This window comes from Hungatella hominis, from assembly GCF_014288005.1.
Lineage (GTDB): Bacteria > Bacillota > Clostridia > Lachnospirales > Lachnospiraceae > Hungatella > Hungatella effluvii.
Genome location: NZ_JACOPB010000006.1, coordinates 288,358 through 390,347, shown reverse-complemented (window position 1 = coordinate 390,347; position 101,990 = coordinate 288,358). Strand labels below are relative to the sequence as shown.

The window sequence follows — 101,990 nt, the reverse complement described above, 5'->3', positions numbered from 1 at the left end:
TTCCTTCTATTCTCTGCATGTCCCGCATAGGAAACTGTTTATACCCTCTCTTAAGCCTGTTACGCAACTATCTGACAATGAATAGTCTCTGTTGACCCTCATAAACTAAATGACATTGGGAGTGAACTGTAACTTTAATACGGAAAATACGTAATTCGCATTCCGGAATAAATTGACTTCTGCCATGGAACAATGATATAATTTTTATTTAATGAGCAAAAGGAGATAGGACATGGGAGATGACGGAATCCGCCTGAATAAATTCTTAAGCGGTGCTGGAATCTGCTCCAGAAGGGAAGCAGACCGGCTGATAGAAGAAGGTAAGGTAACGGTCGGCGGAAGAACCGCCGTTCCGGGACAGAAGATAAAAAATGGAGAAACAGTTGTCTGTAATGGACGGACAATTGCGGCAGGAACAAAGGGCGCCGAGGAGAAACCGGACCGGGTGCTCTTAGCGGTGCATAAGCCGTGCGGAATTGTCTGCACCACCTCGGACAAGGACCGTGCCCCCAATATTGTGGACATGGTGGACAGCCCTGTGCGGATTTATCCGGTGGGCCGTCTCGATAAGGATTCTGAAGGCTTGATTCTGCTGACCAATCAGGGCGATTTAGTGAACCGTCTGATGCGCGGCAGCAACGGCCATGAGAAAGAGTATCTCGTGTTTATTGACCGGCCGGTGAAACCGGAATTTATTCAGAAGATGAAAAAGGGAGTCTTTCTTCCGGAGCTGGATGTGACGACAAAGCCGTGTTTCGCAGAGATGACGGGAGAAAAATCGTTCCGCATTGTACTGACCCAGGGACTGAATCGCCAGATCCGCAGGATGTGCGAGCAGCTGGGCTGCAAGGTGCGAAAACTGAAGCGTGTCAGAATCATGAATATAGAGCTGGGCGATCTAAAAGCCGGTGAATCACGGCCTGTATCGAAGAAGGAATACGCGGAGCTGATGCGCCGGCTGGAAGATACATCCGGCCTCTCCTTAAAAGACCGGATGGTGAATGAAAAAGATCGGGGAAAAAATGAAAAGGGCCGGAATGAAGATAGAAAAGACCGCGTCAAAAATGAATATGGCCGGAATGAAGATTTAAGAGGTCGGACGAAAAATGAATATGGCCGGAATGAAGATTTAAAAGGTCGGACGAAAAATGAAAAAGGCCGGAATGAAGATCTAAAAGGTCGGACGAAAAATGAATATGGTCGGAATGAAGATCTAAAAGGTCGGACGAAAAATGTAAAAGGCCGGTATGAAGATACAAAAGGCCGGACAAGAAATGAAAGAGGCCGAAATGAAAATCTGGAAATTCGGACAGATAAACGAAAAAAAGCCCCTGGAAAGCGGAAGTGATGCATGGAGAGGCACTTTTTCCGGTATGATAAGGAAGAGTGGTTGGTATAAGTGATCAAATAAAAAATCGCAATAGTGGTCGGATCCAGAACCCAGAAATATCGATCAGGATCATCTGTCGGAACCAGGTCCCCCAACTATTGATCAAAACTATCGATCATAAACAGCAATACAACAATCATGCATTAATAAGGAAAGAACGCAGTGAAAAGGAGATTGTAAGTGGACGAGAAAATCAGCAGAATGAAAGAACTGGCTGCCACTCTTACGGCCGCGGCGAAGACGTATTATCAGGAAAGCCGTGAGATCATGAGCAACTACGAATACGATAAATTGTACGACGAGCTGGTGGAACTGGAGAAGGAGACAGGAGTTGTGCTGTCCAAGAGCCCGACACAGAACGTAGGATATGAGGTGCTCTCCGAACTTCCGAAGGAGCGCCACGAGAGTCCCATGCTGTCGCTGGACAAGACGAAGAGCACGGCCGATTTACAGGAATGGCTGGGCGATCAGACGGGAATTCTCTCATGGAAGCTGGACGGACTGACCGTTGTCCTCACTTACAGCGGCGGAACGCTGAAGAAGGCCGTTACCCGCGGCAACGGTGAGATTGGCGAGGTCATTACCAGCAACGCCAGAGTGTTTGCGAATGTGCCGGTCACCATCTCCTTTCAGGGAGAACTGGTGCTGCGCGGCGAGGCCGTCATCCGTTATTCGGAATTCAACCGGATTAATGAGGCCATCGATGATGTGGATGCCAAATATAAGAATCCCAGAAACCTATGCAGCGGCTCGGTCCGTCAGCTGAACAGCCAGATCACGGCGGAGCGGAACGTGAATTTCGAGGCATTTGCCCTGGTTACGGCCGAGGGCGTGGATTTTAAGAACTCCCGGCAGGAACAGTTTGAGTGGCTGAAGAGACAGGGATTCGATGTGGTAGAGTACAAGACCGTTACGGCGGAGACGCTACCGGAGGCGGTGGAAGAGTTTGCCGAAGCCGTTTCCGGCTACGATATCCCTTCCGATGGCCTGGTGCTTCTTCTGGACGACATCGCTTACGGAGAATCTCTGGGACGGACTGCCAAATTCCCGAGAAATGCGATCGCATTCAAATGGGCGGACGAGATTAAGGAGACGAAGCTGGAATATATCGAGTGGAGCCCGTCACGGACCGGTTTAATCAATCCGGTCGCCGTGTTCGAACCGGTAGAGCTGGAGGGAACCACGGTGAGCCGCGCCAGCGTACACAATTTAAGCATTATGGACTCCCTGGCCCTGGGCGAGGGCGACACCATCACGGTATATAAGGCCAACATGATTATCCCGCAGATTGCCGATAACCTGACCAGAAGCGGGAAGATCCGGATTCCGGAGGAATGTCCGGTCTGCGGCGGTAAGACGGAGGTGCGACAGGTAGGCGATGTCCGCAGCCTTTACTGCACGAATCCAGACTGCCAGGCCAAGCGCATCAAGAGCTTCGCCCTCTTTGTCAGCCGTGACGCGCTAAACATCGACGGCCTTTCGGAGGCGACTCTGGAGAAATTTATCGGCGCCGGATTTATTAAGGAGTTTGCAGATATTTTCCATCTTGACCGGCATGAGGAGACGATTACCCAGATGGAAGGCTTCGGCCGGAAGTCCTATGATAATTTAATCCGGGCGACAGAGACCGCGTCCCACACGACTCTTGCACGGATGGTTTACGGCCTTGGAATCTCCGGGATCGGCCTGGCCAATGCGAAGATGCTGTGCCGGAAGTTTAAGTTCGATTTTGACCGCATGCGTCATGCCACGGCGGAGGAGCTGATCGAGGTCGATGGAATCGGCGGAGTCTTAGCCGATGCATGGATTCGCTACTTTGGCGATGAGAAGAATCAGGAGATTGTGGACCACCTGCTCTCAGAACTCACATTTGAGCAGGAGGAGGAATCCACGGAGGAGGCCATCTTTGAGGGCATGACCTTCGTGATCACCGGAAGCGTGGAACATTTTGCCAACCGAAAGGAACTGCAGGAGGCCATCGAAGTGCGGGGAGGTAAGGCCACAGGCTCTGTAACTTCGAAGACAACGTATCTGATCAACAATGACGTGGCGTCCAATTCTTCTAAGAATAAAAAGGCCAAGGATTTAGGCGTGCCGATCATATCCGAGGAAGAGTTTATCAAGATGCTGGGGGAGTAAAATATGCCGATTAAAGTACAAAAAGATCTGCCTGCGAAGGCGATACTGGAAAAAGAGAATATCTTCATCATGGCGGAGGATCGGGCGATGAGCCAGGACATCCGCCCTCTGGAGATTCTTATTCTAAATTTGATGCCGGTGAAGGAGGACACGGAGACGCAGCTTCTGCGGGCGCTCTCCAATACTCCTCTTCAGGTGGACTGCACGTTTCTGATGCTGGCCACCCATACGTCGAAGAATACGTCGGCCAGCCATTTGAACAAGTTTTATGTATACTTTGACGAGATTAAGAATAAGAAGTTCGATGGTATGATCATCACCGGCGCGCCTGTGGAGAACCTGGAGTATGAGGAGGTCAATTACTGGGAAGAACTTCAGACGATTATGGAATGGGGTAAGAGTCATGTGACAAGCACCTTACATATCTGCTGGGGAGCCCAGGCCGGACTCTACTACCATTACGGGATACCGAAATACAAACGGGAAAAGAAGCTTTCCGGCATTTACCGCCACAAGGTTCTGGACCGCAAGGTGCCGCTGGTACGCAGCATGGACGACTTTATCATGGCCCCGCATTCCCGCTATACAGAGGTGCGCAGAAAGGACATTGAGAAGGTGTCTGATCTGGTGATTCTTGCAGTGTCGGAGGAGGCGGGCGTCTATCTGGTGATGAAGCGCGACGGAAGCCAGGTGTTTGTCCAGGGCCATCCGGAGTACGACCGCATGACTTTGAACAATGAGTATCACAGGGATTTAACAAAGGGACTTAACCCGGAACTCCCATGCAATTACTATGAGGACAACGATCCCTTCGCAGTACCGGTGCTTTCCTGGAGGAACGCGGCGAACACGCTGTATGCCAACTGGCTGAATTTCTACGTATATCAGGAAACTCCGTATATTTTAGGCGAAGATGGATAAAATACAACCACATGAAAATGACCGCAACTCACGGGAGGGGCGGTTATTTTTGTACCTTTTCAGTACGCCCGGATACCGGATTTTCAGGTGAAAAAGGCTGCATCAATTTCGCTTGAGAGTTCCTGATTCTCATGCTATAATTTCTACATGTATTTGGAGTATGGTAAGGTGGACGGAACCTGCCTTACCGCATAAGAGCGCAATCCGAAACGAAAAATGGGGGAAAGAAACCATGAAATACGAAAATGCCGGCCAGATGAATTTTTTCTCGGAAATGGCGGAACATCAGATTTCGGCACGTGAATTTTTCAGCAACGTTCTTCTGGATTCTTTGGATAGAAATTTCGGCTTAAAGCATGTGCTGATATCCTATTTCGATACACATGGAACATTTCTTTCATGGATCAATCGGAACGGAATCCTGCTGGACTGTGAAGAGCATCCATACAGGAAATTTGTTGCAAATGATGTAATCAGGCATGTGGTTTATCAGGACGCGGTCCGTGACCACCTGACTTACTTTAATGTGATACCAAGGCTGTATAAATCCACGGATGTCATCAGCCCTGTCGATTACGCCCACTCCGCCTACGTCCGCTTTCTGGCGGAAAACTTCCATGCACATTACAGTGTGACGATGGCATTCGGCATCAACGCCTATATCCAGGTCGCCTTTTTTAAGAGTCTGGAGAACGGGGATTTTACAGACCAGGAAATTGAGGCGCTGAATGAAATCTACGTTTATGTGGCCAACTCCTATAAGAATTTCAAGAAATACGAGCAGGCCAAGATCGTGTCAAATATTCAGAGTGAGATTATTTCATCCGGTGAAAAGGCCTATTTTGTCACGGATGACTTTATGCATATCATGAGCTACAACAAGACGGCTCAGAGTTATTTAAAAGAGATTCTGGGCCCTTCCATCGCTGAGCAGATCAGCACGACCACACCGTGCAGCTGGCTGCCGTTCTTACTGGGCGGCGAGGAGAAGAATTTTACGGCGGACCGGGTCCAGACACGGGTAATTAAAAACTATATTTTTACAATCTATACGTACGATCAGAGCTATTCCAATGGAATCATCGACCGGTATCACTGGATTACCATCTCCAGGAAAGAGGAAGGAAAGCTGCTGGAAGGCTCCGGGACCATGCTGCCGCTGACACAGGCGGAGCAGCGGGTTGCAGAGCTCATGTACAATGGACTGACCTACAAGGCCATTGCTGATGAGCTTGTGATCAGCTATCATACAGTGAAGAAGCATGTACAGAATATCTATACCAAGTGTGGAGTAAAAAGCCGCTTTCAGTTATATAAGTGGCTGGAAAACAGAGAGCAGTAGGTTATCAGGATGCAAGCAGAGGGAAAGGTAATAAGGTCTGATGTATGGAGCGGAGGAAGGCTGGAGTAAAGAAGAACGGGTCATACCGGTGGATATTCGTAGTATTTATAGTGATCTGTATTTTAGCAAGTGCTTTTAGTTTTTTGTATTACAGGAACCTGCATAAGACCATAAGAGAAGAGAGCAAAGGATATCTTCAGGAGGTTTCCAGAAGGGTCGCCGCCAATCTTGACCGCATTACGAAAGATAATTTCGCCATGCTTAACATGATGGGAGCATCTCTGGAGACGACGGAGCCTGAGACGATGGAGGAAGTCAGGCAGCTTTTACAGAAGCAGCAGGGGTTTGGCGAGTTTGAAACAATCATGCTGGTGGAGGAATCCGGGAGAGCATACAATATTGCGGACAGCAAATCGGTATTTTTTTCCTTCGATGATGCCATGCTCGACAGCATGCTGGCCTATAAGTCCGCGATTGCAAAAGCCCAGATTATGGACAATAAAGAGTACTTTGTTTTTGCCGTTTCCCTGAATCATGTCGCGGTCGGTGGGGAAAAGATTATGGCGCTGGCCGCCTGTTATGACCCGGATACGCTGAATCAGGTGCTGTCGATGACCTCTTTTAACGGGCAGGCATATTCTCAGATTATCACGAAATCGGGGACGCTTGTGACAAAGGCCAGCTTCCCATTTGCCATAAAGAGCGGTTATAATATTTTTTCCACACTTCAGAATGCGCAGATGGATGAAAAAGAGAGTCTGGCGAAAGTAAACAGCGACATTGAAAATAATGTCGCGGACCAGATCAGTTTTTCTTTAGACGGTGTACATAGATACATGGTTTATACGCCCATTCAGCCGGACGATTGGTATCTTCTGACCTTTGTTCCGTTTCAGGCGGTGAACGAGAAGTCGGATATGCTGCTGGTTATGACTCTGCGTATCTGCGGGCTGCTTGTAATTCTGTTTTGCGGGCTTGTGGCCATTCTGTTCTGGATCTTCCGTGCGAATAAAAGAAAGCTGGAGAGACTCGCTTACGTGGATGGGATAACCGAGGGGAATACCATACAGAGGTTTTATGAGCTGGCAGCCGAAAGGATGGAGTCTGTCCCGGAACAGAAGTATGCACTGGTCTATACCAATATAGAAAATTTCAAAATTCTGAACGCACAGATCGGCCGGAAAAACTGCGATATGATCCTAAAGCAGTTTTACAAATATTTATCCTCTGTACTGAATAAAAACGAATGTATGGGCAGGCTGTTTGCCGATAATTTCTGTATCATGCTGATCTGCCGGAGTGAAGAGGAGATGATAGAGAGATTCGAAGACTGGTCGGCCGGAGCCGAGGCGAATATCGGCAGACTGAATCCCGCATGGGGGATGCCCCAGATCGAATTGGGCGTCTATGTGATCGAGAATAAGGATATGCCGTTTCCGGAGATGATCGACAGGGCGAAGCTTGCGCTGAAGGAGACGCTGCGGCAGGCCGGCAGCAAGATGCGGTATGCTTTTTACGATGACGCTGCCCGTTCCCGTATGTTCCGGGAGAAGCAGCTGTCGGATGTGATGGAGGATGCTCTGAAAAACAGGGAATTCCAGGTGTACTTACAGCCCAAATACCACCTTCCAGAGGAAAAGATCGACGGGGCGGAAGCGCTGGTGCGTTGGTGCAGCAGGGCGGAGGGAATGATCTATCCGGACGAATTTATCCCATTGTTTGAAAAAAACGGGTTTGTCGTTACGCTGGATCTGTGGGTGTTTGAGGAGGTCTGCCGCACCTTATGTTCCTGGACAGATCGCGGAGTGAAGCCGGTGAAGATCTCTGTCAACTGTTCCCGCGTTCACTTTAAAAATGAGAAGTTCTTACAGGCCTATCTGGCCATCGCAGAACAATATCAGATTGACAGGAGCCTGATTGAGATTGAGCTTACGGAGAGTGTGGTTTTTGAAGATACAGAGCGCCTGATTAAGATCATTGAACAAATCAGGGCAGCGGGATTCGGTTGTTCGATGGATGATTTCGGGAGCGGCTACTCTTCTTTGAATCTTATTCAGTCGATTCCGGTTGATACCTTAAAGATTGATAAGGTATTTTTCAAAGATAAGACAATGGAATTAGACCGTCTGAAGGCTGTGGTTGGCGGCATCATCCGCATGTCCCACTCCCTTTCGATGGTGACAGTCGCGGAAGGCGTGGAGTACAGGGAACAGGTGGAGATGCTGAAGCAGGAAGGCTGCGACTACATTCAGGGGTATATATTTGATAAACCCATGAACATTGCGTTGTTTGAACAGAAGGCTTTTGGTGAAAGTTTAGCGGAGGTGCGCAAAAGTGATCCGTTGGGAGAACCGGAGTAAAGTTAAGAAGGCGGGATTGATCGGCCTCGCGTGCGGCATGCTGTTTCTGACCGCATGCGGAGGAAAAAAGGATAGCGGCAGCTATGACATCATTTCTCAGAAAAAGGTGGAAGATGGCAGAACTGCTGTAACCGTTCTGGTAAAATATGCGTTTAGCATCAACAGCTTTGAAAAAGCAGTGGAAGAAAAATTCCCGGATATCGATATTGTCCAGATTGGTAATTATACTCCGGACATGGGGATTGAAGAATACAGCCGGAGGCTGGAGCACGACGATCTGACGGATATCGTGATGACGTGGCCGTTGGAGGTAGGGGAGGAATATTGGGCGGATAGACTTCTGGATTTGTCTGGTGAAGATTTTACGAGCCGATACAAGCTTTCGATATTAAACAGTATTTCCAGGGCTGGAACACTTTTTTATCTGCCGGGACCTTCTCAGGTGAGAGGGATTCTGTATAATAAGACTCTGTTTCAGGAAAACGGCTGGGAGGTTCCCTGTAATTACGAAGAGTTTGTGGAGCTCTGTAAAACCATAGAAGCCAGTGGAATCCGGTCGATTCAATTGGGATTTGAGAATTCAGAGGTCTTAAATACGGCATTTACCGGTTTTAATTTTGGCAGCTGCTTCAGCAGGCCGGAGGATCAGCAGTGGATAGCGAATTATAACAAGGGAACCGGCAGCTTCGGGGATCATTTCGGCCCGGCGTTAGACGTCTTTCAGCAGATGACAGAGGAAGGAATCTGGAAGGCCTCTGATTTGGAGGTGGAGTACTCCAAACGGGAGACCATGCTTTACGCCAGGGAGTGTGCCATGGTCGAGGACTCTGCGCTTCTGGCCAGAAGAGGGCATGAAATTTCCAAAATGGGTGATGAGTTTGCGCTTATGCCGTTTTTTAATCCAGGCAGCAGCAACGACTGGGCACGGCTTTATATGGTATGTTATGTGGGAGTGAACAAACATTTGGCGGAGCCTGAAAATCGCGATAAGTATAGTCAGGTGATGAAGATTATGGATTTCATTTCCACGCCGGAGGGACAGGAGGCCATGATGGCAGACACCGGAGCGATGTTTTCCAGTCTGAACAACACGGACCTGCCGGATGTCCCTGAAATAGAATCGTTAATTCCGGTCCTGCGCGCCGGCCGTTACGCGGTGTTCGGCCAGCTGGAATATGCGCAGGAAGCGCTGGAGGAAGGCCTGGCGGGTATGCTGAGGGAAGAGAAGACAAAAGAAGACGTGATTCAGATGGTGGATGAGCAAAATAAAAAGCCTGTTCATAAGGTTGATCCGGAGATATATGGAACAGCGGCTTCTGACTTCACTCTGATTCAGACGGGAAATTTTATTACGGACGCCATGCGCGGGCAGAGCGGTGCGGAGATCGCCCTGTTCATGGATAATGGGAAAGACGGCTTATATAACGGCAAGGGACTGAGCGGCAGACTCTACAAAGGTGATGTGACGAATGTGGATTTAAAATGCATTCTTCCGGACCTGAAGAGTCCCGATACCGGAGAGATGCGTGTAATAAAAATAACCGGAGAAAACCTGATCGAGACTCTGGAAAAATCAATTGTTGTGGAGAATCAGTCCGGCTGGTTCTACTATTTTTCAGGACTTTCCATGAGCTATGACCCCACCGCAGAACCGGGAAAGCGAATTGGGACAATACAGACAGCAGATGGAAATGCGATCGATAAGGAGAAGGTCTATACGGTTGCCATTATGGATACCATAGTTCCGGAAAGCTTTATCCTTGAGAGTGAGAGTACCGGCATGACGGTTTATGATGTGCTGGTGAAGACGCTGGAGGAGAAACAGACTATAGAACCGGTAGAGGATGGACGGTTTGCGGTCAGGTAGGGGCTGTATTGGAGAAAATTGTTTTTATATAAATGAGATAGATGTGTAAGAAGAGAATAGCTCAATCAGAGATGGTTTATTTCCTGATTGAGCTTTTTTTGTTTTGTATGAGCCGGAAAACCGCTTTAGCGATTCCGAAAGACTCCCATTTCCCTGTCGAAATAGGGAACATTCCCTATACGAAATACTACAGATGGCCACTTTTTTCAGTACGTCGGGTTTGATATAATTTTAACATACAAAACAACCCCGGGACAACGAAAGAGAGATACAATCAATCAGAAGTACCGGAGAGAACGACCATTGGGAGGAGGGGGCCGCTTGTCACAACAGGGAATTATTTTCAATATTCAGCGTTTCACAATCCATGACGGACCGGGGATGCGGACGGAATTGTTTCTAAAAGGCTGTCCGCTGCGATGCAGATGGTGCAGCAATCCCGAGAGCTGGACTGCGCATATCCAGCCGGGCATCTATAAAAGCAAATGCATTTCCCGCAAGAACTGCGGTTCGTGCGAGGAAGCCTGTCCGGCAGAAGGCACGCTTAAATTTACACGCGGGAAGCTGACTTTCATCGACAGAAGTACATGCACCAACTGTCTGGCCTGCTATCAGGCGTGTCCGTCGGACGCGATCAAGCAGTGGGGGCAGTCGATGTCCGTGGAAGACTGCATGAAGGAGATCCGAAAGGACCGGGGTTATTACGACCGTTCCGGCGGGGGCGTTACCGTATCCGGAGGGGAACCGCTGATTCAGAGCGATTTTGTGGCGGAGCTGTTTCAGGCGTGCAAGGAAGAGGGGATCCATACCTGCTGTGAATCCACATTCTGCGCTGACTGGAAGGAAGTCGAGAAGGTTCTGCCGTATACGGACCTCATTATCTCCGATATCAAGCACATGGACAGCAGGATTCATAAAGAATACACGGGAGCAGGCAACGAAAGAATCCTGGAAAATCTAAAGAGACTGGCCGGCGGGGACCGGGAACTGATCCTTCGGATTCCGGTGATCCCCAATGTCAACGATGATATGGCCAACATAGAAGCCACAGCCGATTTTATCATAAACGAGCTGGGCGGCCGCGTCAGAACGCTGCAGCTTTTAAGCTTCATGCGTCTTGGGGAAGAGAAATACGCCTCCCTGGGAATGCCCTATCAGATGGAGGACGTGAAGATCAACAGAAAGGTCTTTCAGAAGCATGTGGGCGAGCTTGCAGAGTATTTTAACAGCCGGGGAATTCACTGCCTGGTGGGAACAAAGGAAAAACAGTAAACCAATTTATATCATATTTTCAGGAGGAATTGCAATGAACGAGAATCACACAAACGCGTGTGGAACAGAACCTTTCGATCATGTCTACAGTCTGGGTTACCAGGTTCACCATGAAGACTGGTCCCCATTTCCAAGGGTAAACATGCTCAGACAGACGTTTTTAGACAGACCTTATGAGGTCGATGTGGAGCGGTTAAGGCTGGTGACGGAAAGCTATAAAGAGCATGAAGTCTGTCCCCGCAAGCTTCAGTGTGCCTACGCCTTTGAGAACATTTTACTCAATACGAAGCTGTATATTGATGACGGAGATCTGATTCTGGGTGAGATCGCCGCGCCGCCCAAGGCATCGCCGATCTATCCGGAGTTTTCCGTGAACTGGATCATCGAAGAGATCCTTCACTCCCCGTTTGAGGAGCGCGAACACGACCAGTTCTACATAAGAAATGACGAAGAGAGAAAAGAAATTATCGAACTGTGCAAATACTGGCAGGGCAGAACCGTGGATGATTTAATCAATGTGCGGCTGGAGGAAGAGCAGATTAAGGGTTCCGAAGCAGGAAAGAAGATCTTCCAGACGAACCTGTACCATTTCGCAGGCGCCGGACATCTGGCTATCGATTACGCGAAGCTCATGAAGGTCGGTTACAACGGCCTGATCGAAAATGCCAAAGCGGGTCTGGAGAAGCTGGATAAGAGAGATCCGGAATACGGCGACAAGCGGGATACCTACCAGGCTATGATTATCATGCATGAGGCTGCGAAAAAATACATTATGCGCTATGCGAAGCTGGCTGATGAGTATGCCGCAGGAGAGCAGGACCCGGTGAGAAAGAAAGAGCTGGAAGTCATGGCGGATAACTGCCGTCAGATCGCAGGCGGTATGCCGAAGACGTTCTGGCAGGCAATGCAGTTATTTAATATAGCCACAACACTCATTCAGGTTGAGAGCAACGGCCACTCCATTTCCTACGGCCGTATGGATCAGTGGCTGTATCCGTACTATGAGGCGGACATGAAAAACGGCACCATCACAAAGGAATTTGTCCTGGAACTGATTGAGGTCGAATACGTAAAGATGAACAACCCGACCAAGTTAAAGGATAAGGGAAGTATGGCTGTGCGCAACGGCCGCGGTTTCGGAGGCGAGAGCCTGACCATAGGCGGCGTGGACAGAGACGGCAATGACGCCACCAATGACTTGACGATGCTGATGCTGGAAGGCTCCGCCCATACCCGCATGATGAATCCGTGGGTCTGCGTGCGTATGCATGAAAATACCCCCTATGAGCTAAAGGTCAAGACCGTGGAATGTATCCGCGCAGGCTACGGCCATCCAAAGCTTTTCAACGATGCCCCGGCGATCAAGGGCATGATGAGAAAAGGCATGACCCTGGAAGAAGCGAGAGATTACTGTGTCGTAGGCTGTGTGGAGATTGATCTTCCCGGCAAGGAGTACGGCTGGCACGACGCCGCCTACGTCAACACGGCGAAGATGATGGAAATGGTATTAAACGGCGGACGCTGTCTGGACTGCGGACCTCACTGTGCAAGATGGGAGAAATGCGGCGCCCTCGGCGGCCATCTGGGACCGGATACCGGAAGCCTGGATACCTATCAGAGCTTCGACGAGGTTCTCGAAAGTGTAGATAAACAGTTTGCTTACTGGACCGATCAGATGTGCAGCAGCTTGAATATCATTGACAACGCCCACCGCGCTTTAAAGCCTGTACCTTATGTATCCGCATTTTATGAGGACTGCATGGAATCGGGCAGGGACTTGACGGAAGGCGGAGCCAAGTATAACGGCACCGGTCCGCAGGCCAGCGGCATGGCAACCTGCGCGGACAGCCTGGCTACGATCAAGCAGCTCGTGTTTGATGAGAAGCGCTGTACCGGTTCTGAACTGCTTGCAGCGGTGAAGGACAACTGGAAAGGCCATGATAAGCTTTACGCCCTTGTAAACAGCTCCAAGGTTCACCACTACGGCAACGACGACGACTATGCGGATGAATTGTTCCGCTACATGTTCGAATGCTACTGCAGACATATCAGAGGAAGAAAGAATCCGAGAGGCGGCGAGTTCAGCCCGGGAGTCTACTCGGTCAATGCCAACGTGGCCATGGGCTTGAATACCAACGCATCCGTGGATGGCCGTAAGGTGGGAGAGGCGATCTCCGACAACATGGGACCGGTTCATACCGACGGCGGCTCCCACGATATCTGCGGCCCCACAGCGCTTGTGAATTCCCTGACAAAGGTGGACCACTCCCTGGCGTCCAACGGCACGCTGATGAACTTAAGATTCCCGGAGGAATCTGTTGCCGGCGTCGAGGGAAGAGACACTCTGATCGGATTTATCGATGAGTATATGGCAAAGCAGGCGATGCATGTCCAGTTCAATATCATGAGCTCCGCGACAATGCGGGCGGCGCAGAAGAAGCCGGAGGACTACAAAGACATGCTTGTGCGAGTGGCCGGATACAGCGCGTACTTTGTCGAACTGGGCAAGCCGCTGCAGAAGGATTTGATTCAGCGTACAGAGCTTCATTTCTAAAATACACGGAATATATATAGGGGGATATTATGACTTTTGAGTTTGATTTTATACTGGTTGGCTTGATGCAGATTTTTGGATTCTTTGTACAGGGATGTACGGGATTTGGCTGTACCGTTATCGCCGCGGCGGTTACGAACGGACTTCTGGGAACCGCGGAGGGGGTACCATACGGAACTCTCCTCACGATTCCATTCTTATACTATCTGGGCGTGAAGGCGTGGCGTGAGGTTTCCTGGAAAGATTTGGTGAAAATCGTTGCACTGTGTGCGCCGGGAATCCTGATCGGCAATTATCTGTTTTACAAGATCAGCCCGACGACCGCGAAGATCTGTATCGGCGCCATGGTTACCATCATCGCATTGATGAACATTTATAAGCACATCATCAGGCCGCTGGTTCTGAAAAAAACAGATGAGGAAGACGCGCCCGACACAACCGGCAGGAAGATTTTCCGCTACGGCTGTCTCATATTAGGCGGTATTGTTCACGGCGCATTTACCATCGGCGGCCCGCTGATTACGGTTTACACCATCGAGGCGGTAAAGGATAAAGAAAAATTCCGCAACACGATGAACATGGTATGGGTGGTCTTAAATACCTGGAACATCTATACCCAGTTCCGCAACGGCGCATTTACCCCCCGCATGTGGAGCGCTCTGGGAATCGGCCTTCCCTGTGCCGCCATCGGATTCTTCCTCGGCATGGGCTTCTTAAAGAGAATTAACCGTGAGCAGTTCCTGCGTATCGTATACTTAGTACTTCTGTTTATCGGCGCAAACATGCTGATCACCAGCCTGATGGCAGTTTTGTAAAAAGGAGAAGAACAATGAAAGATTTTCGTTTTAAAATACCTCAAAATATTGAATTTGGATTGGGAAGCTTAAAAAAGCTTCCCGAGATCCTGAAAGAAAACGAGTCGGAGCACGTATTCTTAATCTCTGACCGCGGACTGGAGAAAATCGGCGTGGTAGGAAAGATTCAGGACATCATCGAAGAGGGAGGAATCCGGTATACATCCTATCTGGATGTCATTCCGAATCCAACCACCGATATCGTCAATGAAGCGGCTGCTCTCTATAAAGAATGCGGAGCGACCAGCATCGTCGCTCTTGGCGGCGGCAGCTCGATGGACGTGGCGAAGGCCGTGGGCGTGCTGGCGAACTACGGCGGCAGCATTACGGACTATGAGGGAAATCATAAGGTTCCCGGCCCGATTGTGCCGATGATTGCGATCCCCACAACAGCGGGAACCGGCAGTGAGGTAACCGCTTCCGCAGTTATCACGGACGAATCCAGAAATTACAAGCTGTCGGTGTTCAGCTATGAAATCCTGCCGAAATACGCGGTTCTGGATCCGGAACTGATTATGACGGCGCCTGCGTCCATCGCTGCGGCCTGCGGTGTCGACGCACTGATTCACGCCATTGAGGCGTATATTTCCGTCAATGCCTCCCCGTTCTCGGATGCAATGGCTGAAAAAGCAATGGAATTAATCGGCGGAAACCTCCGTCAGTTTGTCGCAAACAGAAAGAATGAGGAGGCGGCCAGCGCCATGATGGCAGGCAGCAATTTTGCAGGAATCTCATTTGCATGGGCCAGACTCGGCAATGTACACGCAATGAGCCACCCGGTAAGCGCCTACTTTCATGTCCCCCACGGCGTTGCAAATTCCATTCTGCTTCCAACAGTTCTGGAATACAACGCCCTTGCCGACAACGGCCGTTATGAAGTGATTTATAATTATATCCGCCAGGGCAATGAAGTATTAAATGGTTTCAAACCGGAGATGCTGGTGGAAGAGATTAAAATGCTGAACGCGGACTTAGGCATTCCGAAATCACTCTCCGAGGCAGGCGTTAAAGAGGAGCTGATTCCGGCTATGGCGGAGGATGCCATGAAGAGCGGCAACATTCCGGCCAACCCGAGACAGACAAATGTAAAAGATATTATGGAACTTTATAGGAAAGCATTATAAAATAGGATTGTTTTAAAGGGCATCCCAGATGTTCAGATGGTTATCCGGCATTTGGGATGTACTTTTTCAGCCTTGATTGACAAAAAAAAGACAATATCCGTGGGGATATTGAGAGAAACTATAAAACGGGGAGACACTAGAATGAGTACGAGTGCAGATAAGAAAAAACGGATCGGATGGGCAGTCAGCATACTGATTCCTGTCATCATTGCTTTTATTCCGGTTTCGGGGGATTTTACAGAAAGTCTGAAGCGGTTCTTTATGATTACGCTGTTTATGATTTTGATCATTGCCTTTGAGCTGTTTCCGCTGTTGGTGTCGGCGATTCTGCTTCCGTCACTGTATATTGTCAGCGGAATCGTTCCGGCCGCAACGGCTTTTGGTTCCTGGTCAAATACGACGGTTTGGATGGTCCTGGGGGGACTTATCTTCAGTACGGTACTGGATGAGTGCGGTCTTTTAAAACGGATCGCCTACTATGTTATAAGAAAATGCGGCGGAACCTACGGCGGTGTGGTTTACGGCTGCTTTGTCATTGGAATTCTTCTAAATCTGGTCACATTCTGCTATGGATGGGTGATTGCCGGCGCCCTGATCTTCGGTGTGTGCAAGGCCATGGATTTGAAGCCCTCCAGGGAATCATCGCTGGTGTGCTTCGCGGGTACCATCGGGTGTACAGGAAGCACGGTGTTTCTGTACTATCCAAGCTATTATTCCATGATTGAGACATCGCTGCAGGAGTTTGTGCCTGGATACAGCATGGGGATGTTCACCACATTCCTGTACAACGGCTGCTTCATTATCTGGTGCCTGCTGACGCTGTTTATCCTGATGAAGGTCTATAAGACGAAGAAAATGGATGGAAAGCTGAACCGTAGGATTTTTGATGAAAAATACGAGCAGCTGGGAAAGATGAGCAAAAAAGAGAAAAAGGCGGTCGCCATGATCGTGCTTCTGTTCACCTGGCTGTTTTCCTCAAACTTTACCGGCCTTCCGGCAGCCTATGGATTTATGACGATCCCGTATCTGATGTTCGTTCCGGGCATTGAAATCGGGGACAAGGAGATAATCGGAAGAATCAATTTCTCCATGATCTTCCTTGTAGCGGCCTGCCTCGGGATCGGCGTCGTGGGAGCTTCCGTTGGATTTGGGGATTTCCTGACGAATATCGCCGTGCCGTTTCTCTCCGGAAAGAGCGTGCTGGTCGTATGCATCTCCTTTATGCTGTTTGGAATGATTGCCAATTTCTTTATGACACCCCTTGCGATGCTGGGCGGACTGTCTATTCCATTTGCGCAGATCGCCGTGTCCCTGGGTATTAACCCGGTGGTGGCCTGCATGATCCTGGTGTACGCATGTGAAATGCTGTTTCTGCCGTATGAGTCCAACGGAAACCTGATTATGTACGAATACGGAATGATGCCGATGAAGGATTTTATCAAACAGGAAGGCTTAAAGACGTTAATCATGTTTGTGGGATTTATTGTTGTCATGTATCCATTATGGAATTTGTTTGGACTGATGTAGTGTATGCGGAAGCCCGGCATCGCCATATCACACAATGGTCCCATCCCGCACCGTAATAATCCTGCTGCTGCTTTTGGCAGCTTCCGGGGAGTGGGTCACCATAATGATGGTCTGCCCGGTGCTGCGGTTGATCTCCCGCAGCAGGCTCATGATATCGGCGCCGGATTTCGAGTCGAGATTGCCGGTGGGCTCGTCGGCGAAGAGAATTCCGGGATTGCCGATGAGCGCGCGGGCGATTGCCACGCGCTGCTGCTGGCCGCCGGATAACTCCCGGGGCGTGTGTCTGCGCCGGTCGGACAGGCCCACCATCTCCAGAATCTGGTCGAGACGGTCTGTGCAGCGCTCCATTTTCTGACCGTCCAAAAGAAGCGGGAGCATGATATTTTCTTCCACATTCAAGTTGGGAATCAGGTTGTAAAACTGAAAGACGAATCCGATGTTCCGGCGGCGGAGAACGCTCATTTTTTCATCTCCGAAGCTGGAGATATCGGTACCGTTCAGTAGCACGCGGCCGCCTGTCGGGGTGTCCAGACCTCCAAGAATATAGAGAAGCGTGCTTTTTCCGGAACCGGATGGTCCCATAATTGAGACGAATTCCCCCGGCATTACCCGCAGGGAGACATCCTTAAGCACCTCGGTTACGGTATCTCCAAGCCGGAAATTCTTAACGATATGCCGTCCTTCTACGGCGGCAGTTTCTATAACAGGTTTCATTTCTTATCCTCCAGTTCTGTAAGCTATTCAAATTTGATTTCTTCCACAAGTTTCATTTCCCGGCACTTGATGATGGGGACGACAGAGCCAAGCAGAGTGACCGCGATTCCCAGGATACCGGAAGTTAGAAACGTAAAAACATTCAGCTCCGGCACAATCTGTATTTTTGGACCAGCTACAAGGAAGATGGTCTGGATTTCCATATAAGAGATAAATACGGCAAGGACCGCGCTGATCAGGCCGGATGAAAAGCCTTCGATCACTGTGACCAACGCCATCTGGCGGTTGGAGAGCCCCACAGACTTATACATGGCGGTGCTGCGGCGATTTTGAATATGGCTGATCAAAAGGTTGTTGACGACGCCGACCGCGGCCAGCAGCAGGATAAACCAGGTCATTGTGCGCATGGGCTTCAAAAAGGTTCCGACCGTGGAAAGGGCGTCCGTGTTGAATTCTTCTACTGTCCGGCTCCAGTTGGAGGTTTCACCGAACAGGCTGCGAAGCTGTACCATGATGGCGTCCGGATCGGCTGCGGTATAAGCGAGAAAGCCGTAGGAGACGGCTCCGAAATCGGAAACCGCACATGCAGCTGGAATAACGGCCTCAACATCGGTGGCCCTTGATTTGAAGCTGCCGACGAGCAGATAGTCCTGCAGGACGGAGCCGTCGGAAAGGGACAGGATGTCCCCGGTGGAAGCGCCAATTCGTTTCATGCAGTCTGTGCTCAGGATGACGGCGCGCCCGGAGGCGAAGGCCGAAATGGCGGAAGCTTCCATGTCCTTTTCCGTATAATGGAGCGCCAGCATGGGGCCGTACCAGTCGAGGCGGTCGGTTGCCTCCAGCCGGCTGAGGGGAAGGCCGTCCGCTGTTATCTCATTCTTATAGACGTAAAGCGGCAGAACCTGCTCTATACCATCCATTTCCTTCACTCTATCGACAAATTCCGGTTCCATATGTCCATCCGCAAAGCCGTCAAGCTCCGCCCCATGAAAGACGTCACTGACATACGTTGTGACAAAATCACCGACAACCGTGATGGCGATCACGGCGGAGATACTGATGAAGAGCAGCGTGATATTCTGCGCTGTATTTTTATTGCCTTTCATGTTCCGGGCAGCCAGCCAGCCCTCATTTCCCAGGAGGGAGCGGTAAAGCGGTGTGAGTGCCTCAGAACAGATGGTGGTGAGCATGGGAACGAGAAGCACGGCCGATGCAGTCATTCCCAGCAGAGAGAGGCCGCCGGCCAGATACAGCATGGGCCCGGATACGAGGCGGGGCAGCAGCATGGATATCAGAAACACGATTACACAGACGCTCGTAAGGAATCTGACGGAAGTGTGCGGTTCTTCTGCGGTGCCAAGTACGATGTCCTTCACCGGAAGGCGTCCCGTACGGCGGATCGGAAGCCAGGCGGAGAGAAATGCCACGGTTACTGCCATGGTAAATGAGATCACCGCACTGAGCGGGGAGATCACTGCCGGGATTTCGATGCCCTGGGACAGAGACTGCCCCATGCCGTGAAGAATCAGCTTCAGGACCACAACGCCTGACGGGATTCCCAGAAGGCCGCCTGCGCTTCCGTACAGGAGGCTTTCCAGAATGAAGATGCGGGTCACGGTCTTTTTCTCTGCGCCGATGCTGCGAAAGGTTCCGATTACTGGCAGGCGGTCCAGGGTAATCACTTTGTAGCTGCTGTAAATAATGAACACGCTCATGGTCATGGAGAAAAAGCTGATGAGGAAAAACGGCATGGATTTCTGCCTTGCGTCGGCCTCGATCTGCGCCTTGTTGACCACCTCGGATACAATATAAGCGGGGGCGGGCAGAGCAGCGGCGATTTCGTTTTTCAAAACCGCGGTGTCAGCTCCCGCAGCGGGCTTTATCAGGATTTCGCTGTATCCGTCCGTCTGATCCAGGAGTCCGGCCAGGGTGGAAAGAGGCAGAAGGGCTGTCGCTCCCCTCGTATGGCGGAGGAAGACTGTGTCATAGTTTGCAATTTCTGCGGCCTGAAGAGGAACCGTGGCGCCATTGATCTGTAAATGAATGGTATCACCTTTATTTATTCCGTATTTTAAAGTAAAACGGTCCGGCAGGATCACCAGGCTGCCGGTGAAATCAGTGATTTTCTCACCATTGGCCAGATGGGGTGGATTGATTTTAGCCAGCTCCGTTAAATCGGCGGCAATTAAATCGATGGTCTCATAGTAGCCGTTCTCATGATAGAGGGCCGTTCCCTTCAGCACGCCCACGCCTGCCTCGATGGACGAAAGCGGGGGAAGTTCGTCCGTTTTAATGGCCCCACCGGCCGCTTTTACAGAGAGAACTGCGCTGCCCGCCATGCCCCTGGCCATTTTTTTCTGTGCACTTTCATAGGAAGCGCCGATGGAAAAGGATACGAACAGGAGCATGGAGGAGAGCAGAATGGACAGGAACATGACTGTGGTTCGCAGCTTTCGCTCTTTAATATTGGTGAGAATATATTTTAGTATGATCTTCATTGTGGCACCTGCTTTCCGTGGAATTGTCTGATTTTGCAATTATAATTGCCTGTTTACCATAATTAAAAAAGGCTGACAGCTATCATGAAAATTATGATAAACTGTCAGCCTTAATCTGACTTTCAGACAACCTTAATTAACCTTAAGAAACAGGAAATTCAATCGAAAACACGGTACCTGCGCCGGGAGTGCCATAAGCGGAAATGGTTCCGCCGTGCAGCTCGATGATGCTTTTCGCTATTGCCAGACCCAGGCCGGTCCCTTCCGGCTTCTCTCCGGTGCCGGTGCCGCGGTAGTAGCGGTCAAAGAGGTGTTCGGCCTCCTCCGAACCTATGCCCTTTCCATTGTCGGCCGCCTGGATCAGCAGCGTGCCGTCAATGCGGGATACCCGGAGCGTAACCTCCGCCGTTTCTCCTCCGTGTACAAAGGCATTGATAATCAGATTGCGAAAGGCCCTCGTCAGCAGCTTTGGATCAAAGGAATAGAAAATGGCGTCCTCCGTGCTGTCAAAACCAATGACGCGGTCTTCGTACTCGGGCGTATTTAAAATATCGATTGCCAGCTCTTTTAAGAAGCGGACCATATTTTGATGCTCCCGGTTGACGGGAAGCAGGCCGTTCTCCAATTGGTACGTCAGCTTCAGGTCGTCAATGAGCGCTTCCATGTAGGCGGCGTTTTTCAGTATGACCGCGGCGTACCGCCTGTAAGATTCCTCCTGCCCGTCGTCCCCGTCCTGTATGATCTCCGCATAGCCCTTAATCGGGGAGAGGGGCGTTTTCAGATCGTGAGTGATGTTGGAAATCCATTCCTCCCGCATCTTCTTCGTCTCTTCCCTCAGGCGGTCGCTGGCCCGGATCTCGGCATCTAATGCGTTCAGGCTGGCGTACAGATCCCCAAACGCGCCGCGGCTGTGATCGGAAAGGCAGCGGCGGAGGGAGATATCCCGGATGGAGGCAGTCAGCCGCTTTAACTGTCTGGAGGTCCAGAAGCCGTAGAGGGCGCCGGAGACGAGAACCACCAGGAACAGCACGCATAAAAGGGTCAGAAAGACCGGCCGGCCGCCAGAAAAACGATCCCCGTTGAGATACATGGTGATGGCGGAGATTTTCATGGGAAAATAGAGTATATAGACGCAGTCTTCCCCGGCGTCTTGAACGGTGCCGGTAAAGGCGGAATAAGAGCCGCTGACGGAATCCGGCTTTCCGTAGCTGTACGCCTCCCGGCCATCCGGAGCTAAGATCTGGAGACCCACGCCGTTGTCCTGCAGCAGTTCGATTCCGGCCTGTGTAACCCGGGGCGTACCGTCCATAAACTGGATCTGTCTGCCAAAACTCTCTGTAAAGGATTTTGGCCAGTCACTCCTGACGTAAGACCCATCCGGTTTTCGAACCGTTATCAGCAGAAAAAAGAGAAGAATTGCCGACAGGATCGTGCCAATCAGCGTCAGCAGGAAGATAAAATATATGTGGAATGTGGTTCGGTAACCGGATTTCTTCATTTATTTGATCCTTTTCCTGAGTTTATAGCCCAGGCCTTTTACGGTGATGAGCTGCTGCGGCCTCGACGGGTCCGTCTCTGTTTTTTCCCGAATATGGCGGATGTGCACCATGATCGTGTTGTCACAGATACTGCTGGCTTCCCCCCAGACCTGTTCATAGAGACGCTCTTTGCTGATGATTTTGTCCGTATTTTCCATGAGATAGGAGAGCAGAAGGAATTCGCGCCCAGTCAGGGCGATCTCGCGTCCATCCTTATAGACCCGCCCGCTCTCCTTATCCAGCGAGAGGGGACCTGCGGTTAAGACGGAGCCAGTGTCCCGGGATGGGGATGCCTGATAGCGCTGGCGGCGGAGCTGCGCCTTGACGCGGAACACAACCTCGCGTGGGCTGAAGGGCTTGGTGATATAGTCGTCTCCGCCTGAGGCGAGACCTAGAATTTTATCCACATCATCATTTTTGGAAGACAGGAACAGGATGGAACAATAGGAGAACTCCCGAATCTGCCTGCATACCTCCAGACCGTCTATATCCGGAAGCATGATATCGAGAATAACCGCGTCCGGCTGGAATTCGCGGCAGATGTTCACCGCGTCCGCGCCGTTATACGCCTTTCGGATATCCCGGAAACCGTCCTGGCGCAGGACTTCTTCCATAAGGTCTGCAATATCTTTTTCATCGTCTGCCAATAAAATCTTACCGTCTATGACTGCCACCTGCTTTCTGGTGAATGTTTCAATTTTGAGGTGAATGCTTCCATTGTTCCATGATAAATGATCTCGTCTCCTTCTCCTGCTGGCTTAAGAATTCACACCACTGATCAGTGAAGCCTTCCGTGTCACCGTCCTCTAGAAAAGTGACGGCCTGGAGGACGGCAGGATTGTATTCCTTGCCCAGACTATCCTTTTTCAGCCTCATCAGGGTGACCGGATAGCCGCAGGACAGAAGCTGTTTTAATTTGTCATAGCACTCGCAAACCGTAGCGGAGGAGCAGTGCTTAACGATAAAACCCAGATAGATTTCGAGATAGAGATCCGTTCGGCTTTCCTTCCTGATGCACCTGAATTGCTCGGTTAAAACCTCCAGAGCCGTCCTGGAGACGGACTGAAATGTAAACAGGGAGACTGACCGGGAGGTATATACCAGTATCTGGAGACTTTCCAGATAGAGATCCAGCATTTCATGCACATCGGGACTGGAAAAATCGATGGTTTGCGGTGTCATACAGACCAGGATGCCCTTACCGTGCTGGGACACTGCCACCCCCAGGTCATTGAGGAGCGAGACCGTACGGCGTATTGTCGACAACGCCGTTCCGTACTTTGCGGCCAGCTGCGGCAGAGAGGGGAGATAGCTTCCGATGGGGTAAACTCCGGAAACAATTCCACGGATGATGCTGGCGGCCAGGGAATAGCGTATCTGGGGACGCTGCCGGTAGAGGCTCCACCGGAAGGGGACCGGCTCAGGCAGCGTGGGTGCATATTGGGGACGTACTGTTTTCAGAAAAGAAAACAGGTCATCAGCTGTTTTATTATAAACTTTAAAATACTCTGCCTTCAGATCGTGGATGAGCTCTTCGTTTGTCTGGATTCCCAGATCTTCCAGAGAGCGCTTCCATGCCGCCTGGTCTTCGGACAGATAGGGGAAGCAGAGGTAACGGACCATCTCCCAGTAAAGATTTAGCAGGAGCTTATTATCCAGCGCAGAAAGTGCCAGAATATAGAGTTTAATCGGCATAAACAGCGTGTCCGGTGAGGGATTGGCAAGCCATTCACGCAGCTGATTCCATTGGTCCTCTTCCCAGCGCTGAAGTCCCAGTGCGAAAAGCGGTTCGATTAAAATCTGTCCGGCCACTCCGATGTCGTTTAATCCGTCCTCACGCGGCAGAAAGTAGTCGGCAATATTTTTCCGGATCCGGGAGGGAGCGGCCTTGTAAACCACGCGGGCTACTTTGGATGCTTCGACCTGTATATATCCGTCCCGTTCCAGATAAGTAAATGCTGTCCGTACCGTCGGAACCGCAAGGCTGAATTGAACACATATTTTGTGGATGGACGGCATCGCGTCCCCATAAGTATAAAAACCAAATAAGATTCTGGTTGCGTAATAGTCGTATACGAGTCTGTATAATTCATTGCTGCCTTTCATGTTTTCACCTCTTCCTTATTATACCATGAGCTCATGAAACGGTACAGTACCGTTTAAGAAGACAGAATCGATTGTATTCGAAGTCAGGTTGTGGTAGAATCCAATTAGTATGTGAACAGAGAGAAAATACCATGTATTACAAAAAGACTGGAGAGAACTGCGATGTCAAGAAAAATCCCCGCACTGCTCCTGTTTCTTACTCTTGCGATATCGGCCCTCACAGGCTGCGGCGGTAAGAACAGAGTGGTGAATGATGATACCCTGGATAGCCAGGAAATTGTGACAATCACCTTTTTTGGAAACAAATATGAGCCGGATAATGTAACCGTGATCGAACAGATTATGTCGGAATTTATGAAGGAAAATCCATATATCCGTGTATCCTATGAGAGCCTTAAGGGAACAGCGTACTTTGATGCCCTTGAGAAACGTATGGAGAGCGGAAAGGGAGACGACATATTTATGGTGAATCATGACATCCTGCTGAAGCTGGAAGAGAAGGGACAGCTGGCGGATTTGTCCGGCCTTTCCACGCTGCCTGATTTTACGGACGAGATGAGGAGCCAGATGGGGAACGGCAGGACTACCTGGGTCCCTACAACGGTGTCCGTTTTCGGCCTTTACTGCAATCTGGATTTATTGAAGGAACATAAACAGCAGGTTCCCGGTACACTGAAAGAGTGGGAAGCCGTCTGCGACTATTTCATCAGCAGAGGAATCACTCCGGTTATTGCCAACAATGACATTTCCCTGAAGACACTGGCGATCGGCCGGGGATTCTACCAGGTATACCAGGATAAACGCCAGACGGAGGTGTTGGAACGTCTTAACAGCAGTGATGAGAAACTGAGCGAATATCTGACAGAGGGATTTTCAACTGTAGAGTCGTTTATCAAAAGAGGGTATGTAGACGCGGATAAGGCACTGAAGACCCAAAAGACCTCCGACGATCTGAAGGAATTTATTCTGGGCGAGTCTCCATTTATGCTTACAGGAGCCTGGGCGGCAGGCCGTGTGGTCCGTATGAAGCCGGACTTTCAGTTTGAGGTGTCGCCGCTGCCGATTCTCGACGAGGGCAGTATGCTGGTGATCAATCCCGATACACGTCTGAGCGTAAATGCCGACAGCGAACATTTTGACGCTGCCATGAAATTTGTGGAGTATTTTACGAAAGCTGGGAATATACAGCGGTTTGCCGACCAGCAATCTTCCTTCAGCCCGTTAAAGGAAGGGAACCCCTCCAGTGTTTTAGAGATCCAGCCTCTGATCTCCTGTTATGAATCGGGGCGGACGGTGATCGGAACCGATGATTTGCTGAAGCTGCCCATATGGGAGCTGACGGCGGAAGCTTCCCAAAAGCTGCTGGCAGGGGAAAGTCTTAATTCTACCATGAGCTGGCTGGATCAGCAGGCTCAGGAAAGGATTGTACCATGATGAAGCAACAGGACGGAACGGCAAGGATTAAAATTGCGCTGGTGGCGTTACTCGTCAGCGTGGGGATTGCGTTGATCAGTGTGCTTTTTGTCAGCTCGGTGCGGGAGCAGCTCTGGCAGCAGTCCATAGGCACTATTCGGGAGAGTACCCAGCAGGGGCTGAATACGCTGCGGGTCCAGCTGCAGGAAGAATACAGGGTTATGGAGTCCCTCACGAATTATCTGAAAAAATATACCGCCGGCCAGACGGAAGAGCTGGACGGGCTGATCAGCAGTTACAGCCGTATGGACAATGGGATTGCGTTATATCTGGAAGACGGTACCAAATTTCCGTCCGGTGATCCCGGTGATACGGCGGCAGCGGATTTTCTGGCCTCAGCTTCTGAGGAAAAGGGGATCATCGATCCTCACATCTGCAGCGGCACGGGAGTCAATGAATTTAACCTGTACATAAAAGTGATCCTGCAGGATGGAACGGCGGGATACCTTCTGAAATCGTACGAAGTGGGGGAGATTGTGGACAGCTTCACCGTCTCGTTTTATCAGGACGCCGGTTTTTCCTATGTGGTGGACACCAGCGGAAATGTGCTGATCCGTCCGCCGCATCCGGGCAGCAACAAGACGGTGCAGAACCTGTTTGACATGCTTCCGGAATCTCAGAATGATTCTGCCAGGCTGGACCAGTTTGCACAGTCCCTGATCGATAAAAGGACGGGATGGGCTACCTTCACGTATCAGGACGAGGACACCGTATTCTGTTATATTCCATTGGGACTGAATTCTGACTGGTATCTGATCTCGATTATTCCGCAGAACGTTGTTGAGGCGCAGACGAATCAGATATTAATCCGCACCTTTCTTCTTATTGCGGTTATCCTGATCGGACTGGCCATACTGGTGATCGTCTACTTGCGTTACGTCAGACAGATAAACCGGAAGCTGAGGGGGCAGGCCAGCTACATCGAGCATCTTTATAATGCAATACCGGAAGGAATCGCTCTGATAACCCTGGAGGACCCATTCCAACTGCTTCAACTGAACCAGGAGGGGCTCAGGCTGCTTAATTTTCCGGAGGAGGCATCTAACGACTCGCTTAATGGAAAGAAACTCATGGAATTTATCCATCCGGAGGATTATCCGATGATTGTGGATATCTTCCGGGAGGCGGCCGAGGGCGATCAGAAGCGATCCTTTGAGAATCGTGTCATGAGGGAAGACGGAAGCTTCTTCTGGTCGGCCGGGCTGGTGGAAAAAATGCTGAATGAAGACGGAACTCCGGTCCTCATTGCCACTTTCCACGACATTACATTGGAAAAGCTGGCGGAGGAAGAGGCGGAGCGGGAGAAGCTGCAGGAGCGCCGGATGCTGATCAGCGCGGTCTCCAATGTGTTCCCGGTTATTATCAGTCTGAATTTAACCTGTGACACGCTTAAATTCATTTATATACAGCCGGGACTCCTGGCCGACCTGGGAGGGCAGGAATCCTTTAACAGATTGTACCAGGAATTTCTGGCTTCCGTGCATCCGGACTTTCAGGATGAATTCAGGAAACGTCTGGCGCCGGAGAGTCTTAAGAAGACCCTGGGAATCCGGAGGCAGGAGGTGTTCCTGGAGGCCAGGCTTATGCTGGCGGACGGTCAGTATCACTGGACCTCCACACAGATCATTTACGTGGAAAATCCGTATTCCAGCGATCAGCTTGCAATCCTGTTATCACGCCGGATTGACGAACAGAAGCACGAGGAGGAACAGCACCGGCAGGCGCTTCAGAGCGCTCTGGAGAGTGCAAAGGCGGCCAGTGTGGCTAAGAGTCAGTTTCTGTCTAATATGAGCCATGATATCAGGACGCCGATGAACGCCATTGTGGGCATGACGGCGATCGCCGCTTCCCACATGGAGGACCATGATCGGGTGCGGGAATGTTTAAGGAAGATTAATCTGTCAAGCCAGCATCTGCTGAGCCTGATCAATGATATCCTGGATATGTCGAAGATTGAGAGCGGAAAGATATCCCTGCGGGAGGAGCCGTTTAACTTTGCGGATCTGGTGGCGGAGGTTACGGAGCTGATACACCCGCAGGCCGATGCGGATCACCTTCGCATGGACATCAGTCTGCTGGAGTTAAAGGATGAGATGGTGATCGGTGATCCGCTCCGAATCCGCCAGATCTGTTTCAATATTTTGAGCAACGCAGTCAAGTATACGATGGAAGGCGGCCGCATCAGGGTTAATGTATACCAGAAAAACAGCGGCCGCGGGGAGTATCAGAATTACGTGTTCGAGTGCATGGATACCGGACTGGGCATGAGCCCGGAATTCCTGGATAAGCTCTTTCTGCCGTTTGAACGGGTACAGGATTCCACGCACAGCAAGGCCACCGGAACCGGTCTCGGCATGGCCATCACAAAGAATATCGTAGATATGATGAGCGGCGATATCCAGGTGAAGAGCGAGCTGGGGAAAGGCTCCACCTTTACCGTGACCCTGCCGCTGCGGCTGCAGAACGCTCCTCAGGAGGAGATTCCTGGAGAATGGCTCGGCATCCACTGCCTGATCACGGACGACGATATGCAGACCTGTAAAAATGTCACGGAGCTTCTCGAGGATATCGGACTGCGCGCGGAGTTTACGACGGAAGGCATGAGGGCGGTAAGCCTCGCGGCACAGGCCATGGACAGTATGGATCCGTTCGAGCTGATGATTATCGACTGGAGGATGCCGGATATCGACGGGGTGGAGATTACGAGGCGGATTCGGAAGATCGCTGGGAATGAGGTGCCGATCATTATTCTGACCGCCTACGACTGGTCCGATATCGAGGACGAGGCCCGGGAGGCGGGCGTGACGGCATTTCTGGCGAAGCCGTTCTACCGTTCCAAGATCTGCTACCTCTTAAGGGAGCTGGAGGAAGAGAAGAATCCTGTCGAATACAAAGAGGTGGGGGACAGCCGTGATTTTCAGGGCAAACGGGTTCTGCTGGCCGAGGACAATCTGCTGAACCGGGAGATTGCCCACACTCTGATTGCGGAGATGGGGGCTGAGGTGGAAGACGCCTGCGACGGGGGAGAAGCGGTCCAGAAGGTAATCGGTTCGGAAGAAGGATACTACAATCTGATTTTGATGGATGTTCAGATGCCGGTCATGAATGGCTACGAGGCGACGAAAGCCATACGGAATCTGGAGCGGCAGGACGCAAAACGGATTCCCATTGTGGCCATGACGGCTAATGCATTTGAGGACGACCGACAGGAAGCGCTTCGCGCAGGCATGAATGATCATTTTTCCAAACCGATCGATGTAAAGGCGCTGGAGAAGCTGCTGGGCCGGTATCTGTCGAGCGCGGGAGAGTGACAGGAATGATGATAAGGAGGAAGGGTGCATTGAAGGATTTAAAGGTATCAAAGAAGTTGACGATCTCATATGCGATCATACTTACCCTGCTTATTATGAGCTGTGTGGTGAGTATTGTCGATTTCGTCAGGCTAGGAGGGCAGATAGAGACCTTCTATGACGGGCCGTTTACTGTAAATGACAGTGCAAGTGTTATTAATTCAAACTTTGAACGGATGCAGAAGTCTGTTTACCGTTCTATATCGAATACGGATTCCGAAATTGTAAAAGAAGCGATCACTGATGCCAGGAATTGCGCTGCAATCATACAGGAAGAGGTTCCTGTTGTGAAAGCGCATTTCCTGGGCGATCAGCAGATTATCGACCGGCTGGAGGAAGCGCTGGCAAAGCTGGCGCCCATGAGAGAGCACGTTCTTACGCTTGCTTCGGAGAATCAGAAGGCCGAGGCGGCGGATTATATGGAGCATAATAATATTCTCGCGATTCAGGAGGCACAGGTGGTACTGAACAGCCTGATTGAGAGCGGGAATAAAAAGGGAGAGAATCTAGTATCTGGACTGAGGGAGAAGCAGGCGATGGCTGTATTTACCGTGATCATCCTGGGAGGCATCAGTGTGGCGGTAAGCATTGTATTCGGCGTTTACATAACACGCGGGATCACTCTGCCGGTCACAGAACTGGAGCAGGCGGCACGTGCCATGGCCAAAGGAGAGTTCTCGGCGGTCTGCGTTGCATATGATTCCAGGGATGAACTGGGAAGCCTCGCCGGAGATATCCGCAGCATGGTGAATACTCTGACAGATGTCATTCAGAATGAAACCTATATACTGAATGAGATGGCAGAGGGGAATTTCAGCGTTCAAAGCGAAAGAGATGAGTATTATATCGGAGAATTTGAGCAGCTGATGCGCTCCATGAAAAAGATCAGCCGCGGATTAAGTGAGCTCCTGCTTCAGATCAGCCGGTCGGCAGACAACGTGGCGGCCGGTTCAGAACAGGTATCCTCCAGTTCACAGAATCTGGCGCAGGGAACCACGGAGCAGGCCGCTTCCGTAGAGGAACTGACCGGCATGATGAGCGAGATATCGGATCAGGCATACCGGAATTCCAGGGACGCACAGGAGGCCAGTGAAAAAGCGCAGATGGTCAAAGAAAATGCAACCGAAAGCAGCCGTTCCATGCAGGAGATGGTAAAGGCCATGGCGGAGATCAGCGGCAAATCCGACGAAATCAGGAAAATCGTTAAGACGATTGAGGATTTTTCCTTCCAGACCAATATCCTGGCATTGAACGCGGCGGTGGAAGCCGCGCGTGCAGGAGACCGCGGCAAAGGCTTTTCCGTGGTGGCAAATGAGGTGCGGAGTCTGGCAAACCAGTCGTCTGCCGCTTCTAAGAGTACTGCGGCCCTGATTCAGAGTTCCCTTCAGGCTGTAGAAAACGGCCGGAGGATCGCAAATGAGACGGACAATGCGCTGGCGGAGGTGGTGAGCGGGATAGACAACGTGTCGGAGCTGCTCTTCCATATTACGGACGCGTCGTCAAAACAGTTTGACGCGAACCGGCAGGTCACGGAGAATATCAATCTGATCTCCGAAGTGGTTCAGACGAATTCCGCAACGGCGGAAGAGTGCGCCGCCGCAAGCGAAGAACTGGCTTCTCAGGCGCAGCTCTTAAAGGAACTGGTCAGTCATTTCAAGTTGGCGGATCTGGCGGAAGGCGAAGGCAGGTGAGGTCAAATATGGAGTACACAATACGGAAATTGAAACAATCGGAATATCCATTGCTGGAAGATTTTTTATACGAGGCGATATTTGTGCCGGAAGGCATGAAGCCGCCTGCAAGGTCGATCCTTCAGACACCGGAGCTGCAGGTCTACACTGCGGATTTTGGAAGTCAGACGGCGGATCAGGCGCTGGCGGCGGAGGCGGACGGAAAACTTGTGGGGGCCGTATGGGTGCGGATCATGAATGACTACGGTCATTTCGATGACAGCACGCCGTCACTCGCAATATCCCTCTACGGGCCGTACCGTGGGCTCGGTATAGGAACCGGGCTGATGAAGGCCATGCTTACCCATTTAAAAGAGATCGGGTTCAGCCGTGTGTCTCTCTCTGTACAGAAGGCCAATTATGCGGCGGGACTGTATCTCCGTCTTGGGTTTCAGATCGTCGCTGAACATGCGGAGGAGTATCTTATGGTATGTGAACTGTAGAAAATTTAGTAGGATACCACGGGGAATTTAACGGTAAGGATGTCTGAGCAGCATTGACTTTTTATTATCATAGTGATAATATTCTTGTAAGCAATGCGAGGAGGAGGCAGAATGGATCAGAAAATAATGGATTGCTTCGCCAATCCGATTAAATGTAAGCTGCTGCTGGAAATATACGCTTCCGGTCAGACGACCGCAAAGCGTTTGTCGGAGCTATACAGCGATATTCCGCAGGCAACGCTGTACCGCTATTTGAAGCGGATGACAGACGAAGGGATCTTAAAAATCGTGGGAGAGAATCCGATCAGGGGAACTGTGGAGAAGACCTATGCCCTGGCTATCCCCTTGGGCGAAGGGATAGAGGATATCGTAAGCTCCAATTCCGGGGAGGCGTTTATGCTGCTCTTTATGAACTATATGCTGGGACTCGTCAAGCAGTTTCAGGAGTACTGCAAACGTCCGGATATCGATATCATGGAGGACCATCCAGCCTTTACCATGGCCCCTGTCTATGCAACCAATGAAGAGTTGGAAGCTGCGGTTGGGGAGTTCGCGCGAATCATCGAGCCGCTGCATCATAACCCGCCGGCTCCGGGCAGAAGGCTGAGAACCATCGGCCTTATCGTGACACCACCCGAGACATATAATGAGTAAATCAGAGACGGCTCTTTCCGGAAACACCGCATCATGCTGACAGCAGAGGGGCGGAAATTTTTGGAAGAGCCGTTCTATTGACTTATTGTTATCAATATGATAATATTATAAAAATGATGATAGTATCATGGTGATATAAAACAATGGAGGATATTATATGGATGTACTCATGGCCAACTTACCGCTTTTTATCCCGCTTATCATTGCCGAAGTGATCCTGGCAGTCACGGCGCTCATTCATGTGTTACGCCATCCGCATTACCGGTTTGGAAATAAAATCATGTGGGCTTTGATCGTGCTTTTCATTCAAGTGATCGGACCGATCGCGTATTTCATTCTGGGACGAGGGGAGGAAAAATGAATATTCTTACGATAGAGGATTTGTCTAAAAGCTTCGGAGGACAGAAGGTGATCGATCGTCTGAAACTTTCCGTGCCGGAAGGGGCCGTATTTGGATTTATTGGCCAAAATGGGGCGGGAAAGACAACGACTATGAAAATGGTATTGGGTCTTTTGAAAGCCGACTGCGGGAGTATTACCGTCTGCGGGGAGCCGGTGGAGTATGGAGGGACAGCGGCCAACCGCCATATCGGCTATCTGCCGGATGTCCCGGAATTTTACACGTACATGAATGCCGTCGAATATCTTGCGCTCTGCGGCGAGATTTCGGGGCTTCCAAAGGAAGAGACGAAAAACAGGAGCCATGAACTCCTGAACCTTGTGGGACTGGAGGGCGTGAAGAAACGGATCAGCGGTTACTCCCGCGGCATGAAACAGCGTCTCGGCATCGCGCAGGCGCTGCTGTCACAGCCGCGCCTGCTGATCTGTGACGAGCCGACAAGCGCCCTCGATCCCGTAGGGCGGAAGGAGATACTGGATATTTTGATGAAGATAAAAGGCACCACGACGGTGATATTTTCGACGCATATCCTGTCGGATGTCGAGCGGATCTGTGACCGTGTCGCCGTATTGCACAGGGGCGGCATTGCAGTCAGCGGAACGCTTCCTGAGATCAGGGCGCTGCATGGGCGGGACAGCCTGCTGCTGGAGTTTTCCGGCAGTGATGATATCCATACATTTGCGGCCAATGAGCAGATCGTTCCCCTGCTGGAACACACGGAGATGAAAGAAAGGGAAATGATCCTGCATGGAACGGACATGGACCGGATTCAGCATCGCGTTATTGCGGCACTGGCAGAGACGGAGATTTGTCCGCTCAAAATGGAGCTTATGGAGCCGACACTTGAAAATTTATTCCTGGAGGTGGTGAAATGAGTGGGATGGCCGCGTTTACGAGAAAAGAACTGGTGGAGAATGTTCGCACCTACCGTATGTTTCTGATGCTTGCCCTGTTCTTTTTCTTTGGAGTATCGAGTCCGCTGCTGGCGAAATTCACTCCTCTTCTCATTGAAACATTTGCAGTGAATATGGAGATAACGGTGAAGGAACCAGGCGCGGCGGACGCATGGATGCAGTTCTATAAAAATGTGTCCTCTCTCGGCCTGAGCCTGATGATCATTCTGTTCAGCAGCAGCCTGTCCGGGGAATACGCAAAGGGCACGCTGACGATCATGTTCACGAAAGGCCTGTCCCGCAGGGCGGTAGTTCTCTCAAAATTTACTTCCTCCGCGGTGATTATGACGGTGAGCTACTGGCTCAGTTTTGCTGTCGCCTGGGCATATACCGCATATCTGTGGCCGGGAGAGGGCTTTAAACACCTTCTGCTGTCAGCCTTTGTGGTGTGGCTCACCGCGCTGCTGTACTTATGTATTCTTATGCTGGGCTGTGTGATGTTCCGTCAGGCCTTTACCGCCATACTGTTTCTGCTGGTGTTCACCGTCGTGATGGGACTTTTGAGCATGACGCCGCTGCTGGAAGGCGTCAGCCCATCTTTTCTTGTCATGAAAAATGTAGATCTGCTCACCGGAGAAGCGGCAGCTTCCCAGTTTATATTTCCTGGGATTCTTACCGTAATTCTGTCGGCGGTACTGCTGCTGCTGTCTGTTATGGTGTTTAACAGAAAGGCGTTATGAAAGTCAGGCGGCTTTGAAATATTCTTCAAGGCCGCCGGATTTTGTGCGTTGCTGTACAGTTTTTATTTCCTAAATTTATTCTATCTTTCCTAAATTCGCTCCACCACAATCCTTTCCCCAGAAGAAACCGGCACCACTCGTCCGCCGTACTCCAGTGTGGGGGAAATCCTTTCATCGCAGTGAATCACAAATTCAATCACTTTTTCGTGTTTTACGTAGCTCACTTCAATCACACCATAAATTGTGGTGATTTTCCCTTCCGCGTAATCCAGGCCATCGACGATGGCCGGACGGATTTGTATTTCATTTTTTCCGCAGTATTGAATCCCTAACAGATTCGAGAACAGATAACGGGTCACAGCTCCGAACATGGGGTGGTTTTTCGATTCTTTCATGTCCAGGAACGATTCCCACAGCGTCGTGCCGCCCGCTCTCCGAATCGCTTCAAAGGAGCAGGGGCCGTCTGCCGTTAAAAGATGATAGGCCGTCTGTGCATAACCGTGCTGAAACAGAACACGAATGAGGATATCTGTGCCGAAGATGCCAGTGTCGAATTCGTTCATAGCGGCATACTTCTCATTTAGAGCATCGAGCATCCCGGCGTTTGCCAGACCGAGATCCGCGGCGTAGGCGTCTGCGGCCTGAACACCGCCGCAGAAGGTATTTTCCTCCTCGCTGTAGTAATGGCGGACCAGGATCTCTTTCTTTTGTTCAGCCGTCTCTTCCAGATGTTTTTTCTCCTCAGGCAGACCCAGTATCTCTGCAATCTCTGCGGCAGTCCGCAGTGCCTTGATGTAAAAATACGTGTTGACAAAGGGGATCGGAAGAAGGATTTCCTGTGTGGTGTTCCAGTCGCCGAGGCACCAGCCGCCGGGCTCCCCATAGGAGACAAGGCCGTCTTCGCTTCGGCTTTCCAGGTACTCAAACCAGTGAAGCATGGGGCCAAAGCTATCCTTCAGGATGTCGATGTCCTGATAGTGGACGTAATACTGGTAGGGTACCTCGACAATTGCGGCGCCCCAGGCCGCCGGGCCGCCGCCGCCTCCCTGGAATGGGGCGGTGTGCTGTACCCGTCCGCTCGTCTGATCCTGGCAGTCCAGGACGTCACGAATCCATTTGCGGTACAGTCTCTTTCCATCCAGCGTAAGCATTACGGTGCGGCACCCCAGCTGGCCGTCGCCGGTGTAGCCTAAACGCTCCCGGTTAGGTGTGTCTAAGGGGACGCCGGAGTGCATGTTGGACAGCTGTGTTCTTATGTAGGCATCATACAGCCAGTTCAACGTCTCATTGCTGCATCGGAAACTGGATGTCTGCGCAACATCCGCATGGACTACGGCACATAGAAATGGTGAATCGCCGCTGACATTCCGATGACCGGTTACTTCAAAATAACGGAAAGCCTGCCAGCTGAATTTGGGATGTACGGTCTCCTGAAGACCATTGCCGGTATATTCCGCAGCCTGAATCTGGCTGTCGCCGCCGCTGGACAGAAAGTCCAATTCTCCGGTGGGAGAAAGTTCGTCGGAATGCAGAATTTTTATCGTCTGCCCGTCCTTTAGAACGCCGTTTACAACGACCCAGCCGCTTATATTTTCACCGGCATCATAGATGGCCCGGCTTTCATCTGAATACAGCAGTTTGGGAACCATAGTCCGGATCATTCTGTCGCCAGGACAGTCGGAAGGACATAACTGTGTTTCAAGCGGAGGGACGGCCGCTGCATTTTCCCAGTCGTTATCATCGAAGTCCGGGAGCTGCCAGCCGGGCTGTTTCAGGCGAAGATCGTGCTTCTCTCCAAAGAATAAGTTGTTGTATGTGACCTCGCTCCGGCTCCAGCACACGCTCTCGTCCGATACAATGATCCTGTCTTCCGCCCCTATAATCCGTATATGAAAGGTGAGCCGCGGTTCACCGAAGGACTGACGGCCCTCCACGATCCGGTCCTTCTGATTATACCAGCCGTTTCCCAGCGCGACCGCGATGGTATTGTATCCGTCCAGCAGATACTCCCCGATGGAATAGACGTCATAGTAGGTCCGGTGGGTGAACGTCCCTTTCATAGGGTATAAAAAGTTGGATATATCCCTGGGATGGTAGTCTGATGTCACCGGGATAAAGCATTCCTCATTTACTTTCCGGCCATTGATAAAAAGCTCGTAAAATCCGAGGCCGCAGATGGCGATCGACGCCTTATCCGGTTTTTTGACCTGAAAGGATTTTCGAAAGTACGGGGCGTCACAGGGGCCGGAGGCCTGTATCCAGTTTTCATTATCCAGATTTTCATATTCCAATGCCATATCGTTCAGTTTCATATTTTTTAGCTTTATATCCTCCAGTTCCATGCCTTTTGTTTCCATATCTTTCATTACCGTATCTCCTAATTCCATATCTTCCTCCAATCCATGAAATATTTTGTTAATCATAGTATAATGAGAGTAAAATTGTCCATGGAAAATCGGACACAACAGATGGAGAAATGAATGCAGGAGGCGGAACTCCCGTTCTTTAGTGTGAAATTTTCACCGTATCGCGGCAGCTTTTTCCATTCTAAAAACAGGGGCAGATATGATAGAATTTGGTCATAAAACACAAAAGGGAGGTTTACAAGATGAAACGCAGAACAATAGCACTCATGGTGGCGGCAGCGGTTGCCGCAGGCAGTATGACAGGATGCGGCAGCAGCAAGACAGAGCAGACGAATCCGGAGACAGAGCAGACGACTGCAAAGGCGGAGGGGAAGGACACAGAGGCAGAAACGTCCGGCGAGGGCGAGACAGAAGCGAAGGCAGAGGACGGCCAGTGGGAATATAAAGAAGCGACGCTGACGGCGTCCATCGGTACCGATCTGGCGCCGGCGGGATACCAGGCAGTATTCGATCTGGCGGAAGAGAAACTGGGAATTCACGTGGAAGTAGAAGTGCGGGGCGGCGGAGACAACGGTGACGCCATCATCAAGACGCGGCTGGCATCCGGCGATATGGCGGATCTCTGCGGAACCAACTCGGGAGCACTGCTTTCCGCACTCAACCCGGCAGAGTATTTCATCGATATCACCAATGAGGACTGGGCGGACAGGCTGGATGACACGTATAAGCAGGCGGTCACCATTGACGGCGTGGTATACGGAATCCCAACCTCATCGGCAAAGGGCGGCGTAATCTTATATAATAAGAACGTTTACGAAAAATACAACCTGGAAGTTCCCAAGACATGGGACGAGTTCTTACATAACTGTGACGTTTTAAAAGAAGCCGGGGAAGTGGCTTTGATTGGTTCCTATGCGGATCAGTGGACGACTCAGTTCCCATTCCTGGGGGATTACTACAACGTTATGGTGAAGGAACCGGACTTTGCGGAGAAATTCGAAAAGGGTGAAATCAAGTTTGCTACCAACGAAGCGGGACTGCGCAGCTGGGAGAAATTAGCGGATACCACTCCGTATTACAACGATGACTATATGGCTACGACTTATAACGATGCCTGTGACATGATCGTGACAGGCGAAGGTGCGCACTATTTCTCCAGTTCGCAGGCACTCTCCAATATCTACGAGCTGTACGGGGATGAAGTGAACAATGTCAGGGCATTTGCCATTCCGGGCGACGATCCGGAGGAACAGGGTCTGACGGTATGGGAGCCGTCTTCCTGGTACGGCAACAAGAATTCCGGCAAGGTAGACGATATCAAGCGGTTAATGGAATTCATGATTTCCGACGAGGCTCTCGATGTCTATACGGCGGCTCTGCTTCCGGAAGGACCGTACTGCGTCAAGGGATACAAGCTGCCGGATAACGCCTACGACGCTGTTAAATTCGATCTGCAGCAGTACTTTGATTCCGGAAAGACCGGACTTGCACTGGAGTTTATCACGCCGGTAAAGGGTGCCGATTGTCCTGCAATCTGCCAGGAGCTTGGTACGGGACAGACGACTCCGGAGGAAGCGGCCGCGGCATACGACGAAGACTGTAAGAAACAGGCGGCACAGCTGGGACTGGATTGGTAATCAAAGCCCGCTGCCTGCGGGAATAGAGAAGAGCGAAAGGCGAAGCGTTCACTACCGGTGATACGCTTCGTTCTTTCTTAGACAGGAGAATAGTATGGATAAGAAAAAAATATATTCCACGTGGTTTCTGGTGCCGGCCATGGCCGTTTTTACCGTATTCTTTCTGATACCCCTGCTTCTTTCCCTGTATTTCAGCCTGACGATCTGGAACTTCGACGAGGTGAAATTCTGCGGCCTGCAGAATTTTAAGATGTTCTTTTCCGAACGGTCCCTGAATACGGGCGTGAAAAATACGATGATCTACGCGGTACTGACGGGCGGGGCCAAGGTGGTGCTCGGTTTTTTGATCGGTGTGTTCTTAACCAGCAGTATCAAGACAAAGAATCTGCTGCGGTCGATCGTATTTTTCCCAAACCTGGTATCTACCATTGCGGTGGGAATTACGTTTACCGCTCTGATGCATCCGTCAAAGGGCCTGATCAACAAGTGTCTGGGGCTGATCGGAATCCAGAACATTGACTGGCTGGGCAATACGAAGCTGGCATTATTTTCCGTAATCGGAACGGATGTATGGAAGGGCCTCGGCGTGGCCTCGGTGATCTTTATCGCTGGTATCCAGGCGATCGACAAGACGTATTATGAGGCCGCAGTGATCGATGGGGCGGATAAATGGAAACAGCTGCTTTATATCACGCTTCCTCTGGCCCGTCCGGCTATGAACTCGGTCATCATGTTATCTTTTATCGGCGGAATGAGGAGCTTTGACCTGATCTGGGCGATGACCGGAGGCGGACCCGGATATGCGACGGAGGTGGTCGCATCCGCGGTATATAAGCAGTATGCGGCGGGGTATTACGGCCTTTCGACGGCAGGTAATGTGATTATGTTCCTGATGATCGCGGTTCTGGCCTATCCGCTTCAGAAATTCTTATTGAGCAGGGAGGTGGACTGATATGACACGTAAAAAAAGAGTGAGACTGCTTGGCGATGTGACAGGCCTTTTGGTTGCGGGAACCATCTTTGCAGTTCCGTTCATCTTCATGCTGGTCAGCTCCTTAAAGGAGCGGCGGGAGGCCAATCTGCTGCAGCTGTCCCTTCCTAAAGTGTTTCAGTGGGAAAATTATCTGGAAGTGATAAAGGCCAACAACTATCTGCTGATCCGGTCCTTTAAAAACAGCGCCGTGCTCACGGCAGGCTCGGTCGTTCTGCTGATTGTGGTCTGCTCCATGGCCGGATACGTTCTCCAGAGAAGAAGGGACCGACTGACAGGCATTGCAAACAGCATTATTTTATCGGGACTCATGGTACCGCCGGCCATTCTGCCAACGATCTGGGTCATGAAGGGACTGCACCTATATAAGACGCTTCCGGGTATGATGCTGATTGAATGCGCGCTGCAGATTCCGTTTACCATCATGCTTTACCGGGGCTTTGTGGGCTCCATTCCGCTGGAGCTGGAGGAGGCGGGATACATCGACGGATGTACCAGAACCCAGATGTTTACGAAGATTATTCTTCCCCTGTTAAAACCGGTAACCTCCACCGTCATCATCTTAAATGCGGTAGCCGTATTTAATGATTTCACCAATCCCCTCTATTTCCTGCCCGGAACGAAAAATGCCACGATCCAGCTGACGCTGTTTAATTTTATCGGACGGTATTCCAGTTCTTACAATCTGCTGTTTGCCAACGTGATCATGATTACGCTCCCCATGCTGGTGCTGTTTCTGTTCTTCAACAAAAGAATTGTGGATGGCATGGTGGCCGGTTCGGTCAAAGGATAATCTGGTACTTGATTAATTGCAGGAGGATAGGTAAACTTAAGTTACTTATTTTGGATAGAATTATAGGAAGAGGTTACTTTTATGAAATTTCGCACCCGTATGATTTTGGTTTATTCGGCGTTTGTCTTGTCGGCGGCTGTTTTGCTGGGCGGATTCTTTTACTACTCCAGCGTGAAGCGTTCCGTTAATCAGGAACTTCGGAATCTGGAAGATATGTCGAGGCAGCTGACGCAGCAGTACGAGGAGTCCATCAAGGCGATGAAAAATGTAAGCCATTACGTTTTAAGCGACGTGGATGCCCTGGAGGCCATACGGAAATTGTCGGTATTTCCAAAGGATGCCGACTACGTTTCCCTGTATTTTAACGAGGCGGCCCGAGTGGTGCGAAATATACTCAATACCGATTACTTCATCAGTAATTTTTACAGGATTCTTTTTTACAATAAAAATGGAGTGGTGATAGCGACAACCCACGAAGAACGGAAGATGAACGCGGGAATGAATCTGGACGCCCTGCCATGGAAGGACCAGCTGGATTCGGTCGGATACGGGCAGTTTGCAGTCATAGGCCCTCACGAGGACGACTGGGGGGAGAAGAAGCAGAATGTCTTTTCTGTAGTAAAGGAAATCCAGGGGAATAATCTGGGCTATATCGAGGTCCAGAGGACGGAAGACTCGCTGCGGACCCTGTTTGCTATCTCCAATCCGGAGATAAAGGTCCTCCTTTTCGATGAAAAGGGGAATCTGTTGTTCAGCAATGAACGGTACGAAGGGGACTTGGGCTATGGGGATTTTTTAGCACAGGGGGATACGACTGCCAGGAGATACCGCAATTCCGTTACGGGAAATGACGAGTTTCTGGCGGGAAATGTGTCCGCAGAGACCGGCGCTGCGATTCTGGTGGCGGAACGGTACGACACGGTGCAGAGTGACCTGCGGTACATTTTTATGAGCACACTGCTTCTGGCGGCAAGCTTTATCGGAGTGGCCGTTCTCTATATTGTGGCGGCCTCCAATCATCTGGCCAGGCCGGTACAGGAACTGGCCGACTTAATGGAACGCACAAAGCTTACCAATATCACGGAAAATGTGGAGCTGAAGACCTCCAGCAATGAGATCGAGCTGCTGCGGCAGTCCTATGAAAACATGCTGAAGCGTCTGGACAGCGCTATTTTAAAGGAAAAGCGAACTTCCATGATCCAGCTCCAGGCCCAGTTTGACGCGCTTCAGGCGCAGGTGAATCCGCATTTTATCTATAATATCTTAAACGTCATCTCCAGCAGAGGCGTCCTGAATGATGACGACGTCATCTGTGAGATCTGCGACGGTCTTGCGTCCATGCTCCGCTATTCCACCAATACGAAGGAGCGGTATGCCACGGTGGAGAAGGAGGCCGATTATCTGGAGGCGTATATCAGGCTCCTAAAGTGCCGTTATGAGCATAAACTGGAGTACCAGATTACCATTCAGCCCGAGATAAAGGACTGTATTCTGCCGAAGCTGGTGCTGCAGCAGCTGGTGGAGAACAGTATTTCCCATGGGTATGAAAATGGTTATGAGATCATGCGCCTGGAGATCACAGGATGGCAGGACGATGAGGGCTGGTATATCAGGATTCGGGACAACGGGGATGGTTTCTCGGAGGAGGCGCTTCAGTACGTCAGGGACGAGATCATGAAATTAAGGATGCAGATCAGCTCCATACAGAGAAATGTGGAGCTGGAAATCGGGGGTATGGGCAACGCCAACAGCTTTGCCCGCCTGTATCTGCTGTATTCGGAACAGCTGATCTATCGCGCAGGTAATTACGAACAGGGAGCGGAAGTATTTTTCGGAGTTCGCAAAAGCAGTACTTTGGAGGGGGAGTCGTAATATGTACCGTATTCTAGTAGTGGATGATGAACCGGCGGCCATCAAGCATATCTGTAATATTATCGCCATCAAATGCCCGCAGTTCGAGGTGACCGCCACGGCGGAGCACGGCCAGGAAGCGCTTAAGCGGATGGAGGAGGATACGCCGGATATCCTGATCACGGATGTAAAAATGCCGGTCATGGATGGAATCGCGCTGGCCGAGCGTGTGAAGGAGCGCTATCCCGAGGTGCTGTCGCTGGTGGTGAGCGGGTATCAGGAGTTTGAGTATGCGAAGGCGGCCATACGGTCGGGCGTCTATGATTATCTGTTAAAGCCGATTAAGCCGTCTGCCCTGCAGAATGCATTAAACAGCATGGAGGAGGTGCTGGCTGAGCGTTATGCCAGAAAGCGGAATCTCCTGATGAAGAGCCTGTGCGAGAAGAACAGTGTCGATAGGAAACTGCTGGAGCGCTGCTTCCCGGCGGGGAAATATTACGCGGCGCTTGTGAGGCGAAATGGACTGCCGCGGCGGTATTCCGGCAATTCCGGCTTTGAGATATTTTCCGGCAGGGATGAGAAAATCTACCTCTATGGAAGAGATGAGATGGAGGCGATGTATCTCTATCCGGAAGATATTCTGTTTTACAAGAGCTTCTATCAGATCATCTCCGAGACAATCCGGCGGGAGCACGGCAACTCCAACTATGTGACCGGTATTATCCGGGAAACGCCGTTTTCCATCGGAGGTGCGGATGACGTCTTTTTAGAGCTGTACCAGCTTCTCGACAGCAATATCGTGATCGGCGCAAGCCAGATCCTGATTGCAGAGGAACTGAAAGAGGAAAAACGGAAGGGACAGGACGGACAGGAAACGATAGGCGGAGAGTTTCAGGCCCTGGAAAACTATATTCAAAAAGGTCAAAGAGAGAAAATCATATCGGCGGTGGCGGAGCTATTTGACTGCTGGAAGCACACGAAGAGAACGCAGATGTATGTGGAAGCCCAGGTGAGATACCTTTTGATCCTGATGGATAAATCCGGCCTGCTCTCCGGAATGGAGCAGAGTACGGAGCGGATTCTGGATGATCTCTTTTTCTATGCGGAAGATTTGGATGAGGTTTCAGACTCGATACAAAACATGCTGATGCAGAAGATAAAGAAAGAACCGGCACAGCAGAAAATGGACACAGAGGAATTCTTTAAAAGGATCACCGGCTACATGGAGCGCCATCTGTCAGAGGAACTTTCCATGGGGAGACTGTGTAAAGAATTTGGCCTGTCGCCGACGTATTTAAATAAGCTGTTCCGCAAATACTCCGGCAGCTCCTTTAACAAGTGCCTGACTCTGGCCCGGATTCAGTGCGCCAGAGACTTAATGGATGAGGGAACCTCCGTCTATGTGAAGGATGTAGCCGCCAGAGCGGGCTATAACGACCAGTTCTATTTCAGCAGAATTTTCGCATCGGTGGTGGGTGTCAGCCCTTCCGATTATATGGAACGGGTTCAGAATCAGAAAAAGGAACAGGAGATACAAGGGAATGAACAGTGATTTGCAGCAGCGAATGGAAGCGGTTCTCGCAGACGCCCTGAATCAGCAGGAGATGAGCGGGGCCAGCGTCCTGGTAATGAAAGACGGAAAAACACTCTGCCGCCTGGAGGCAGGCTATGCGGACAGGAAGGCCGGCAGGAAGATAAAATGTGATACGATTTACCGCTTATATTCCATGACCAAGCCAATTACCGCCGTAGCCGCCATGATCCTGCTGGAGAGAGGAGAGCTGTGTCTGCAGACACCGGTTTACGAGTATATCCCCTCATTTTCCGGCGGAAAGGTGTGGCGTGACGGCCGTCTGGAAGAGGCCATCCGCCCGGTAACGATCCATGACCTGCTGAATATGACATCGGGGCTGTCCTACGGGGATTCGAATACGGAGACAGAGAGGCGGACCAGGGAGCTCTTCTGCGAGACGGAGCGCCGTCTGATCACGGAATCACCGATGACGACCCGGGAGTTTGCCGAAAAGGCGGGAGCGATCCCTCTTCTGTATCAGCCCGGCACCTCGTGGAAATACGGTATAGCCGCCGATATTATGGGGGCGGTCATCGAGACAGTTACGAATCAGACTCTGGGAGCGTTCATGAAGAGTGAGATTTTTGAACCGCTGGGTATGACGGATACCGGTTTTTATGTGCCGGAGGAAAAACAGCACCGCCTTGCAATGGCCTATGAGACGGGAACGGACGGGAAACTGAAGGAATACACCGGCAATTTCCTGGGAATCAACAACCGTATGAAGGGAAAAGCAGGATTCGAATCCGGAGGCGCAGGGCTGGCCTCCACCATCGATGATTATGAGCGGTTTGCCAGAATGCTTCTTCAAAAGGGGAGTTTTGAAGAGAGGCAGATTCTTCGGCCAGGGACGGTGGAATATCTGACCGGAGGCCGCCTTTTTGGAGATACGCTGTCAGAAAGCCCGCAGGGGAGCTTTGAACGCTGGTTCGGACAGCGCGGATTCAGCTACGGAAATTTTATGAGGGTATTGTGGAATCCGGGACAGGCCTCTGTTCTCGGCCGGCAGATGGAGTACTGCTGGGACGGATGGCTCGGCTGCAGCTTTGTGAACTGTCCCAGGGAACGGCTTACCTTTCTCGTGATGCAGCAGAAAAAGGATGCCGGAATGCTTGTTACGAGGCTGAAAAATGTATTATTTTCACACGATTTATCATGATGTGGAGAGGAATCCCATCACAGAAAGGAAAACAAGATGTTTTTAACTCATGAGAAATTAACCGTTTATACGGAGGAAATATGGAGCAGGAGATATGAGGAGACCGTGGAAGTATTCCCCTTTGTCTCCAAAGACGCCGGCTGTGAGACCGATGAGGTTCTGTCCCGGTATCCGGGGCGCCTGACCGGCGGGGAATTGGTCCGGAAGGGAGAATTCTTTATCGGGCGTGACCGCTATCTGTGGCTGCAGGCGGATGCTGCGGTTCCGGAGAAACGGGAGGGGAGCCAGATCATGGGAGTCTTCGACTTCGGCAAGACGGGGGAGGGGTTCAACAGTGGTTTCGAGTCCCTGCTGTTTATCGACGGGAAGCCGTACCAGGGAGTGGACACGTTCCACAATGAGGTGATTCTGGAACCGTTTGCCGGCAAGACTATAGAGCTGACGTTTCTGCTCTGGACCGGCTTGGAGGGAGGCGGTGTCCGCACCGGGCAGATCCACCGTTTTAAGAAGGCGGGAATCGGATATCTGAATCTGGCCGCGGACCGTTTCTTCTACCATTCCGATGCTGTTGTTAAGAGCGCTGCGCTGATGCCGGAGACTGGCACCGAGAAGGAGGCCATCCTGACTGCCTTAAACGATGCGTACACGCTCATTGACTGGGATCAGGACCGCTTTTATCCTACGGTGGAGGCGGCGCTGCGGCATCTGGAAGATGATTTCAAACAGATGGATAAGAGAAGTGACATCACGGTGCACTGCGTGGGCCATACCCATATCGATGTGGCATGGCTGTGGAGATTAAAGCATACTAGGGAAAAGGCAATGCGTTCCTTTTCCACCGCTCTCAGGCTCATGGAACAGAATGAGGACTTTCTGTTTTTGCAGAGCCAGCCTCAGCTTTACCAGTATATCAAACGGGATTGCCCCGAGATTTACGAACAGATTAAAAAACGGATTGCGGAAGGGAAATGGGAAGTGGACGGCGGCATGTGGCTGGAAGCCGACTGCAATATCACCTCCGGCGAGGCGCTGGTACGCCAGTTCCTGCATGGCTGCAATTTTATCAAAGAGGAATTCGGCCGCGAATGCACGCATCTGTGGCTTCCGGATGTGTTCGGATACAGTTGGGCGCTGCCTCAGATTCTGAAGCAGTGTGGGATTCAGACATTTGCAACCACGAAAATCAGCTGGAATGATGTGAACCGGATGCCGCATGACCTCTTCTGGTGGCGGGGAATCGACGGAAGCGAGATACTGACCTATTTCATTACAACGCCGTATGAAAGCTCAGAGCATAAGCACGGAGCGACGTATAACGGAAAGCTGACGCCGTTCGAGATATTCGGAAGCTGGGAGCGGTTCCGGGATAAGAACTTAACGAAGGATGTGCTGATCCCCTTTGGCCACGGGGACGGCGGCGGTGGAGTGACAACGGGAATGTTAAAGAGCAGGCGGTCCATGGATATGCTTCCCGGAGTGCCCCATGTGGTGAATGACACGGCAGGAGGCTATTTCCAGAAGCTTCACCGCGATATGGAGGAACGGAAGAGCCAGCAGCCGGTATGGGATGGCGAGCTGTATCTGGAATACCACCGCGGCACCTATACGTCTCAGGCGAAAAATAAGAGATGGAACAGGAAACTGGAGTGGAAGCTGGCGGAGACGGAATGGCTGGCCAGCCGCAGCCTTGCGGACGGGCAGGAATATCCGCAGGAGGCCCTCCATCACGCATGGGAGATCGTTCTGCGCAATCAGTTCCATGATATCATTCCGGGATCCTCCATCCATGAAGTCTATGAAGATTCTGAAAAGGAATACCGGGAGGCGGACCGGCTGCTTAACGAGACGAGAGCCGTTCTTCTCGCCGGTCTTACGGACAACAGCGACAACTACTGGACGCTCTGGAATTTCAGCAGCTATAGCAGAAACGATCTGGTCCGGATCGAAGAGCCGCGGGAGGGCCGGTTTACGGAACTCGACGGAACACTGATAAACGCATGCCGTGACAGCAGCGGTTACTGGCTGCAGGCCAGTATGCGGGGACTGGAGATGCGGAGTATTTGTTTCCTGCCGGGGGCGATCGGAGCCAGGCAGGAAGACGACGGATGGAGAGAAGACAGACAGAAAGAATCCGGGCAGAAAGCAGATGGACAGGAAACAGGCAGAAGGGAAGAAAACGTTCGGAAAGAGGCGGTTTGGAATCGTTCGGCTGTTGTCTCTGAGAACGCGGCCGAGACGCGGTATTACCGGATCCGCTGGAATGACAGGGGACAGCTGACCTCTGTCTATGATAAGGAAAACGAGCGTGAGGTGCTGAAGGGCGAAGGAAACCGCCTGGAGATCTTCGAGGATAAGCCCATGCGGTTTGACGCCTGGGATATAGACATCTTTTACATGGAAAAGGTTGAGAACGCGGAGCTCACAGATCCGCCGGTGCTTTTGGAAAATAACGAATTGAGGACGGTGATCCGGTTCTCTTACGTATACCGGAAATCAACCATCGTGCAGGACATGATCCTGTATGGCAACAGCCGCCGCATTGATTTTGAGACCACGGTAGACTGGCATGAGGACCACCGGCTCTTAAAAGCGGCTTTCGAGCTGGACATCAGGAGTACCAGGGCAGTATACGATATTCAGTTTGGCCATGTGGAGCGCCCGACTCACTATAATACCAGCTGGGATCAGGCAAAGTTCGAGGTGGCGGGCCACAAGTGGGCGGATATTTCCGACAGCGGCTATGGTGTCAGCCTGATGAATGACTGCAAATATGGCTATAGTGCCAAGGACAGTACGCTTAAACTCTCTCTTTTGAAGAGCGCGAAATTCCCGGATACGGAGGCAGACATGGGACTGCATACCTTCACCTATGCGCTTTATCCCCATGCGGGAACGGTGACGGAGGGAGGAACCATTCCGGAGAGTCTGAATTTAAACGTGCCGGTCGGCTCGTCAAGAGGCAGAGAGAAGGTGCAGACAGCAGGCAAAAGGATCGTATGGACGGATAATCCGTCGGTATTTGTGGATGCGGTAAAAAAGGCAGAAAGAGAAGAGTGCCTGATTGTACGTCTCCATGAAGTGTCAGGCAGCAGGCAGACGGTATCCGTCCGATCCAATTACCCCGTGAAGAAATGGGCCGTCTGCAACCTGCTGGAACAGGACTGCGGCGCCCAGGAAACCGATGAAATAACAGCGGTTTTACAGCCGTTTGAGATTCGGTCATTTAAAATCTGGCTCTGATAAATAACGGCGCCGCGCCCCGTGTTTAAAATTTCCCTCTTCTGCCAATACTTGTTAATAACAACTGGTGAAAGTGAGGAAAAGGTATGAGCAGGCGCTATCATGTGTATTACCTGTCAGACCCCTCGAAGGCACAGCGAATTGTCGGCGAGATCGGAAAAATGGACGGGGTAAAGAAGGTGGACATTTCTGAGGACTTGAGGGAGATGGACATCGACGCGGATTCCGCGGAGTTCAGCGCGGTCATGGATCGGGTGGTGAACATCTGCAATAAGGTCTCTTATGGATGCGAAGTGAAATATAAGTTTTCATGAGCAGACGGTAAGCGGCGGAGAGGAGAAGAAATCCTCTCCGCCGTTTCTGTGTGGAAAAGGAAATTACCAATACCTTATAAATCAAAGTTGGAAAGTATTACCTCCTCCAAACCTGTTCACTATGTATTAAACTGTAACAGTTCAGACGGCGGGTAAAGAGGGCACTTCAATTGCATAATTAAAATAATTAAACAAAAATTCAGTGCTTTTTATGAAGCAATTAAAATGTATCCGGCAGCCCGCAGGGTAAAAGGGAGAGTACAGCGAGAAAAACACCAGAAAGATTGTAAAATTTAGTAAAATCATATTGACAAAACTTAATTCTTAGTGTATATTTTAAATATAATTTAATTGTTAATTAAATAAAAATTCAATAGTGTTTAACAAGGAGGAGAATCGTGAAAAGGAAATTAACAGCAGTTCTTACAGTTGCCCTGGCAGCGGGGATCATGGTAACGGGGTGTGGCAGTTCAGGTACGACGACAAAGGAAAGCGCAGCAACTACGGCAGGAGATACCACTGCAGCAGGAGATACTAAAGAAGCAGGAGACACTGCCACAGAGGCGGCGAAGAGCGGAGAGGTAACGACCATTCGTTTCTACGGATCCGACTCCGAGTACAACCAGAATATCGTAGCGGGCTTCCAGACAGAGAACCCGGATATTAAGGTTGAGATCGTACCGGTAGACTTCGATAACGCAGAGCAGATCATCAAGACAGGCATCGCTTCCGGTGATCCGGTCGACGTAAGCTTCTTCTGGGGCAGCCAGATCAATGCATTTACAGATGACAACATGGCATACGACATAACTCCGTACTTAACAGAAAACAACAATGAGTGGAAAGATACATTTGTTCCGGCATACATAGACGCAGGCATGGTTGACGGTAAGTACTACGCCGTAAGCTATCAGCCGGTTATCGAGACCATTTTCTATAACAAGGATTTATTTACTCAGTATAATGTAGAGATTCCAAAGACATGGGACGAATTTGTAGAAGCATGTAAAGTATTCAAGGACAACGGCGTATACGGCGTAGGCAACTGGAACGGCCAGAACCACCAGCTGCTTCAGTTCGCATACCAGTATATGGCAAATGACGGAACACTGGAAGAATACGTGGCAGGCAAAGGCGACTTCACACAGTGTGAAGGCTTGAAGAAATGTCTTGAGAACTGGAAATCCGTTTATGATGCAGGCTACTGGTATCCGGGCGAGGGCGCTTTAACCTCCACCAAGGACCAGACACAGGCAGCCTGGTATCAGGGCAAGGTAGCCATGCTGTTTGACGCAGGCTCCAACGCAGGCGAATACACAAAGAACAGCGAATTTGAAGTTGGCATCCTTCCCTTCCCATACGTAGCAGAAGGCGGAAAGTACGCGCTTAACACGGTAACAAACGCACTGTTCATTCCGGCCAATGCAAAGCATCCGGAGGAAGCGGTACGTTTCATGAAGTACTATACCAGCGACGCAGGCATCGAAGAGATCATTAAGAGCGGAAGACTGCCAGCTACCATTTCCATGCAGGACAAGGTGGACAGCGAAATCTTAAAAGATCTTCTTGCTACCACGGTAGGCGACAATGTAGTCGGTTACAAGCAGATGCAGGGACTTTCTTCCGAGATCAATTCCTTCCTTCAGAATGATATGGTCGGCATGGTCTGCACAGGAACCAGTGTAGAAGACACACTGGAGCAGCTGGAAGATTTAAAGCAGGCAACCGTGAAAGGCGAATAAGGAAAGCAGTAAATACGCGCTGATAAGGGAGTGCTGACAGCGCTCCCTTTTTCCTTACATTGAGGTATAGAGTATGCAGAAATCAAAGAGAAAAATGAGCAATATCGAGAAAAAATATATGGTTGCAGGCTTTGCATTCCTGACGCCTGCTATTGTGATCTATCTTATATTTGCCGTCATCCCGTTTTTTGACAGTTTCATTCTGTCATTTCAGGAGTGGAGCGGTTTTGGACCGAGAACGTTTCTTGGTTTGAAGAATTATTTTTCCGCGTTCCGCGATAAAACGTTCCTCCTGGCCATCAGGAACAGCGTTTATCTCGGTGTGGCATCGGCGTTTTTCAGCGTGATCATAGGTGTTCTTATGGCATGGCTGCTTCTTTATGTAGGGAAAAAATGGGGCGGCTTCTTCCGGACCATCCTCTTTTCGCCAAGCATGATTCCGGCCGTCATCACGGCGCTTATCTTTGCGTTCGTCTATGAGCCGGAGATCGGTATTTTAAATAATATTCTGGGTACTCTCGGCTTGGAGAATTTACAGCATGCGTGGCTGACCAACAAGGGGACGGCGCTCAACTGTATTCTGTTCGTATCGGCATGGAAGCAGGTAGGACTTACCATGGTACTCTGTTTCGCAGGCATGCAGGGAATCGACAACTCCTTAATCGAGTCTGCAAGACTGGATGGGGCGACGGATTTCCAGATCTTTAAGAAGATTATTCTGCCGCTTATCATGGCGTTTGTCCAGCTTTCCACAATATTTGCAGTCATGAGCGGTCTTAAGATTTACGATACCGTAGTAGCACTCACCAATGGCGGACCGGCCAAGTCAACGACCGTTATGCCGTTATGGATTCTTCAAAACTCGTTCTCATTTAACAATTACGGTTATGGTTCCGCCATGAGTATGATTTTTGTTGTCATTGTTTTAATCGGCATGGTTGTGGTCAAGAAGCTGGTAAGAGGAGGTAACTATGAGCGATAGAATGTTCGGCATGAATAAATGGATGAAGGTGCTTGCCTATACTGTTCTGGGCATTTATACGGTTGTGGTTGCCTATCCGATTTTATTCATGTTTTTTACATCATTTAAATCAAATAAAGAGTTCTTCGTAAACCTGTTCGGCCTTCCGCAGAACGTGGAGATCATGAACTACGCCAAGGCGTGGAGTGTGGGAAAATTGGGTACCTATTTTGGAAACAGTGTAGTGGTCACCGGAGTTTCCGTAGCGGTTACCACGATTGTTTCACTGCTTGGCGGATATGCGCTGGCGAAGTTATACATACCGAAGGCAAACCTGATCATGGATGCATTTATGGTATTCAACTTTATCCCTGGCATTGCGATCTATATCTCCCTCTATTCCATGATGAGCAAGATGCATCTGACGGGCGGAAGAATCAGCCTGATTCTGCCTTATATTGCATGGCAGATTCCATTTTCCATGTATATCATCAAGCAGTACTTTGAGACCATACCCGAGGAACTGATCGAGAGCGGGCGAATCGACGGCTGTACGGAATTCGAGGCGTTTTTCCATATTATGCTTCCGCTGGTGAAGCCGGCGATTGCGACCATCATCGTATTCACCTTTATCGGAAACTGGGGCGAACTGATGTGGGCCAACATTACGACGGCCTCCAACGCGCTGATTAAGACACTTCCCGTCGGTCTTCTGAATTTCAAGACGGAGATGGGCGTTGAATGGGGACAGTACACCGCGGGAATCTGCATGGTCACCCTTCCCCTGATGCTGGTATTCGGGTATTTCCAGAAATACTTTGTGTCAGGACTTACGAATGGCGCGGTAAAGGGATAGTTTAACTATAAAAAATGATGAGAGGGAACGCGAATGAGATATACAGATTATAAGTTTCACGTACCGGAAGAAAAGATTGTAAGGCTGATCGTGAATACCGATGCTAAGAACGAGGCGGACGACCAGTTTGCGATCGTCCAGGCGCTGCTAAGCCCGAAATTTGAAAATGCAGGCATGATTGCGGCTCATTATGGAACGAGACATGAGGATTCCATGGAGCGGAGCTTTAAAGAGCTGGAGGTTATCTTCGACAAGATGCATTTCCCGAAGGAAAACATGATTTTCCACGGCGCGCCTCATGCAATTCCCGACAAGACGACTCCGGTTGTGAGTGAAGGGGCGGAGCTGATTGTCAGAGAAGCCATGAAGGACGACGACCGTCCGCTGTTCGCAATCTTCTTAGGCCCGCTTACGGACCTGGCGAGCGCTCTTCTCATGGAGCCGAAGATCGCATCCAGGATGACGGCTATCTGGATCGGAGGCGGAAGGTATCCGGCTGGCGGCCCGGAGTTTAACCTGGGTAATGATATCAATGCGGCCAATGTGGTGTTCCAGAGTAAAATGGAGATCTGGCAGGTTCCGAAGAACGTTTATGAGATGATGCCGCTGTCACTGGCAGAACTGGAATATAAGGTAGCTCCGTACGGGGAAATCGGAGAGTACCTTCTGCAGCAGCTGGACGAACACGCGCAGGAGGAGGGGCCGAGAAACAGCGCCTTCCGCACCGGGGAGACGTGGGTCGTCGGGGACAGCCCGGCCGTTGGCCTGCTCTTATATGAGCACAGATTTGAGTTTGACTGGGTCGAAGCGCCGCTGGTGACGGAAGACATGGCCTATGTTCATACGAAACTGAACAGACCGATCCGGATTTACCATTCCATTGACAGCAGGCTGATCCTGGATGACTTCTTTGCGAAGCTGGCGCTGTTTCATGCGAAGCATCCGGAAGGATATAGCGGTTAAATGGATGCTGCGGAAAGAAGAGAATCTGTCATAAAATAAGAAAGGAGCTTTCAAGTCTGCCATGGCAGCGGCTTGAAAGCTCCTTTTGTTATTTTGAAGATCCCAAATTACCCAAAGAGCAGAGTGAACCCTGAAAGAGAAATCAGAGGCGTGCCAGCAGTTCCATCAATTCTCCGGTAGGAAGCGTCTCCTGTTGCGTTCCAAGTGTAAGGATCTCAGAAAGCACCTCGTAAAAACGAGTGATATCTGCCCGATCCAGCTCTGCCGTCTGATATTTGAAATAAAAATCCAAACCGCGGTTCTGAGGCGCATGCATCACCGTTAAGTAAAGCTTCTGAATATCCGCCCTGCTTGAGAACCACTCGATGTTCAGCGGGATGTGTTTTAAAAATGGGTTGGGAGAGGAGAGAGGAAGGGGCTGACAGGTCAATGCGGCTCCTTCATAGGTGGTAAGCGGCGGCATCCCGAAGGTATCGGCAAACAGCGCATTTACCTGTTCCGGATCGAAGTCGGCGTGGCGGTATATGCCGTTTTGATAAGCCTTTATCTGCCGTATCCCATCCAGAAAAGTGGCTTCCGGCAAAACTACGGTCCTGCAGGGGTAGCAGTGAATCCGGCAGCCGCCGCAGGTACGGCTCTGCCTGGAAGAGCGGCGGGATACGTAATTGCGGAGGCTGATGTCCGGTTCTCCATCATTGGCAAAGGACAGCGCAGTGCGCATGGCCATGAGCAGCAGATTAGCCATGGACACGGAATGCTTCCGGCAGTATGCTTCCAGCCGGGCAGCCTCCTTTTTCGGCAGAGTGAACTTCTCCATATCGCCGTCCATGGGCTGTATGATCCGGTCGGCAGCGCGCAGGCCGGGAAGGCCGTGGCTGATCCGGCTTTGCATCAGTTTCCGGGAGCCGCCTATATCTGTGTAGATGGGCTCGCCTGCGGACAGCAGCTGCCTCCAGAAGGCGCTGTCCCTTTCCCTGCGCAGCGGATCCTGTTCCCACCGTAAATCTGACTGCAGAACCTCTTCATAACACGCCGGCATGTCTGGCGCCGGCGATCCGTAAAGGTAATGGCAGTACAGCTGGAACGTATCATTCATCATAAAAATCAGTCCGCAGGAATCCATGATGCGGTGATCGATACAGAGGTAAAGGCCGTTCCAGCCGCCTGGAAGGGATACCATGACAAAACGCAGGAGGGGGGAATCCGCTTCGTCAAAGCCAAGAGTGCTCCAGTGATTCATCAGAGCCTTGATCTCCGGGGCGCTTTTATCCTTTAAGTTTTCATATGTAATGTCAGGGGAACTCTCCGGGACAATATACTGCCGGATTCCACCGTCTCTGTTCGGCGGCGTGAACTGGACCCGCAGGCACTCAAGACGCCGGACTTCTTCTTTCAGGCATTTTTCTAACAGGGAAAAGTCTACGGGAGCATGTAAGGAAATGCACACTCCAATGGTTAAAATCTGGGCTGTGCCGAATTCTTCAAGGGCCTGCTGGAGCATGCGCTGGGAAGAGGTGAGGGGAAAAAGGGTATTAGTCATGTGGCCACGCTGCCTTTCCGGGATTGCATAAGTGTTACAATATATGAAATCCGGGGAAGGTCAATGACAACACATGCAAAGCACTCAAAAATCAGTGGAGTAAATCCACCATGAGTGTATGGAATTTTTCGTGTTCGCTCCACTGCGGAAAGTGGCATGAGTGCTCAAACCAGTGAAACTGCTTTTCCGTCTGTATGGTATCATAGTATTCTTTTGCAAGCGCGGATGAGACGTGGACGTCGTGACGCCCCTCCACGAATATGACAGGCGCCCCATATTCGGTCCGGCCTTCAAAATTAACCTCCATAAGCTCAGGCCACAGCCGTTTAATTGCCTGCAGGCTGCCCTTCTGGCGCCGTATTAAATCAGGAATCGAATAATACCTGGAAAATAGGAACGGTGTCACCAGGGGATTATAATTTGTCCTGCCATAGAGGGAGCCTCCGTGTTTTACAATCTGTTTTGTCACGAAAAGCAGATCGTCCAGCCAGTTTTCACCGGTGTAGGTGCAGTCCGCCTTTTTCAGCCGCGCAAGAGCTTTTTTACCGGCGTGTGCGGCGGCGAACTCGTAGCCCGTGCGGCTGGCTTTTTTCATGTTTACCACCTGGCCGCATCCGACATAGGCGCGTACCTTCTCCGGATGCTTCTCCGTATAGGTAAGCCCCAGGACGCTTCCCCAGGAATGTCCGACGAGATAAAGCTTTTCCTGACGGTAACGTTCGGTTAAGAGTGTCACCAGCGCATGGAGATCCTCGAGAAAGGTAGCGATGGTGACGGTGCTGTCTCCGAAATCGTAATAGGATTTACCTGCCCCGCGCTGCTCCCATACGACGACGGTAAAGTGCTTCTCCAGCTCGCTGTTGTATTTCAGAACTATCGGCAGCGCGGCGTCTCCGGGGCCGCCGTGAAGATAGAGAAGAAGGGGCAGATGATCTCTTTCAGCCCGGATTGATACGTACTGCGGTACTCCGTTAAGGGTGATGGTGGTCTGGTGGTTGATTGGCATAGGGGCCTCCTTCGACATTAAATTGCAGAATTTATGGCTGTGAACTGCAACGCTGTAACCGGTACTGCTTTCATTATAGTGAATTGGGATTGACATTATATGTTTAAAGATACTATTATAATAATATATAATATTAAAGAAGCGCTGCCGATTGTACGGTTGACCCCATGAAAACAGCTTAATCAAAAATGACCGCTTGTTTTCTCAGGACAGGGCGGTTATTTTGTGATTATGATTGCCTTCTGTGGCAGAGCCAAGTCCAAAAGCTGTCAGTAAGAGACTAAGAGCAGCGATCAGACCTTCAAGTGTCAGCAATGGCAATATTATTATAACAAACCATGGTACAGAAAACAACATAAAAAAGTAACAGGCAGCTGCTCCGGGAATCCTTCCTGAGAGCAGCTGCCTGTTTTAAAAACATGTATTCACTAAATAATTAAACGTTTATTTAACCCTTCACACTCTTCCTCTCATGCAGTTTCACCGAAACCTCCGTCTTAATCATCACCTTCGTCTCCCCCGCGATCTTCTGCAGGAGTCTTAGAACGGCCAGTTCACCGAGGCGTTTCTTTGGAACCTCCATGGTTGTGAGCGGCGGTTCGAGGAAATCACAGATCGGGGTATCGTCGAAGCCGACGATGGAGATGTCTTCCGGGATCTTGTAGCCGAATTCCTTAAAGGCCCGCATGGCACCGGCGGCGATTAGATCGTTGTCGGCAAAGTAGGCCGGGGCAACCGGTGGTTTTTCGCGGAGAATCTCCGACATATCCGTGTAAGCACCCTCCATGGAAGGCGTCAGCCTGTGGACGTAGGGGTGGCTGGTGGGGAGGTCGTGGTGGCGCAGCGCCTTGTAATAACCATCCGCCCGCTCCTCAAAGTTGCCGATGGGATAGGAGGAACGCAGGTAGCCGATTTCTCCCAGGCCCTTGTCGATTAAGTAGTTGGTGGCCAGGTATGCACCCTGCACATTGTTGATCAGGACGGAATCGCAGTCCAGCTCTTCAAAGTACGTATCCAGCACCACCATAGGCACCTTCAGCCTGGTAAATGGCTGGAAGTACTCCACATCCATCTCCGTGCCCAGCAGGAGGATTCCCTGGCAGTTCTTCTCCGAGAGCTCCTGAATCTGCGCGCCGATATCTTTATTTTCATAAAAATAAGTAATCTGAAGTTCGAATCCCTTTCCCTTGCAGGCCTGTTCGATTCCCTCCGTCAGCTGGGAGAAGAACGGCGTATCTGCGACGACGGTTCCGTGCTTTTTGTAAATGACATACAGGATACTGCCTTTTTCCTCGGCGGTATCCCATTTTTTTGAAAAATCGTAACCGTATTCCCTGGCGGCATCCAGGACCAGGTTTCTGGTCTTTTCGCTGATGCCCGGTTTGCGGTTTAATACCATGGAAACCGTAGCTGCCGATATATTTAACTTCTGAGCCAGCTCCTTCGCTGAAATTGACATACTTGGTCCTCCTCTGACACAAATATCAAACGCATAAAAACTGTTTAAAAATAAAAAAGTACTGTTTACTTAATCATACAGGAATTAGTTAAATTCGTCAATAGATAGTTCCTATATAATTTAAAGAAAATTAAGTTAAATTCAATTGACATTTCAAATAAGATTTAATATAATTAAGTTAATAATAAAGATAGAATTTAATATAATTCAATTGAGATTTAAAAGGAGGAAACGTATGTTATCACTGAAACTGGGGTTTGCGCCTACAAGAAGAAGCATATTCAGCGCTCCGGATGCGTTAAAGTTTGCCGGGTTAACAAAGAAACGTCTGGAAGAGCTGGGGGTAGAATTTGTCGGTCTCGACGGGATCAATGAAGAGGGGCTGCTATACGATGACGGCGATCTCGACGCCATTGTGAAACGTTTTGAGGAGGCAGGTGTTGACGGACTGTTTCTTCCTCACTGTAATTTTGGAACAGAATACGTCTGTGCAAGGCTCGCAAAGCGTTTGAATGTTCCGGTTCTCTTATGGGGACCAAGGGATGAGAGGCCGGATGAGAATGGAATCCGTTTAAGGGACAGCCAGTGCGGTTTATTTGCTACCGGAAAAGTCCTGCGCAGATTCGGGGTGCCGTTTACCTATTTAACAAACTGCCGCCTGGAGGATCAGGAATTCGAGGGCGGAATTCGTAACTTCCTGGCGGTCTGCAACGTGGTAAAGGTATTCCGCCATACGAGAATTCTTCAGATCGGGCCGAGACCCTTTGATTTCTGGTCCACCATGTGCAACGAAGGGGAACTGCTGGAGAAATTTCAGATTCAGTTATCCCCGATTCCGATTCCGGAGCTGACCGCCGAGATGAAGCGGGCGAAGGAGGAGGGCGTGGAGGTGCAGGCCGTGATGGACTACTGCAGAACCGGCATGTGCGTCAAGATAAAAGACGGGGAACTGGAAAATGTAGCCGCCCTCAAGGTAGCGATGAAACGCCTGACCGAAAAGTACGGCTGCAACGCGGTCGCAATTCAGTGCTGGAACGCGCTTCAGAGCGAGATCGGAATCATGCCCTGCGCGGCCAATTCCTTATTAAATGAAGAAGGAATTCCCGTTGTCTGTGAGACCGATATTCATGGAGCGATCACCGCGGTGATGGCGGAAGCGGCGGGGATGGACGAGGCGAGAACCTTCTTTGCGGACTGGACGGTGCGCCATCCGGACAACGAAAACGGGGAGCTGCTTCAGCACTGCGGCCCGTGGCCGATCTCCGTGGCGAAGGAAAAACCAACCATCGGCTACCCTCTGGCCTTCGACTATCCGGGGGCAGTGGAGGCCGAAGCGAAGCACGGTGAGATGACCCTGTGCCGCTTCGACGGCGACAACGGAGAGTATTCCCTGCTTCTCGGAAATGCCAGGGGCATCGAGGGACCATACACGAAAGGCACGTATGTGTGGGTGGAGGTAGAGGATTTAAAACGCCTCGAGAACAAGCTGGTCTGCGGCCCGTATATCCATCACTGTGTGGGAATCCACAAAGACGTAGTGCCTGTATTATATGAGGCATGCAAATACATAGGAGTCACCCCGGATTTATATGATCCCATCGAGGAAGAGGTAAAAGCGGCGATCTACAGTCCGTCCGGCAGGTGAATGGGGTAAGTAAATCAGAGCGAATTGCAGCATATCAGAACAAGGGGTAAATGGAATGAATGAAAATCTAAAGGCGCTGTCCTACGCGCTTCGTAAAAATGTACTGGACATGGTATACAGGGCAAAAACCGGCCATATCGGCGGAGATTTCAGCGTCATGGAAATCCTGGTAAGCCTGTACCTGAAGGAAATGAACATCAGCCCGGAAAACCAGCATGATCCTGACCGGGATTACTTCGTGATGAGCAAGGGCCATTCCGTGGAGGCCTACTATTCGGTTCTGGCAGTGAAGGGATTTCTGGATATCAATGATGTCATCCGGAATTTTTCCACATTCGGTTCAAAGTATATCGGCCATCCCAACAACAAGCTGCCGGGCATCGAGATGAATTCCGGTTCCCTGGGACACGGACTGCCTGTGTGCGTGGGCATCGCAAAAGCGTGCCAGATGGACGGCCGTCCGAGCCGCGTCTACACGGTTATGGGAGACGGAGAGCTGGCGGAAGGTTCCGTCTGGGAAGGCGTCATGGCAGCTTCCCAGTACCGTCTGGATAACTTGTGCGCCGTGGTCGACAGAAACCGGCTTCAGATATCCGGTTCCACGGAGGAGGTCATGCACCACTACGATCTTGCGGCCCGTTTCGCGGCATTTGGCTGGAACGTCTTAAGTGTGGCAGGCAATGAGATCGACGCCCTTCTGGACGCATTTGAAGCAGCGAGGGAGACAAAGGGATGCCCTACCGTAGTGATCGCCAATACCACGAAGGGATGCGGCGTCTCTTTCATGGAAAACAGTGCCGGGTGGCATCACAAGGTGCCGGATGCCAAACAGTATCAGGCGGCTGTAAAAGAGTTGAGTGAGCGGGAGTTACGGTCGCTCAGCGCGCATAACAAGGAGGCTTAGTGCTATGAATAAAATACCAAACCGACAGGTAATCTGTGACGTGCTGATGGAGCATGCGAAGACCGACCGGGACATCGTCGTGCTGTGCAGTGATTCCAGGGGAAGCGCCTCCATGACGCCATTTACGGAAGGCTATCCGGAACAGTTTGTGGAGACCGGAATTGCGGAACAGGATTTAGTCAGCATTTCCGCAGGCATGGCCAGGGCGGGGAAAAAAACGTATGCCGCATCTCCGGCCTGCTTCTTAAGCACCAGGAGCTATGAACAGGCTAAGGTGGATGTGGCATACTCCAACACCAATGTGAAGCTGATCGGAATCAGCGGAGGAATCAGCTACGGAGCATTGGGAATGAGCCACCATTCGGCCCAGGATTTTGCGGCCATGTGCGCGATTCCGAATATGAGAGTCTATGTGCCCAGCGACCGCCATCAGACGAGAAAACTGATGGAGTCTCTGGTATCGGATGAGAAGCCGGCCTATATCCGCGTGGGAAGAAATCCGGTGGAAGATATATACGAGGAAGACTGTGTTCCATTTGAGATGGACCGCGCAACTGTGATCAGCGAGGGAACCGATCTGGCAATCATTGCGTGCGGGGAGATGGTCCGGCCCGCCATACAGGCGGCGGAACTGTTAAAGGAAAGAGGAATATCCGCCGCGGTTCTCGACATGTACTGCTTAAAACCCCTTGATGAAAAAACGGTGATCGCCGCGGCAGAGGGCGTGAAGGCGGTAATCACAGTGGAGGAGCATGCACCGTTCGGCGGTCTGGGCGCCATGGTCAGCCAGGTGCTGGCCAAAAACTGTCCGAGAAAAATGGATATCCTCGCGCTGCCGGATGCCCCGGTGATTACGGGAACCTCGAAGGAAGTATTTGACTATTACGGCCTGAACGCAGAAGGTATTGCGAAAAAGGCGATGGAGCTGTTGGAATGAAACAAAAATTTATCATAGGAATAGACCAGAGCACCCAGGGAACGAAGGCGATACTGTTCGATGAAAATGGAAACCTGCTTCACCGGACGGACAGGAGCCACGCCCAGCTGATCGATGAACGCGGCTGGGTGGAACACGATCCGGAAGAAATCTACCGGAATACGCTTCTGGTGGTGGAAGAATTGCTGGGGAAGAGCGGCGTGGACCGCGAAGCCGTGGCCTGCGTGGGAGTCAGCAATCAGAGGGAAACCGCTATGGCGTGGAACCGGAATACCGGGAAACCCGTCTATAACGCCATCGTCTGGCAGTGCGCCAGGGGAGAGGAGATATGCAGGCGGATTGCGGTAGGAGCTGTGAGGCAAAAAGACAATCTTAGTGCAGCCGAAGACGTGAGACAGAGAACCGGCCTTAAGCTTTCCCCGTACTTCTCCGCGGCAAAACTGGCCTGGATTATGGAACACGTGGAAGGGGCTGCCGGTCTGGCCGCCCGCGGAGAGCTTTGCTGCGGCACCATGGACAGCTACCTGGTATACCGTCTGACAAAGGGGAAGGAATTCCGCACCGACTATTCCAATGCTTCCAGAACCCAGCTCTTTCATATACGAGATTTAAAATGGGATGAGACGCTGTGCGGAATATTTGGAATTCCTATCGCCTGCCTGCCGGAGGTGACTGATTCCGATGGATATTTCGGAATGACCGATTTTGAGGGAATCCTGCCTGCCGAGGTGCCGATCCACGGCGTGATGGGTGATTCCCACGGCGCGCTGTTCGGCCAGGGCTGTCTCACCCGCGGCATGATGAAAACCACGTACGGCACGGGTTCCTCCATTATGATGAACATCGGAGAGCAGCCGATCTTCTCAGATCTGGGAATTGTCACCTCCCTGGCCTGGAAGACAGGCGGCCGTGTCCAGTACGTGCTGGAAGGAAATATTAACTATACGGGCGCCGTCATCACCTGGATGAAAGATCAGGTGGGCCTTCTGAAGCATGCGGCGGAATCGGAGGAACTGGCCGAAATGGGCAATCCGGCAGACCGCACGTACCTCGTTCCAGCGTTCTCCGGTCTCGGGGCTCCGTACTGGCGCAGCGACGTGTCTGCGGCCTTTGTCGGTATGAGCAGGACCACCGGCCGCGCCGAAATGGTGAAGGCCGGTTTATGCAGCATTGCTTACCAGATCGCAGACATTGTGGCGCTGATGAAGGAAGCGGCCGGAATCGGTGAGGTGGAGCTTCGGGTCGATGGAGGTCCAACAAAAAACAGCTTCCTGATGCAGTTCCAGAGTGATATACTGGATAGCAGAATCAGGGTGCCCGGGGTGGAGGAGCTTTCCGGCCTTGGAGCAGCTTATGCGGCCGGCCTTGGAGCTGGGATTTACGATGAATCCCTGTTTGGAAGGCTTCCGAGCATCCAGTACGCGCCCGCGATGAATCCCGTGGAGCGGAACGAAAAGCTGAAGGGATGGAAGGCGGCCGTGGAAATGGTGCTGAAGCCTTAAGAAGACTATAGCGTGTCTGAAGGAGCAAAGGAGAAACATCATGTTAGAGATCGTAAGAATCTTAATGGATTACGAAAAAGACCCGGCCGGTGTCGAAGAGATGCCCCAGTTTAACTGGGAACTGAAGTCGGATAAACGCGGTGTCGTGCAGAAGGCGTACCAGCTGCAGATTGCAGAAAACCGTGACTTTGATACACCTGTCTACGACAGCGGAGTGACAGAGAGCTGTGAATCCGCCCACATCCGCCCGCTTCACGTGGAACTGAAATCCGCTGTGAATTACGGTGTCCGTGTCCGTGTATGGGCAGGAGCGGGAGATGTCCTCCACGCCGCTTTAGGGGAATGTGAGGAGAGCGCCTGGTGTGAGGGAAGCTTTGTGACAGCCCTGTTAAGCAGCGAGGAGTGGAAGGCGCCCTTCGTATCGGCCGAATCCGCGCCCGACTGCCGGGAAGAGTCGAAGGGAACTCTGGTGAGAGGAAGCTTTTCAGTCGGCAGTGGTTTAAAAGAGGCGTATGCGTTTACCACAGCGCTGGGTCTGTACCATTTCTATTTAAATGGAGAAAAGGTGGGAGAGGATGAGATGACGCCCGGATGGACATCCTACCGCCGTCACCTGCTGTACCAGACGTACGATGTCACCAGATGCTTAAGAGAAGGCGTCAACACCGCGGGCGCCATGGTGGGGGCGGGATGGTACAAAGGCGTCATGGGCCTCACGAGATCACGCAATAACTATGGAGACCAGACCGCGTTTGCCATGCAGCTGGTTTTGAGATATGAAGACGGACGGGAAGAGACCGTCTGCACCGGAGACAGTTGGGAGGGGACGGACGCCCCGGTGGTATTTTCTGAAATATACCACGGGGAAACGTATGACGCCTCTCTGGAGCTTCCGGGTTGGTGCGGGGCTGACAGGACTGCCGCAGATCATACGTCCGGCGACTGGCATGCCGTGGAAACAGTCCCGTATGACACCTCGGTCCTGCATGCACAGGGCGGCGCCAGAGTCCGGGTGATTGACCGGATTCCTGCGAAAGAAGTGTTCGTCACACCCAAAGGGGAGACCGTCATCGATTTTGGACAGAATATGGCAGGAAGAATCCGCGTGACGGCAAGCGGGAAGAAGGGCGATGTCATAGAGCTGCGCTGCTTCGAGATTCTGGACACGGAGGGCAACGTCTATCTGGATAACCTGCGGAAGGCCAGAACCACCATGAAGTATATCTTTGGGAGGGACGGCGAGATTTCGTACCACCCGCATTTTACCTATATGGGATTTCGGTATGCCCTGGTAGTTTCGTATCCGGGAACGCCGGAGGCGAAGGCATTTACGGCAGAGACGCTTCACTCCGGGATGGAGCCGGCCGGAGAGATCACCTGTTCCAATCCGCTGTTGAACCAGCTTCATCATAACTATCTCTGGGGGCTGAAGGGCAATTTCTTAGATGTGCCGACAGACTGCCCGCAGCGTGACGAGCGGCTGGGATGGACGGGAGACGCTCAGATTTTCTGCCGCACGGCGTGTTATCTGATGAATACCTATACCTTTTATAAGAAATGGCTTTGGGATTTAAAAGCGGATCAGACGCCGGAAGGCGGAGTTCCCCATGTGGTTCCCAACATCGAGGAGGAGCACGCGGAAGGCAACTGGCTTTTGAAGCAGGGACCTCATTCGGCCTCCGCATGGGCGGACGCAGCCGTCATTGTTCCATGGACCATGTATCTGATGTACGGAGATACGGCGATCCTGGAGCGGCAGTACGACAGCATGAGGAAATGGATCGAGTTCATGAGGGAGCACTCCGAGGATTATATCTGGAATTACAAGCTTCAGCTGGGCGACTGGGTGGCGCTGGACGCCGAGGAAGGAAGCTTCTTCGGGGCTACGCCGACCGACCTGACCTCCACGGCCTATTTTGCCTATTCCACAGGATTGTTTGCCAGAATCGCCGGAATTCTGAAGAAGGATGAAGCGGCGGAGTATGAGGACTTATACGGGCATATCGTGAAGAAGTTCCAGGACACCTTTTTTGACGGGAACGGCAGCTTAAAGGTCCAGACGCAGACCGCCCATATCGTGGCACTTTACTTCGGACTGGTACCGGAAGGCAGGACTGAACAGACCGTAAACGGGTTAAAACGTCTTTTGGATAAAGAAGACGGCCATCTCGTAACCGGTTTTATCGGAACGCCGTATTTCTGCCACGCCTTAAGCCGGAATGGATGCTTAAAGGAGGCTTACGACCTGCTCTTAAAGGAAGATTACCCTTCGTGGCTGTATCAGGTGAAGATGGGGGCGACCACCATCTGGGAGCACTGGGATGGGATCAAGCCGGACGGAACCATGTGGAGCCCGGGAATGAATTCCTTTAATCACTATGCTTACGGAGCCATCGGCGAGTGGATGTACCGCGTTATGGCTGGAATAGAGACAGATGAGGCCGCTTTCACAGGGGCGGGCTTTAAACATGCGGTGATCTGGCCGCGCATGGGCGGAGGCTTAAGCTATACCGATGCCAGGCATGAGACCATCTACGGCACGATCCGCGTGCGCTGGGAGATGGAGGGAAACCGGATCACCTTATTGGCAGATATCCCGGCCAACACCGGAGCGGCCATACGTCTTGACCGTGCGCAGCGCGTGGTGGAAGACGACGGATTGTGCTTTAGACCTGGGGATGGATATATGGAGGCGGAAGCCGGGTCCGGGACGTATCGGATTGTGTTTGAATTTGAAAATTTTGCCGGGGCATTTTCGTGATTTCAATCGTGAGTTAACCGGCAAGGTTTGTTCCGGATTCGCTTTTGCAGCATGTAAATATATGTGTCTGTCGACACGGTTCTTAAAAAATCCATTGTCAGTTTTCTGACTGTAACATAGTAAATCATCTTAAATAGCCAGACATATTTTTACACAAAAACAGAACACACATTCGAGAATCCTGTTGCATAATTCACATACATATGGTATAATTGATTTATGGAAAAAGTATATGAAATATCAGAGAAAACAAAATTAACATATGGTCGTGGATATGTATATTCTTTACAGTACCATCTTATCTGGTGTACCAAATATCGGAAGAAGGTATTAACAGATGGAATCGATATTCAATGTAAGGAGATGCTGACAGAACTGGCGGACCAGTATTCTTTTCAGATCCTGGCGATGGAGGTTATGCCGGATCACATTCATCTGCTCCTGGACTGCCGCCCGCAGTTCATGATATCAGACATGGTCAAAATCATGAAGGGAAATCTGGCCAGAAGGCTGTTTTTAGACCATCCGGAATTAAAGAAACAGCTGTGGGGAGGACATCTCTGGAATCCATCTTACTGCGCAGTGACTGTCAGTGACCGAAGCCATGAACAGGTAAAGTGCTATATTGATTCACAAAAAGAACGGTAACAGGAGAAACAGGATGAACAGGGCTTATAAGTATCGTGTCTATCCGACCGCAGAGCAGGAGCAGGAGCAGCCATGGCTTAAGCAGGTGGATAAATTTGCCCTGACCAATGCCATCTATGCGTTGGATGCTGCTTACCAGAGATTTTTCAGGAAACAGGGCGGCTATCCCAGATTCAAGAGCAGGCATCACAGCCGTATGTCCTACACTACGAACTATACGAATGGAAATATTGCCATACTGGATGGAGCAGTCAGGCTGCCAAAGCTCGGAAAGGTCAAAGCAATTGTCCACAGGGCAGCACAGGAAGACTGGCGTCTGAAACAGGCCACGGTATCAAGGGAAGGTGACGGCAGTTATTATGTGTCAGTCCTTTACGAGTATGAGGCCGTGATTATCCCGCAGGCAGTTAATCCGGAGCAGGTGATTGGTCTGGACTATAAATCGGACGGATTATATATGGATTCAGAAGGCAGGTGCTGCGGTATGCCTCATTATTATAGAAAGAACCAGAAGAAGCTGACAAAGGCGCAGAGGAAGCTGAAAGCGAAGCAGCTGCAGTCAGTTAATTACCGGAAACAGCAGAAAAAAATTGCCCGGGTTGCAAAAAAGGCAGCCAATCAGAGAAAGGATTATCTGCACAAAAAATCAACTGAGATAGCCAAACAGTACGATTTAGTGTGTGTGGAAGACTTAAATATGAGGGCGCTGGCAAATAGAAAGTTCGGAAACGGAAAAGCGACCATGGATAACGGGTATGGATCATTTCTTATCATGCTAAAGTACAAACTTGAGTCCAGAGGAAAGCGTCTGATCCGCATCGAAAAGTGGTATGCGTCCACGAAGACCTGTAGCCGTTGCGGTGCGGTCAAGATGATGCCGTTATCGGTCCGCCGTTATAAATGCAGCTGTGGAATGAGCATGAACAGAGATTTAAATGCAGCAATCAACATCAGAAACAGAGGGTATGAGATATATCGAAAAGCAGCATAGAAGTGATCATAAACTGTAGGGCCGGGACGGTCCGAACAGTATAATCAACGCCTGTGGAGCTGGCATAAGACCTGTTAATAGAAGGGCAATCGGCGCTGAAACAGGAAGCTCGTGTATTTATACATGAGTAAGTTCACATATAGCAGGAAAAACAGAGTGAACATACTGGGAGGGCAAGGCAGCCCTGGTATGTTCACTCTGTTTTATTTTGCGTTGAAATACAGGACCTTTCTGCTTGGTATGTAATAAATGAATAAAAAGGAAAAATGATATGAAGAATTATATACAAATTAACTAAAAGTGTATTGACTGTTGATAAGTTTTGTAGTATTATCAGTAATAGTAATAGAAATAATATTAAAAAGGGTATGGAGGTAAGCAATGACAAAGAGGGAGCGGGTAATCACTGCAATTCAGGGGGGTGAGGCCGATTATGTTTCGACTGGCTTTTCTCTGCATTTTCCTGCAGAACGCGCATTTGGAAAGGAGGCTGTAACGTCACATCTGGAGTTCTTTGAAAGGACTGATACGGATATTCTGAAGATTATGAACGAGAATCTCGTTCCGGATATCGGAGAGATACGGGTTCCGGAGGACTGGAATAAGATTCCGTCGTATTCCTTAAAAGACACCTTTATGCAGGATCAGATTCATCTGGTAGATGAGATTCTTCAAAAGTGTGATCCCAGTGCTTTCAAATTAGGCACCATTCACGGGATCTGCGCTTCGGCAATCCATCCAATTGAAGCGAGATACGGATACGAGGCTGTCAGAGAACTGTTCTGCACTCACATCAGGGAAAATAAGAAACCAGTAATCGAGGCATTTAAGCGAATAACCGATGGCATGTGCCAGTTGTCCCAGAAGTACATCGAGATGGGACTTGACGGTGTCTATTATGCGGCTTTAGGCGGAGAGAAGCATTACTTTACGGACGACGAGTTTGCAGAGTGTATAGAACCGTATGACAAGCAGATTTTATGTGCAGTGAAAGAAGCGGATGGGTACACATTTCTGCATATGTGTAAAAACAATCTGAATATGAACCGGTATGCGACGTATGGCGATTTAGCCGATGTCGTGAACTGGGGAGTTTATGAAACGGGATTTTCTCTTGAAGAGGGGAGACAGTTATTTCCGAACGCCGCTGTCATGGGGGGACTGGCGAATCGAAGTGGTGTCATGGTAGATGGTACCGGAGAGCAGCTCGCAGAGGCAGCAAAAAAAGTTGTTATGGATTTTGGAAAAAAGGGTTTCATCATGGGGGCTGACTGTACCCTTCCAACAGAGATTCCATATGAAAGGATTAAGATAATTGTAGACGCAGTAAGAAGCATTTAAAAGGAGAAGAATGTTATGAGAAGAAGAGGCGCAGCAACTTTATTAATGGTTTCCATGGCAGCATCATTACTGGCGGGATGCGGAGCAAAAGAAAGCAGTCAGCCGACTACGGCAGCGGTCCAGGATACGAAGGCAGCTGAGAGCAAAACGGCAGAGAAGGAGGAGACAGAGAAGGCAGCAGAAGCTACAGTATTTCCGAAAGGAACTGTAACCTTTTACATGAACGGCAATCCTCAGTACAGACAGCAGTATTTTGAGACGTGGCTCGATAATCACAGGGATATTGCACCGGAAGTTTCTGTAGAGTTCGTGCAGGTGGAGAGCAACGCGGATGCCAGAGAAAAAATTACGATGACTTCCCTGGCGGGGGCGGTGGAGGACCTGCCTGATGCGGTGTTCTTAGACAGGCTGAATCTGATGGATTTGGTGCAGGCAGGATTACTGGTTGATGAGACCGGCTTTTTGGAGCCGTTTGTAGAGAAAATGGTTGACGGCGCTGTTACAGACGGCATGGTAAGCGGCAGAATGTACGGACTCCCGGATTCCGTGAGGCCGCAGCTGCTGATGTATAACAAAGAGATTTTCGATAAGTACGGCGTAGATCCGGAACAGATGTCTACGATGGATGGCTATATTGAGGCGGGTAGACAGCTGAAAGAAAAAAGCAGCGGTGAGGTTTACTTATCCTGGATAGGCTCTAATAATATGACCTGGAAGTGCTGGGGAAGGCGCGGACTTATGCCGCAGGCGAATGCGAAGGTCTGGGACGATGACGGAAATGTCATTATAGGCAGCGATGAAGGGACAAAGACAGCCCTGGGTGCATTGGATACCATGTATTCGGAGGGCCTTCTGATGCGTGTGGAGATGTATGATCCCGCGTTGTACGATGCGGTCAACAGCCAGAAGATCGCTACCTTTGATATTGGCGCCTACTGGGACGAGTTTATGAGACAGAACTGCCAGGCCGTAGCGGGACAGTGGAGAATTATGTCGGCGCCGGTATTTGACAGTGTAGGCAGGGCGGGTGCCCCTGTATCCAGTTATTTATGCGTGCTTGAAAAGGGAAAAGACGGCGTTTATAAGGAACTGGTAGAACAGATGTGGAAAGATTTCACCTTTGATAAAGAATCAAAGGAAGCATGGGTTAAATCGATGGAAGAGCAGAATGCGCCGTATACGAACCCGATTTCCTTAGAGCTTTTAGAGGATGATTTCTGGAAGGAGCCTTCTGATTATTATGGAGGACAGTCTTTCCGTGAATGGGAGGCCCTGACTCTTAAAAATGGTGCAGATAATATGGTTGTAACGCCGCAGGATGCGGAGGGAGACGAGATCATTTCCGCCGAAATTGAAAAATATGTAGCTGGAGACCAGACGATGGAAGAAGCAATTGCCAATATGGATAAAAATCTGAAGGCTAAGATTGGAAAAGCTGAGATTGTAAAATAACTTCTATTGCAGCAGAGGGAGATATGACGGCAGACGGCTAATTCTGCTGTCATATCTTTATAGGTGAGAAGATGATTAAGACGATAAAAAAATATAAAGCCCCTTATTTGTTTATACTCCCATTTTTTATTCTGTTTTTAGTATTTCAGTTAATTCCCACGGTATGGACTTTTTACATAAGCCTTACGAAATGGAGAGGAATCGGAGCACCGGAATTTGTGGGGCTGGATAATTTCAGAAAGATGCTGATCGACGGCATGTTCTGGGAAGCTCTGTGGAATACGGTAGTGTATTGGCTCACCGGTCTTGTGCTTATCTTATTTCTTGCGATTCTGATAGCCTCCCTGCTGAACAGTCAGCTGCTAAAGGGAAAGGCGTTTTTTAAGACGGCCACTTTCCTGCCGAATATCTGCGCGGCTGTAGCGATGGGGTTGATCTTCAGAATGCTGTTCGATGAGAATGTCGGTTTAGTCAACGAGGTGTTGGGAAAGAAGATTCCCTGGCTGGCCAGTACAGCGTATTCGAAAATACCGGTAATCCTCCTGATCGTCTGGAGAAATACCCCATGGTATACCATGATTGTATTATCGGGGCTTCTGAATATATCGCCGGATTACTATGAAGCTGCCACTGTAGACGGGGCCAATACCTATCAGAAATTTGTTTATATTACGCTGCCTTCCATTAGCAATATTCTGTTGTTCTGTTCCATTACTCTGACCGTGGACATGTGGAAAATATTTAATGAACCTTATATTCTTCCAGGTCCGGGAACGTCCAATACATCGCTGTTCCAGTACATGTATGAATCGGGCTTTAATGTATTTAACATGGGCTATGCGTCGGCGATCGGTGTTATATTGATTGTATTGCTGACCATCATATCACTGGTGCAGTTCATCGTCAGAAAAGGAGGCAGAGAGACCGTATCATGAAAAATACAGGAAAGAAAAAATGGCAGTCCTTCATGGTTCACGCGATTTTGATCGTTATCACAGCTTTCTGCCTGTTTCCGATCTTATGGATGTGCCTGATCTCATTTAAGAGTACATCGGAAAGCATGACAGGATTTCATTCTCTGTGGATCGAGCATCCAACCTTGTCCAACTTTAAAAGGCTGTTCGAGCTGATCCCGATCGCCCAGAATACGTTTAACAGTGTGTTCACTACGGTGGCAGGAACCCTGACCTCACTGTTTTTCTGTGCCCTGGCCGGTTTTGCATTTTCGAAGTATCGTTTTCCAGGAAGAAAATTCTTATTCTATTTTATTATTGCGACAATGCTGGTTCCGGTGGAAGTCGGCGCGGTTCCCCTGTTTATTATAATGAGAAAATTAAATCTGGTAAACAGCTTATGGTCCCTGATTGTGCCAAGAATAGCCACCGCAATTGGAATCTTTTATATGAATCAGTATATCTCAGATGTGCCGGACGAACTGGTGGAGGCTGCCAAAATTGATGGCTGCAATGATTTTGGGATCTTTATGAAGGTGGTGGTACCTATTATTAAACCGGCCCTGGCTTCGTGGGGGGCGGTCACATTAATTTCCAGATGGAACGATTTCTTCTGGCCGCTGCTTTATCTGCGGAAACAGGCCAAATACACGTTGATTGTGACGATATCGCTGCTCCCGATCAGTGAAGGGCTTTCCACTCCGTGGCCGGTAATCCTGGCTGGAACGACGCTCATCATTATTCCTATCATAATTTTATACATTATTCTGGAACGATTCCAAAAGGGAGGCAGTTTTGCAGGAGCTGTAAAGGGTTAAAAAAGCCGGAGAACGGACTGTCAGATAAAAATGGAGAAAAAGCTATGGGAAAAATAAATCGAATTGAAGTGCTTCAGAAACAGATGAGAGAAAAAGGGATAGAGGCCGCTCTGATCGAGAACCGGAGAAACCGGGAGTATCTGGTTTATGCAGATATTTGGGAAGGCAGTATGCTGATCACTCAGGAGGAAGCAGTACTGTTAGTGGATTTCCGCTATTATGAGATGGCGTCATTATCAGTCCGGGACTGCGAGGTACGGCTGTGTAAGAATATCGAAGAAGCTATGAGACAGATCGTAAAAGACCGGAAGCTGTCCTCTGTCTGCTGCGAAAAGAATATATCTCATCAAAGGTATCTGTATTTAAAAGAAGTTCTGGAGGGGATTTGTCTCGACGATACGTACTGTATGGATTCCATCATTAAGGAAAATCGGAAACGAAAAGATGAATACGAATTATCCTGTCTGAGGACAGCTCAGGAAATCACGGACCGTGCATACGAGTATATTTTAACACGCGTAAAAAAGGGCATGAAAGAGTCTGAAATACGGATTGAACTGGGAAGCTTCATGATCCGGCAGGGATCGGAGAATTTCGATATCGGCTATATATCATCATCCGGAAGCAAAACCTCACTGCCGCATGGCGGGACCGGAGATAAGGTGGTGGAATCCGGTGATTTGATTATGATTGATTTTGGGGCGGTAATCGGAGGCTATCATTCTGATTGTACCAGAACATTTGCGGTAGGGAGCGCCACGGACCGTCAAAAAGAAATTTATGAAATTGTGCGAAGGGCCCAGGAAAAAGCGCTGATCAGTATCCATCCGGGAGTCAGAGGCTGTGATATTGACCACATAGCCAGAGATTATATTAACGAAAGCGGATATCAGGGCTGCTTTGAACACGGATTAGGTCACAGCATAGGTCTGGAGGGCCATGAAAACCCGAGATTTAATGAAAACTGTCAGGAAATAATCTGTCCGAATGTGGTGATGACCGTGGAACCGGGGATCTATCTGGAACATGATTTTGGAATTAGAATTGAAGATATGGGAGTTATAACAGAGACTGGTTTTGAAAATTTCACGAAGGCCTCAAAGGAATTTGCCATTATATAAACTTGTTATTATTCCTGCTATTGTGGTATATTTAGTACAGAAATTTCGAGAGGCAGGACTGCCAGCAGGAAAAGGATAACAGAGAGGAAACAAGGGTATGGATGGAGCAAAAAATCAGTCAATCAAAGAACTTGTTTATGAGGGAATCCTGAATGATATCATTCAGGGAGTGTACCCGGCTAATTCAATTTTGAATGAGAGGACGTTAGTAGAAAAGTATGGTGTCAGCAAGACACCGGTGAGAGAGGCTTTGGTTCAGTTATGCGGTGAGGGGATTTTAAAGAATATTCCAAGATACGGGTATCAGCTTCCTGTAATTACACCTTCTGAGATCAATGCGATAATCGAATACAGAATCGTCCTGGAGACAGGTGCGCTTAGAAAGACGATGAAGATCATTACAAGGGAACAGATTGATAAGTTAAATGCTCATGCAAAGCATGCGGGAGCTTTGGCGCAGAAGCGTGATATTACGACCCATTGGGCGACGAATATGGAGTTCCATCTGATGCTGTGTGAGTGTTGTTCCAACCAGTTTATGTATAAATCGTTAAACGATGCGTTAAAATTCTGTTCCAGAGGGGCAAGTCAGTACTTTAATAAGTCCTGGGAGACAGGTAATCCGACAGATGCCAATGGCCACGTACAAATTATGGAAGCAATCCGCCATCAGGATGGAAAACTGGCGGAAGAACTATTGGTAAAAGATATTGAATGCCTGTGGAATGAGATTCTTGGGCCGTAGAAATGAGCCTCTCCGGATAAAAAAGAGATGGAGAAGTATGAGGATAGACAAGAATATTTACAAACAGTATATTGCCGTGCTGGAGGAGGAACTGGTTCCGGCTCTTGGCTGTACGGAACCGACCTGCATCGCCTATGCGGCGGCTCTGACGGCTGGATGTCTTGGCGGTATGCCGGATCATTTGGTGGTGGAGAGCAGCGGAAATATTATTAAGAACGTGAAAGGCGCCGTAGTTCCTAATTCCGGCGGATTAAAAGGGATTGAGGCCGCGGCGGTGCTGGGGGCGGCTGGAGGTAATCCGGAATTAAAACTGGAAGTATTGACCGGAGTAACAGAAGCGGCGATTGAATTAACGAAAAAACTGCTTGAAGACCGCGATTTCTGTGAAGTCAGGGTTATGAAGTCCCCGGCGAACCTGCATGTGAGAATTACCGGGATGCGTGATGGCTATGAAGCAAAGGTGGAATTGATACATCAGCATACCAATCTGGTGAGAATCGAGAAAGACGGTCTTGCTTTGTACGAAAAACCGTATCAGCCCGGCAGCTTTGACGAATCCCTGACGGACAGAGGCTGCCTGAATGTCCTTGATATTCTGGCATTTGCAGATGAGGTTCAGATGGAGGATATTCAGGAGCTGATCGACCGCCAGATTGAATATAACGAAAGAATTGCGCAGGAGGGCATGCAAAAGGAGTACGGCGTATCCGTTGGCGCCAATCTTGTGAAATACTACGGTAATGACGTGCAGGTCAGAGCACGCGCCATGGCGGCGGCCGGAAGCGATGCGAGAATGAGTGGCTGCCTTTATCCGGTTGTGATCAATTCGGGAAGTGGAAATCAGGGCATTACCGTGTCGGTCCCGGTGATTGAATACGCAAAAGAGATGGGCGTCAGCCATGAAAAGCTTGTGCGTGCACTGGTCTTCAGCAATCTGATTGCGATTCACCAAAAGACCGGAATCGGAAGATTGTCGGCATACTGCGGAGCGGTCAGCGCGGCATGCGGCGCAGGCGCCGGAATTACATATCTTTCAGGGGGATCGTATGAGCAGATCTGTGCTACAATCACAAATACATTAGCCAACGTATCAGGAATGATCTGTGACGGTGCCAAGCCATCGTGCGCGGCCAAGATAGCAACCGCCGTGGATGCGGCGATTATGGCGCACTGCCTGTCGATGGAGGCGGAGGAATTCCAGCCGGGAGACGGGATCGTAAAGGACACCGTAGAAAATACGATTGAGAGCGTTTGTGAGATTGCATCACAGGGAATGAATGTGACCGATGCGAAGATATTGGAAATTATGGTAAGGTAAACAGTGAACAGTAAACAGAAGGGACAGTGAAATCATACGATTCATGATTTTACTGTCCCTTAAAATGCCAGCAGTTCTGTCCCCTTCAAACGCCTTCAGCGCCCCCTTCAGCGCCGGTTGCCATGCGAAGCCGGTCTGCCAGGCGGAGGACTGGCTCAATGGTGGGGAGAATTCATGAAGTAACCGTTCCCGCCCTTCCTCTTAACCTGATACAGCGCCTCGTCGGCCTTCTGATACAGCGTCTGGAAGTCCTTTCCTCCGTAGGGATAGAGCGAAATTCCGATACTGACTGTGACCTTTCCGGACAGGGGGCCGGACTCGAAGAGCTGTGCAGTCTTGTGCTTTAATTCCCCGGCCTTTCGAAGCATCGCGGAAGGGGAGGGAAGGTCGGTCAAAAAGACGGCAAATTCGTCCCCGCCCATGCGTCCGATGACATCCGTACTGCGGAAATGCTGGGAGAGCAGCGCGGAGATACTTTTTAACACGGTATCTCCCATGCTGTGCCCCCGGGTATCGTTAATCTCTTTAAAATGATCGATATCCAACAATAGAAATGCATTAAGCCGGTCAGGATACTTCTTAAGCCGGCGTTCCACCTGCCGCTGCAAAGCCATCCGGTTCAGCAGGCTGGTAAGGGAATCGCGCATGGCCTTTTCCTGCAGGAGTGCGGTCTCCTGTTTGTAGTCATCGATGTCACTGAGCAGGCCGATGGCATGAACGGGCCTCTTCTCACTGTCAAAGATGGTGGTCACCCGGTTCCGGCACCACAGGTAGGTGCCATCTGCACGTTTTGCCCTGTATTCTGCCTCGGCATAGGGCGCGCCGCCCAGTATGGCAGAGATCATATCTTCCACATTTTGCTTGTCAGCCTGATAGACAATGTCGTACTCCGTCAGGTTCTTAATAGAAATATCGGGAGGCGGAGGAAACCCGAACATTTTCTCATAGACAGGAGAGAACTGGATCCTGTCTTTAAGAATATCCCAGTCGAACACCGTGTCCCGGGTCTGTTCGGAGATAATCCGGTACCGCTCTTCGTTGAGTGCGGTTGCCTCCCGCTGAAGCTTCTCCTCGGTGATGTCAGAAATGATAAACTGAATGATCTGGCCGGCTTCCATGTCAGAACGGAAGCGAAATGCCCTGGCGTGCATCCATTTCACATTTCCCTGCCTGGTGCGGATTCTGTAATCCATGATACAGCTGTCCAAATCAGACTTCACATAGTCGAGAAACTGCGTTTTCACCATTTGACGGTCAGCCGGGTAAATGATCTGAAAAAATTTAGAAATTCGGCTTCCGAGAGGAAGGTCCTCTGGCTGATAACCGGTTTGACGGTAGAATTCTTTGTTTACATAACGTATCATACTCTTTTTTCCGGACAGCAGGCTGATCAGGCTGTCAGGAATGGTATTGATAAGGTTTTCCAGCTTATTTTCTGTCTGACGCTTATCTGTGATATCGATGAAAAAGACGTTTACCATGCGTTCTCCGCCGTTTTTCTCCACCCGCGCGCAGTAGGCAGTATTCCAGGCGATGGACCCATCTTTTTTTTGTATCCGGTAGGTGACAGTGGCAGGCTCATTCGTTACAAGAAGCTTCTGCAGCGCCTCTGTGACGATCGGGCGGTCCTGATGCACGACGAGATTCATTCCCTTGCCGCAGAAGGGGGGAGACTGGCTCTCCACCTCCGTATATCCAGTCATTCGGTAGTAACCGTCAGTGGCCGTAATGATGCGGAATTCGTCGTCCACAGACAGACGTGCGGTTCCGCCAAGCACGGTCTCAGACAGCATAGCCAGTTCCTTCTGGGCTTTTTTCAGTTCCATCATCAGATGATTAAAATGCTCTGGTGTAATAGGAACACCATTTTCAACCGGTGAATTACAGGTATTTTCCATATCTTGCATACAAAAACCGCAAATCGCGGAAATCGCATATCCTCCTTCCTGCCGATGACGGTATAATATCGGTATTATATCCGAATTATAGCGCGAAGGCGGGAAAAAATCTATGCGATTTCCGCTGGTCTACAAAATAAGTAAAAATTTTACTTAAATAGTCTGATACCAGGAATGTGCTAACATTTATCCAGACAGCACATGGACAGAGGGAGTGGAAACCAGTTGATCCGGCTGTTTCTGCACACCAGAGCACGGGTTTCCTGATAATCAGGAGAAAAGAGAAAACGTATGGCCTCTGTTTCGGACAGCGGCAGGGAGGATATTTCGCTGGTGCGGGAGACGAAGGGAACTCCATCGGTCACAGTCAGCAGGTAACTGCCGTTGTTTTCTATCGACAGGATGGTGCTTCCGTCCATGAGCGGTTCCGAGGCTGCTTTCAGAGAGAGAAAGAATGACAGCACTGCCTCAAAGTCGAGTATTTGGTAATTGTCATCCTGTCTCATCTGCCATCTCTCACAGCATGCGGACAACGTCTCCATGCGGCCAGTCTCGTGAGGATAAACCTCCAGCAAAAGTTCCGGATCGGAAATTTCCCGGAAATACGTCTCCAGGCAGGAGAAGACCATGGAATCATCTTTCAGGAGCAGCTCAGAGACCGTATTTTTTCCCGCAGTTAAGTAACCGGCGAAGGCGCCGCTGTGAAGAACCTTGTAAGTTTTTTCGTACCAGCTGCCTGAAATGTCTTTAAAGTCAGCGGCTGAACGGTCTGCGCGGTATGGCAGTGCTTTATGCAGGCGGGCGATCTCCACCCACGCAGGGTCCTGGATTCCGGTTACTTCACGCAGGCTTACATTGTAATGAGAAAAGGCATGTCTGCAGTGACGGAAATTATCACGGCTGAACCGATAAGTCGTGACGCTGCCGCATGGTTCATAACCGAAATAGCGGTAACGCTGTCTCAAGCCGGTGAGGCAGCTGAGCGCCATGTGGTTTTCCTTCATATCCCGGATGGCATCGTTCATCAGGCGCTTCATGTAGCCTTTCCCGCGGCTGTTCGGATGGACCGCCACGCTGCCTATGGCGGCGCATGTAAGAGAACGGCTGCCAAAACGGAGTGTTACGGGCAGAGAGCAGACGACCGCCTTGATTTTCCCTTCCTCAAGGGCCAGAAAATGGTATGGCTCGGTATTTTTTCCGTTTCCATATAATTTGGGGACCAGGGAGGCAAAATCATGGGTGGTGCCGGAAAGGCTGAAAACCATGTCGATAAATTCAATGATCTGCGGTAATTCTCCGCAGCGGGCTTTTCGGTATTCTGTCATAGGCGTTCCTTTCCTAACGGGAAGTGTCTCCCAGTGTCTGTAAGTGTCTCATATCGCCGTACAAATCAGTGAGATGGCGGAACTGGTCTTCACGGTAAAAGCTGCATTTGCCGCTGCCGTAATACTTGGCTGCCTCGATGACGAAGCGGGCCGTCTCCTCCAAATCGGTCGGATGGGTGGCGCCGGTGGCGCATCCTGCTACCATGGTCTCCGTCGTGATGGCGACTCCGACTACGGGCGCGTCCGTGGCCGTGGCCGGCTGAAGGATGCTGTTGATATGGTATAAATCATTGCCGTATGGCGTGATATCCTGAGTCGCCAGAGGAAATACGCGGGGAAGCTGTCCGGTGGTAGTCTGCATGATGTCCAGAAGATCGTCGGAGACACTTAAGATGTAGCCGGATTTTACGGTGTTGGAGATGGCGAATCCTCTGTGATTGATGATCCGGTTCCCTTTTGTCGTATCGACCGACAGGATGGCATCCATGGCGGACAACACTTCCGTCTCATTGTTCTGATGCATTTGCACGGGAGAACCCATAAATGGGACGGGATCATGCGGTTCCGTTGGGGCGTCAGGGCAGATATGGGTGGCGATGATGACGTCGCCTTCCAGGATATCCCCTTTTTTCTGCATATCCAGCAGCTTGGCGGCGACGGTAAGAACTGTGCATGCGCCATCCCCGTCAGAGACAAATCCAGTCATGACCGGCCGTGCTCCCAGGCCGCCGAGCCTGCCGATGACACCCAGTGTGGGCGCGGTTCTGCCGGATGATTTACCGTTCTTTCCCGGAATCAGAACACGGATTACATCCGTGCTGCCTTTCGGTCCGGTGAGAGGAAATACCTCGACATTTGCAGCCGGATTGACGGAGAGAAGATAATCTTTCATGCGCTCACCGCTTGCCGCGCTGTCATCAAGAATATCGAAAACTTCGAGAAGTTGTTTCATTACCATTAGGAAAGCCTCCTTTATTTCATGTTGAGTCATTATAGTATAGTGAAAATTGAAAATCAAGAAGGCTCTCCCAGGTTTTGACTGTTAATTAGAGAATATTTAAAATATAGAGCGTTAATTGTGCAAAACGCATTAAATATAAAAAAAACCATGTGCATGGTAACGAAGCCATAAAATAAAAAATCCGATATACTTGATCTCAGTGAAACGTCGGCAAAGAGGCGGACCGTTGGATTGGGGACGGTCCGCTATTTTTTAAAAACCAAGGAGGAATGATTATGAGAAGGAAGAAATGTTTGGCAACTCTTACAATGGCGGCCATGGTGGCTGCATCTCTCGCAGGCTGCGGTTCGTCGGGGGAAAAGACGGATAACAGCCAGGCGGCGGTCAGCGGCGAAAATACGGTTTCAGACAGCGGTGAGAAAAAGAAAGATTCCGGCTCTGCGACGGTGGTCAGTATGTGGCATATGTGGAGCGGCAGCGAGGCCGAGGCATTTCAGACGGTAATTGATGATTTCAACGCCAGCCAGGATGAGATCCAGGTTGAGGTGCTGGCGTCTCAGACCGAGGAGAAGATGCTGACTGCTATTCCCAGCGGCGACGGCCCGGATATTGTACATACTTCAGATACTACGTGCAGCAAGTGGGCGCAGGCCGGACTCTTAAGCACACTGGACAGCTATATTACCTCGGAAAATGTGAAGGTCGATGACATTTACCCTTCCGTGTACGCCCTCGGCACGTATGACGGAGAACAGTACGGGCTGCCTTATACCATGGATTCCTACATGCTTTTCTATAATAAAGGCGTTCTCGACGAACTGGGACTGGAGCCGCCGAAGACACTGGAAGAGATGGCGGAGATGTGTAAGCAGGTTACGGTAAAGGATGCAAACGGAGAGTACACACGGCTCGGATACGTTCCGGATTATCCGTGGATCGACAGAGTTGAGATTCCGTATCTGTTCGGAGCGGAATTCTATGATTTTGAAAATGACCAGGTGACGTGTACCAGTGACGAATTTAAGAACGCACTGAATTATAAGGCACAGTTCTATACTGAATATGGAATTCCGGAAGTGACCAAGTTTAAGAGCGGCTTCGGCGCTTACGCTTCTAATGATAACGCATTATTCCAGGGGAAAATCGTATTCTCCATCGAGGGTGAGTGGTTTGAGAATTTCATCAATTTATACGCACCGGATGATTTCGAATGGGGAGCGGTGCAGGTTCCTGTTACCGAGGCAAAGCCGGAGATCGCAGGCTGCGGAAGACTGCAGGGAAGTCTCCTTTCGATTCCGTCTACCAGCAAGAATTCTGATGCGGCCTTCCAGGTAATCCGTTATCTTACCTCCGGTGACGCTTACGTTAAATTCTGTTCCCTGATTGGAAACCTTCCGACTGCGTACTCTGCTTTGGAATCAGAAGACCTTGTAAAACAGGCGCCTCAGCTGGAACCGTTTATAGAGAGTGTGCTGGAAGGCAAAGCGAAGGCCTTCCCTGCGGTACCTTTCAGCGCGGAATACTCCGACATTCAGGGGCTTGAGGAGCAGGCTGTCTATTCCGGCGACAAGACTGTGGAAGAAGCGGTGGAAAGTATGTATGAACAGCTGCAGCCGCTTGCAGATGAATGGAAAAATGCCAGATAAATTTTAATAAGAAGTACAGGGCTGCTGTCCGTGGAAAAGCGGCCCTGTTTTCTATCAGAGGTGAAAAACAGATGAAGAAAAAGAAAAAATATAATTCGCAGGCACCTCAGATCCGTCTGGCCATGGTATTTTTGCTGCCATGGGTGATTGGGTTGATCCTGTTCCATATTTATCCGATCGTCTCAACGGTCTATTACAGTTTCACGGAATACAACCTGATGAAGGCTCCGAAGTTTGTCGGCCTGTTAAATTATAAGAAAATATTCCATGACGATTTATTTTACAAGGCGGTCTATAATTCCCTCTATTTTGTGGTGATTGGAGTGACCCTGCAGATCGCGCTGTCGGTATTTTCGGCGGTTTTACTTAATATGAACGTAAAAGGGCGAGGAATCTTCCGCACCCTTTTTTATCTTCCGACTCTCGTGCCGCCGGTGGCCAGCTCCCTTGTCTGGATGTGGATGCTCAACCCTCAGTACGGTCTGGTAAATGCGGTCCTGAAGTTCTTTCATCTGCCGCAGCCGTTGTGGCTGTCTTCGGCGGAGTGGTCTAAACCGGCCATTATCCTGATGACTCTGTGGGGAATTGGAAATACCATTATCGTGTACCTTGCAGGCATCGGTGATATTCCCAGAGATTATTACGAGGCCATCGACTTAGACGGCGGCGGCCCGATCTCGAAGTTCCGCTACATAACGTGGCCGATGCTCTCAAATGTGACCTTCTTCCAGGTCGTAAACGGCATTATCATGGGCTTTAACACCTTTACACAGTCCTATATCGTGGCAGCCTCGGCTCCCAAGGGAAACGGTACGCTGGGCGGTGTGAAAAATTCGCTTTTATTCTATGCGGTGGACATTTACAACGAAGGCTTTAAGTATTTGAAATTCGGATATTCCAGCGCGCTGGCGACCATTATGCTGGTGGTAATGATCATTATTACCTTTTTCCTGTTCAAGGGATCGAAAAAATGGGTCTATTACGGAGGTGAATGAGAATGAAAAGACGTATCAAATCGGCGCTGAAGTATATTCCTCTCTGTCTGGCGGGCTTATTTTTCCTGGTGCCATTTATCTGGCTGATCAGCACATCCTTAAAAAGTTCCGACCAGATATTCTCGTATCCGCCCAAATGGATTCCGAAGCCGGCAAAATTCAGCAATTACAGGGAGGCCTTCGAGGCGATTCCGTATCTGAAATATATCCTGAATACGATGAAAACCACTTCTCTGGCGGTTCTGGGAAATGTTCTGTCGGCCCCCATGATCGGCTATGCCTTTGGAAAGTTAAAATGGCCCGGACGGGATAAGGTGTTTATGCTCGTGGTTGCCACCATGATGCTTCCCTTCACCGTCACCATGATTCCTTTATACAGCCTGTTTTCGAAACTGGGCTGGATTAATACGTATATTCCGCTGGTTTTGCCGGATTTCCTGGGTACGGCCTACTTTATCTTCCTGATGCGCCAGTTTTACCGGAATCTGCCGGACGAGTTCATGGAGGCGGCCAGAATCGACGGCGCCAGTGAACTGTGGGTCTACGCAAGGATCGCGCTGCCGCTGGAGAAACCGGCCATCGTCACTGTCGCGCTCTTCTCGTTCGTCTGGTCCTGGACCGATTTCATGGGTCCGCTGATCTATTTGACGAAATCCACGAAATGGACGATCTCCCTGGGACTCAGCCAGTTTACCAATACATACGGAGTGGACTGGGCGCTCCTGATGGCGGCTTCCGCCATAGCGATCCTGCCTATGATAATCCTGTTCTTCTTTTTACAGAACTACTTCGTAGAAGGAAGCATGAGCTCCGGCGTGAAAGGCTAGAAGTCTACGAGGTAAAATCCTTATGATATCCAAGCTGATAGACACAGATGCATAAATACAGGGTGAAGAGCGCATCTGTGTTGTGTTCAAAATCAAAATCGAATTTCAGCAGCTCCTTGATATGCTGGAGCCGGTAGGTCAAGGTGTTCCGGTGAATATACAGGGCCCTGGCAGTCTTCTGGATGTTAAAGGAATTGTGAAAATACTGCTGAAGCGTCTCAAAAAAGTTAGTATCGTTGTTGGCGTCGTACTCGATGAGAGGCGAAATAATATCACGGCTCAGCTTCCGGAAGTCCTTTAGCTCCGGGATGTTGAGAATGTGGTAAATGCTCTGCTCAAAATAGGAGGAGGCACTGTTTGATAAGTTCAGCTGCTTCTGAACCTTGATGGATTTGAAGCTCTCTTCAAAAGAGAGGGCGATGGTCTCCACACCGAAGTGCGCGCTGCTGATCCCGATTCTCAGAGAAAAGCGGGATTCCAGCTCCTTGTACAGATTGTTGGCCAGCACATAGCTTTTTGTGATGATATCCAGATCCTGGTCCTTGTACGGATAGAGGAGAAAGACGCTGGCGAAATTGTGGTTATAGACCAGGAAATACTTGTCTGCAGTGAGGTAATTGCGGAGTCTGGAGATGAGCTCACGAAGCTCGTCCTCGTTATCTTCTGAGTCCTGAAGCTGCAGCGTCATGCAGACCCGTTTTAAGTCCGGATTGAAATTGTAAATATTACAGATGTTCCTGATCTCATCCGGAGTTTTGGAGCTGCTGCTGTGGAGAACCTGGAGAAACGGCGCATAAAAATTATTGGAAAAACCGGCGGCGGTAAATGCAGTTTCCTTGTCCAATGTCAGGGCAAGAAAAGGAAGCGCGTTCTCCACAATGGCCAGAAAGCGGCTGTCAGTCAGTTCGATCTTTTTATCGATGCAGAGGTAATAGCTGTAGTTGGGAAGCGGAAGCGCCTTACATACAACCGTTTCTCCGGAAATAGAAAATTCAGCCGTATCGGATTCCGGTTCGCAGGCAGGGGACAGCAGGGAAATCTGCGGGGGAGGAATCTCTCCGAACGCGTGATCAGACGCGGCGAAGGTGTTCCTGTGACTCGAAAAGGCCAGTCTGGCGGCTGCCGGATGAAAGCCGGCGTCGGTCAGAATGAACGTAAATCCCGAGACACCTGCGAGATAGTCCAGAAGGTCAGACAGGCTGCAGTTGGAATAATATAAGTTGGAAACCCGGATCAGTTCGTTATAGACAGGTTTGTTGTAAGCTTTATCGTTTCCCATGATTTCCCTCCCTGTAAAAGTATATTTAATTATAAACGAAATGAAACAAATTGCAAAGGAATAATAGTAAGATGAAAAAGAAAATATTCGTGGCAGGTATTTATCAGGAGAGCAACTCCTTTTCTCCGCTCATGTCAGAGCAAAAAGATTTTTTGACGTATTTGAAGGGGGAGGAACTGACGTCTCAGACGCCTGGCGTCAAAGAACTGGAGGACGCCGGTTATGAGGTGATTCCCGGGCTTTGCGCAAGTGCCTGGCCGGGGGGGATTTTAAAGCTGGAGGACTATCGCAGGATGGTGGGGGAGATCCTGGAGCGGCTTCCGCTGGATGGTTCGCTGAGCGGCATCCTTTTCCCGTCCCATGGGGCGCTGGAGGTGGAGTTTATCGGGAGCGGGGACGCATTTCTGATCAGCATGCTGCGGGAACGGGTGGGCCCCAGGGTTCCGATCGCCCTGGCGCTGGATCTTCATGCCAATAACACCTATACTCTCGCAAGGCTGTCGAATATCATCTACGGATACCGGACCGCGCCTCACATCGACATTGAAGAGACCAGCATACGGGCCGCAAAGCTTCTGATAAAGGCGATCGAGGAAGGAAAAGAGCCCTGGACGGAGTTAGTCCGTCTGCCCTTCATGATGCCGGGAGAAAACATGATGACGGAATCCGGATTCGGAAAAGAGGTGATCTCCATGGTGGCGGATTTAGAGCGCGTTCCGGGCGTCTGGTGCTCCTCGTATTTCGCCGGAATGCCATGGGTGGACTGCGCGCAGGGCGGCTCGTCCATTGTGATCTCGGGAGTGGGGGATAAGCGCCCGGGAGTGAAGGCCGCTGTGGAACTGGGCAGGAAAATCTGGGAGCGGAGGGCGGAATTCAAGTTCCAGGGTACGGCCATGGAGCCGCTTAAGGCGCTTCTCACGCTGGACCGGTGCGGCCATTATCCGGCCTTTCTCTCGGATTCGGCGGATAATGTGACGGCAGGCGCGGCGGGTGATAACGCATATATGCTGGATATGATCCTGAAACAGGGGATTAAAGGCGTTCTTGTCGCCCATTTTATTGACGGCCCCGCTGTGGCGTTCTGCGCCGCAAAGAAGAAGGGGGACCGGTTTGATATAAGCCTGGGCGGCACGATCGACCCAGTGGGAAGCGTGAGAACGGTGCTTACGGACGCCGAGCTGGTGGAGGTATTCCGGCAGGGAGGAAAAGCGACGGCTGCAGTCGTGAAAACAGATGCGGTGACTGTGCTGATACTGGCCGAACGCGGTCCGATCACCTCGGAGGCCGTGCTGAATTCGTACGGACTGAGCGCATATGATTACCGGATTACCGTGGTAAAACAGGGGTATTTGACGCCGGAATTCTACGAGGTGCTGAAAGCGTATATCATGGCTCTGACACCGGGAAACTGCGCGCAGGATCTTACTATGGCGGCGTATAGGAATGTGCGCAGGCCGATGGAGCCGCTTGATATCGTGGGGGATGAGAGGCGGATTGCGGAGACGTATGAAGCAGCAGACGATTGACCGGAGAAAATATAACAGGAACGGACAGGCGGTAAATATGATATGCCCCTTGTCCGTTCCTGTTTTGTGTTTTTCGGAATAAATATCCTATAGAATGTCCGATTCTACTCGCTTGATATAAGTCTCCAATGAATTTTTATCAATTAGTGAAGGGATGACTCCCTGTCTCAGTACACAGAATCCGGCGGCATAGGTCGCTATTTTTGCGGCCTTTTCTATGGAGTGGCCTGCAGAGAGATAGACAGCCAGAGCTGCGATAAAGGCATCTGCCGCACCGGTGGTATCCACAGGGGTAAAGGGAGCTGCAGGAATATAGCCGGTAAAATCGCGGCTTTTGACAAAGCACCCGGAATGTCCCAGTGTAATGATAACCGTTTTTGCTCCTCTCCGGATAAATTCCTCTGCTTTCTCCTCTATATCAGAAATTTCGGGACAAAGAAGCTCGGCTTCTTTTCGGTTGGGTACAAAGATATCGATCAACGCCATGAGTGAGGGACTGATCCGGTTCATTGCAGCCGGTTTCAGGATGTTGAGTACGCCGTATTTTTTTGATATCCTGGCAGCTGCCTCCACAGCCTCTTCCGGAACTTCTGTCTGAAGCAGACAATATCCGGCTGTCTCAAATACTTTCTCATATGGAGTGATATCATCGGGACACAGTTTTTTATTGGCGCCAGATAAAAGCGTAATCATACTTTCGCCGTCGTTTTGTACATGAATATAGGCTTTTCCTGTCTCCTCATTGGGAACCCGTTTTAAGCCCTGAATATCTACGTGGTTTTCTTCCATACAGGTGTAGACGAGGATCGAATCGTAGTCACTTCCCACCTTCCCGATCAGTACGGCTTCACTGCCAAGCCTTGCGACACCAACCGCCTGATTGGCACCCTTACCACCGGGGATGACCGAGTGTTTACTGGTACCTACGGTGCGCCCCGGCTGGGGCAGTTCATCCACATTCAGCGTAATGTCGATATTGATACTGCCAACCACGATAATCTTTCGGGCATGAGATGAGAAAGGAAGGTCCAGGCTTTTTGTATTCTCTAAAACATATTCGGCCTGGAAACTATCGGATCCCCCTTCTTTTTTTTCACATTTTTCAATCAGACGTTTACAGACAAATGCTCCAAATTCGTAGTATGGAATCTTGATACTGGAAATGCAGGGGAATGCTATATTTTCCCTTGCATCGTCACGCAGACTGACAAGTGATAGATCCTGTGGTACGTGAAATTGGCGCCTCGATAAATGATCCATCAGAATCAGGGAGGAGGCATAATGAGTACTGACAATTCCTGTGGGAGTGTGTGACAGAATACCGTCGCACCAGTCATCCGTTTCGACAGAAAGCCTCATTGAGTCACTATATGGAATACTATGGTCAAAAAGGCATTTTTTGAATCCCTCAAAAACCATAGAAGACCGCACACTGCTGTGTTTGGTCAGACAGGCTATTTTTGTATGCCCGTATTGCAGCAAAAATTCTGTAGCCGCATAGCCCATGGCAGAAAAATCAATAAAAAAAGAGGAAGGCTCGGCTGGAGCGCTGATGCGGCAGACCTCAATATTGTTCTCTGCAAAGTAACGTTCGTATTCCAGGCTTTTATTGCATACCGGTTCCCAGATTACGCCATCAACATTATTTTTGCAAAGTGAAGTTATATTTTTTAATTCACTTTCAGGACTGTCTTTGCTGTCGTAGAGCAGTACACTGTAACCATTATTCTGGGCGGTGGATACGGCCCCGTTTATAAAACGATTTGTTTTAACAGCGGATTTTAAAAGCACTCCCAAAATAAAAGTTCTGGCATCTGAAGTATTCTTTACAGTGCCATAGGGGGTGTAATTGTATTCCTTTACTATTTTAAGAACACGGTTTCTTGTTTCTGTATTAATATTGGCATCTTTGCCGTTAACAATTTTTGAGACGGTAGAAATGGAAACGCCTGCAAGTTGAGCGATCTCTTTAATGGTCATATGGATTCTCCCTATATATATGTTAAGTCTATTATGGTATAGATGGGAATCTTTGTCAATTAAAATAAAAAAACATATTGTAGATAATATATAAAAAAACGATTTCTAAAAACATTTTTGTTGATATTAATGATAAAACATATTGACAAGCGAGAAAAATATGATAATATATAACTATGAAAATTATTTAAGAAAACATTTTCCTATACATAATATCAAACGGAGGTAATGATGAAGAAGGGCATATTGGTAATAGGAAGTCTGAACATGGACCTGTCCATTGACCTGGCTAAGATGCCTGTGACCGGCGAAACGATTTTGGGAAGAGGAATCGCTTATAAAGCTGGAGGAAAGGGGGCAAACCAGGCGTGCGCAGCTGGAAAGCTGGGCGGGAGAGTCCGGATGCTGGGGTGTGTTGGACAGGATGAATTCGGACAGAAGCTGGTAAAGAGCCTGTCTGAGTCCGGTGTAGAGATTGATTACATAAAAGAAAGCCGGGCACTGCCGACAGGAACTGCGGTAATTTATGTAGATGATAACGGTGACAATAGTATTGTTGTAATTCCGGGCGCAAATATGGCTTGTGATATTGAGTATCTAAAAGAACAGGATGAACAATTTCAATGGTGCGATTATGTGGTGCTTCAGATGGAAATTCCTTATGAAGCGGTCTGGTATTCGGTGAAACGGGCAAAAGAGCTGGGAAAGACGGTGATCTTAAATCCAGCGCCGGCACCGGACGAAATACCAGAAGAAATCCTTTCGCTGGTGGATTACCTTACCCCCAATGAGACGGAAATTATCGCATTGAATGGTAAAAGAAAAGACGATATCAGGGAGGGGGCTGAAAAACTGCTTGGCCGCGGAGTGAGCAATGTAATTGCAACTCTGGGAGACAGAGGCGCTTTGCTGGTTAACCGGTATGGCGAGACATTTTATCCGGCAAGAAAAGTGGTGTCAGTGGATACAACGGCTGCTGGAGACTGCTTTAATGGAGCTATGGTTGCAGCGCTGGCGGAGGGGCAGAGCGAGGCAGAGGCAATACTATTTGCCAATATAGCTTCTTCAATTGCAGTAACCCGGAAAGGGGCGCAGGAATCACTTCCAATACGAGAAGAAGTGGCGGTGATTATGTGAAATATATTTTAAGAAAGAGAAGGGAGAAGAAGATGATGAAGAAAACAAAGAGGATACTGGCATTAACTTTGACGGCGTGTAGCCTGCTGTCACTGACTGCCTGCTCAGGCGGAAAAGCGTCTGAGACGCCGACAACAGAAAAACAGGCGGCAGGAGAAACAACAGCAGCAGAGAAAACTGAAACAGCAAAGGGGGAGGGAAAAAGAGAGAAACTGGTTATTTCCACGTATTTGGCTGATGCGGCGCAGGTGGCGGTAAGAGAGAAATATATAGATGGTCCACTGCAGGAAGCATTTCCGGATGTGGATATTGAGATCAAGATGTATAATGACCGTCAAAGCCTCCAGGTGGAGGTTGCCGGCGGTGGCGGCCCTGATATTCTGGATCTGGATGGCCCAACCGATGTCGCTGAATTCGCGAAAGCGGACCGTGTTCTGGCACTAGATGATTATGCGGCAAAATATGGCTGGCAGGATATGTTTTATGACTGGGCCTATGACAGCTGTTTCTATAATGAAAAACTGTTTTCACTGCCGACAAGCTTTGAAGGTATGGTGATTTATTACAATATGGATGTCATGGAAGAGAATGGCTGGAAAAAGCCGGAAACAAAAGATGAGTTGATCACCCTGATGAAAGAAATGAAGGGCAAAGGGATTATACCACTGTCGTTTGGAAACTCCAATTATCAGGGCGCGGTTGACTGGCTGTATTCAACATTTACCAGCTGTTACGCCGGACCGGATGTTCTTCGCAAGGCCTTGACCGGAGAAGGCAAATTTACAGACCCGAAGCTGACTGCATCAATTCAGACCATGGTTGACTGGTGGACAGAAGGCTGGCTCGGAGACAACGCTTCCCAGTCTATTACGAACGAAGACATGATGGCTTTCTTTGCAGAAGGCAGAGCAGCAATGATGATAAACGGAACATGGGCTTCAAACCAGCTGAATACTACATATCCAGACTGTAACTGGGATTCTGAGATGATGCCGAAAGATCCGGAGATCGGAAGCATCCTGCCGTTTGCGACAGGTGGTGGGTATTCCATTAATGCTAACTCTAAAAATCCGGATCTGGCAGCGGAAGTATTAAATTTCTTATTTACAAGTATGGACCGTCACTATGCATCGATTAATGAAGCAGGATATCAGCCATATCCTTTAAAGGATTTCGACATATCCAAACTTGAGGGTATGGACCCAAAGATGTTTGACCAGTACCAGCTGCTTATGGATGCACAAACGAACAACCAGATTGGTTTCTGCTCTTGGACATTCTATCCGTCTGACATGAGAGTCTATATGAATGAAAATGTGGATTCTATGTTCTTAGGGGTACTCAGCGTGGATGACTTTATGAATAAATCTCAGGAATATCTCGATGCTGCGCTGGCAAGTGGCACAGCTCCGGTGCTTCCTGAATAATTAAAAAGATTTGCAGAAAGCTGAATCATAAATAAATCGGACACGGATGAGTGATGTTTCAATATTAAGGGAATTCCCATGAAACGCACACTCATCCGTATTTTATCAGGAAGGTGAATACGTGAAAAACAAGAAAATACATTTGACACCATATCTTTTTATACTTCCGGCCTTTGCGATCCATCTTGCGCTTGTTACCCTGCCGTCGTTAAGCACACTGGTTATGTCACTGTATGAATGGAACGGTTTGGGAGCTGCTAAATTCATAGGCCTGGATAATTTTAAAGAGATTGCAGCGGATCCTATGGTGAAACAGGCAATCTTACATAACATTGAATGGCTGCTGGTATTTATTACAGTACCGCTCATTCTCGGGTTTGTTGTAGCAATTATTGTAAGCCAATTAAACCGGGGACAGATGATTTTTCGTACAACATTTTTTATCCCTTATGTCATATCGGCGGCGGTTGCAGGTAAAATCTGGACTGCCTATATGAACCCGTATTATGGGTTTAATCAGGTATTTGCAAAGCTTGGCTGGGATGGGCTGGCGAAAACACTTTGGCTTGGAAATCCCAAGATCGCCCTGTATTCGGTTGCGTTTGTTGACAACTGGCATTGGTGGGGATTTATCATGGTGTTATTTTTGGGAGCACTTCAGCAGGTTGATTCCGAACTTTATGAAGCTGCCAGAGTGGATGGAGCAAACCGGTTTCAGGAGCTTTTACACGTGTCTATTCCGGGAATCAGACCTACAATTGCTTTTGTTCTCATTATGACGATCATGTGGTCCTTCCTGACATTCGATTACGTTTACATTATGACGAACGGTGGTCCGGCCAATGCGACAGAGATTATGTCGACGTATATTTATAAGAATGCATTTACAAAGTACCGGGCAGGTTATGCCAATGCACTCTGCGTAATTCAGTGTGGTATCTGCATCATACTGTATTTTGTGCAGAAGGTGATCAGCGAGAAGGGAGGGATTGAGAATGGGTAAGAAAAAGAAAATCAGTATCTGGTATATCGTTAAATATGTATTTTTATTTGGGATGCTGCTGTTTGCGCTTGTGCCCCTGCTTCAGGTATTCATAAACTCCTTCCGATCGGATCGGGAGGTAAAGACGATGCCATTAGGGCTGCCGAAACAGTGGGTGTTTAACAATTACCCTGAGACATGGAAGATCGGCGGTTACGGACAGGCATATATTAACAGCTTACTGATAGCGGCAGTGGTAATTGTCGTGGTTTTGGCAGTGGCCGGTTTGGGGGCTTATTCTATCAGCAAGCTGGAATACAAGGGAAGAGGATTTTTTAATGCTTATTTCTTCGTGGCAATCTCTCTGCCTGGATTCCTCTATATCGTACCGGATTACTTTATCTTTAACAAACTTCATCTGATCGATACCAGAGTAGGGCTGATGCTGGTATACATTGCGATGCAGATACCGTTTAATATGCTGCTTTTAAAGACGTTTCTGGCGGGAATTCCCAGAGAGCTGGAGGAGGCAGCGAAGATCGATGGCTGCAATGAACTGGACAGCTTTATGAAAATTACACTGCCTATTGCAAAACCGATGTTTTTAACTGTAGCTATTCTTGTGTTTGTGAATGTGTGGAACGAGTACCTCTGGTCAAATACGTTTGTTACTACGGAGATTATCAAACCGGTGGCTACCCGGTTTGTCAAATTTACTGGTGAGTATGGCAGCGATATGGCGAAGATTTATACGGCTAGTGTTATTACGATTGCACCTGTTATTATACTGTATCTGCTGTTCAGCCGTAAATTTATTGAAGGTATGACGAGCGGAAGCGTGAAAGGGTAGTGGAAAGGGAGACTATATGAAGACGGAATATATAGAAAAGATATACGCGGGATGGCTGGCAAAGATAATCGGCATTCGGTTCGGAGCGCCTGTTGAAGGCTGGACTTATGATAAGATTAAAAATATCTTTGGCGAGAGGCTGGAACATTATCCGGCGGATTATATTAATTTTGCGGCAGATGACGACAGCAATGGTCCTTTGTTTTTCCTGCGCTCGGTGGAAGACAGCAAAAAAGGATATCATGTGAAATCTCAGGATGTGGCGGAAGCCCTGCTGAATTATGCCCCCTTTGAACATGGATTTTTCTGGTGGGGCGGGTTTGGTATATCAACGGAGCACACTGCGTACTTAAACTTGAGAAATGGCATTCCTGCGCCGAGAAGCGGGAGTATCGAACAGAATGGAAGCACGATGGCGGAACAGATTGGCGGTCAGATTTTTATTGATACATGGGGACTGGTAAATCCGGGAAATCCTGATAAAGCCGCTGTGATGGCAAGGGAAGCTGCCAGCGTAACCCATGGTGGTAACGGCGTGTATGGCGGTATCTTTGTAGCTGCCTGTATTAGCCGTGCGTTCGACGAAAAAGATATTGTTAAAATCATAGAAAAAGGTTTGAGCTATATTCCGGAGAATTGCGAGTATGCAAACGTGGTACGAATTGTTATGAAGTATCATGCGGGCCATCCGGATGACTGGAGAGCGTGTTATCATTTTATACATGATAATTATGGTTATGACAAATATCCTGGAAACTGCCATATTATTCCCAATGTTGCGGTGATGATTCTGGCTCTCCTGTATGGAAATGGTGAATTTGACCGTACGCTGGAGATCTGTAATCTTTGCGGTTGGGACACAGACTGCAACGTGGGAAATGTAGCGACGATTATGGGAGTAATCTGCGGGTTGGAAGGCATTTCTTATGATAAATGGAGAAAACCGATCAATGATCTGCTCATTTGCTCCAGTGTAGTGGGCTCGTTAAATATTATGGATATCCCTTATGGGGCGTCCTACATTGTGAAGCTGGCCAGTGAACTGGAGGGTACAGAGCTTCCAGAACTGTGGAAGACAATCACAAAATCGAGGATTGACAGCTGCCACTTTGAGTATCCTGGTTCCACCCATGCAATGAGACTGAGAATCGAAACGAACGACAGAAAGGCCTCTGAAAACAGAGAACTTTCTATTATGAATACGAATGAGACGGCATATACAGGGGAACGTTCCTTGAAGTTCCTGGCCAGAACTATGGAACCTGGAGAAAACGTCTACGTTTATAAGCAGACTTATTACAGGCCGGAAGACTTTTCGGACAGCCGCTATGATCCCTGCTTCTCACCGCTTGTTTATCCAGGCCAGATTCTTCATGGAAGTGTATGCATTCCGGAATACGGGCCTAAGGCGAGAGCGGGCCTGTATGTGAGAGACATTCATACAGGAAAAGTATATGAGGGAGAGATTAAAGAACTGGTAAAAGGACAGTGGAAAGAACTGACGTTCGAGATTCCGGGAAATATGGATGCATTAATTGGCGAGATGGGTATGTGCTTTCATATTGAAGGTAAGCATATGGAACATTTTGATTTTGTTGGATTTGTTGATGATCTCTATGCTGACGGCGCTGCGGATTACAGGGTGGATTTCACAAAGGAGGAAGAAGAATACTGGCCTGGCACGGTGCACAGAGAGATCAGCCAGTTTACAAAACTGAAAGGCAATACGTATCTCGCAAATGGACAAGTCCACATTGCATGCGGTGATTTTGGCGAGATCAGTACTGGAAGGTATGATTGGACTGATTATACGGCCGAATTTACTATAACACCGATGACTGGGACTCACCATATGGTGATTGTCAGAAGCCAGGGGGCAATGAGGTCGTACGGTGTAGGGTTCGATGCGGCAGGCAGATTAACCGTGTTTAAAAATTTAAATGGATATAAGGCGATGGCATCTAAGCTGTTTGACTGGGAGTACGGCAAAGAGTATAAGATTACCGTTAATGTTGCCGGGAATGTGATTACTGCCGGGATCGATGGAGAGACAATCACCTGGGCAGACGATGGGGAAGCGTATTTACACGGCGGGATCGGCCTGGCTGTATTGGAAGGAAGTCATATGAGCTGCAGCGGAATTCGAGTGAAATAGGGAGGCATTGATTGACGGAAAGGACGGTTTTCTATGGAGGTTTGCGGACTTGGAACGATTGCGATGGACGTTCTTATGCAGGTGGATATGCTCCCGCAAAAAGATGGCTTCTGCATGGTTGAAAATACTTCATATCAGCCAGGAGGGAGTGGAAGCAATGTGATTGTGCAACTGGCAAGGCTAGGGGCGGAATGCGGTTATATTGCAGCCTTGTCGAAGGATCGGTATGGGCTTGATATCCTGAATAATCTGAAAGAAGAAGGCGTAGACACTTCGTGCATGGAGGTGTTTGAGAAGGGGGTGACACTTCACACAGATATTGTTATTGATCAGAATGGTGACAAATTCATTATGCTAAACATGGGAGATACCTTTGAAAAACTGGAATTTGATGATATGAAAAAGCTTTATGTAGAGAAAGCGAAGGTATTCTATACAGATCTCTGCCCCGGAAAAACGGCAATGAAGGCAGTTACTGCTGCCAGAAATCGAGGAATTGAAACGGTGTTCAATATGCAGGTAGGCTTGGCAACGATGAATGGTCTGGGAGTATCAAAAGAAGAGCTTCTTGCCTGTATCAGGGAAGTCGATGTCTTTGCTCCATGCAGGCAGGGGCTCTTTGATCTGACAGGAACTGAAAACCTGGATGAGTGTTGCGGATATTTAAGAAATTATACAGATGCAGTTCTGCTCTTTACTCTGGGCAGCGGCGGTTCGGCCGCTTATGACCGGGATGGAACGAAGTATGAAGTCCCATGTAAAAAGGTGAATGTGATTGATACTACGGGAGCGGGCGATTCCTACATGGGAGGCTTCATCTATTCTTACTGCATCAAAGGGAAAGATCTGCTGTCCTCCATGGGTTTTGCCACAGCTTGTGCTGCACATACGTGCAGCGGCCTTGGAGCAAGATTTTCACCTGATCTGGAGATGGTAGGTCAATATCTGTGACAGAGCGTAAAGGATGACACACTTTTTAGCGGAGGTGAAGGCTGTGGAAGCGAAGGAAGAACTGTGGAAACGAATTCGTGGCGCCCTCGTTGGAATAGCCTTTGGCGATTCGTTTGGGATGCCAGTGGAGATGTGGAACCGGGAAAAAATTGCTGCAGAGTACGGAAGAATTCGGGAACATTTGCCGGGGGCTGATAATAATTTTATATCCAAGGGGCTTAAAGCCTGCGAAGTAACAGATGATACAATAAATACGATTCTTGTTATAGATATGCTGAGCGGCAGTGGGGGACAAGTGGATCCTGGAAAATTCATGGAGTTATTGAAAGCATGGGCGGAGACATCCTCAAAGAGTAATACAGTAATCGGACCGAGCACGGCTAAGGCGATGGAGAAAATTGCCGCTGGTGTTCCGATGGAAGAAACTGGGGTGACAGGGACCACTAATGGAGCGGCGATGAAGATTCTTCCGATTGGACTGCTTCATGAGATGAAAGATCTGGACGACTTAATAGAAGATGTCAGGAGGCTCTGCCTGCCGACCCACAATACATCACCTGCCATCAGCGGAGCCTGTGCAGTGGCTGCTGCAGTTTGTTATGCGGCAAATATCAGGAGCACACGGGAATGCGAAAAGACGGAAAAAGGGGGACAGTCTGCTGACAAAAAGCTTGAGGAGATGCTTGGCTTTGCCCGAAAGGCGGCTGAGAGAGGCCGCGTATTAGGAAATCAGATAGGAGCCCCCTCTGTCAGCGCCAGACTGGAACTCTGCCAAGAGTATATGAAAAAACATACGGAGGATGAGGTTATAGCTTTTATTGCAGATATTATCGGAACCGGACTTCCTGTAGAGGAGAGCGTAACGGCTGCTATTTCTTTTGTCTGTCTGGCAAAAGCTGATCTGCAGAAATGTGCGGAATATGTGGTACGGGCAGGAGGAGATACAGATACGATTGCAGCTATTGCTTGCGGGATATGCGGCGCTTTTAATGAGGGAGAGGGTATTACACGGGAGGTGGTGCAAAGAATTGAGGAAATAAATAGCATATCCTTCGATGATCTTGCCGATAAGCTGATGGAAGCCCGGCTTGTGCGCCACAGAGAAGAAAAATGTATGGCAGAGAGCGGTATGTAAGCAGAGTCTGACGTACTGTTTTGGTATCCGGTAAATCTCCTGCTGCAGGGATTTACCGGATATTTTCATTTTGCATGTAAAGAATCATGAGAAAAGAAGAAAACAGTTGACGTCATCTGATAAATATTATATATTATTGATAAATATATTTATCAACTAACCATTGGGAGGGATAACATTGAAAGTAAAAGTAAAAGACATTGCAAAAGCGGCAGGGGTATCGCCCACCACGGTGTCACTGGTTTTAAATAACCGCCCTTCCAGAATTGCGGAGGACACGAAGGAGCATATCCTTCGGGTCGCCAGAGAAATGCAGTTTCAGAAGGAATCGGAAATAGATTTTTCGGAGTTTAAGAAGGTGAAGACGCTCGGCATGGTGGTGCCGGACGTGATGAGTTCTTTTTATCACAGGCTGGCGGAGGAAACGTCAAGACATGCGTTTTACCAGGAATACACAGTCTTTCAGTGTTATACTAATGACGATATCCAGTGCTTCTATATGGCGGTGGAAGGGCTGATGGCCAAGAACGTGGATGGGATCATCATCATACCGCCCAGAACGATGGATAAAGAAAATGTGAAGCTGCTAAAATCGCTGCAGAAGAGCGGAGTTCCCATGGTGCTGCTGGATCGGGCGGCGTATGCGGTGTTCTGTGACTTTGTGACGGCGGACAACAAACATGGCGGGCGGATTGCCACGGAATATTTGATTAAGCACGGCCATACCGGAATCGGGTGCCTCGTAGGCGAGGTGAATGTTTACACCTCCAGAAAGCGTGTGGAGGGATACCGCGAAGCACTGGCCGCGGCGAAGATTCCATTTGATAAAGATCTTGTCTATTACGGAAATTACGATATAGAGTCAGGACGGGGGGGGATGGAGATCCTGTGGGAAAAAGGCGTTACCGCGGTGGTTGCAGGCAATGATCTGATGGCCTATGGCGTGTATCTCTTTGCAAAGGAGCATCACCTTTCCATACCCGGTGATTTATCGGTGATCGGCTATGACAATACGGAGCTGTGCGGCCTTATGGACGTGCCGCTGACGAGTGTGGACCAGAATACCGATACGATGGCCTCCAAGGCGGTTGAAGTATTGCTGCGAAGAATCGAGGAGCCGGCCGCCGATGAACCGGAACCGGCCAGAAACTATTATTTTACGCCGTTTGTGGTGGAGCGTGATTCGGTGGGAGAGATGAATCAGAGCTCAGCAAAGCGCAGTGAAATGCGGTAAGACACAGTGAAAAAAGATGAAACGCCGTAATTCGCAATAAGCAGCAAGGAAAAGTCGATTGATAGATAAATAACGGATAAATAAAAGCTAAATAAAAGTTAAATACCACATATTACAAAGGCAGGAAACGAAGAGTATTGATTCGTTTCCTGTCTTTATTTTTTTGCGTTTTGTCAACGGCGAATTTGAATAAATAAAACAGGAAAAAATAAAAGAATCAGTTTAACTCCTGTTTATCTGCGTAAATTTGGATTATATGTACAAAAAATATATTAAAATAACTGATAAATAAGAATAAATCACCATTAAAATACAGAGGGAAAATGAAAATTCTGAATTCATTTTTCGTATTGACAAAAGTAGATAAAATGATATAATGAAATTACAGAAATATTTATCACAAATTTATCAAGTGCTCAAAGGTACCGTGAAAATTTCAGTGAAAAAGGAGAGAAAAGTAAATGAAAAAAAGAATTTTTGCAGCAGCTTTATCAGTTGCCATGGTTGGAACTCTTTTGTCAGGGTGCAGCATTTCCACAACCAGCACGCCGGAGAGCGATGCGGCAGGTACTACGGCAGCAGCGGGTAAGACGGCGGCGGCTGAGACGACAACAGCAAGCCAGGATTTAAAGGGGCGTGAAGAGATCACTTTGTGGTTCTGGGGCGCAGAGCCATACGCACAGGAAGCGATGCAGCGAATCCTGGCAGATAAGTATAACAGCTCTCAGGATAAGTATAAGCTGGCTATCGAATTCAGACCATCGGTTGATACGGATATGTCAACTGCACTGGCAGCAAATCAGGGACCCGATATCGTATATGGTTCCGGTCCATCTTTCGTTATGCCGCTTGTAGAGGCAGGAAAACTGGAGCCGCTGGATACCTATTCCGAACAGTACGGGTGGAGTGACCGGATCCTGAAGCCGTTCTATGAATCTGGAACCGTGAACGGAAAACTGTACAGTTTAATCAGCGGTGTCAGCACGATGGGAGTCTTTTATAATAAGAAGGTACTGGCTGATAACGGCTGGGAAGTTCCGAAGACGATCGAAGACATGGAGAAGATCATGGATGACGCCCTCGCAAAGGGATTGTATGCATCTGTTACGGGAAACAAGGGCTGGAAACCAGTGAATGAAAACTATGCTTCCGTATTTTTAACTCATGTAGCAGGACCGGAGACCATGTACAAATGTCTGACCGGAGAAGAAAAATGGAACAATCCGAATGTCACCGCAGCGATTGAAAAGTCAAAGGAATGGTGGGATAAAGGATATCTTGCAGGTGATGATTATGTAAACTTAAATTTCAGTGAATCGCTGCAGCTTTTATCTGATGAAAAAGCTCCGTTCTTTATTGGGCCGTCAATCGCATTCCAGTGGGCAGCGTCTTTCTTTACCGGAGATAAGACAGAAAATATTGCGTTTATCCCATTCCCTTCCACAGAGACGGTTCCCAATGAAACGTATACTCTGGGCGCTTCCTGTACCCTGTCCATTAATGCTAATGTAAGCCAGGAGCATAAGGACGAGGCGGCTAAGATTATTGATATGATGTTCCAGCCGGAATTCATGCAGGAGATGACAACCGCATGGCCGGGATACTGGGGAACTCCGCTGAAAGATTTAACCACCATTGACACCAGCAAAATGGGATATTTATCACAGTCCTTTGTTGACGTTGTAAAAAATATTTCAGCTGCCGTGGATAAAGGAAACTTTGGATATTATGACAATGTATTTTTCCCGGCTTCCACACAGCAGAGTATGGTGAACATTGAGGATGTCTGGTACGATACGGTACCGGTATCCGAATATTTGGATAAGGTAGACAAGGATTTTGCGGAAGCACTGGCTAAGGGCCTTGTACCTCCAATTCCGGAACCGGCAATGAACTGATATCAGTACAGCACAGGCAACTTAAAAAGGGAAGAAGGGAGATGGCCGGTATGCAGGAAGAAAACAGCATACCGGTCATTTTTCTCCAATGAAGAGGAGGTTTCCAATGAAGAGTAAAAAGATAAACTGGAATTATCTTTTGATTGCTCCGGCGCTGCTTATCAGCGTGTCCGTTATCCTGCTCCCGGGAATCATGACCATCGTCTATTCCTTTACGGATTATAACGGTATTTCGCAGAATTTTAATTTTATAGGGCTGCAGAATTTTAAAGAATTGTTTCACGACAGGATTTTCTTTTTGGCAATCCGCAACAACTTAATCTGGACCATTATGTTCATCACAATTCCGGTGTGTATCGGTATGCTGGCCGCGATGCTTCTCTTATCGAGATCGAAGACGAGAAGTATCTATCAGGTGGCCTTTTTAATTCCTTACGTTCTGGCTCCGGCGGTAAATGCCATGCTGTGGCTGAATGTGATTTTCAGCCCGGTTGTTGGTGTTGTTTCATTTTTAAAGAATTTTGGAATCGACTTAGGATCGCCTCTTGCCAGCATGAAAAGTGCGATATTTGCCTGTGCGGGCGTAGATATCTGGCATTACTGGAGTTATTTGACCGTTATTTATCTGGCGGCATTACGACAGACACCGACCGATCAGGTGGAGGCGGCCAGGATTGACGGCTGTAATGGCTGGCAGTTATTCCGCTACATTTATCTGCCGAATATTAAGTCCACGGTAAATCTGATGTTTGTCATGATAGTCATTGGTTCCTTCCTTGCATTTGATTACGTCAAGCTGCTGACCGGCGGAGGTCCGGCACATTCGACAGAGGTACTTGGTACATACGCCTACTCCTTTGCATTTAGTGAGATGAAGGTAGGCAAGGCGGCCGCGGTTGGTCTCTTTATGAGTTTTTTTGGGTTGATTGCTTCTCTGATTTATACGCGAATGAGCCGCAAAGAAAACATGGATTAGGAGGAGAATATGGGAGTTTCTTCGAAAAAGAAAAGAATATGGATCAATGTGCTGATTCATTTTGTATTGATTCTGCTTTTGCTTATCTGCCTGCTTCCGATTGCGCTGGTGGTCATCAACGCATTTAAGACAAATGCTGAAATCGTAAGGAATCCATTGTCGATTCCCAAAGTGCTTCATCTGGAGAATTTTATCCAGGCGTGGACGACAGGTAAATTTGCCCATGGGTTTATCAACAGTATCAAGCTGAGCGGCTGTACGATTCTCATCATTCTGGTCTGTTCCACTCTGGCGGGCTATGTGCTGTCGGGTTACCGGATCAAGGGGAGCGGCATCATACTCACCTACTTTATGATGGCGATGACTGTTCCGATTCAGTTGTTCTTATTCCCGCTGTATTATGCTTTTGCAAAGCTTAACCTGATTGGAAATATTCCGGCAACCAGTCTGATTCTGTCGGCTATGTTTATGCCGCTGTCGGTATTTCTGATGAGAACATTTTTCTTAAATGTGCCGAAGGAACTGGAGGACGCGGCCAGAATTGACGGGGCCAACACAGGACAGGTGATCTGGCACGTGATGCGTCCGGTGGTTTCGCCAGGGTTAATCACGGTTGGAATTCTGATCGGCCTTCAGTCCTGGAATGAATATCTTGTATCCAGTACCTTCTTACAGGGGGAAAAGAACTTTACTGCTACTTTAGGATTTCTGTCTATGAACGGAAGCTACGGATCCAACATGTCGATTCTGATGGCATCCTCGGTAATCCTGATCGCGCCGATCGTCGTCTTCTTCCTTTGCGCTCAGAGATACTTTGTAGACGGTATGGTGAGCGGAGCTGTGAAAGGCTAGGTGCTACCCGGCGTAAATACACCGGGAGGCACTAATACTGCCCTGCGGGCAGAAAGACAGAGAGAAAATTAAGGGCACTCTCAGATATAAATGGAGGAATTCAAAATGAAAAACATAGCTCGTTTCAAAAATGACATCTACGCCGGTGTATTGGGAAAGATCATCGGCGTTTACCTGGGACGTCCGGTAGAGGGCTGGACCTATGAGGCCATCCGGGACACCTTCGGTGAGATCAACTACTATAAAAATCACAGGACGGGCGCGCCGCTCATCGTTCCGGACGACGATATCTCGGGAACCTTCGCGTTCTTTAGGAGTCTGGAGGACAACAAGTTTGATCCGGATATCCGGTCGGAGCAGATCGGAGACAGCTGGTTAAATTATATTATTGAGAATGAGACCATCCTCTGGTGGGGCGGCCTCTCGAGAAGCACGGAGCACACCGCGTATCTGCGCCTTAAAAATGGAATCAGGGCTCCTAAGAGCGGTTCCATCGAGTTAAACGGTCGGAGCATGGCGGAACAGATCGGCTCGGAGATTTTTATCGACACATGGGCCATGGCAAATCCGGGCAATCCGGAGCGGGCGGCTAAGATGGCCAGGGAAGCGGCCGGCGTCAGCCACGACGGAATCGCCATCGACGCAGCGGTTTATCTGGCTGTTATGGAGTCGCTGGCCTTTGTGGAGAAGGATATCGACAGGCTGCTGGATGCGGGGCTTGCCTACATAGAAAATCCTGAATTTATCCGACTGGTCGGAGCGGTCAGGGAACAGTGTGCCAAGGCGTCTGACTGGAGGGAAGTGAGACAGTGGATCGCAGATCACCATGGATATGAGAAGTATCCCGGTAACTGTCCGATGGTGACAAACCATTTGACTCTTTTGATGGCATTTATCATGGGCGGCGATGATTTTAACAAAGCGTGTATGATCGCCTGCAGTTCCGGCTGGGATACGGACTGTAATTCCGGCAATGTCGGCTGTCTGGATGGAATCCGGCTGGGCCTCGAAGGTTTTCGCACGAGCACGGATTTGAGAAAGGCTGTGGCGGACCGGTTGTATGTGGTCACCAGCGATGGAGGTTCCTGCATTTCAGATGCGGTGCAGGAGACCAGGAAAATCTTAAAGGCGGCCTGCCGTCTGGAATATGAGCCGGTTGATTTCCCGGAGGAGCGTCTGGCCTTCGAATATCCGGGCGCCGTTCAGGGGATTGTTCCTTACGATAAGAATACGGAAGAACAGGTACTGTGCGGAATCGATAATCTGGTGGAAAGTCCCCGGCACTGCGATCCGCAGAATGGTAATGAGGAGACGAAAGAGTATGGATGCCGCCTTTCTTACCGCGGCTTAGGGCCTGGGGTGCATGCGACCGCCTGTATCGATACTTTTATAGACCTTCAGCCGAAGGGAAAGGAAGGGACCAGCTACTTTGACGTGCTCTGTTCCCCATCTCTGTACAGCGGCCAGGAAGTGAAGGCCGTTATAGCGGCGGAAGCGGTAAGCCCTGCCTTTACCTTTTTCATCGAGTATTTTAATGAGAAAGATGAGCTGGAGACCTTATCCAGCAGCGCCTTCCAGCTTAACGACGGAGATAATCAGATAAAATGGCGGATTCCCGATGTGGGCGGCCACGCCATCTACCGGCTGGGGATGTCCTTAAGAAGCGGTGCGCGCGGAGAACGGCCTGGAAGTCCGATGGAAGGGATGAGCGGCGCGGCAGGCGGTTCCCGTCTGGATGGTTCCGTGATTATCAAATCTCTCGACTGGTCGGGGGCGCCGGAGTGCTACCGCATGGGAAGATCCATGGAAATGACGCCGACCCTGACTCCGTGGACGACGACCACATCATGGCTGAAGACATTTGTCTCATCTGCGGATCATTTCTGCCCGGATTATACAACGACATTTTCCATCTCCCATGCGGCGCCTAACGGTGTTGTGACGACGGGTACCATGGACTGGGATAACTATTCTGTGAAATCGGTGATTACATTTTCCCAGCAGGATGCGGCAGGGCTTGTGGCCCGGGCAAAGGGACACAGAAGGTATTACGGGGCAGTGCTGAAGGATAAAAAGGCTGTGATCTACAAGCAGTGCGATGCAAAACGCACCGTAGTGGCGGAAGCTGCCTTTGATTTTGAAATTGACGATACCCGGGAGCTTGCCTTTACTCTGGATGGCCCGCGGCTGTCTCTGGCAGTGGATGGGAAAACAGCGGTGAGCGGACAGGATGAGAGTTACCTGTGCGGCGGAGCGGGCTTTGTAGTGGATTCCGGAGCGATCCTGGCGGATGGCTTTGAGGTCAAACGCATCTGCTCCCGCAGGAATAAGAAGGATTGAGAGGAAAAAAGCGTGAGTGTATTAAAATATAGAGAACAGATTTATGCGGGCGTGCTGGGGAAGATTATCGGTGTCTATTTAGGCCGCCCTGTGGAAGGCTGGAGTTACGATAAGATCAGGGAAACCTTTGATGAGGTGAA

The 101,990-nt window shown here is 49.6% G+C and carries 75 protein-coding genes and 1 pseudogene (1 of these 76 running past the window's edge); 62 read left to right on the top strand and 14 right to left on the bottom strand.

The features are described from left to right. Positions 1-232 precede the first annotated feature (232 nt). The 11 genes and pseudogenes from H8S75_RS16100 to H8S75_RS16050 all read left to right on the top strand — a co-directional run. Positions 233-994: pseudogene (locus tag H8S75_RS16100) on the top strand (pseudouridine synthase); the annotation flags it as partial. Positions 995-1,591: 597 nt separating this feature from the next. Next, on the top strand, positions 1,592-3,529 hold the full coding sequence (gene ligA, locus H8S75_RS16095) for an NAD-dependent DNA ligase LigA (RefSeq protein ID WP_207729161.1): 1,938 nt from the start codon (positions 1,592-1,594) through the stop codon (positions 3,527-3,529). A 3-nt stretch (positions 3,530-3,532) separates the two neighbouring features. Further along, positions 3,533-4,450, top strand: a complete 918-nt coding sequence (gene metA, locus H8S75_RS16090) for a homoserine O-acetyltransferase MetA (protein WP_187022496.1) — start codon at positions 3,533-3,535, stop codon at positions 4,448-4,450. Positions 4,451-4,682: 232 nt separating this feature from the next. Then, complete coding sequence (locus tag H8S75_RS16085; protein WP_187022495.1) at positions 4,683-5,792, top strand: response regulator transcription factor; 1,110 nt, start codon at positions 4,683-4,685, stop codon at positions 5,790-5,792. Positions 5,793-5,836: 44 nt separating this feature from the next. Further along, on the top strand, positions 5,837-8,152 hold the full coding sequence (locus tag H8S75_RS16080) for a bifunctional diguanylate cyclase/phosphodiesterase (protein WP_187022494.1): 2,316 nt from the start codon (positions 5,837-5,839) through the stop codon (positions 8,150-8,152). Beyond that, positions 8,127-10,019: an ABC transporter substrate-binding protein gene (locus H8S75_RS16075; protein WP_187022493.1), complete on the top strand. Its 1,893-nt coding sequence runs from the start codon at positions 8,127-8,129 to the stop codon at positions 10,017-10,019. The genes H8S75_RS16080 and H8S75_RS16075 overlap by 26 nt, the downstream gene beginning before the upstream one ends. Positions 10,020-10,340: 321 nt before the next feature. Next, on the top strand, positions 10,341-11,291 hold the full coding sequence (gene hpfH, locus H8S75_RS16070) for a (2S)-3-sulfopropanediol dehydratase activating enzyme (protein WP_187022492.1): 951 nt from the start codon (positions 10,341-10,343) through the stop codon (positions 11,289-11,291). Positions 11,292-11,325: 34 nt separating this feature from the next. Beyond that, positions 11,326-13,845, top strand: coding sequence for a (2S)-3-sulfopropanediol dehydratase (hpfG, locus tag H8S75_RS16065; RefSeq protein ID WP_187022491.1), 2,520 nt, complete (start codon positions 11,326-11,328; stop codon positions 13,843-13,845). Positions 13,846-13,874: 29 nt separating this feature from the next. Next, complete coding sequence (locus tag H8S75_RS16060; protein WP_187022490.1) at positions 13,875-14,660, top strand: sulfite exporter TauE/SafE family protein; 786 nt, start codon at positions 13,875-13,877, stop codon at positions 14,658-14,660. A gap of 14 nt (positions 14,661-14,674) precedes the next feature. Next, complete coding sequence (locus H8S75_RS16055; protein ID WP_187022489.1) at positions 14,675-15,823, top strand: iron-containing alcohol dehydrogenase; 1,149 nt, start codon at positions 14,675-14,677, stop codon at positions 15,821-15,823. A gap of 141 nt (positions 15,824-15,964) precedes the next feature. Beyond that, positions 15,965-17,350, top strand: a complete 1,386-nt coding sequence (locus H8S75_RS16050; RefSeq protein ID WP_187022488.1) for an SLC13 family permease — start codon at positions 15,965-15,967, stop codon at positions 17,348-17,350. Between the two features lie 27 nt (positions 17,351-17,377). Here H8S75_RS16050 and H8S75_RS16045 read toward each other — a convergent pair whose 3' ends face one another. The 5 genes from H8S75_RS16045 to H8S75_RS16025 form a co-directional block, all read right to left on the bottom strand. Next, positions 17,378-18,064, bottom strand: a complete 687-nt coding sequence (locus H8S75_RS16045; RefSeq protein WP_187022487.1) for an ABC transporter ATP-binding protein — start codon at positions 18,062-18,064, stop codon at positions 17,378-17,380. Between the two features lie 23 nt (positions 18,065-18,087). Next, entirely contained in the window at positions 18,088-20,562 is a 2,475-nt protein-coding gene (locus tag H8S75_RS16040) for an ABC transporter permease (protein WP_187022486.1), read from the bottom strand. 142 nt (positions 20,563-20,704) lie between these two features. Then, a complete protein-coding gene (locus H8S75_RS16035; RefSeq protein WP_187022485.1) occupies positions 20,705-22,060 on the bottom strand; it encodes a sensor histidine kinase in 1,356 nt (451 codons plus the stop codon). Next, positions 22,061-22,765 (bottom strand): response regulator transcription factor, encoded by a 705-nt coding sequence (locus tag H8S75_RS16030; RefSeq protein WP_187022513.1) that lies wholly within the window; start codon positions 22,763-22,765, stop codon positions 22,061-22,063. Positions 22,766-22,793: 28 nt separating this feature from the next. Then, complete coding sequence (locus H8S75_RS16025; RefSeq protein ID WP_187022484.1) at positions 22,794-24,206, bottom strand: GntR family transcriptional regulator; 1,413 nt, start codon at positions 24,204-24,206, stop codon at positions 22,794-22,796. Between the two features lie 162 nt (positions 24,207-24,368). On the opposite strand from H8S75_RS16025, the gene H8S75_RS16020 reads away from it, so the two are divergent. The 8 genes from H8S75_RS16020 (at position 24,369) to H8S75_RS15985 (ending at position 33,889) form a co-directional block, all read left to right on the top strand. Continuing rightward, on the top strand, positions 24,369-25,640 hold the full coding sequence (locus H8S75_RS16020) for an ABC transporter substrate-binding protein (RefSeq protein WP_187022483.1): 1,272 nt from the start codon (positions 24,369-24,371) through the stop codon (positions 25,638-25,640). Next, the gene (locus H8S75_RS16015; RefSeq protein ID WP_432764189.1) at positions 25,640-28,990 is read left to right on the top strand and encodes a response regulator; all 3,351 of its coding nucleotides are present in this window, start codon (positions 25,640-25,642) and stop codon (positions 28,988-28,990) included. Before H8S75_RS16020 ends, H8S75_RS16015 begins: the two co-directional genes overlap by 1 nt. 5 nt (positions 28,991-28,995) lie before the next feature. Beyond that, the gene (locus tag H8S75_RS16010) at positions 28,996-30,720 is read left to right on the top strand and encodes a methyl-accepting chemotaxis protein (protein WP_243270290.1); all 1,725 of its coding nucleotides are present in this window, start codon (positions 28,996-28,998) and stop codon (positions 30,718-30,720) included. 8 nt (positions 30,721-30,728) lie between these two features. Further along, complete coding sequence (locus H8S75_RS16005; RefSeq protein ID WP_187022481.1) at positions 30,729-31,202, top strand: GNAT family N-acetyltransferase; 474 nt, start codon at positions 30,729-30,731, stop codon at positions 31,200-31,202. 111 nt (positions 31,203-31,313) lie between these two features. Then, positions 31,314-31,856, top strand: coding sequence for a helix-turn-helix domain-containing protein (locus H8S75_RS16000; protein WP_002601276.1), 543 nt, complete (start codon positions 31,314-31,316; stop codon positions 31,854-31,856). Between the two features lie 157 nt (positions 31,857-32,013). Then, positions 32,014-32,217 (top strand): PLDc N-terminal domain-containing protein, encoded by a 204-nt coding sequence (locus H8S75_RS15995; RefSeq protein ID WP_055659522.1) that lies wholly within the window; start codon positions 32,014-32,016, stop codon positions 32,215-32,217. Then, complete coding sequence (locus H8S75_RS15990) at positions 32,214-33,131, top strand: ABC transporter ATP-binding protein (protein WP_187022480.1); 918 nt, start codon at positions 32,214-32,216, stop codon at positions 33,129-33,131. The genes H8S75_RS15995 and H8S75_RS15990 overlap by 4 nt, the downstream gene beginning before the upstream one ends. Next, positions 33,128-33,889 carry an ABC transporter permease gene (locus tag H8S75_RS15985; protein WP_187022479.1) on the top strand — a complete coding sequence of 254 codons (762 nt, stop codon included), beginning with the start codon at positions 33,128-33,130 and terminating at the stop codon, positions 33,887-33,889. The genes H8S75_RS15990 and H8S75_RS15985 overlap by 4 nt, the downstream gene beginning before the upstream one ends. Before the next feature lie 89 nt (positions 33,890-33,978). Here H8S75_RS15985 and H8S75_RS15980 read toward each other — a convergent pair whose 3' ends face one another. Then, positions 33,979-36,276 (bottom strand): family 78 glycoside hydrolase catalytic domain, encoded by a 2,298-nt coding sequence (locus H8S75_RS15980; RefSeq protein ID WP_187022478.1) that lies wholly within the window; start codon positions 36,274-36,276, stop codon positions 33,979-33,981. A 221-nt stretch (positions 36,277-36,497) separates the two neighbouring features. Here H8S75_RS15980 and H8S75_RS15975 point away from each other — a divergent pair, with 221 nt between their 5' ends. From H8S75_RS15975 to H8S75_RS15920, 12 genes are all read left to right on the top strand, one after another. Then, a complete protein-coding gene (locus tag H8S75_RS15975) occupies positions 36,498-37,892 on the top strand; it encodes an ABC transporter substrate-binding protein (RefSeq protein WP_187022477.1) in 1,395 nt (464 codons plus the stop codon). Between the two features lie 94 nt (positions 37,893-37,986). Next, a complete protein-coding gene (locus H8S75_RS15970) occupies positions 37,987-38,844 on the top strand; it encodes a carbohydrate ABC transporter permease (protein WP_187022476.1) in 858 nt (285 codons plus the stop codon). Position 38,845: 1 nt separating this feature from the next. Then, entirely contained in the window at positions 38,846-39,676 is an 831-nt protein-coding gene (locus H8S75_RS15965) for a carbohydrate ABC transporter permease (RefSeq protein ID WP_187022475.1), read from the top strand. 81 nt (positions 39,677-39,757) lie between these two features. Continuing rightward, positions 39,758-41,548 carry a cache domain-containing sensor histidine kinase gene (locus H8S75_RS15960; RefSeq protein ID WP_187022474.1) on the top strand — a complete coding sequence of 597 codons (1,791 nt, stop codon included), beginning with the start codon at positions 39,758-39,760 and terminating at the stop codon, positions 41,546-41,548. A gap of 1 nt (position 41,549) precedes the next feature. Beyond that, positions 41,550-43,079, top strand: a complete 1,530-nt coding sequence (locus H8S75_RS15955; RefSeq protein WP_187022473.1) for a response regulator — start codon at positions 41,550-41,552, stop codon at positions 43,077-43,079. After that, positions 43,069-44,259 carry a serine hydrolase domain-containing protein gene (locus H8S75_RS15950; RefSeq protein ID WP_187022472.1) on the top strand — a complete coding sequence of 397 codons (1,191 nt, stop codon included), beginning with the start codon at positions 43,069-43,071 and terminating at the stop codon, positions 44,257-44,259. Before H8S75_RS15955 ends, H8S75_RS15950 begins: the two co-directional genes overlap by 11 nt. Positions 44,260-44,295: 36 nt before the next feature. Next, the gene (locus H8S75_RS15945) at positions 44,296-47,499 is read left to right on the top strand and encodes an alpha-mannosidase (RefSeq protein ID WP_187022471.1); all 3,204 of its coding nucleotides are present in this window, start codon (positions 44,296-44,298) and stop codon (positions 47,497-47,499) included. An 86-nt stretch (positions 47,500-47,585) separates the two neighbouring features. Next, the gene (locus tag H8S75_RS15940) at positions 47,586-47,813 is read left to right on the top strand and encodes a hypothetical protein (RefSeq protein WP_187022470.1); all 228 of its coding nucleotides are present in this window, start codon (positions 47,586-47,588) and stop codon (positions 47,811-47,813) included. Between the two features lie 398 nt (positions 47,814-48,211). Next, entirely contained in the window at positions 48,212-49,555 is a 1,344-nt protein-coding gene (locus H8S75_RS15935) for an ABC transporter substrate-binding protein (RefSeq protein WP_187022469.1), read from the top strand. A gap of 73 nt (positions 49,556-49,628) precedes the next feature. Then, positions 49,629-50,537 (top strand): carbohydrate ABC transporter permease, encoded by a 909-nt coding sequence (locus tag H8S75_RS15930; RefSeq protein ID WP_002601259.1) that lies wholly within the window; start codon positions 49,629-49,631, stop codon positions 50,535-50,537. Beyond that, positions 50,527-51,372, top strand: a complete 846-nt coding sequence (locus tag H8S75_RS15925) for a carbohydrate ABC transporter permease (RefSeq protein WP_110325120.1) — start codon at positions 50,527-50,529, stop codon at positions 51,370-51,372. The genes H8S75_RS15930 and H8S75_RS15925 overlap by 11 nt, the downstream gene beginning before the upstream one ends. 33 nt (positions 51,373-51,405) lie before the next feature. Next, complete coding sequence (locus tag H8S75_RS15920; protein WP_055659534.1) at positions 51,406-52,335, top strand: nucleoside hydrolase; 930 nt, start codon at positions 51,406-51,408, stop codon at positions 52,333-52,335. 142 nt (positions 52,336-52,477) lie between these two features. Here H8S75_RS15920 and H8S75_RS15915 read toward each other — a convergent pair whose 3' ends face one another. The 3 genes from H8S75_RS15915 to H8S75_RS15905 all read right to left on the bottom strand — a co-directional run bounded on the left by H8S75_RS15915 (position 52,478) and on the right by H8S75_RS15905 (position 56,340). After that, positions 52,478-53,875, bottom strand: coding sequence for a condensation domain-containing protein (locus H8S75_RS15915; protein WP_187022468.1), 1,398 nt, complete (start codon positions 53,873-53,875; stop codon positions 52,478-52,480). A 91-nt stretch (positions 53,876-53,966) separates the two neighbouring features. Continuing rightward, positions 53,967-54,881, bottom strand: a complete 915-nt coding sequence (locus H8S75_RS15910; protein ID WP_187022467.1) for an alpha/beta fold hydrolase — start codon at positions 54,879-54,881, stop codon at positions 53,967-53,969. A gap of 448 nt (positions 54,882-55,329) precedes the next feature. Continuing rightward, positions 55,330-56,340 (bottom strand): LacI family DNA-binding transcriptional regulator, encoded by a 1,011-nt coding sequence (locus tag H8S75_RS15905; protein WP_002601247.1) that lies wholly within the window; start codon positions 56,338-56,340, stop codon positions 55,330-55,332. Positions 56,341-56,575: 235 nt separating this feature from the next. On the opposite strand from H8S75_RS15905, the gene H8S75_RS15900 reads away from it, so the two are divergent. The 14 genes from H8S75_RS15900 to H8S75_RS15835 all read left to right on the top strand — a co-directional run bounded on the left by H8S75_RS15900 (position 56,576) and on the right by H8S75_RS15835 (position 73,476). Then, positions 56,576-57,985, top strand: coding sequence for an L-fucose/L-arabinose isomerase family protein (locus H8S75_RS15900; RefSeq protein WP_187022466.1), 1,410 nt, complete (start codon positions 56,576-56,578; stop codon positions 57,983-57,985). Between the two features lie 55 nt (positions 57,986-58,040). Continuing rightward, positions 58,041-58,889, top strand: coding sequence for a transketolase (locus H8S75_RS15895; protein WP_187022465.1), 849 nt, complete (start codon positions 58,041-58,043; stop codon positions 58,887-58,889). A gap of 4 nt (positions 58,890-58,893) precedes the next feature. Next, the gene (locus H8S75_RS15890; protein ID WP_187022464.1) at positions 58,894-59,826 is read left to right on the top strand and encodes a transketolase family protein; all 933 of its coding nucleotides are present in this window, start codon (positions 58,894-58,896) and stop codon (positions 59,824-59,826) included. Then, positions 59,823-61,328, top strand: a complete 1,506-nt coding sequence (locus tag H8S75_RS15885) for an FGGY-family carbohydrate kinase (RefSeq protein ID WP_187022463.1) — start codon at positions 59,823-59,825, stop codon at positions 61,326-61,328. The genes H8S75_RS15890 and H8S75_RS15885 overlap by 4 nt, the downstream gene beginning before the upstream one ends. A 40-nt stretch (positions 61,329-61,368) precedes the next feature. Further along, positions 61,369-64,089, top strand: coding sequence for an alpha-L-rhamnosidase (locus H8S75_RS15880; RefSeq protein ID WP_187022462.1), 2,721 nt, complete (start codon positions 61,369-61,371; stop codon positions 64,087-64,089). A 219-nt stretch (positions 64,090-64,308) separates the two neighbouring features. Continuing rightward, the gene (tnpA, locus tag H8S75_RS15875) at positions 64,309-64,737 is read left to right on the top strand and encodes an IS200/IS605 family transposase (RefSeq protein WP_187022461.1); all 429 of its coding nucleotides are present in this window, start codon (positions 64,309-64,311) and stop codon (positions 64,735-64,737) included. Positions 64,738-64,750: 13 nt separating this feature from the next. Continuing rightward, a complete protein-coding gene (locus H8S75_RS15870; protein ID WP_187022460.1) occupies positions 64,751-65,728 on the top strand; it encodes an RNA-guided endonuclease TnpB family protein in 978 nt (325 codons plus the stop codon). Positions 65,729-66,109: 381 nt separating this feature from the next. Then, on the top strand, positions 66,110-67,069 hold the full coding sequence (locus H8S75_RS15865; protein WP_187022459.1) for a uroporphyrinogen decarboxylase family protein: 960 nt from the start codon (positions 66,110-66,112) through the stop codon (positions 67,067-67,069). Between the two features lie 15 nt (positions 67,070-67,084). Then, the gene (locus H8S75_RS15860; RefSeq protein WP_187022458.1) at positions 67,085-68,521 is read left to right on the top strand and encodes an ABC transporter substrate-binding protein; all 1,437 of its coding nucleotides are present in this window, start codon (positions 67,085-67,087) and stop codon (positions 68,519-68,521) included. A 71-nt stretch (positions 68,522-68,592) separates the two neighbouring features. Then, the gene (locus H8S75_RS15855; protein ID WP_025530464.1) at positions 68,593-69,456 is read left to right on the top strand and encodes a carbohydrate ABC transporter permease; all 864 of its coding nucleotides are present in this window, start codon (positions 68,593-68,595) and stop codon (positions 69,454-69,456) included. Next, positions 69,453-70,292 carry a carbohydrate ABC transporter permease gene (locus H8S75_RS15850; protein ID WP_110325130.1) on the top strand — a complete coding sequence of 280 codons (840 nt, stop codon included), beginning with the start codon at positions 69,453-69,455 and terminating at the stop codon, positions 70,290-70,292. The genes H8S75_RS15855 and H8S75_RS15850 overlap by 4 nt, the downstream gene beginning before the upstream one ends. 44 nt (positions 70,293-70,336) lie before the next feature. Further along, positions 70,337-71,413 (top strand): M24 family metallopeptidase, encoded by a 1,077-nt coding sequence (locus H8S75_RS15845; protein ID WP_187022457.1) that lies wholly within the window; start codon positions 70,337-70,339, stop codon positions 71,411-71,413. Positions 71,414-71,510: 97 nt separating this feature from the next. Beyond that, positions 71,511-72,158 carry a GntR family transcriptional regulator gene (locus tag H8S75_RS15840; RefSeq protein WP_002601236.1) on the top strand — a complete coding sequence of 216 codons (648 nt, stop codon included), beginning with the start codon at positions 71,511-71,513 and terminating at the stop codon, positions 72,156-72,158. Between the two features lie 37 nt (positions 72,159-72,195). Next, on the top strand, positions 72,196-73,476 hold the full coding sequence (locus tag H8S75_RS15835) for an L-cysteine desulfidase family protein (protein ID WP_187022456.1): 1,281 nt from the start codon (positions 72,196-72,198) through the stop codon (positions 73,474-73,476). Positions 73,477-73,631: 155 nt separating this feature from the next. Here the strand turns inward: H8S75_RS15835 and H8S75_RS15830 are convergent, their stop codons facing one another. From H8S75_RS15830 to H8S75_RS15820, 3 genes are all read right to left on the bottom strand, one after another. After that, positions 73,632-75,383, bottom strand: a complete 1,752-nt coding sequence (locus tag H8S75_RS15830) for a sensor domain-containing diguanylate cyclase (protein WP_187022455.1) — start codon at positions 75,381-75,383, stop codon at positions 73,632-73,634. A 170-nt stretch (positions 75,384-75,553) separates the two neighbouring features. Further along, a complete protein-coding gene (locus H8S75_RS15825) occupies positions 75,554-76,699 on the bottom strand; it encodes a GNAT family N-acetyltransferase (RefSeq protein ID WP_187022454.1) in 1,146 nt (381 codons plus the stop codon). A 13-nt stretch (positions 76,700-76,712) separates the two neighbouring features. After that, positions 76,713-77,657: a DUF1177 domain-containing protein gene (locus tag H8S75_RS15820; protein ID WP_187022453.1), complete on the bottom strand. Its 945-nt coding sequence runs from the start codon at positions 77,655-77,657 to the stop codon at positions 76,713-76,715. A gap of 278 nt (positions 77,658-77,935) precedes the next feature. Here H8S75_RS15820 and H8S75_RS15815 point away from each other — a divergent pair, with 278 nt between their 5' ends. The 3 genes from H8S75_RS15815 (at position 77,936) to H8S75_RS15805 (ending at position 81,128) form a co-directional block, all read left to right on the top strand. Next, positions 77,936-79,306, top strand: coding sequence for an ABC transporter substrate-binding protein (locus H8S75_RS15815; RefSeq protein WP_187022452.1), 1,371 nt, complete (start codon positions 77,936-77,938; stop codon positions 79,304-79,306). A gap of 71 nt (positions 79,307-79,377) precedes the next feature. Continuing rightward, positions 79,378-80,301: a carbohydrate ABC transporter permease gene (locus H8S75_RS15810; RefSeq protein ID WP_002601230.1), complete on the top strand. Its 924-nt coding sequence runs from the start codon at positions 79,378-79,380 to the stop codon at positions 80,299-80,301. Between the two features lie 2 nt (positions 80,302-80,303). Next, complete coding sequence (locus H8S75_RS15805) at positions 80,304-81,128, top strand: carbohydrate ABC transporter permease (RefSeq protein ID WP_002601229.1); 825 nt, start codon at positions 80,304-80,306, stop codon at positions 81,126-81,128. A gap of 4 nt (positions 81,129-81,132) precedes the next feature. Here the strand turns inward: H8S75_RS15805 and H8S75_RS15800 are convergent, their stop codons facing one another. Beyond that, positions 81,133-82,407, bottom strand: coding sequence for a PucR family transcriptional regulator (locus H8S75_RS15800; RefSeq protein WP_187022451.1), 1,275 nt, complete (start codon positions 82,405-82,407; stop codon positions 81,133-81,135). Positions 82,408-82,478: 71 nt separating this feature from the next. Here H8S75_RS15800 and H8S75_RS15795 point away from each other — a divergent pair, with 71 nt between their 5' ends. Next, positions 82,479-83,933, top strand: a complete 1,455-nt coding sequence (locus H8S75_RS15795) for a M81 family metallopeptidase (RefSeq protein WP_187022450.1) — start codon at positions 82,479-82,481, stop codon at positions 83,931-83,933. Between the two features lie 87 nt (positions 83,934-84,020). Here H8S75_RS15795 and H8S75_RS15790 read toward each other — a convergent pair whose 3' ends face one another. Beyond that, a complete protein-coding gene (locus tag H8S75_RS15790) occupies positions 84,021-85,913 on the bottom strand; it encodes a PfkB family carbohydrate kinase (protein ID WP_187022449.1) in 1,893 nt (630 codons plus the stop codon). A 228-nt stretch (positions 85,914-86,141) separates the two neighbouring features. Between H8S75_RS15790 and rbsK the strand changes: the two genes are divergently transcribed. The 13 genes from rbsK to H8S75_RS15725 all read left to right on the top strand — a co-directional run. Further along, on the top strand, positions 86,142-87,050 hold the full coding sequence (gene rbsK / locus H8S75_RS15785) for a ribokinase (RefSeq protein ID WP_349768934.1): 909 nt from the start codon (positions 86,142-86,144) through the stop codon (positions 87,048-87,050). Between the two features lie 32 nt (positions 87,051-87,082). Beyond that, the gene (locus H8S75_RS15780) at positions 87,083-88,477 is read left to right on the top strand and encodes an ABC transporter substrate-binding protein (protein WP_187022448.1); all 1,395 of its coding nucleotides are present in this window, start codon (positions 87,083-87,085) and stop codon (positions 88,475-88,477) included. A gap of 121 nt (positions 88,478-88,598) precedes the next feature. Then, positions 88,599-89,480 carry a carbohydrate ABC transporter permease gene (locus tag H8S75_RS15775; protein WP_117621492.1) on the top strand — a complete coding sequence of 294 codons (882 nt, stop codon included), beginning with the start codon at positions 88,599-88,601 and terminating at the stop codon, positions 89,478-89,480. Further along, a complete protein-coding gene (locus H8S75_RS15770; RefSeq protein ID WP_187022447.1) occupies positions 89,473-90,309 on the top strand; it encodes a carbohydrate ABC transporter permease in 837 nt (278 codons plus the stop codon). The genes H8S75_RS15775 and H8S75_RS15770 overlap by 8 nt, the downstream gene beginning before the upstream one ends. Positions 90,310-90,325: 16 nt before the next feature. Continuing rightward, positions 90,326-92,464, top strand: coding sequence for an ADP-ribosylglycohydrolase family protein (locus H8S75_RS15765; protein ID WP_187022446.1), 2,139 nt, complete (start codon positions 90,326-90,328; stop codon positions 92,462-92,464). A gap of 33 nt (positions 92,465-92,497) precedes the next feature. Beyond that, positions 92,498-93,415 (top strand): carbohydrate kinase family protein, encoded by a 918-nt coding sequence (locus tag H8S75_RS15760; protein WP_187022445.1) that lies wholly within the window; start codon positions 92,498-92,500, stop codon positions 93,413-93,415. A 13-nt stretch (positions 93,416-93,428) separates the two neighbouring features. Continuing rightward, on the top strand, positions 93,429-94,550 hold the full coding sequence (locus tag H8S75_RS15755) for an ADP-ribosylglycohydrolase family protein (RefSeq protein ID WP_187022444.1): 1,122 nt from the start codon (positions 93,429-93,431) through the stop codon (positions 94,548-94,550). 178 nt (positions 94,551-94,728) lie between these two features. Continuing rightward, positions 94,729-95,784, top strand: coding sequence for a LacI family DNA-binding transcriptional regulator (locus tag H8S75_RS15750; protein WP_243270289.1), 1,056 nt, complete (start codon positions 94,729-94,731; stop codon positions 95,782-95,784). A gap of 461 nt (positions 95,785-96,245) precedes the next feature. Continuing rightward, positions 96,246-97,682, top strand: coding sequence for an ABC transporter substrate-binding protein (locus H8S75_RS15745; RefSeq protein WP_187022442.1), 1,437 nt, complete (start codon positions 96,246-96,248; stop codon positions 97,680-97,682). Positions 97,683-97,788: 106 nt separating this feature from the next. Further along, positions 97,789-98,658: a carbohydrate ABC transporter permease gene (locus H8S75_RS15740; RefSeq protein ID WP_002601214.1), complete on the top strand. Its 870-nt coding sequence runs from the start codon at positions 97,789-97,791 to the stop codon at positions 98,656-98,658. 9 nt (positions 98,659-98,667) lie between these two features. Beyond that, positions 98,668-99,510: a carbohydrate ABC transporter permease gene (locus H8S75_RS15735; RefSeq protein WP_002601213.1), complete on the top strand. Its 843-nt coding sequence runs from the start codon at positions 98,668-98,670 to the stop codon at positions 99,508-99,510. 105 nt (positions 99,511-99,615) lie between these two features. Continuing rightward, a complete protein-coding gene (locus H8S75_RS15730; protein WP_243270288.1) occupies positions 99,616-101,850 on the top strand; it encodes an ADP-ribosylglycohydrolase family protein in 2,235 nt (744 codons plus the stop codon). A gap of 12 nt (positions 101,851-101,862) precedes the next feature. After that, on the top strand, positions 101,863-101,990 hold the 5' portion of the coding sequence (locus H8S75_RS15725) for an ADP-ribosylglycohydrolase family protein (RefSeq protein ID WP_187022440.1). It continues 1,981 nt past the right edge of the window; only the first 128 of its 2,109 coding nucleotides appear in the window; the start codon lies at positions 101,863-101,865; the stop codon falls past the right edge of the window.

What these genes read in the sequence shown, in the direction of transcription:
- ligA (WP_207729161.1), top strand. Translation starts at nt 1,592, where the DNA reads ATGAAAGAACTGGCTGCCACTCTTACGGCCGCGGCGAAGACGTATTAT.
- metA (WP_187022496.1), top strand. Translation starts at nt 3,533, where the DNA reads ATGCCGATTAAAGTACAAAAAGATCTGCCTGCGAAGGCGATACTGGAA.
- H8S75_RS16085 (WP_187022495.1), top strand. Translation starts at nt 4,683, where the DNA reads ATGAAATACGAAAATGCCGGCCAGATGAATTTTTTCTCGGAAATGGCG.
- H8S75_RS16080 (WP_187022494.1), top strand. Translation starts at nt 5,837, where the DNA reads ATGGAGCGGAGGAAGGCTGGAGTAAAGAAGAACGGGTCATACCGGTGG.
- hpfG (WP_187022491.1), top strand. Translation starts at nt 11,326, where the DNA reads ATGAACGAGAATCACACAAACGCGTGTGGAACAGAACCTTTCGATCAT.
- H8S75_RS16060 (WP_187022490.1), top strand. Translation starts at nt 13,875, where the DNA reads ATGACTTTTGAGTTTGATTTTATACTGGTTGGCTTGATGCAGATTTTT.
- H8S75_RS16055 (WP_187022489.1), top strand. Translation starts at nt 14,675, where the DNA reads ATGAAAGATTTTCGTTTTAAAATACCTCAAAATATTGAATTTGGATTG.
- H8S75_RS16050 (WP_187022488.1), top strand. Translation starts at nt 15,965, where the DNA reads ATGAGTACGAGTGCAGATAAGAAAAAACGGATCGGATGGGCAGTCAGC.
- H8S75_RS16045 (WP_187022487.1), bottom strand. Translation starts at nt 18,064, where the DNA reads ATGAAACCTGTTATAGAAACTGCCGCCGTAGAAGGACGGCATATCGTT.
- H8S75_RS16040 (WP_187022486.1), bottom strand. Translation starts at nt 20,562, where the DNA reads ATGAAGATCATACTAAAATATATTCTCACCAATATTAAAGAGCGAAAG.
- H8S75_RS16035 (WP_187022485.1), bottom strand. Translation starts at nt 22,060, where the DNA reads ATGAAGAAATCCGGTTACCGAACCACATTCCACATATATTTTATCTTC.
- H8S75_RS16025 (WP_187022484.1), bottom strand. Translation starts at nt 24,206, where the DNA reads ATGAAAGGCAGCAATGAATTATACAGACTCGTATACGACTATTACGCA.
- H8S75_RS16020 (WP_187022483.1), top strand. Translation starts at nt 24,369, where the DNA reads ATGTCAAGAAAAATCCCCGCACTGCTCCTGTTTCTTACTCTTGCGATA.
- H8S75_RS16015 (WP_432764189.1), top strand. Translation starts at nt 25,640, where the DNA reads ATGAAGCAACAGGACGGAACGGCAAGGATTAAAATTGCGCTGGTGGCG.
- H8S75_RS16010 (WP_243270290.1), top strand. Translation starts at nt 28,996, where the DNA reads ATGATGATAAGGAGGAAGGGTGCATTGAAGGATTTAAAGGTATCAAAG.
- H8S75_RS16005 (WP_187022481.1), top strand. Translation starts at nt 30,729, where the DNA reads ATGGAGTACACAATACGGAAATTGAAACAATCGGAATATCCATTGCTG.
- H8S75_RS16000 (WP_002601276.1), top strand. Translation starts at nt 31,314, where the DNA reads ATGGATCAGAAAATAATGGATTGCTTCGCCAATCCGATTAAATGTAAG.
- H8S75_RS15995 (WP_055659522.1), top strand. Translation starts at nt 32,014, where the DNA reads ATGGATGTACTCATGGCCAACTTACCGCTTTTTATCCCGCTTATCATT.
- H8S75_RS15990 (WP_187022480.1), top strand. Translation starts at nt 32,214, where the DNA reads ATGAATATTCTTACGATAGAGGATTTGTCTAAAAGCTTCGGAGGACAG.
- H8S75_RS15985 (WP_187022479.1), top strand. Translation starts at nt 33,128, where the DNA reads ATGAGTGGGATGGCCGCGTTTACGAGAAAAGAACTGGTGGAGAATGTT.
- H8S75_RS15980 (WP_187022478.1), bottom strand. Translation starts at nt 36,276, where the DNA reads ATGGAATTAGGAGATACGGTAATGAAAGATATGGAAACAAAAGGCATG.
- H8S75_RS15975 (WP_187022477.1), top strand. Translation starts at nt 36,498, where the DNA reads ATGAAACGCAGAACAATAGCACTCATGGTGGCGGCAGCGGTTGCCGCA.
- H8S75_RS15970 (WP_187022476.1), top strand. Translation starts at nt 37,987, where the DNA reads ATGGATAAGAAAAAAATATATTCCACGTGGTTTCTGGTGCCGGCCATG.
- H8S75_RS15965 (WP_187022475.1), top strand. Translation starts at nt 38,846, where the DNA reads ATGACACGTAAAAAAAGAGTGAGACTGCTTGGCGATGTGACAGGCCTT.
- H8S75_RS15960 (WP_187022474.1), top strand. Translation starts at nt 39,758, where the DNA reads ATGAAATTTCGCACCCGTATGATTTTGGTTTATTCGGCGTTTGTCTTG.
- H8S75_RS15955 (WP_187022473.1), top strand. Translation starts at nt 41,550, where the DNA reads ATGTACCGTATTCTAGTAGTGGATGATGAACCGGCGGCCATCAAGCAT.
- H8S75_RS15950 (WP_187022472.1), top strand. Translation starts at nt 43,069, where the DNA reads ATGAACAGTGATTTGCAGCAGCGAATGGAAGCGGTTCTCGCAGACGCC.
- H8S75_RS15945 (WP_187022471.1), top strand. Translation starts at nt 44,296, where the DNA reads ATGTTTTTAACTCATGAGAAATTAACCGTTTATACGGAGGAAATATGG.
- H8S75_RS15940 (WP_187022470.1), top strand. Translation starts at nt 47,586, where the DNA reads ATGAGCAGGCGCTATCATGTGTATTACCTGTCAGACCCCTCGAAGGCA.
- H8S75_RS15930 (WP_002601259.1), top strand. Translation starts at nt 49,629, where the DNA reads ATGCAGAAATCAAAGAGAAAAATGAGCAATATCGAGAAAAAATATATG.
- H8S75_RS15925 (WP_110325120.1), top strand. Translation starts at nt 50,527, where the DNA reads ATGAGCGATAGAATGTTCGGCATGAATAAATGGATGAAGGTGCTTGCC.
- H8S75_RS15920 (WP_055659534.1), top strand. Translation starts at nt 51,406, where the DNA reads ATGAGATATACAGATTATAAGTTTCACGTACCGGAAGAAAAGATTGTA.
- H8S75_RS15915 (WP_187022468.1), bottom strand. Translation starts at nt 53,875, where the DNA reads ATGACTAATACCCTTTTTCCCCTCACCTCTTCCCAGCGCATGCTCCAG.
- H8S75_RS15910 (WP_187022467.1), bottom strand. Translation starts at nt 54,881, where the DNA reads ATGCCAATCAACCACCAGACCACCATCACCCTTAACGGAGTACCGCAG.
- H8S75_RS15905 (WP_002601247.1), bottom strand. Translation starts at nt 56,340, where the DNA reads ATGTCAATTTCAGCGAAGGAGCTGGCTCAGAAGTTAAATATATCGGCA.
- H8S75_RS15900 (WP_187022466.1), top strand. Translation starts at nt 56,576, where the DNA reads ATGTTATCACTGAAACTGGGGTTTGCGCCTACAAGAAGAAGCATATTC.
- H8S75_RS15895 (WP_187022465.1), top strand. Translation starts at nt 58,041, where the DNA reads ATGAATGAAAATCTAAAGGCGCTGTCCTACGCGCTTCGTAAAAATGTA.
- H8S75_RS15890 (WP_187022464.1), top strand. Translation starts at nt 58,894, where the DNA reads ATGAATAAAATACCAAACCGACAGGTAATCTGTGACGTGCTGATGGAG.
- H8S75_RS15885 (WP_187022463.1), top strand. Translation starts at nt 59,823, where the DNA reads ATGAAACAAAAATTTATCATAGGAATAGACCAGAGCACCCAGGGAACG.
- H8S75_RS15880 (WP_187022462.1), top strand. Translation starts at nt 61,369, where the DNA reads ATGTTAGAGATCGTAAGAATCTTAATGGATTACGAAAAAGACCCGGCC.
- tnpA (WP_187022461.1), top strand. Translation starts at nt 64,309, where the DNA reads ATGGAAAAAGTATATGAAATATCAGAGAAAACAAAATTAACATATGGT.
- H8S75_RS15870 (WP_187022460.1), top strand. Translation starts at nt 64,751, where the DNA reads ATGAACAGGGCTTATAAGTATCGTGTCTATCCGACCGCAGAGCAGGAG.
- H8S75_RS15865 (WP_187022459.1), top strand. Translation starts at nt 66,110, where the DNA reads ATGACAAAGAGGGAGCGGGTAATCACTGCAATTCAGGGGGGTGAGGCC.
- H8S75_RS15860 (WP_187022458.1), top strand. Translation starts at nt 67,085, where the DNA reads ATGAGAAGAAGAGGCGCAGCAACTTTATTAATGGTTTCCATGGCAGCA.
- H8S75_RS15855 (WP_025530464.1), top strand. Translation starts at nt 68,593, where the DNA reads ATGATTAAGACGATAAAAAAATATAAAGCCCCTTATTTGTTTATACTC.
- H8S75_RS15850 (WP_110325130.1), top strand. Translation starts at nt 69,453, where the DNA reads ATGAAAAATACAGGAAAGAAAAAATGGCAGTCCTTCATGGTTCACGCG.
- H8S75_RS15845 (WP_187022457.1), top strand. Translation starts at nt 70,337, where the DNA reads ATGGGAAAAATAAATCGAATTGAAGTGCTTCAGAAACAGATGAGAGAA.
- H8S75_RS15840 (WP_002601236.1), top strand. Translation starts at nt 71,511, where the DNA reads ATGGATGGAGCAAAAAATCAGTCAATCAAAGAACTTGTTTATGAGGGA.
- H8S75_RS15835 (WP_187022456.1), top strand. Translation starts at nt 72,196, where the DNA reads ATGAGGATAGACAAGAATATTTACAAACAGTATATTGCCGTGCTGGAG.
- H8S75_RS15830 (WP_187022455.1), bottom strand. Translation starts at nt 75,383, where the DNA reads ATGCAAGATATGGAAAATACCTGTAATTCACCGGTTGAAAATGGTGTT.
- H8S75_RS15825 (WP_187022454.1), bottom strand. Translation starts at nt 76,699, where the DNA reads ATGACAGAATACCGAAAAGCCCGCTGCGGAGAATTACCGCAGATCATT.
- H8S75_RS15820 (WP_187022453.1), bottom strand. Translation starts at nt 77,657, where the DNA reads ATGGTAATGAAACAACTTCTCGAAGTTTTCGATATTCTTGATGACAGC.
- H8S75_RS15815 (WP_187022452.1), top strand. Translation starts at nt 77,936, where the DNA reads ATGAGAAGGAAGAAATGTTTGGCAACTCTTACAATGGCGGCCATGGTG.
- H8S75_RS15810 (WP_002601230.1), top strand. Translation starts at nt 79,378, where the DNA reads ATGAAGAAAAAGAAAAAATATAATTCGCAGGCACCTCAGATCCGTCTG.
- H8S75_RS15805 (WP_002601229.1), top strand. Translation starts at nt 80,304, where the DNA reads ATGAAAAGACGTATCAAATCGGCGCTGAAGTATATTCCTCTCTGTCTG.
- H8S75_RS15800 (WP_187022451.1), bottom strand. Translation starts at nt 82,407, where the DNA reads ATGGGAAACGATAAAGCTTACAACAAACCTGTCTATAACGAACTGATC.
- H8S75_RS15795 (WP_187022450.1), top strand. Translation starts at nt 82,479, where the DNA reads ATGAAAAAGAAAATATTCGTGGCAGGTATTTATCAGGAGAGCAACTCC.
- H8S75_RS15790 (WP_187022449.1), bottom strand. Translation starts at nt 85,913, where the DNA reads ATGACCATTAAAGAGATCGCTCAACTTGCAGGCGTTTCCATTTCTACC.
- rbsK (WP_349768934.1), top strand. Translation starts at nt 86,142, where the DNA reads ATGATGAAGAAGGGCATATTGGTAATAGGAAGTCTGAACATGGACCTG.
- H8S75_RS15780 (WP_187022448.1), top strand. Translation starts at nt 87,083, where the DNA reads ATGATGAAGAAAACAAAGAGGATACTGGCATTAACTTTGACGGCGTGT.
- H8S75_RS15770 (WP_187022447.1), top strand. Translation starts at nt 89,473, where the DNA reads ATGGGTAAGAAAAAGAAAATCAGTATCTGGTATATCGTTAAATATGTA.
- H8S75_RS15765 (WP_187022446.1), top strand. Translation starts at nt 90,326, where the DNA reads ATGAAGACGGAATATATAGAAAAGATATACGCGGGATGGCTGGCAAAG.
- H8S75_RS15760 (WP_187022445.1), top strand. Translation starts at nt 92,498, where the DNA reads ATGGAGGTTTGCGGACTTGGAACGATTGCGATGGACGTTCTTATGCAG.
- H8S75_RS15755 (WP_187022444.1), top strand. Translation starts at nt 93,429, where the DNA reads ATGACACACTTTTTAGCGGAGGTGAAGGCTGTGGAAGCGAAGGAAGAA.
- H8S75_RS15745 (WP_187022442.1), top strand. Translation starts at nt 96,246, where the DNA reads ATGAAAAAAAGAATTTTTGCAGCAGCTTTATCAGTTGCCATGGTTGGA.
- H8S75_RS15740 (WP_002601214.1), top strand. Translation starts at nt 97,789, where the DNA reads ATGAAGAGTAAAAAGATAAACTGGAATTATCTTTTGATTGCTCCGGCG.
- H8S75_RS15735 (WP_002601213.1), top strand. Translation starts at nt 98,668, where the DNA reads ATGGGAGTTTCTTCGAAAAAGAAAAGAATATGGATCAATGTGCTGATT.
- H8S75_RS15730 (WP_243270288.1), top strand. Translation starts at nt 99,616, where the DNA reads ATGAAAAACATAGCTCGTTTCAAAAATGACATCTACGCCGGTGTATTG.